At 68.6% G+C, this 111,161-nt stretch carries 109 protein-coding genes (2 of these 109 cut by a window edge); 41 read left to right on the forward strand and 68 right to left on the reverse strand.

What is annotated here, in order from left to right; all coding sequences use genetic code 11:
• Nucleotides 1-2,093, reverse strand: partial view of a DEAD/DEAH box helicase gene (locus ACQ4LY_RS02750; RefSeq protein WP_431074456.1) — the 5' portion only. It extends 208 nt beyond the left edge of the window; only the first 2,093 of its 2,301 coding nucleotides appear in the window; its start codon is at nt 2,091-2,093; its stop codon lies beyond the left edge, outside the window.
• 293 nt (nt 2,094-2,386) lie between these two features.
• Between ACQ4LY_RS02750 and ACQ4LY_RS02755 the strand changes: the two genes are divergently transcribed.
• On the forward strand, nt 2,387-3,283 hold the full coding sequence (locus ACQ4LY_RS02755; RefSeq protein ID WP_431074457.1) for an aldose 1-epimerase family protein: 897 nt from the start codon (nt 2,387-2,389) through the stop codon (nt 3,281-3,283).
• A gap of 111 nt (nt 3,284-3,394) precedes the next feature.
• On the opposite strand, the gene ACQ4LY_RS02760 is transcribed toward ACQ4LY_RS02755, so the two are convergent.
• From ACQ4LY_RS02760 to ACQ4LY_RS02800, 9 genes are all read right to left on the reverse strand, one after another.
• Complete coding sequence (locus tag ACQ4LY_RS02760) at nt 3,395-6,628, reverse strand: efflux RND transporter permease subunit (protein ID WP_431074458.1); 3,234 nt, start codon at nt 6,626-6,628, stop codon at nt 3,395-3,397.
• A gap of 22 nt (nt 6,629-6,650) precedes the next feature.
• Entirely contained in the window at nt 6,651-7,244 is a 594-nt protein-coding gene (locus ACQ4LY_RS02765) for a TetR/AcrR family transcriptional regulator (RefSeq protein ID WP_431074459.1), read from the reverse strand.
• A 109-nt stretch (nt 7,245-7,353) separates the two neighbouring features.
• The gene (locus ACQ4LY_RS02770; RefSeq protein WP_431074460.1) at nt 7,354-8,523 is read right to left on the reverse strand and encodes a Gfo/Idh/MocA family protein; all 1,170 of its coding nucleotides are present in this window, start codon (nt 8,521-8,523) and stop codon (nt 7,354-7,356) included.
• Nucleotides 8,524-8,568: 45 nt separating this feature from the next.
• Nucleotides 8,569-9,633, reverse strand: a complete 1,065-nt coding sequence (locus tag ACQ4LY_RS02775; RefSeq protein WP_431074461.1) for a LacI family DNA-binding transcriptional regulator — start codon at nt 9,631-9,633, stop codon at nt 8,569-8,571.
• 3 nt (nt 9,634-9,636) lie between these two features.
• Entirely contained in the window at nt 9,637-10,530 is an 894-nt protein-coding gene (locus ACQ4LY_RS02780; protein WP_431074462.1) for a carbohydrate ABC transporter permease, read from the reverse strand.
• The gene (locus ACQ4LY_RS02785) at nt 10,523-11,482 is read right to left on the reverse strand and encodes a carbohydrate ABC transporter permease (RefSeq protein WP_431074463.1); all 960 of its coding nucleotides are present in this window, start codon (nt 11,480-11,482) and stop codon (nt 10,523-10,525) included. Before ACQ4LY_RS02785 ends, ACQ4LY_RS02780 begins: the two co-directional genes overlap by 8 nt.
• 6 nt (nt 11,483-11,488) lie before the next feature.
• Nucleotides 11,489-12,760, reverse strand: a complete 1,272-nt coding sequence (locus tag ACQ4LY_RS02790; protein WP_431074464.1) for an ABC transporter substrate-binding protein — start codon at nt 12,758-12,760, stop codon at nt 11,489-11,491.
• A gap of 158 nt (nt 12,761-12,918) precedes the next feature.
• On the reverse strand, nt 12,919-13,278 hold the full coding sequence (locus ACQ4LY_RS02795; protein WP_431074466.1) for a fluoride efflux transporter FluC: 360 nt from the start codon (nt 13,276-13,278) through the stop codon (nt 12,919-12,921).
• Nucleotides 13,275-13,661: a fluoride efflux transporter FluC gene (locus tag ACQ4LY_RS02800; RefSeq protein WP_431074467.1), complete on the reverse strand. Its 387-nt coding sequence runs from the start codon at nt 13,659-13,661 to the stop codon at nt 13,275-13,277. The genes ACQ4LY_RS02795 and ACQ4LY_RS02800 overlap by 4 nt, the downstream gene beginning before the upstream one ends.
• A gap of 86 nt (nt 13,662-13,747) precedes the next feature.
• Between ACQ4LY_RS02800 and ACQ4LY_RS02805 the strand changes: the two genes are divergently transcribed.
• A complete protein-coding gene (locus tag ACQ4LY_RS02805; protein WP_431074468.1) occupies nt 13,748-15,277 on the forward strand; it encodes an FAD-dependent oxidoreductase in 1,530 nt (509 codons plus the stop codon).
• A gap of 6 nt (nt 15,278-15,283) precedes the next feature.
• Here ACQ4LY_RS02805 and ACQ4LY_RS02810 read toward each other — a convergent pair whose 3' ends face one another.
• From ACQ4LY_RS02810 to ACQ4LY_RS02820, 3 genes are all read right to left on the reverse strand, one after another.
• Complete coding sequence (locus ACQ4LY_RS02810; RefSeq protein WP_431074470.1) at nt 15,284-16,105, reverse strand: nitroreductase family protein; 822 nt, start codon at nt 16,103-16,105, stop codon at nt 15,284-15,286.
• A gap of 4 nt (nt 16,106-16,109) precedes the next feature.
• The gene (locus ACQ4LY_RS02815; protein WP_431074471.1) at nt 16,110-16,484 is read right to left on the reverse strand and encodes a hypothetical protein; all 375 of its coding nucleotides are present in this window, start codon (nt 16,482-16,484) and stop codon (nt 16,110-16,112) included.
• Nucleotides 16,485-16,649: 165 nt separating this feature from the next.
• Entirely contained in the window at nt 16,650-17,438 is a 789-nt protein-coding gene (locus ACQ4LY_RS02820) for a MerR family transcriptional regulator (RefSeq protein ID WP_431074472.1), read from the reverse strand.
• Between the two features lie 167 nt (nt 17,439-17,605).
• Between ACQ4LY_RS02820 and ACQ4LY_RS02825 the strand changes: the two genes are divergently transcribed.
• The 8 genes from ACQ4LY_RS02825 to ACQ4LY_RS02860 all read left to right on the forward strand — a co-directional run bounded on the left by ACQ4LY_RS02825 (nt 17,606) and on the right by ACQ4LY_RS02860 (nt 25,182).
• A complete protein-coding gene (locus tag ACQ4LY_RS02825) occupies nt 17,606-17,848 on the forward strand; it encodes a hypothetical protein (protein WP_431074473.1) in 243 nt (80 codons plus the stop codon).
• Nucleotides 17,849-17,877: 29 nt separating this feature from the next.
• Nucleotides 17,878-18,633, forward strand: a complete 756-nt coding sequence (locus ACQ4LY_RS02830) for an ATP-binding cassette domain-containing protein (protein ID WP_431074474.1) — start codon at nt 17,878-17,880, stop codon at nt 18,631-18,633.
• Nucleotides 18,630-20,051: a hypothetical protein gene (locus ACQ4LY_RS02835; RefSeq protein WP_431074475.1), complete on the forward strand. Its 1,422-nt coding sequence runs from the start codon at nt 18,630-18,632 to the stop codon at nt 20,049-20,051. Before ACQ4LY_RS02830 ends, ACQ4LY_RS02835 begins: the two co-directional genes overlap by 4 nt.
• The gene (locus tag ACQ4LY_RS02840; protein WP_431074476.1) at nt 20,035-20,349 is read left to right on the forward strand and encodes a hypothetical protein; all 315 of its coding nucleotides are present in this window, start codon (nt 20,035-20,037) and stop codon (nt 20,347-20,349) included. Before ACQ4LY_RS02835 ends, ACQ4LY_RS02840 begins: the two co-directional genes overlap by 17 nt.
• A gap of 1 nt (nt 20,350) precedes the next feature.
• Nucleotides 20,351-20,872, forward strand: a complete 522-nt coding sequence (locus ACQ4LY_RS02845) for a hypothetical protein (protein ID WP_431074477.1) — start codon at nt 20,351-20,353, stop codon at nt 20,870-20,872.
• Between the two features lie 63 nt (nt 20,873-20,935).
• A complete protein-coding gene (locus tag ACQ4LY_RS02850) occupies nt 20,936-23,422 on the forward strand; it encodes a glycogen/starch/alpha-glucan phosphorylase (RefSeq protein WP_431074478.1) in 2,487 nt (828 codons plus the stop codon).
• Nucleotides 23,423-23,719: 297 nt separating this feature from the next.
• A complete protein-coding gene (locus ACQ4LY_RS02855) occupies nt 23,720-24,559 on the forward strand; it encodes a DUF4097 family beta strand repeat-containing protein (RefSeq protein ID WP_431074479.1) in 840 nt (279 codons plus the stop codon).
• Complete coding sequence (locus ACQ4LY_RS02860; protein ID WP_431074480.1) at nt 24,556-25,182, forward strand: PadR family transcriptional regulator; 627 nt, start codon at nt 24,556-24,558, stop codon at nt 25,180-25,182. The genes ACQ4LY_RS02855 and ACQ4LY_RS02860 overlap by 4 nt, the downstream gene beginning before the upstream one ends.
• A 98-nt stretch (nt 25,183-25,280) precedes the next feature.
• On the opposite strand, the gene ACQ4LY_RS02865 is transcribed toward ACQ4LY_RS02860, so the two are convergent.
• Nucleotides 25,281-25,823 carry a universal stress protein gene (locus ACQ4LY_RS02865; protein WP_431074481.1) on the reverse strand — a complete coding sequence of 181 codons (543 nt, stop codon included), beginning with the start codon at nt 25,821-25,823 and terminating at the stop codon, nt 25,281-25,283.
• Nucleotides 25,824-25,972: 149 nt separating this feature from the next.
• Here ACQ4LY_RS02865 and ACQ4LY_RS02870 point away from each other — a divergent pair, with 149 nt between their 5' ends.
• Both ACQ4LY_RS02870 and ACQ4LY_RS02875 read left to right on the forward strand, forming a co-directional pair.
• A complete protein-coding gene (locus ACQ4LY_RS02870; RefSeq protein WP_045254362.1) occupies nt 25,973-26,161 on the forward strand; it encodes a DUF3073 domain-containing protein in 189 nt (62 codons plus the stop codon).
• 133 nt (nt 26,162-26,294) lie between these two features.
• A complete protein-coding gene (locus ACQ4LY_RS02875) occupies nt 26,295-27,116 on the forward strand; it encodes an MOSC domain-containing protein (protein WP_431074482.1) in 822 nt (273 codons plus the stop codon).
• 32 nt (nt 27,117-27,148) lie between these two features.
• Here ACQ4LY_RS02875 and ACQ4LY_RS02880 read toward each other — a convergent pair whose 3' ends face one another.
• The 3 genes from ACQ4LY_RS02880 to purM are packed head-to-tail and all read right to left on the reverse strand — an operon-like array spanning nt 27,149 to nt 31,071.
• Complete coding sequence (locus tag ACQ4LY_RS02880) at nt 27,149-28,465, reverse strand: CynX/NimT family MFS transporter (RefSeq protein ID WP_431074483.1); 1,317 nt, start codon at nt 28,463-28,465, stop codon at nt 27,149-27,151.
• The gene (gene purF / locus ACQ4LY_RS02885) at nt 28,462-29,934 is read right to left on the reverse strand and encodes an amidophosphoribosyltransferase (RefSeq protein ID WP_056310127.1); all 1,473 of its coding nucleotides are present in this window, start codon (nt 29,932-29,934) and stop codon (nt 28,462-28,464) included. The genes ACQ4LY_RS02880 and purF overlap by 4 nt, the downstream gene beginning before the upstream one ends.
• A gap of 6 nt (nt 29,935-29,940) precedes the next feature.
• The gene (gene purM, locus ACQ4LY_RS02890; RefSeq protein ID WP_431074484.1) at nt 29,941-31,071 is read right to left on the reverse strand and encodes a phosphoribosylformylglycinamidine cyclo-ligase; all 1,131 of its coding nucleotides are present in this window, start codon (nt 31,069-31,071) and stop codon (nt 29,941-29,943) included.
• A 62-nt stretch (nt 31,072-31,133) separates the two neighbouring features.
• Between purM and ACQ4LY_RS02895 the strand changes: the two genes are divergently transcribed.
• On the forward strand, nt 31,134-31,766 hold the full coding sequence (locus tag ACQ4LY_RS02895; protein ID WP_431074485.1) for a zinc-binding alcohol dehydrogenase: 633 nt from the start codon (nt 31,134-31,136) through the stop codon (nt 31,764-31,766).
• A 57-nt stretch (nt 31,767-31,823) separates the two neighbouring features.
• Here ACQ4LY_RS02895 and ACQ4LY_RS02900 read toward each other — a convergent pair whose 3' ends face one another.
• Together ACQ4LY_RS02900 and ACQ4LY_RS02905 are read right to left on the reverse strand one after the other, a co-directional pair.
• Nucleotides 31,824-32,138 (reverse strand): hypothetical protein, encoded by a 315-nt coding sequence (locus ACQ4LY_RS02900; protein ID WP_056310133.1) that lies wholly within the window; start codon nt 32,136-32,138, stop codon nt 31,824-31,826.
• 101 nt (nt 32,139-32,239) lie between these two features.
• On the reverse strand, nt 32,240-36,103 hold the full coding sequence (locus tag ACQ4LY_RS02905) for an HtaA domain-containing protein (RefSeq protein ID WP_431074486.1): 3,864 nt from the start codon (nt 36,101-36,103) through the stop codon (nt 32,240-32,242).
• Between the two features lie 163 nt (nt 36,104-36,266).
• On the opposite strand from ACQ4LY_RS02905, the gene ACQ4LY_RS02910 reads away from it, so the two are divergent.
• The 3 genes from ACQ4LY_RS02910 to ACQ4LY_RS02920 are packed head-to-tail and all read left to right on the forward strand — an operon-like array spanning nt 36,267 to nt 39,252.
• Nucleotides 36,267-37,391 carry a heme/hemin ABC transporter substrate-binding protein gene (locus tag ACQ4LY_RS02910; RefSeq protein WP_431074487.1) on the forward strand — a complete coding sequence of 375 codons (1,125 nt, stop codon included), beginning with the start codon at nt 36,267-36,269 and terminating at the stop codon, nt 37,389-37,391.
• Nucleotides 37,388-38,461: a FecCD family ABC transporter permease gene (locus ACQ4LY_RS02915; protein WP_431074488.1), complete on the forward strand. Its 1,074-nt coding sequence runs from the start codon at nt 37,388-37,390 to the stop codon at nt 38,459-38,461. The genes ACQ4LY_RS02910 and ACQ4LY_RS02915 overlap by 4 nt, the downstream gene beginning before the upstream one ends.
• Complete coding sequence (locus tag ACQ4LY_RS02920) at nt 38,458-39,252, forward strand: heme ABC transporter ATP-binding protein (RefSeq protein WP_431074489.1); 795 nt, start codon at nt 38,458-38,460, stop codon at nt 39,250-39,252. The genes ACQ4LY_RS02915 and ACQ4LY_RS02920 overlap by 4 nt, the downstream gene beginning before the upstream one ends.
• A gap of 96 nt (nt 39,253-39,348) precedes the next feature.
• Here ACQ4LY_RS02920 and ACQ4LY_RS02925 read toward each other — a convergent pair whose 3' ends face one another.
• Entirely contained in the window at nt 39,349-39,720 is a 372-nt protein-coding gene (locus ACQ4LY_RS02925) for a sterol carrier family protein (RefSeq protein ID WP_431074490.1), read from the reverse strand.
• 184 nt (nt 39,721-39,904) lie between these two features.
• On the opposite strand from ACQ4LY_RS02925, the gene ACQ4LY_RS02930 reads away from it, so the two are divergent.
• Both ACQ4LY_RS02930 and purD read left to right on the forward strand, forming a co-directional pair.
• Nucleotides 39,905-40,585 (forward strand): NUDIX hydrolase, encoded by a 681-nt coding sequence (locus ACQ4LY_RS02930; RefSeq protein WP_431074491.1) that lies wholly within the window; start codon nt 39,905-39,907, stop codon nt 40,583-40,585.
• A 185-nt stretch (nt 40,586-40,770) separates the two neighbouring features.
• Nucleotides 40,771-42,048, forward strand: a complete 1,278-nt coding sequence (purD, locus tag ACQ4LY_RS02935) for a phosphoribosylamine--glycine ligase (protein WP_431074492.1) — start codon at nt 40,771-40,773, stop codon at nt 42,046-42,048.
• A 95-nt stretch (nt 42,049-42,143) separates the two neighbouring features.
• Here purD and ACQ4LY_RS02940 read toward each other — a convergent pair whose 3' ends face one another.
• The 6 genes from ACQ4LY_RS02940 to ACQ4LY_RS02965 form a co-directional block, all read right to left on the reverse strand.
• Complete coding sequence (locus ACQ4LY_RS02940) at nt 42,144-42,872, reverse strand: amino acid ABC transporter ATP-binding protein (RefSeq protein WP_431074493.1); 729 nt, start codon at nt 42,870-42,872, stop codon at nt 42,144-42,146.
• On the reverse strand, nt 42,869-44,347 hold the full coding sequence (locus ACQ4LY_RS02945; protein ID WP_431074494.1) for an amino acid ABC transporter substrate-binding protein/permease: 1,479 nt from the start codon (nt 44,345-44,347) through the stop codon (nt 42,869-42,871). The genes ACQ4LY_RS02940 and ACQ4LY_RS02945 overlap by 4 nt, the downstream gene beginning before the upstream one ends.
• A gap of 120 nt (nt 44,348-44,467) precedes the next feature.
• Nucleotides 44,468-44,998 carry a GNAT family N-acetyltransferase gene (locus tag ACQ4LY_RS02950; protein ID WP_431074495.1) on the reverse strand — a complete coding sequence of 177 codons (531 nt, stop codon included), beginning with the start codon at nt 44,996-44,998 and terminating at the stop codon, nt 44,468-44,470.
• 98 nt (nt 44,999-45,096) lie between these two features.
• Complete coding sequence (locus ACQ4LY_RS02955) at nt 45,097-46,674, reverse strand: MFS transporter (protein WP_431074496.1); 1,578 nt, start codon at nt 46,672-46,674, stop codon at nt 45,097-45,099.
• A complete protein-coding gene (locus ACQ4LY_RS02960) occupies nt 46,671-47,282 on the reverse strand; it encodes a PadR family transcriptional regulator (RefSeq protein WP_431074497.1) in 612 nt (203 codons plus the stop codon). The genes ACQ4LY_RS02955 and ACQ4LY_RS02960 overlap by 4 nt, the downstream gene beginning before the upstream one ends.
• 97 nt (nt 47,283-47,379) lie before the next feature.
• Entirely contained in the window at nt 47,380-47,928 is a 549-nt protein-coding gene (locus ACQ4LY_RS02965) for a GNAT family N-acetyltransferase (RefSeq protein ID WP_431074498.1), read from the reverse strand.
• Between the two features lie 85 nt (nt 47,929-48,013).
• Here ACQ4LY_RS02965 and ACQ4LY_RS02970 point away from each other — a divergent pair, with 85 nt between their 5' ends.
• Both ACQ4LY_RS02970 and ACQ4LY_RS02975 read left to right on the forward strand, forming a co-directional pair.
• The gene (locus tag ACQ4LY_RS02970; RefSeq protein ID WP_431074499.1) at nt 48,014-48,901 is read left to right on the forward strand and encodes a phosphoribosylaminoimidazolesuccinocarboxamide synthase; all 888 of its coding nucleotides are present in this window, start codon (nt 48,014-48,016) and stop codon (nt 48,899-48,901) included.
• Between the two features lie 183 nt (nt 48,902-49,084).
• Complete coding sequence (locus tag ACQ4LY_RS02975; RefSeq protein WP_431074500.1) at nt 49,085-50,440, forward strand: uracil-xanthine permease family protein; 1,356 nt, start codon at nt 49,085-49,087, stop codon at nt 50,438-50,440.
• Between the two features lie 81 nt (nt 50,441-50,521).
• Here ACQ4LY_RS02975 and ACQ4LY_RS02980 read toward each other — a convergent pair whose 3' ends face one another.
• Genes ACQ4LY_RS02980 through ACQ4LY_RS03000 form a run of 5 tightly spaced genes read right to left on the reverse strand, consistent with a single transcriptional unit; the run spans nt 50,522 to nt 56,686 of the window.
• Nucleotides 50,522-52,252: an acetyl/propionyl/methylcrotonyl-CoA carboxylase subunit alpha gene (locus tag ACQ4LY_RS02980; protein ID WP_431074501.1), complete on the reverse strand. Its 1,731-nt coding sequence runs from the start codon at nt 52,250-52,252 to the stop codon at nt 50,522-50,524.
• Nucleotides 52,249-53,838, reverse strand: a complete 1,590-nt coding sequence (locus ACQ4LY_RS02985) for a carboxyltransferase domain-containing protein (protein WP_431074502.1) — start codon at nt 53,836-53,838, stop codon at nt 52,249-52,251. The genes ACQ4LY_RS02980 and ACQ4LY_RS02985 overlap by 4 nt, the downstream gene beginning before the upstream one ends.
• Nucleotides 53,838-54,638, reverse strand: a complete 801-nt coding sequence (locus ACQ4LY_RS02990) for a putative hydro-lyase (RefSeq protein ID WP_431074503.1) — start codon at nt 54,636-54,638, stop codon at nt 53,838-53,840. The genes ACQ4LY_RS02985 and ACQ4LY_RS02990 overlap by 1 nt, the downstream gene beginning before the upstream one ends.
• A 1-nt stretch (nt 54,639) precedes the next feature.
• Nucleotides 54,640-55,404, reverse strand: coding sequence for a LamB/YcsF family protein (locus ACQ4LY_RS02995; RefSeq protein ID WP_431074504.1), 765 nt, complete (start codon nt 55,402-55,404; stop codon nt 54,640-54,642).
• Between the two features lie 4 nt (nt 55,405-55,408).
• Nucleotides 55,409-56,686: an NRAMP family divalent metal transporter gene (locus ACQ4LY_RS03000; RefSeq protein ID WP_431074505.1), complete on the reverse strand. Its 1,278-nt coding sequence runs from the start codon at nt 56,684-56,686 to the stop codon at nt 55,409-55,411.
• A gap of 174 nt (nt 56,687-56,860) precedes the next feature.
• Between ACQ4LY_RS03000 and ACQ4LY_RS03005 the strand changes: the two genes are divergently transcribed.
• Nucleotides 56,861-57,517 (forward strand): GntR family transcriptional regulator, encoded by a 657-nt coding sequence (locus ACQ4LY_RS03005; RefSeq protein ID WP_431074506.1) that lies wholly within the window; start codon nt 56,861-56,863, stop codon nt 57,515-57,517.
• A gap of 62 nt (nt 57,518-57,579) precedes the next feature.
• On the opposite strand, the gene ACQ4LY_RS03010 is transcribed toward ACQ4LY_RS03005, so the two are convergent.
• Complete coding sequence (locus ACQ4LY_RS03010; protein ID WP_431074507.1) at nt 57,580-58,245, reverse strand: TetR/AcrR family transcriptional regulator; 666 nt, start codon at nt 58,243-58,245, stop codon at nt 57,580-57,582.
• A gap of 118 nt (nt 58,246-58,363) precedes the next feature.
• Here ACQ4LY_RS03010 and ACQ4LY_RS03015 point away from each other — a divergent pair, with 118 nt between their 5' ends.
• Complete coding sequence (locus tag ACQ4LY_RS03015) at nt 58,364-59,167, forward strand: DUF1266 domain-containing protein (protein ID WP_431074508.1); 804 nt, start codon at nt 58,364-58,366, stop codon at nt 59,165-59,167.
• 121 nt (nt 59,168-59,288) lie between these two features.
• Here ACQ4LY_RS03015 and ACQ4LY_RS03020 read toward each other — a convergent pair whose 3' ends face one another.
• From ACQ4LY_RS03020 to ACQ4LY_RS03040, 5 genes are all read right to left on the reverse strand, one after another.
• Nucleotides 59,289-60,284 (reverse strand): LacI family DNA-binding transcriptional regulator, encoded by a 996-nt coding sequence (locus ACQ4LY_RS03020; protein WP_431074509.1) that lies wholly within the window; start codon nt 60,282-60,284, stop codon nt 59,289-59,291.
• A 56-nt stretch (nt 60,285-60,340) separates the two neighbouring features.
• Nucleotides 60,341-61,771: a GH1 family beta-glucosidase gene (locus ACQ4LY_RS03025; protein WP_431074511.1), complete on the reverse strand. Its 1,431-nt coding sequence runs from the start codon at nt 61,769-61,771 to the stop codon at nt 60,341-60,343.
• A 5-nt stretch (nt 61,772-61,776) separates the two neighbouring features.
• On the reverse strand, nt 61,777-62,667 hold the full coding sequence (locus tag ACQ4LY_RS03030; RefSeq protein WP_056310182.1) for a carbohydrate ABC transporter permease: 891 nt from the start codon (nt 62,665-62,667) through the stop codon (nt 61,777-61,779).
• A complete protein-coding gene (locus ACQ4LY_RS03035) occupies nt 62,664-63,776 on the reverse strand; it encodes a carbohydrate ABC transporter permease (RefSeq protein ID WP_431074512.1) in 1,113 nt (370 codons plus the stop codon). Before ACQ4LY_RS03035 ends, ACQ4LY_RS03030 begins: the two co-directional genes overlap by 4 nt.
• A 117-nt stretch (nt 63,777-63,893) precedes the next feature.
• Nucleotides 63,894-65,204, reverse strand: a complete 1,311-nt coding sequence (locus ACQ4LY_RS03040) for an ABC transporter substrate-binding protein (RefSeq protein ID WP_431074513.1) — start codon at nt 65,202-65,204, stop codon at nt 63,894-63,896.
• A gap of 166 nt (nt 65,205-65,370) precedes the next feature.
• Here ACQ4LY_RS03040 and ACQ4LY_RS03045 point away from each other — a divergent pair, with 166 nt between their 5' ends.
• From ACQ4LY_RS03045 to purQ, 3 genes are all read left to right on the forward strand, one after another.
• On the forward strand, nt 65,371-65,901 hold the full coding sequence (locus ACQ4LY_RS03045; RefSeq protein WP_431074514.1) for an adenine phosphoribosyltransferase: 531 nt from the start codon (nt 65,371-65,373) through the stop codon (nt 65,899-65,901).
• Between the two features lie 80 nt (nt 65,902-65,981).
• Nucleotides 65,982-66,230 (forward strand): phosphoribosylformylglycinamidine synthase subunit PurS, encoded by a 249-nt coding sequence (gene purS / locus ACQ4LY_RS03050; protein ID WP_431074515.1) that lies wholly within the window; start codon nt 65,982-65,984, stop codon nt 66,228-66,230.
• Nucleotides 66,227-66,934 carry a phosphoribosylformylglycinamidine synthase subunit PurQ gene (gene purQ / locus ACQ4LY_RS03055; protein ID WP_120494993.1) on the forward strand — a complete coding sequence of 236 codons (708 nt, stop codon included), beginning with the start codon at nt 66,227-66,229 and terminating at the stop codon, nt 66,932-66,934. The genes purS and purQ overlap by 4 nt, the downstream gene beginning before the upstream one ends.
• Nucleotides 66,935-66,985: 51 nt before the next feature.
• Here the strand turns inward: purQ and ACQ4LY_RS03060 are convergent, their stop codons facing one another.
• The 6 genes from ACQ4LY_RS03060 to ACQ4LY_RS03085 form a co-directional block, all read right to left on the reverse strand.
• On the reverse strand, nt 66,986-68,095 hold the full coding sequence (locus tag ACQ4LY_RS03060; RefSeq protein WP_431074516.1) for an ROK family protein: 1,110 nt from the start codon (nt 68,093-68,095) through the stop codon (nt 66,986-66,988).
• On the reverse strand, nt 68,092-69,207 hold the full coding sequence (locus ACQ4LY_RS03065) for an ROK family transcriptional regulator (protein WP_431074517.1): 1,116 nt from the start codon (nt 69,205-69,207) through the stop codon (nt 68,092-68,094). The genes ACQ4LY_RS03060 and ACQ4LY_RS03065 overlap by 4 nt, the downstream gene beginning before the upstream one ends.
• Nucleotides 69,208-69,241: 34 nt before the next feature.
• On the reverse strand, nt 69,242-70,687 hold the full coding sequence (locus ACQ4LY_RS03070; protein ID WP_431074518.1) for a hypothetical protein: 1,446 nt from the start codon (nt 70,685-70,687) through the stop codon (nt 69,242-69,244).
• Nucleotides 70,688-70,738: 51 nt separating this feature from the next.
• Nucleotides 70,739-71,647 carry a carbohydrate ABC transporter permease gene (locus ACQ4LY_RS03075; protein ID WP_431074519.1) on the reverse strand — a complete coding sequence of 303 codons (909 nt, stop codon included), beginning with the start codon at nt 71,645-71,647 and terminating at the stop codon, nt 70,739-70,741.
• Nucleotides 71,647-72,492 carry a carbohydrate ABC transporter permease gene (locus ACQ4LY_RS03080; protein WP_431074520.1) on the reverse strand — a complete coding sequence of 282 codons (846 nt, stop codon included), beginning with the start codon at nt 72,490-72,492 and terminating at the stop codon, nt 71,647-71,649. The genes ACQ4LY_RS03075 and ACQ4LY_RS03080 overlap by 1 nt, the downstream gene beginning before the upstream one ends.
• Nucleotides 72,493-72,735: 243 nt before the next feature.
• Nucleotides 72,736-74,058, reverse strand: a complete 1,323-nt coding sequence (locus tag ACQ4LY_RS03085) for an extracellular solute-binding protein (protein ID WP_431074521.1) — start codon at nt 74,056-74,058, stop codon at nt 72,736-72,738.
• Nucleotides 74,059-74,318: 260 nt separating this feature from the next.
• Here ACQ4LY_RS03085 and ACQ4LY_RS03090 point away from each other — a divergent pair, with 260 nt between their 5' ends.
• A complete protein-coding gene (locus tag ACQ4LY_RS03090) occupies nt 74,319-75,959 on the forward strand; it encodes a beta-N-acetylhexosaminidase (protein ID WP_431074522.1) in 1,641 nt (546 codons plus the stop codon).
• Nucleotides 75,960-76,074: 115 nt separating this feature from the next.
• Here the strand turns inward: ACQ4LY_RS03090 and ACQ4LY_RS03095 are convergent, their stop codons facing one another.
• Complete coding sequence (locus ACQ4LY_RS03095) at nt 76,075-77,304, reverse strand: hypothetical protein (protein ID WP_431074523.1); 1,230 nt, start codon at nt 77,302-77,304, stop codon at nt 76,075-76,077.
• Nucleotides 77,305-77,497: 193 nt separating this feature from the next.
• On the opposite strand from ACQ4LY_RS03095, the gene ACQ4LY_RS03100 reads away from it, so the two are divergent.
• Complete coding sequence (locus tag ACQ4LY_RS03100; protein WP_431074524.1) at nt 77,498-77,962, forward strand: VOC family protein; 465 nt, start codon at nt 77,498-77,500, stop codon at nt 77,960-77,962.
• 15 nt (nt 77,963-77,977) lie between these two features.
• Here the strand turns inward: ACQ4LY_RS03100 and ACQ4LY_RS03105 are convergent, their stop codons facing one another.
• Nucleotides 77,978-78,406: a DUF1761 domain-containing protein gene (locus ACQ4LY_RS03105; RefSeq protein WP_431074525.1), complete on the reverse strand. Its 429-nt coding sequence runs from the start codon at nt 78,404-78,406 to the stop codon at nt 77,978-77,980.
• 138 nt (nt 78,407-78,544) lie between these two features.
• On the opposite strand from ACQ4LY_RS03105, the gene ACQ4LY_RS03110 reads away from it, so the two are divergent.
• From ACQ4LY_RS03110 to ACQ4LY_RS03120, 3 genes are all read left to right on the forward strand, one after another.
• Nucleotides 78,545-80,206 (forward strand): glycoside hydrolase family 13 protein, encoded by a 1,662-nt coding sequence (locus ACQ4LY_RS03110; protein ID WP_431074526.1) that lies wholly within the window; start codon nt 78,545-78,547, stop codon nt 80,204-80,206.
• A 90-nt stretch (nt 80,207-80,296) separates the two neighbouring features.
• Nucleotides 80,297-81,304, forward strand: coding sequence for a LacI family DNA-binding transcriptional regulator (locus tag ACQ4LY_RS03115; RefSeq protein WP_431074527.1), 1,008 nt, complete (start codon nt 80,297-80,299; stop codon nt 81,302-81,304).
• 43 nt (nt 81,305-81,347) lie between these two features.
• The gene (locus ACQ4LY_RS03120; RefSeq protein WP_431074528.1) at nt 81,348-82,820 is read left to right on the forward strand and encodes an alanine/glycine:cation symporter family protein; all 1,473 of its coding nucleotides are present in this window, start codon (nt 81,348-81,350) and stop codon (nt 82,818-82,820) included.
• Here the strand turns inward: ACQ4LY_RS03120 and nhaA are convergent.
• The 3 genes from nhaA to ACQ4LY_RS03135 all read right to left on the reverse strand — a co-directional run bounded on the left by nhaA (nt 82,817) and on the right by ACQ4LY_RS03135 (nt 84,713).
• Complete coding sequence (nhaA, locus tag ACQ4LY_RS03125) at nt 82,817-84,097, reverse strand: Na+/H+ antiporter NhaA (protein ID WP_431074529.1); 1,281 nt, start codon at nt 84,095-84,097, stop codon at nt 82,817-82,819. The genes ACQ4LY_RS03120 and nhaA overlap by 4 nt on opposite strands.
• A gap of 68 nt (nt 84,098-84,165) precedes the next feature.
• A complete protein-coding gene (locus ACQ4LY_RS03130) occupies nt 84,166-84,339 on the reverse strand; it encodes a hypothetical protein (protein WP_431074530.1) in 174 nt (57 codons plus the stop codon).
• A gap of 32 nt (nt 84,340-84,371) precedes the next feature.
• Nucleotides 84,372-84,713, reverse strand: coding sequence for an ArsR/SmtB family transcription factor (locus tag ACQ4LY_RS03135; RefSeq protein WP_431074531.1), 342 nt, complete (start codon nt 84,711-84,713; stop codon nt 84,372-84,374).
• A gap of 82 nt (nt 84,714-84,795) precedes the next feature.
• Between ACQ4LY_RS03135 and ACQ4LY_RS03140 the strand changes: the two genes are divergently transcribed.
• Nucleotides 84,796-86,157, forward strand: coding sequence for an FAD-dependent oxidoreductase (locus tag ACQ4LY_RS03140; RefSeq protein WP_431074532.1), 1,362 nt, complete (start codon nt 84,796-84,798; stop codon nt 86,155-86,157).
• Entirely contained in the window at nt 86,154-86,558 is a 405-nt protein-coding gene (locus ACQ4LY_RS03145) for an arsenate reductase ArsC (RefSeq protein WP_431074533.1), read from the forward strand. The genes ACQ4LY_RS03140 and ACQ4LY_RS03145 overlap by 4 nt, the downstream gene beginning before the upstream one ends.
• 126 nt (nt 86,559-86,684) lie before the next feature.
• On the opposite strand, the gene ACQ4LY_RS03150 is transcribed toward ACQ4LY_RS03145, so the two are convergent.
• The 3 genes from ACQ4LY_RS03150 to fdxA are packed head-to-tail and all read right to left on the reverse strand — an operon-like array spanning nt 86,685 to nt 88,213.
• Nucleotides 86,685-87,314, reverse strand: coding sequence for a superoxide dismutase (locus tag ACQ4LY_RS03150; RefSeq protein ID WP_210096798.1), 630 nt, complete (start codon nt 87,312-87,314; stop codon nt 86,685-86,687).
• A gap of 54 nt (nt 87,315-87,368) precedes the next feature.
• Nucleotides 87,369-87,890, reverse strand: coding sequence for a flavin reductase family protein (locus ACQ4LY_RS03155; protein WP_431074534.1), 522 nt, complete (start codon nt 87,888-87,890; stop codon nt 87,369-87,371).
• Nucleotides 87,887-88,213 carry a ferredoxin gene (gene fdxA, locus ACQ4LY_RS03160; protein ID WP_120494986.1) on the reverse strand — a complete coding sequence of 109 codons (327 nt, stop codon included), beginning with the start codon at nt 88,211-88,213 and terminating at the stop codon, nt 87,887-87,889. Before fdxA ends, ACQ4LY_RS03155 begins: the two co-directional genes overlap by 4 nt.
• A gap of 76 nt (nt 88,214-88,289) precedes the next feature.
• Between fdxA and soxR the strand changes: the two genes are divergently transcribed.
• Nucleotides 88,290-88,772, forward strand: a complete 483-nt coding sequence (soxR, locus tag ACQ4LY_RS03165; protein WP_056310216.1) for a redox-sensitive transcriptional activator SoxR — start codon at nt 88,290-88,292, stop codon at nt 88,770-88,772.
• A 34-nt stretch (nt 88,773-88,806) separates the two neighbouring features.
• Here the strand turns inward: soxR and ACQ4LY_RS03170 are convergent, their stop codons facing one another.
• The 6 genes from ACQ4LY_RS03170 to ACQ4LY_RS03195 form a co-directional block, all read right to left on the reverse strand.
• The gene (locus ACQ4LY_RS03170) at nt 88,807-91,053 is read right to left on the reverse strand and encodes a glycoside hydrolase family 3 N-terminal domain-containing protein (RefSeq protein WP_431074535.1); all 2,247 of its coding nucleotides are present in this window, start codon (nt 91,051-91,053) and stop codon (nt 88,807-88,809) included.
• Entirely contained in the window at nt 91,053-92,177 is a 1,125-nt protein-coding gene (locus ACQ4LY_RS03175) for an ABC transporter permease (protein WP_431074536.1), read from the reverse strand. Before ACQ4LY_RS03175 ends, ACQ4LY_RS03170 begins: the two co-directional genes overlap by 1 nt.
• A gap of 1 nt (nt 92,178) precedes the next feature.
• Nucleotides 92,179-93,267 carry an ABC transporter permease gene (locus ACQ4LY_RS03180; RefSeq protein ID WP_431074537.1) on the reverse strand — a complete coding sequence of 363 codons (1,089 nt, stop codon included), beginning with the start codon at nt 93,265-93,267 and terminating at the stop codon, nt 92,179-92,181.
• A complete protein-coding gene (locus ACQ4LY_RS03185; protein WP_431074538.1) occupies nt 93,264-94,070 on the reverse strand; it encodes an ABC transporter ATP-binding protein in 807 nt (268 codons plus the stop codon). The genes ACQ4LY_RS03180 and ACQ4LY_RS03185 overlap by 4 nt, the downstream gene beginning before the upstream one ends.
• Nucleotides 94,067-94,891: an ABC transporter ATP-binding protein gene (locus ACQ4LY_RS03190; protein ID WP_056510494.1), complete on the reverse strand. Its 825-nt coding sequence runs from the start codon at nt 94,889-94,891 to the stop codon at nt 94,067-94,069. The genes ACQ4LY_RS03185 and ACQ4LY_RS03190 overlap by 4 nt, the downstream gene beginning before the upstream one ends.
• A 127-nt stretch (nt 94,892-95,018) precedes the next feature.
• Nucleotides 95,019-96,683, reverse strand: coding sequence for an ABC transporter substrate-binding protein (locus ACQ4LY_RS03195; protein WP_431074539.1), 1,665 nt, complete (start codon nt 96,681-96,683; stop codon nt 95,019-95,021).
• Between the two features lie 167 nt (nt 96,684-96,850).
• Here ACQ4LY_RS03195 and ACQ4LY_RS03200 point away from each other — a divergent pair, with 167 nt between their 5' ends.
• Together ACQ4LY_RS03200 and ACQ4LY_RS03205 are read left to right on the forward strand one after the other, a co-directional pair.
• Nucleotides 96,851-97,498 carry a TetR/AcrR family transcriptional regulator gene (locus ACQ4LY_RS03200; protein WP_431074540.1) on the forward strand — a complete coding sequence of 216 codons (648 nt, stop codon included), beginning with the start codon at nt 96,851-96,853 and terminating at the stop codon, nt 97,496-97,498.
• Nucleotides 97,499-97,508: 10 nt separating this feature from the next.
• Nucleotides 97,509-98,723 (forward strand): amidohydrolase, encoded by a 1,215-nt coding sequence (locus tag ACQ4LY_RS03205; protein WP_431074541.1) that lies wholly within the window; start codon nt 97,509-97,511, stop codon nt 98,721-98,723.
• 12 nt (nt 98,724-98,735) lie between these two features.
• On the opposite strand, the gene ACQ4LY_RS03210 is transcribed toward ACQ4LY_RS03205, so the two are convergent.
• The 6 genes from ACQ4LY_RS03210 to ACQ4LY_RS03235 form a co-directional block, all read right to left on the reverse strand.
• Entirely contained in the window at nt 98,736-99,323 is a 588-nt protein-coding gene (locus ACQ4LY_RS03210; RefSeq protein WP_431074542.1) for a hypothetical protein, read from the reverse strand.
• Between the two features lie 69 nt (nt 99,324-99,392).
• Nucleotides 99,393-100,478 carry a GTP 3',8-cyclase MoaA gene (moaA, locus tag ACQ4LY_RS03215; RefSeq protein ID WP_431074543.1) on the reverse strand — a complete coding sequence of 362 codons (1,086 nt, stop codon included), beginning with the start codon at nt 100,476-100,478 and terminating at the stop codon, nt 99,393-99,395.
• Between the two features lie 169 nt (nt 100,479-100,647).
• A complete protein-coding gene (locus ACQ4LY_RS03220; protein WP_431074544.1) occupies nt 100,648-101,721 on the reverse strand; it encodes a sulfate/molybdate ABC transporter ATP-binding protein in 1,074 nt (357 codons plus the stop codon).
• Nucleotides 101,718-102,506, reverse strand: a complete 789-nt coding sequence (modB, locus tag ACQ4LY_RS03225; RefSeq protein WP_431074545.1) for a molybdate ABC transporter permease subunit — start codon at nt 102,504-102,506, stop codon at nt 101,718-101,720. The genes ACQ4LY_RS03220 and modB overlap by 4 nt, the downstream gene beginning before the upstream one ends.
• The gene (gene modA, locus ACQ4LY_RS03230; RefSeq protein ID WP_431074546.1) at nt 102,503-103,288 is read right to left on the reverse strand and encodes a molybdate ABC transporter substrate-binding protein; all 786 of its coding nucleotides are present in this window, start codon (nt 103,286-103,288) and stop codon (nt 102,503-102,505) included. Before modA ends, modB begins: the two co-directional genes overlap by 4 nt.
• A 3-nt stretch (nt 103,289-103,291) precedes the next feature.
• Nucleotides 103,292-103,684, reverse strand: coding sequence for a TOBE domain-containing protein (locus tag ACQ4LY_RS03235; protein ID WP_431074547.1), 393 nt, complete (start codon nt 103,682-103,684; stop codon nt 103,292-103,294).
• A gap of 150 nt (nt 103,685-103,834) precedes the next feature.
• Between ACQ4LY_RS03235 and ACQ4LY_RS03240 the strand changes: the two genes are divergently transcribed.
• From ACQ4LY_RS03240 to ACQ4LY_RS03255, 4 genes are read left to right on the forward strand one after another with little or no spacing between them, the layout of a single operon-like run.
• Complete coding sequence (locus ACQ4LY_RS03240; RefSeq protein WP_431074548.1) at nt 103,835-104,605, forward strand: HesA/MoeB/ThiF family protein; 771 nt, start codon at nt 103,835-103,837, stop codon at nt 104,603-104,605.
• Nucleotides 104,602-105,849, forward strand: coding sequence for a molybdopterin molybdotransferase MoeA (locus ACQ4LY_RS03245; RefSeq protein ID WP_431074549.1), 1,248 nt, complete (start codon nt 104,602-104,604; stop codon nt 105,847-105,849). Before ACQ4LY_RS03240 ends, ACQ4LY_RS03245 begins: the two co-directional genes overlap by 4 nt.
• Complete coding sequence (gene moaC / locus ACQ4LY_RS03250; protein ID WP_056310251.1) at nt 105,846-106,325, forward strand: cyclic pyranopterin monophosphate synthase MoaC; 480 nt, start codon at nt 105,846-105,848, stop codon at nt 106,323-106,325. Before ACQ4LY_RS03245 ends, moaC begins: the two co-directional genes overlap by 4 nt.
• Nucleotides 106,322-106,576: a MoaD/ThiS family protein gene (locus tag ACQ4LY_RS03255; protein WP_431074550.1), complete on the forward strand. Its 255-nt coding sequence runs from the start codon at nt 106,322-106,324 to the stop codon at nt 106,574-106,576. The genes moaC and ACQ4LY_RS03255 overlap by 4 nt, the downstream gene beginning before the upstream one ends.
• Nucleotides 106,577-106,746: 170 nt before the next feature.
• On the opposite strand, the gene ACQ4LY_RS03260 is transcribed toward ACQ4LY_RS03255, so the two are convergent.
• From ACQ4LY_RS03260 to ACQ4LY_RS03280, 5 genes are all read right to left on the reverse strand, one after another.
• Nucleotides 106,747-107,187: a molybdenum cofactor biosynthesis protein MoaE gene (locus ACQ4LY_RS03260; protein WP_431074551.1), complete on the reverse strand. Its 441-nt coding sequence runs from the start codon at nt 107,185-107,187 to the stop codon at nt 106,747-106,749.
• Nucleotides 107,184-107,672, reverse strand: a complete 489-nt coding sequence (locus ACQ4LY_RS03265) for a MogA/MoaB family molybdenum cofactor biosynthesis protein (protein ID WP_311244054.1) — start codon at nt 107,670-107,672, stop codon at nt 107,184-107,186. Before ACQ4LY_RS03265 ends, ACQ4LY_RS03260 begins: the two co-directional genes overlap by 4 nt.
• Before the next feature lie 40 nt (nt 107,673-107,712).
• Nucleotides 107,713-109,377: a molybdopterin-dependent oxidoreductase gene (locus ACQ4LY_RS03270; RefSeq protein WP_431074552.1), complete on the reverse strand. Its 1,665-nt coding sequence runs from the start codon at nt 109,375-109,377 to the stop codon at nt 107,713-107,715.
• 90 nt (nt 109,378-109,467) lie between these two features.
• A complete protein-coding gene (locus tag ACQ4LY_RS03275; protein WP_431074553.1) occupies nt 109,468-109,737 on the reverse strand; it encodes a hypothetical protein in 270 nt (89 codons plus the stop codon).
• A 48-nt stretch (nt 109,738-109,785) separates the two neighbouring features.
• Nucleotides 109,786-110,484 carry a GTP pyrophosphokinase gene (locus tag ACQ4LY_RS03280; protein ID WP_056310262.1) on the reverse strand — a complete coding sequence of 233 codons (699 nt, stop codon included), beginning with the start codon at nt 110,482-110,484 and terminating at the stop codon, nt 109,786-109,788.
• Between the two features lie 106 nt (nt 110,485-110,590).
• Between ACQ4LY_RS03280 and ACQ4LY_RS03285 the strand changes: the two genes are divergently transcribed.
• Nucleotides 110,591-110,950, forward strand: coding sequence for a nuclear transport factor 2 family protein (locus ACQ4LY_RS03285; protein WP_431074554.1), 360 nt, complete (start codon nt 110,591-110,593; stop codon nt 110,948-110,950).
• Between the two features lie 105 nt (nt 110,951-111,055).
• Nucleotides 111,056-111,161, forward strand: the beginning of a protein-coding gene (locus tag ACQ4LY_RS03290) for an APC family permease (protein ID WP_431075742.1). 1,982 nt of this gene lie beyond the right edge of the window; 106 of the gene's 2,088 nt are visible here — the first part of the coding sequence; the start codon lies at nt 111,056-111,058; the stop codon falls past the right edge of the window.

Here is a 111,161-nt window from a genome sequence, read left to right on the forward strand (position 1 = left end):
TTGTACTCGTCGGGGGCGTCGGCCTGGACGACCAGGTCGATGTCGTCGACGTGGATGCCGCGGGCGGCGACGTCCGTCGCGACGAGCACGTTCACTCGCCCCGAGGTCAGACGCTCGAGGTTGCGCGTGCGCTTGGCCTGGTTGAGGTCACCGTGCAGCGAGACCGCGGGGATGCCGGCATCGTCGAACTGCTCGGCGAGCATGTCGGCGTACGCACGGGTGCGGGCGAAGACGAGGGTCTTGCCGTCGCGGTCGACGAGCGAGGTGAGGATGTCGGCCTTGTCGCGGTGCTCGATCACGAGCACGCGGTGCTCGATCGTGCTCGAGTCCTGGTCCTCACCGGCGACCTCGTAGACAGCCGGGTCGACGAGGAACTCGTCGACGAGAGCTGCGACCTCGCGGTCGAGCGTCGCCGAGAAGAGGAGCTTCTGGCTGCCGTCGGCCGTGTGACGCAGGATGCGCTGCACGGGCTCGACGAACCCGAGCTCGCACATGTGGTCGGCCTCGTCGAGCACTGCGATGCGGCAGTCCGAGAGGTCGAGCTTGCCCTGATTGATGAGGTCCTCGATGCGACCGGGCGTGCCGATGACGATGTCGACGCCCTTCTTCAGCGCACCCACCTGGCGGCCCTGCGGCACGCCACCGTAGATCTGCGTGGTGAAGAGGCCGACGCTGCGCGCGATCGGCTGGATCGTGCGGTCGATCTGCAGCGCGAGCTCGCGTGTCGGAGCGAGGATGATCGCGCGCGGCGACCGACCGAACTCGCGACGCTTGCCGGCCTGCGACTGCAGCACGCGCTCGACGAGCGGCGCACCGAAGGCGATGGTCTTGCCGGAGCCGGTGCGACCACGGGCGAGGACATCGCGCCCCTCGAGCACGGCCGGGATGCTGGCGGCCTGGATCGGGAACGGAGTCGCAGCCCCCATGCCGACCAGCGTCTCGACGATGTTCGATCCGAGACCGAGGTCGCCGAAGGTCACACCGTCGACCTCGACGGCGGCGACGGACTTCGCCTCGAGGCGCTCGTGCACGACGTCATCCGTCGGCTCGAACTTCTTGGCGGGTGCCGCGCTCGAGGTGGCGTTCCAGTCGTTACGGCTGGGTCGCTCGTTGCGCGACGGCCGCCCCCGGGTGTCCGACGTCAGCGGGCGCGGACGCTCGGTGCGGTATGCGCCACCGGTCGAAGGACGCGAACGCTCGTCACGGCCACCCTCGATCGAACGCTGAGTGCGGTCACGGTCGAAGGCCCGACGTGCACGGTCGGCGTCGTAGGAGCGCTCGGCGCCGCCACGGTCGTCACGACGGGGGCCCGCGGCACGGTCGTCACGGCGAGGACGGTCGTCGCGGTCGAAGCGCGGACGCTCGGTGCGGTCGCCCGAACGGCCAGAACGGTCGTCGCGGTCGAAGCGCGGACGCTCGCCCGCACCGCGGCCATCGCGCTGCGGGCGGTCATCACGGGAGAAGCGCTGGCCACCGCGATCGTCGCGGAAGCCGCCGGAACGCTGGTCACGGCGGTCGTCGCGGCCCGGACGTCCGCCATCGCGGTGATCGTTGTCGCGGAAGCCCTGACGCTGCGTGCCCGCACCGCGGTCGTCACGACGAGGGCGCTCGTCACGCTGGCCGCCTCGCTCATCGCGGTACGTGCCTGGTCCGGTCGGACGCTGGCCGCCGCGGTCATCGCGACGCGGACGATCGAAGCCCGCGGAGGAGCGGTCGTTGTAGCGCGGACGGTCGTCGCGGTTGTGCGGTGCCTCACGGCGACCCGACTCGGCCCGGTTGCGGATGCCGCGCGACTCGTCGCGACCCGCACGCTCCTGAGCGCTCCAGCGCTGCTTGGGCGCGCCCTCTTCGGCCGGACGGTAGCCGCGGTGGCTCGCGCTGCGGCTGCCGGGGCGACGGTCGAAACCGGCGGTCGCGGTGCGGCGATCGCCGGCATCCGCATGTCCACCGCGTGCATCGCGGGAATCACGCGTGTCGCGACCGGCGTCACGGCCGCCGGCGTGGCGATCGTGGAACGAGGTCTTGTTCGCGCCGTAGCGCGGCTCGAAGTTGGCGGCGGGACGGCCGCCACGCGGCTTCTTGTTCTTGGGCATGGGTGTGTCCTTAAGAGTTCTCGCACGAGAACGGCGCCGCGCACACGCGCGAGCACCCTGCGCCGGATCGGATGCGATCGGGCGGGGTTCCGGACTGTCAGCGGCCGGGGCCATTCATGTGATGGTTGATTAGCGTCGAGCGACGCTCACCATCGGCCCCTGGACTCACACTTCTTACACAAAAACGTCCGCGCGCTGCGCGGGTGTCCGAAGCCGACCCATCAAGTGTAGCGGTCGCTCCTGAAAATCCGCCCAGTCCCCCTGGCGCGCACACCTCGCCATACGATTGCGGGGTGAACTCCGCATCCCCCACCGGCACCCAGGTGCACCTCCAGCTCGGCGACGTCAGCGCCCAGATCGCCCAGGTCGGCGCATCCCTCCGATCGCTCCGCATCGGCTCGGTCGACCTGATCGCGCCGTATCCGGCCGACTCTCCGACCCCCTCGTGCTCGGGAGTCGTGCTCGCGCCCTGGCCGAACCGCGTCCGAGACGGCCGGTGGAGCGACGAGCGCACCGAGCGGCAGCTGGCGATCACCGAGCCGAAGTTCAGCAATGCGAGCCACGGGCTTCTGCGCTTCACCGCCTACGACATCGAAGAGACGGCGTCGGCGACGACGCTGAGCGCCACGATCGTGCCGCAGACCGGCTACCCGTACCTGATCGAGACGAGTGTCACGTATGTGCTGCGCGCCGACGGCATCGACGTCACCCACGCGCTGACGAACCGCTCGGCGACGGCGGCACCGGTCGCTCTCGGCACGCATCCGTTCGTCACCATCGGCGACGTCGACCCGCACGATCTCGTGCTGCGGGTGCCGGCTCAGACGGAGATCACGTCCGACGAGCGGATGCTGCCCACGGGCACACGGCCCGCCGATGCCGCTCTGCGCGACGGCGTCCGTGTCGGAGACGTCGACCTCGACACCGGATTCACCGATCTCGAGCGCGACCCCGACGGACTCGTGCGACACTCGCTCACCGCACCCGACGGGCGCCGCCTCACCCTCTGGCAGGGCGCCGGGTTCGACTTCGTGCAGATCTACACGACCGACAAGTACCCCGGGCAGTCGCTCGCGGTGGCGATCGAGCCCATGACCGCTCCCGCCGATGCGCTGAACAGCGGCGCGGGAATTCGTCGCCTCGCGCCCGGCGAGACGTGGACCCTCGAATGGGGCATCACGCTCGACTGAGCTTTTCGGAGCGGCGTTCACGACTCAGCATGGAATCGCCGATGCCCGCCCGGGAATCGCTTCCGGGCGGGCATCGGGCTCAGTCGTGCTGAGTTGCGAAGGCGGCAGAGGCTACTCGCTGCGCTCGCGCATCTCCCGACGGGTCAACTGCGGTGCATGCGGCAGACCGGACTCGCCAGCACCAGCACCAGCACTCGCACCCGCACCCGCACCCGCCAGCGCCGGATCACCCGCAGGCAGAGGCCCGACGGACGGCTGATCGCCGGCGACCGGCGCAGACCCGTCGTCGCCGGATCCCGCCTTGCGGGCCCGGCGCCGCTCCTTCGCACCCTCGACGAGGTTGTAGAGCGTCGGCAGCACGATGAGCGTCAGCACGGTCGACGAGATGAGCCCGCCGATCACGACGATCGCGAGCGGCTGCGAGATGAACCCGCCGTGCCCGGTGATACCGAGCGCCATAGGGGTCAGCGCAAAGATCGTCGCGAGAGCCGTCATGAGGATCGGGCGCAGACGCTTCTCTCCACCGGCCTTGACCGCATCGAGAGTCGACAGCCCCTTCTCGCGGTACTGGTTCACGAGGTCGATGAGCACGATCGCGTTCGTGACCACGATGCCGATGAGCATCAGCACACCGATCAGCGAGGCCACGCCAAGCGGCACACCGGTGACGATCTGCAGCAGGATCGCGCCGGTCGCCGCGAACGGCACCGACACGAGCAGCAGCAGCGGCTGACGCAGCGACTTGAACGTCGCCACCATCACGACGTAGACGATCAGGATCGCGGCGAGCATCGCGAGACCGAGCTGCGAGAACGAGTCGGCCTGCTGCGTCGCGACGCCACCGACCTCGGCGGATGCACCGTCTGGCAGGTCGACGGCGGCGAGAGCCTCGGTGACCGACTGCGTCGCCACGGCGAGGTTGTCGGATGCCGGCGGCACGGTGATCGTCGCGGTGCGGCGTCCCTGCTCGGTGGTGATCGAGGTCGGGCCGTTGCGCTCCTCGACCGTCGCGATGTCCTGCAGCTGCACGACGCCGAGGGCGCTCGGGATCGTGAGCTCGCGCAGGGCCTGCGCGGTGGTCGGCGGCTCGGCTGCCGCGAGATAGATCGTCAGCGCGGTGTCGTCGATCTCGACCGAACCCACCTGCTGGGGACGCATCGTGTTCGAGACGAGCGCGCCGACGGCGACCTCCGACAGTCCCCGTGCCGCTGCGGCGTCACGGTCGACGACCACGGCGAGGTAGGGCAGCGCGGCCGCGAGGTTGTCGGTGACCTTGCCGATGCCGTCGCGTCCCTCGAGCTCGTCGACCACAGCGGTCGTGGCGGTCTGCAGGTCTTCGGCGTTCGACGCGGTGACCGAGATCTCGATGTCGCTGGAGCCGAGACCGGCGGATGCTGCGACCGACACCTCTCCGACATCCGTGAGGTCCTCGATCGCGTCCTGCACCGCGGTACGGAGCTTCTCCTGGTCGGCGTCCGGGTCGGTGAGCACCGAGTAGGTCACGCCGGCGCCTCCCGAGAACGCGTCGCGCAGTGCCGATCCGCTCGAGCCGATCGAGGCCTGCACGGTGGTGACGCCGTCGATCTCGAGCAGCGCGTCCTCGACCGCGACGGCGGCCTCCGACTTGGTCTCGAGGCTCGCGGTCGGACCGAGGTCCTGCGTGACGGTCATGGTGTTCTGACCCGAATCGCTGAGGAAGTTGACCTTCATCAACGGGGCCGCGGCCAGCGTGGCTCCGAGCACCACGACCGCGAGGATCACGGTGAGACCGGAGTGCTTCAGGGTCCACCCCAGGATCGGGCGGTAGGCGCTCTGTAGGCGCGTCGGCGGAGCATCCGGGTGCTCGGGGTCGATCTGCACGCCGTTCTCGTCGAGCAGCGGCTTGCCCGGGCGCAGGAACCAGTACGCGAGCACCGGGACGATCGTCAGCGACACGAGCAGCGAGGCCACCATCGCGATCGACACCGTCATCGCGAACGGCCGGAACAGCTCTCCGACCATGTCTCCGACGAACACGATCGGCAGGAACACGGCGACGGTCGTGATGGTCGACGAAGTCACCGCCATCGCCACCTCGCGCACGGCGAGCCGGATGGCATCGCCCTTGTCGGCATCGCCGACGTAGTGCCTCTTGATGTTCTCGATCACGACGATCGAGTCGTCGACCACTCGTCCGATCGCGATCGTGAGCGCGCCGAGGGTGAGGATGTTGAGCGAGTAGCCGAAGGCCTGCAGACCGATGAAGGTGATCAGGACGCTGGTCGGAATCGAGATCGCCGTCACGAGCGTCGAGCGGATCGACAGCAGGAAGACGAGGATGACGATCACCGCGAAGACGAGTCCGAGCAGCCCTTCGGTCGCGAGCGTCTCGATCGACTGCTGGATGAAGGGCGCCTGGTCGAAGATGATCGTGAACTTCGCGTCTGGGAAGGCCTCTTCGATCGTGTCGAGCGCGGCGATGACGCCCTGTGACACTTCGACCGTGTTCGCGGCGGGCAGCTTGGTGATCGAGATCGAGAGGGCGTCCTCGCCGTCGACGCGCGAGATCGACGAGATCGGGTCGGTCTCCTGCACGACGGTCGCGACGTCGCCGACCTTGGCGGTCGTGCCGACCAGCGGAAGCGCGGCGATCTCCTCGACGGACGTGATCTTCGCACCGGTCTGCACCGTCAGGGTCTGACCGTCTTCGGTGATGTCGCCACCCGGGAACAGCGTGCCGTTCTGCTCCAGGGCCGTGCTGATCGCCTGAGTGCTCTCTCCCACCGCGGCGAGCGCCGCCACATCGGGCGTGATCGTGATGCGCTGTCCGACGCCTCCGATGAGCTGTGCGGCGTTGACGCCGTCGACGTCCTCGAGCTCGGGAATGGCCACGCTGGTGAGTTCGGCCTGCGCGTTCTCGGCGTCGTCGAATCCGGTCACCGCGACCTGGATCACGGGGAAGTCGTCGATCGACACCGCGAGCACCTGGGGGCTCAGGTCGTCGGGCAGCTGACCCGAGATGCGGTTGATCGCCTGCTGGATCTTCTGCTCGGCCGTCGCGAGGTTCGTGCCGTAGGCGAACGTCGCCTGCACGATCGACGCGTTGGTCGTGCTCGTCGCAGTGGTCCCCTCGAGTCCGGGGACGCCCTGGATCGCCGACTCGATCGGCGTCGAGACATCGTTCTCGACGACCTCGGGCGACGCACCGGGGTACGTCGTCATGACCATCAGGTTGGGCAGCTCGAGCGACGGGATGAGCTCCTGCTTGAGGTTCGTCAGAGCGAGCCCGCCGAACACGGCGGCGACGATCGTGATCAGTGCGATCAGTGCGCGGTTCTTGAGACTCAGGACGGCGAGGTTCGACAAGGCGGATTCTCTCTCGATCGGATCAGGCGGATGCTGCGGCGGCGGATGCGGAGGGGGACGCCGGAGAGGGAGTGAGGATCCCGGCGAGGGCGTCGCGGATGAGCTCTTCGTCGAGCGGCTCGTCGTGGATCTGAGAGTGCCAGAGTACGCCGTCGATGAAGACGGCGGCGGCCGTGGCCCTGTCGACCCCGTGAACGGGGGCGATGAAGCCGATGATCTCGTCGGACCAGAGTCGTGCGAACGCCCGCACCCGCGGGTCGTGCACGGCCGCGGTGACGACGGCACGGTCGGCCTGCACTGCGCGCGCGTCGTCGAGCCCTCGGCGCACCAGGCGGGCGATCCCTTCGGGAGTCACTCCCTCGATGACCACGGCCTGCCGGGTCGCGTCGATGCGCGCCTCGATCTCGGCGGCCAATGCCCCGATCGCCGCCTCGCGCAGATCGTCGAGCGTGGCGAAGTATTGAGTCGTCGAGCCGAGTGGAACCCCCGCCCGCGCTGCGACCTTGCGGTGGGTGAGCGCGTCGACGCCGATCTCGACGATCAGCTCGGCGGCAGCGGTGACGATCTCGCGACGGCGCGCCTCAGGGTCGCGGCGGCGGCGCGTGCCATCGCTCATTCCTACCCCCAGCGCGATCACCCCTGTACGGGCGTACATGTACTTTTGTACATTCTGCATCCCGAACCTGGAGGTTCGCCCGGCGATCCGGCCGCCGGGCGCACGGGCGCTATTCGACCTGGCCGCGCTCGAAGTAGGCGACGAGGTCGGCATCCAGCTGAGGGACTGCGATCGCCGAACCGTCGCCGCGCAGCGACTCGGTGGCGAGGATGCCGGCGGCCACCGCCTCCCGGGCGGCCACGGGTGACGTCTCGGTGACCCCTCCGTCGCGCACGAACCGCAGGAACTCCGCGACCAGGAGCGCATCGGCTCCGTCGTGCCCTGCGCCCTCAGCCGCGGGAACGACGAACGTCTCGTCGGCGTCTGCGGCGCCTCGGTGCCGACGGTTCCACAGTCTGACCTCGCTGCCGGCCGTGTCGCCGAAGTTCTCGATGCGCCCCTCGGTGCCGATCACCGTGTAGTTGCGCCAGTAGTCGGGTGTGAAGTGGCACTGCTGGTACGAGGCGAGGATGCCCCCCGACAGTCGCATGTTCACCATCGAGATGTCCTCGACGTCGATCACCGGGTTCAGGCCGGTGAGCGATGCGGGCGGCCAGTTGTCGACGCTGAACCAGTCGGGCATCCGCTCTCCGGTGCGATCGCGGCGGTCGGTGATGCCGCCGTAGATGCTGAGTTCTCCCATCGCCGCGACCTGCTCGGTATAGGCGCCGGCCAGCCAGTGGATGATGTCGATGTCGTGCGCGCCCTTCTGCAGAAGCAGTCCCGTCGTGCGGCGGCGGTCGGCGTGCCAGTCCTTGAAGTAGTAGTCGCCTCCGTGCCCGACGAAGTGGCGCACCCACACGGCCTTGACGTCTCCGATCCGGCCGTCCTGGATGAGCCCGCGCATCAGGGTGATCACCGGCATGTGGCGCATGTTGTGACCGATGTAGAGCCGGCTGCCGGTGCGGCGGGCCGTCTCGAGCATCGCGTCGGCGTCGGCGAGGTCGATCGCGAGGGGCTTCTCGCAGAACACCGCGACACCGGCTTCGAGGGCGCGGATGCTGAGAGCTGCGTGCGTGTCGTCGGGCGTCAGCACCATGACGGCGTCGATTCCTGAGGCGAGCAGCTCATCGAGCGAGTCGGTGACGAAAGCCTCGGGGAGCAGACGCCGGGCGTCGTCGCGCGCACGCTCCGACGGGTCGCAGATCGCGGTGATGCGCGACCCCTGGCCGGGGCGGTGCACCTCCTCGCGCAGTGTGGCGCGCGCGCCGAAGCCGATGATTCCGATGGTGAGATCCACGGTGGTCCTTCTGAGAGTCGAATCGTGTGTGCGCGGACGCCTGCGTCAGCGCGCGTGAGAGGTGGGGGCGTCGAGGTCCGTCGACGCCCCGGGGAACAGCGACCAGGCGAACTCGTGCAGCTGCGCGGGCGAGTCGTCTGCCGCGAGCGCGCGGTCGATGATGATGCGTGCCTGCCGGTCGTAGAAGTCGGTCGGTCCGACCGTGGTCAGGGTGGGCGCGATGAGCTGCGCGTCGGGGGTGTTGCCCACGCCGATCACCGCGACGTCGTGCGGCACGCGGAGTCCCAGCATGTGCGCCGCGTTGATCGCCGCGATGGCCGCGAAGTCGGTCGTCGCGTAGATCGCATCCGGCCGTTCGTCGCGCGAGAGCAGTCGCACCGCCGCGGCGAAGGCGCTCGCCTGCCCCTCGGTGTAGGCCACCGTCCACTCGGGATCGACCTCGAGTCCGGCATCCGCCATCTTCTGGAAGTATGGCGTGTACCGGGTGACCTGCGTGGGCGCGAGGCGCACAGCGCCCTCGGCGGCCAGACATCCGATCCGCGCATGCCGCTCGAGCAGATGATCCATCGCGAGCTCGCACCCGGGGATCGCATCCGAGCGCACGACGTCGAATCCGGCGGGTTCGAGGTGCTCCGAGAACACGACGAGCCGCTGGCCGCGCTGCACGAGGTCTGCGAGCTTGCGTTCGGCATCCTCGTCGATCCCGACCCCGTCGAGGTAGGCGACGTCGCTCTCGACCCGGTCGAGAGCCGCGTGCCAGTCTCCGTCGGCGAGGATGAGCGTCGTGAGGCCGTGCCTGTTCGCCTCGACGTTCACGGCATCTGCCACCGCGAGCGACCACGGGTCGCTGAGCATATGCAGCGAGAGCTGCACCATGCCGCTGCGCCCGGTGCGGATCGTCCGTGCCGCGATGTTGGGCCGGTAGTTCAGCTCGTCAGCGGCTGCGAGCACCCTGGCCGCGGTGGCCTCGGCGACGCCTGCCCCCGATGCCGCGCCCGAGCGCCCGGAGAACACGTACGACACCGTGGCGGTCGAGACGCCTGCGCGCTCTGCGACCATCCTGAGAGTCGGACGCCGTGAGGCGGTCGACTGCTGCCTGCGCTCTGCCATCGGTCAGCCCTTCGATCCGCTGAAGGCGATGCCCTGGATGAACTGCCGCTGCAGGATCATGAACGTCACCAGCATCGGTAGGGTCGCGAGCAGCGCTCCCGCCATCAGCACCGGGTAGTCGGTGCCGTGGATGCCGACGAGCTGCGAGAGCCCGACGGACAGCGGCATCTTGGCGGGGTCGGTCGTCACGATCAACGGCCAGAGCAGATCGTTCCAGGACCACAGCACAGTGAACACCACGAGAGCGATGATGCCAGGCTTCGCGAGCGGAACCATGATCCGCCAGAAGGTCTGCCACGGATTCGCCCCGTCGATGCGGGCCGCCTCCTCGAGCTCCGAGGGCATCGACATGAAGAACTGACGCATCAGGAACGTGCCGAAAGCACTGAAGATCCCCGGCACGATCAGCGCCTGCAGTGTGTTGAGCCAGCCGAGCGACTGGATGATCTCGTACTGCGGCAGCAGGTACAGCTGCGAGGGCACCATGAGCACCGACAGGAACACCACGAACAGCGCGTTGCGGCCGGGGAACGGGATGCGGGCGAAGGCGTAGCCGGCCATGGTGCACAGCACGACCTGTCCGACCGTGCGACCGACCGTGAGCAGCACCGAGTTGGCGAACATCTGCGCGAAGGGCATCGAGTCGAAGACCTCGGCGAAGTTCGTGAACACCCACTCGCGCGGCAGCAGACTCGGTGGCACCTGCACCGAGTCCGACAGCGTCTTGAACGAGGTCAGCAGCTGCCAGATGAACGGGAAGACCATGAGGATCGCGCCGACGAGGAGCACGACGTGGACGATCCAGAGCGCCCTGTTGCGGGGCTTGCCCGGCCGGGCTGCCGAGCGACCGGTCGGCGCGCCGACGATGGCGCGCGTGTCGAGCGAGACCTCACTCATAGTGCACCCACTTCTTCTGCAGACGGAACTGCACGACGGTCAGGACCAGGATGATCACCAGCAGCAGGAAGGCGACGGCTGCGGCATACCCACGGTCGTTGTCGAGGAATCCCGCTTCGTAGAACAGGTAGACGACCGTGCGAGTGTTGGGCATGGCCGGATTGCTGCGTCCGAGCATCATGTAGATGAGGTCGAACACCTGCAGCGCGCCGATCACGCTGATGACGCTGACGAAGAAGATCGACGGCGACAGCAGGGGGATGGTGATGGAGAAGAATTTGCGCACCGGACCCGCGCCGTCGAGGTCGGCCGCCTCCATGATCGTGTCGGGGATGCCCTGGAGACCGGCGAGGAAGATCACGATGTTGGTGCCGAGGCCCGCCCAGATGCCCACGACCGCGATGGCCACCAGCGCCGTGTTCGGATCGGTGAGCCAGCTGCGACCCTCGATGCCCACAGAGCCGAGGGCGGCGTTGAGCACGCCGTAATCGCCGTTGTAGATCATGCGCCACACCAGCGCGATCGCGGCGGGCATCGTGACGACCGGGATGAAGTACAGCGTCCGATAGGCACTGCGCCCCTTGAGCCCCGCGGTGTTCAGCAGGGCGGCGATCCCGACTGCCAGCGGGATGCCGATGAGCGCGATGACCGTGTAGAGGGCGGTGTTGCGCAGCGCCCCGATCAGCTCCGGGTCCTGGAACAGGCGGACGTAGTTCTCGAGCCCCACCCATTCCGCGCCGCCGAACGGCCCCGACTTGGTGAACGAGATGATGAGCGTGCGCACGGTCGGCCACAGGTAGAACACGGCGATGCCGAGGGCCGTGGGGCCGATGAAGACGAGAGCCCACCAGGGGGACGCACCGGGGTTGCGCCGGCGGCGGCGGATGCCGGGGCTGGGCGCCTCCGACATCCGCTCCGCCTGCGCACGCGGGGGTGACGCGACGACGGTCATGCCCGGTTACTCCTGCTCCGCATCGAGCGCCGTCTGCATCTGCGCGGCGAGGTCCTTCAGTCCCTCGGCCGGAGCGACGGCGCCCGACCAGACCTGCGAGAGCACCTCGCTCTCGATGCTCGTCCACGCCGAGGTGTTCTTCGAGACCGGGTAGGGCACGGCGGTGTCGAGGGCGTCGATGTAGACCTTCAGGTCGTACTGCGGCAGGGCGTCTACCCACGCCTGCTGGGTGCCGTTGAACGCGGGGATCACGGTGCCGGACTCGGCCTGGATCTTCGCCGCCTCCTCGCCGCTCGCGAAGGCGGCGAACGCCTGGGCCTCGGCCGGATGCGAGCTCTTCGCGTTGGCGACGTTGCCCACACCGTGGATCACGCTCTGATTGCCCTCCGGCCCCTCGGGCAGCGGCGCGACGTTCACCTTGTCGGCGATGTCGGCGTTGTCTCCGTAAGCGATCGCCGCCCACGAGCCGTTCTGGAACATCGCGACCTTGCCCGAGAGGAAGAAGTCCTCGGGGTTGGTGTCGGTCATCTGCTGCGCCGTCGGAGACGACCCCGCCTCGATCAGATCGGTCCACAGCTCGATGCCCGCGAGCGCCTCGGGCGAGCCGTAACCGCTCTCGGTGCCGTCGTCCGAGATGACCTCGCCGCCTGCCTGCGCGATCGAGTTGTAGAAGTTCTCCTGGCCGTACTGGCTCGCCGCGACGCCGAACTGCCCGGTGGCCGGGTCGGTGAGCGCCGCGGCCGCCGCGGTGAAGTCGTCCCACGTCCAGCCGGCGGTCGGGTATTCGACACCCGCGGCGTCGAAGAGCTCCTTGTTGTACCAGAGGGCGACGGTGTCGAAGTCCTTCGGGGCGCCGTAGAGCTTTCCGTCGAACGTGTAGAGGTCGATGAGCCCCTGCGGGTAGTCGGCCGCATCCACTCCGGTGTCGTCGAGCGGCGCGAGCTGGCCGTTCGAGGCGTAGAGCGGGAAGTTCGGACCGTTCATCCAGAAGACGTCTGCGGCGGACCCACCGGTGGCCGCGGTCTGCAGCTTGGTGAAGTACTCCTTGTACGGCGTCACCTGGATGTCGATCGTGACGTTCGGGTTCTCCTTCTCGAACGCGGCCGCGATCTCCTCCATCGCGGGCTTCTGGTTCTCGTCCCAGATGGCGTAGCTGAGGGTGACGTCTCCACCCGACGAGCTCTCACCCCCGGCCTGTGACGAGCAGGCGCTGAGCGCGAGGACGGCTGCCGCAGAGGCGGCGAGGGCGCCGAGGGCGCGACGGGAGGTGCGGGGCATCGGTGTCTCCTTTGACGGGTGCAGGGGATCGTGACGAGCGGAATCGGAATGTTAAACGATTAGCAGTTAAACGATTAGCAAGGAGACTAACCCGACAGGTGGGGAGCGCGCAAGCATCGAACTTCGCGGGCGGGAATGCGCCGGCGGCGAGGCGCTGGTCAGAGCGCGGAGCCGAACGCCAATCCCAGACCGGCCGCGAGAAGGCCGAGCAGAAGCATCCCGATCGCATCGAACGCGGATGCCGCGCGCTCGCCGTCCCGCCACAGTGCGACGGCGTCGAGCATCGCGGTGCTGAACGTCGTGTAGCCGCCGAGGAGCCCCGCCCCGAGAAGGAAGACATCTGCGGGCAGCGCCGTGGTCACGAGGCCGAGCGCGAACGATCCGCTGAGGTTGACGACAAGGATGCCCCACGGAAAGCGTCGGCCCGCGACCTTCGCGACGCCGAGGTCGACGACGTGGCGGAGCACCGCACCCACTCCCCCGGCGAGCGCGGCCGCGACGAACAGCAGCGGGTTCACGACGAGACTCCCGCGAGAGGCGTCGCGCGTGCTCGGCCGAGCCGCAGGCCCAGCGCTGCCGCACCCAGACCGAGCACGAGGCTGCCTGCGGAGTAGGCGAACGCGAGCACGGGAGCAGCGGACCACAGCGCGACCGTTCCTGTCATGAAGGCGCTGTAGGTGGTGAACCCGCCGAGCACCCCCGTGCCGAGGAACAGCCGCAGACCGGTGGTCTGCGGCAGACGCGCAGCGAGGATGCCGATCAGCAGCGACCCGAGCACGTTGACCGCGAGGGTGGCGAACGGGATGCCGCCGGCATCCGGCATCCAGAGCCCGACCGCGAGTCGCGCGGCGGTGCCGATGCTCCCCCCGGCGAAGACGAGGAGCAGGCGGCTAGCGGTCACGCCGCCACTCTAGTCTCGTCGTTGCGGTGCACCCGTCGAATGTCAACCCGGTGTGGCTCAGCGCCGCCGGGGCGAAGACTTACGACATGAAGCCACTGTGGAAGCTCGACCGGACCCCGCCCATCGGCACACCGTTCGACCCGGGAGCACGGCATGACGTCGTCATCGTCGGCGCGGGCCTCACCGGGCTCTCCACAGCCGTCATGCTGACGCGTGCGGGGCTCGACGTCGCCGTGATCGAGGCGGGCGACGTCGCCGAACTCGCGACCGGAGGCAACACCGGCAAGCTGACGCTGCTGCAGGGCAGACGGCTCGCCGAGATCCGCAGGCATCACCCCGCCTCGCTCGTGCAGGCGTACGTCGAAGGCAACCGCGAGGGCATGGACTGGCTGGTCGCCTTCGCCGATCACGCCGGCGTCACATACGAACGACGGGTGGATCACTCGTACGCCCAGGACCCGAGCGGGCTGGACGCTGTGCGCGAGGTGCATGACGCAGCGCGCGAGGCAGGGCTCCCCACCCGGATGCTGACGCGCGACGAGCTCTCCTCCTTGCCGTTCCCGGTCTTCGGCGCGGTCGCGCTCGACGAGCAGGTGACGATCGACCCCGCACTGGTGACGCAGGCGCTCGCCGAGGAGCTCCTCGCCGCCGGCGGGACGCTGCACACCGGGGTGCGGGTCACGGCGACCCACGCGCTTCCCGATCCCCGCGTCGAGACGCCGGTCGGACCGATGTTCGCCGAGCACATCGTGATCGCCACCGGGTATCCGATCCTCGACCGGGGACTGTACTTCGCCAAGATGCGGGCGTTCCGGTCGTACTGCGTCTCGTTCCGTGTGAGCGGCGATCTGCCCACGTCGACGTTCATCTCGGTCGACGGCTCCACCCGGTCGATCCGCCCGGTCTCCGACGCCGACGGGCCAGGCGGCGACGCGCGACTCGTCGTGGGCGGCAACGGGCATCCGGTCGGGCGCTCCGACGGTGAGGCCGCCGCAGTCGACGACCTCGTCGAGTGGACGAGAAGGTACTTTCCCGACGCCGAGGAGACCCACCGCTGGTCTGCGCAGGACTACGAGTCGCACAACCAGATCCCGTTCGTCGGCGCAATGCCTCGCGGACTCGGCGTCATCCGCTTCGCGACGGGCTACGCGAAGTGGGGGCTGTCGAACGCTCCGGCCGCCGCCCTGCGCCTGACCGCCGAGATCCTCGGCGCCAACTGGCACGACCGCCCCTCATGGATGGTCAAGATCGGGACGAGGCTGACGGTCCCCGCCGATCTCGCGCGAGGAGCCGTCGAGGGCGCGAAGGTGGCGGCCGCGGCGACGACCGGATGGGTCGAGGCCGAGCGTCGACCCGTGCCGGTGCCGAAGCCGTCGGAGGGCGAGGGCGTGGTCGCGAACCGCAGCGGACGCCCGGTGGCCATCTCGACCGTCGGCGGGGTCACCCGTGCGGTGTCGGCCGTGTGCCCGCACCTGGGCGGCGTGCTCGACTGGAATGACGCCGAGTGCACCTGGGACTGCCCGCTGCACGCCTCGCGCTTCGCGGCGGACGGCACGCGCATCGAGGGCCCAGCGGTGGAGGATCTGAAGGTCCTCCCGCGCAAGAGCGGGGGCTGATGTCCGTCAGCCCCGCGGCGCGTCAGCACCCGGCGGCGGCGCGTCCCAGCCCTGCTGGGGCTCGTCGCAGTTCTCTCGGAACACGTACTGCGACGCGAGCTTTCGCTGGTGGCTCGACCAGTCGATCGCCGGGCGACGCTGCTCAGGCGGCAGATAGCCGAGGCGGTAGACGGCCATGAGCTCGAGGTCGTCCGGCACGCGCAGCAGCTTCACGATCTCGTCCCAGCGGCCCGGGACCTCCATCGGGAACGAGATGAACTGGATGCCCATGCCGAGCTCGACGGTGCTCAGCCAGACGTTCTCCATCGCCGCGCCCATGCTGAACACCGAGTAGAACGACGACAGCTGGCCAGGCCGGTATTCGCTGCGATCGAGCATCACACCCAGCAGCAGCGGGGAACCGGCGACGAGCTTGTGGTTCTCCTCACCCAGGGTCTTGGGCACCCCGAACGTGTTCATCAGCTTCTGACCGCGCTTGGTGAACACCTGGCTCGTGAACGGGCGCAGCGCCGCGGGGAGCTTGTCGAACAGCATCCCGCTGCGCTTCTCCTCCATCTCGGCCTGACTGAAGCGGAAGTAGGGCTTGTAGCGTTCGAAGAACGTGCCGTTCGACATCGCCTCGGTCATGCTCTCGCCCGAGATGCGCGCGATCCTGTCGATGGTCTCGCGGTTCTCGATGACCACGAAGCGCCACGGCTGGCTGTTCAGCTGAGAGGGCGCACGGCCTGCGGCCTCGAGCAGGATGCGCTGATGCTCCTCCGACACGGCGTCGGGCAGAAAAGGCCCGTTGGTGGTCTTACGGCGGCGGATGGCGTCGAGCAGTTCCATGCGTTCACTTCCGGTCGGTGGTGAGGCGCGCGCACACGAGGCCCGCGACGATGAAGGGGGCCGCGGCGAGCGCGACGATCGGATGCCGTCGGCTGTGCGTGCCGAGGTAGGGGATGGCGGCGAGCGGGGCGGCCGCCGGCGCGATCGCGAGGGCGGCGCGGCGGCTGGCGCGCTTCGGCGTGCCCCAGAAGATCGCCGAGAATGCGGCAGCGGAGGCCACACAGGTGGCGATGTAGATCGCGTGATGCAGCCAGCGGAAGCCGCTCGTGTCGATCAGCTTGGCGGCGACGGCCGAGCCGAGGGCGACGTTGGCGGCGTAGGCGCCTGCGGCCACCGCGAACAGCGGGGCGGCGTCGGTGCGTCTGCGACGGGGGGCCATGGCACGACCCTACGCCCCGCCGCGGCATCCGATCTCGGTCTTGCCCCGGTGTCTCGATCTGTGCAAAGCGCGGCGTTTCGTCTCGTCGCTGCGCTCCTCGCTCAACGACCGGGGAGGGCCCGGTCGTTGAGCGAGCGGAGCGAGACGAAACGCCGAGGGAAGCGGCTACAGGTTGCGGTCCGCGTAGACGCGGAGCGCGTCGCGGACGAACTCGGCACCGTGCGTACCGCCGGCGGATGTCGCGTAGTTCGCGCCGAAGCGCGGGTCAGCGACGTACATCTCACCGAGTCCGAGCACGTACGCCTTGACGTCGCCGTCGGGCGCGGCCGCGGGGGTGCCGGGGATGCCGGTCAGCCACTCGACGTGGCGACGGGCGACGTCCTGAGCCTCAGCGGATGCCGGGTCGACGCCGCTCTCGGCGGCGGCGATCCAGTCCCGACCGAGGTCGGAGACGCGCTGCTGCCACTCGGCGCGCTCGGCGTCGGTCATCCCGCGCCACCAGCGGTCGCTGTCGGCATAGGTCTTGCGACCCCAACGCTGCTCGACCTCTTCCCGGTACCGGGTGTGGTCGAATCCGTCGAACATGTTCTCTGCCATGAGTTCTTCACCTCCTCTCAATGCGTCGATGGTGTTCTCGACCGACGCGATCTGTCGCGCCAGCCGGTTCTGCTCCTCGCGCAGCAGCGCGAGGTGGGTCTCGAGAGCGGCCTCCTCGCTCTGCTGCGCGTCGGTCGGGTTCAGCACCTCGGCGATCTGCGGCAGCCCGAGTCCGAGTTCGCGCAACAGCAGGATGCGCTGCAGGCGCACGAGAGCGGACTCGTCGTAGTGGCGATAGCCGTTGTGTGCGATGCGCGATGGCGGCAGCAGTCCGACGTCGTCATAGTGACGCAGCGTCCTGCTGGTGGTGCCTGCGAGTCGGGCGATCTCCTGGATGGACCAGTCTCGACCGGTCATGACGTCCTCCTTCCGTGGCTCGGTCTGTCGATGACTCCACCGTAGAAGTTGACGTTGCGTCAATGTCAACCAAATCCGCGAATGGCGGCATTCTGCACTCATATGACTAGCTTTAGCGATAATCGCGTGACAGCCTCACCTTGTCACGAATAGATGGAGGTAGATATATGTCCCTGATGGAGATGATCGAGCCGACGCTGATGAAGCGTCGTGCCCAGGATGCACTCGACGACGCGATCCTGCGCCTGGATGCCTGGTGGCTGGTGCTGATCGCAGCGATCCTCGTGTTCGGCGTCGCGTTCCTCGCGGCACTGGCACTGTGGTGCTTCTTCAAGGCGGGTGGCAGGCGCTTCACCGGCAACTGGCAGTGGGGCAAGAGCGGCGTCTCCGTGTGGGTCGAATGCGTCTAAGCCCACGTCGCGCCCGGGCATCGACGTCGATGTCCGGGCGCGACGGCGCCGCCCGGAACCCGCAGATCCTCCTCGACGTCTCCTCCGCCTCGTTCGCCTACTCGAAGCGGGCTCCGGCGCTCCGCGACGTCTCCTTCGTCGTGGAACGCGGCGAGAAGGTCGGCCTGGTCGGGCCGAACGGATCGGGCAAGTCGACGCTCATCCGCCTCACGGCCGACCTGCTGCAGCTCACGCACGGGAGCATCCGCATCGCAGGTCGCCCTCATCAGGTCCGTGAATCGCGGGAGCGACTTGCCTTCATCGCCAGCAACGACTACCTCCCTCAGTTCCTGACAGGACGCGAGTACGTCGATCTGATGCACCGTCTGTATCGGCAGAGCCCCGATGCCGCACGCATCGACGACCTCTTCGCCAGGTACCAGATGGAGGCACGCGAGTTCGACCTCATCGAGGATTACTCCCACGGCATGCGCAAGAAGATCCAGCTCATCTCGACACTCCTGCTCGAGCGCCCTCTCACGATCATCGACGAGACGCTCAACGGCGTCGACGTCGATGCGCTGTTCGAGTTCGAGACCGATGCGTCCCGGTTCGGAGAGTCGCGAGGGCTGCTGCTGTGCAGTCACGACTTCCGGCTCCTCGAGGCGGTCTGCGATCGCATCATCGTGCTGTGCCGCGGCGAGATCGCGTTCGACCTCCCGCTCGCCCGCATCCTCCACGAGTTCGGTTCGGTCGACGCCCTCGTCAAGCGCGCGATCGCGCAAGGTTCGAGGGCATCCGAGTGAACCCTTCTCTGCAGCTCGCGTCATTCCTCGCGGTGTTCCTGGTCCGGCGCATCGCCCGCCGCGGCGTGCTGCGGCTGCCCTCTGTCCGCTGGACGATCGGACTCGCAGCCCTCGCCGCATTCGTCGGGTTCTGCGGGTTCGGGGTGATCGCACTCCGCCAGCTCATCAGCGAACCCGAGCAGCTGTCACCCCTGCTCCGCGTCGTCGGAGTGTCCACCCCGCTGTGGGTCCTCACCGTGTTCACCGTCGTCCGAGTGCTGTTCCTGAAGTCCGGCGAGCTGCTCGAGCTCACCTTCTCGTTCCCCCTGACCAACCGGGCGCGGACCCTGGGGTTCATGCTGTTCGAGACCATGGTCGTGGGCATCGGCGTCACCGTCATGCTCGGAGCCCTGGTCACCGGGACGGTCGCGATCGGCGGCGTCGGCATCCTCGACGAGGTCATCACCTGCCTGGTCATGCCGATGGTCGTCGCCTACCTGGCGGCGAGCGCCTACTACCTCGGCATGGAACGGCTGCTGCTGCGCCTCCGTCTCGCACGGCTCCGCGCCTTCCTCGTGCCGGTCATCCTGGCCGCGACACTGCTCGGCGTCTACCTCGGAGTGTCCTCGCAGTCGGAGCGCGTGCTCTTCGCCGCGATCGGTCAGGGAGACGACCACTTCGTGATCCAGCTGCTGTTCGCCGACATCGCCGCACAACACGGGATGATCGTCGCGACGGTCGCCTGGCTCGCCACGATCGCCTTCCTGGTCGTCGTCGTCCTCGCGATGGCACCTCGGCAGTTCGATCCGACTCGACGCTTCGCGATCATCCCCCGCCTGTTCGGCGGTTCGGAGTTCGGCGCGTACTTCGCCGCACACATCCGGGGCATCGAGACGATCACGGTCTGCGGCATCTCCCTGGCCGGCTCCTACGCGCTCTTCGTCGCCGATATCCGGCTTCCACCTCTTCTGCTGCTGGCCGTCACCGTGCAGTCGGTGTACGCCTTCGTCTCGACGGAGCCGTTACGCGCGTGCGGGCCCCGCCGCCACGGCCCGACCCGGCGATACGTCCTGGTGCTCGCACCCCAGCTCGCCACTCTCGCGATCATCGCCGTACCGATCAGCGCGCTGTCGGCCCTGACGGGTTCGCAGGCAGCGGAGATCCTCTCGGTCGTCGGCTTCGCCGTGTCGAACATCGTGGTACTCACGCTGGCGGGAATCGCGTTCCCGCCCGAGAAGGGCAACCCGTTCTCGGTGATCGCCGGGGCCGCCGTCGCAGGGCTCGTGACCGGCACGATCATGCTCGGCACGAACCTCCTGGGCCTGCCCGCACTGTTCACGATCGGAGTGATGCTCGTCCTCACTCTCGTCGCCGCCGCTCTCTCCATCACCGGGATGGACAGGATAGAAAGGACTGCTCGTCATGAAGTGGTTGTTTAGGGTCGCCGTCAGCGCGGTCGGAGCTCTCGTCCTCACCGCAGGATCGGCGGTGGCCACCGCGATCTGGCTGATGTTCGCGGGAGGTTCCACCGAGGGGCGCCGACTCGGTTTCTTCGATTCGGTCTTCGTCGAGGTCCGTCAGAGCGCCGACGGCGCGACCCAGCTCGGCGCGGGGGTGAACGACCCGCTCCCCCTGGTTCTCGCAGTCGTCGTCGTCACCGTCTTCACGCTCGCCGTGTTCGCCATGCACGACAGCCTTCTCGAACGGAGGAAGCACCTCCTGGCCCAGGCGGAATGACGTGTGGTCGGTCCGCACCTCGCATATCGACGCGGGACTCGTGTGTCGCTGGCTGCTCCTCGCCGCCTGGCCGATGCACGCCGCTTTCGCGGCCCTGAGCGCGGTCGTCGTCTCCGTCGCCGTCATCACGGAGCAGGACGCGATCCTCAGCGCGGTCGCGATGCTCGGCGCGCACTACGCCCTCGGTCTCGGCGGATCGTTCGCCATGCACGAGCTCGGACACCTCACCGTGCTCTCGCGAGCGCGAGGGGTGACGGCGTTCACTCTCCAACGCTCGACCTGGCGGATCTCGATCGCGCCCCACGGGCAGATCACGCGCCGCGACGCCGCGCTCGCCGCGCTGGCGGGCCCTGGGATCTGCGTCGTCGCGGGCGGCATCCTCTGGCTCGTCGTCCCCGAGCTGCAGGTGCACGGGTGGTATCTGGCACATGCGGTGTTCCTCGTCCCGGTCTTCAACGACGGCCGGATCCTGCTCGCCGCCATGCGGGCTCGCAGCACTGCCCCACCCCGCCGCCAGGAATGACCCCACCGATATTCTTCATCCGCCCGTCACACGAATCAGCCTGGCTCTCGCTACGGTCGTCACGTGCCCGAATCACGCTCTCCCCTGCATCCGCTCGCCCTCGCCCCCGTGATCGCCCCGCTGAGCACGGCGGACGAGTTCGCGAAGCGGTTCCTGCACAACCTCAACTTCGACCGGGGCGTCGCCCTGTCGGCATCCAGCGCGAACGACCGCTACCTCGCGCTCGCCCACACCGTGCGCGACTACCTGATGGCACGCTGGCTCGAAGACGTACGTCACCAGAAGGAGGTGCAGGCGAAAGGCGTCTGCTATCTCTCGGCCGAGTACCTGCTCGGCCGTCAACTCGACAACAACCTGCTCGCAGCCGACCTCACCGAGGTCGCCGCCGACGCGCTCGCCTCATGCGGCGTCTCACTCGACGAGCTCCGTGCGCACGAGGTCGAGCCGGGCCTCGGCAATGGCGGACTCGGACGCCTCGCAGCCTGCTTCATCGACTCGCTCGCCACGATGGCGGTGCCGAGCATCGGCTACGGCATCCGCTACGAGTACGGCATCTTCCGCCAGACGTTCGTCGACGGGCAGCAGGTCGAGCAGCCGGACGCCTGGCTCGCGCTCGGCTCTCCGTGGGAGTTCGCCCGCCCCGAAGACGCGCAGACCATCGCGTTCGGCGGCCACACCGAGAAGTACGACGACGAGGGCATCACCCGCAGCCGCTGGGTGCCCGCCTGGAACGTGCAGGCCGTGCCCTACAACTACATGGTCCCGGGGTTTCGGAACGGCCGCGTCAATACACTGCGCCTCTGGAGCGCGGTCGCCACCAGCGCCTTCGACCTGCGGATCTTCAACTCGGGCGACTACGAAGAGGCCGTGCGGGCGCAGACCTTCGCCGAGAACATCTCGAAGGTGCTCTACCCCGAGGACTCCACCCCGCAGGGCAAAGAGCTGCGGCTGCAGCAGCAGTACTTCTTCGTCGCCGCCTCGATCCACGACTTCCTCGACAACATGCTCGCCGAGGGCTTCGACCTCGCGAACCTGCCCGAGCGCGTGATCTTCCAGCTCAACGACACCCACCCGGTGATCGCGGTGCCCGAGTTCATGCGCGTGCTCATCGACGAGAAGCATCTCGAGTGGGATGCCGCGTGGGCGATCACCCAGCGATGCTTCGCCTACACGTGTCACACGCTGCTTCCCGAGGCGCTGGAAGTCTGGCCGGTCGAACTGCTCGGACGACTGCTGCCCCGCCACCTCGAGATCATCTACCGCATCAACGACGAGTTCCTCCTGGCCGTGCGCGAGCGTTTCGGCGACGACGAGATGCTCGTGCGCAACATGTCGATCATCGCCGAGCATCCGGTCCGTTCGGTGCGCATGGCGTACCTCGCGACGGTCGCCGGCGCGAAGGTCAACGGCGTCGCAGAGCTGCACTCGCAGCTGCTCCGCGACAAGGTGCTCCATGACTTCGATGCGTTCTTCCCGGGCAAGTTCACGAACGTCACGAACGGCGTCACTCCTCGTCGGTTCCTGCGTCTCGCGAACCCCGAGCTCTCGTCGCTCATCACCGCGGCGATCGGGGATGGCTGGACGACTGACCTCGAACGGCTTCATGAGCTCGAGCCGTTCGCCGAGGATGCCGAGTTCCGGGCTGCCTTCGCGGGCGTGAAGGCTGCGAACAAGCGCCGCCTGAGCGAGGTTCTGCGCGAGCGCGACGGCGTCGAGATCAGCGACGGCCACATGCTCGACGTCATGGTCAAGCGCCTGCACGAATACAAGCGGCAGCTGTTGAAGGTGCTGCACATCGTCACGACCTACGAGGGCGTGATCTCGGGGCGCACCGCGGTGGCGGACGTCGTCCCCCGCACCGCGATCTTCGGCGCGAAGGCCGCTCCGGGCTACGCGATGGCGAAGCGCATCATCCATCTGATCAACGCCGTGGGCGAGGTCGTGAACACCGACCCTCGCCTCGAGGGCCGGCTGAAGGTCGTGTTTCCGCCCAACTACAACGTGACTCTCGCGGAGCGCGTGATCCCCGCCGCCGACCTCTCGGAGCAGATCTCCCTCGCCGGCAAGGAGGCATCGGGCACGGGGAACATGAAGTTCGCCCTGAACGGCGCTCTCACGATCGGCACGGATGACGGGGCGAATGTCGAGATCCGCGAACTCGTCGGCGATGACCACTTCTACCTGTTCGGCATGAGCGAGCCCGAGGTCGAAGATCTCAGCATCCGCGGTTACCGGCCGCAGGACTTCTACCAAGCCGACGACGGCCTCCGTCGGGCGATCGACCTGATCGCCTCCGGAGCCTTCTCGCGCGGGGATCGCTCGGTGTTCGAGCCCGTGGTGTCGAACCTCCTGTACGAGGACCGCTTCATGGTGCTCGCCGACTATGCGTCGTACATCACGGCGCAGAGCAGAGTGGATGCCGCATACGCCGACCAGGGCGCCTGGGCCCGCTCGGCGATCCTCAACGTCGCCCGCACCGGGTTCTTCTCGTCCGACCGATCGATCCGCGATTACATCGACCGGATCTGGCACACCCCGCCTCTCGTCTGAGTTCGCACGCGCAGCGCTCCGGTCGCAGTTCGTGCCGCTTGCCGAGAGCCTCGAGCGCTCCCGTCGCAGTTCGTGTCGCTTGTCGAGAGCCTCGTGCGCTCCCGTCGCAGTTTGTGTCGCGTCCCGAAGATCCAGGCGGCACGAACTGCGACCGGAGCCTGAACAGGCGACACGAACTGCGACCGGAAGCCCCCTTGAGCGAGACTCGAAACCGAACCTCTTGACAAAGTCGAGATATATCGTGTTACTCTTCCTGAACACGATATATCGTGTTCCCTCAACACAGGAGAAGCAGACATGACCGAGAAGTGGCTCATCGCCCCGGGCGAAGAACGCGTCATCGACATCGAGAACGTCACCCGCCTGAAGATCGGTCTGGTCGGCGGCCAGGTCGACGTCATCGCGCACGACGAACCCGGCATCCGCATCGAGGTCCACGGTGTGACCACCAAGGACCTCCGCATCGAGTCGAACGACGGCGAGGTCGAGATCGATCACCCGCAGCTCGGCTGGGACAACTTCCTCGAGGTGTTCCGCAACTTCGGCTCCGGCGGGCCCAAGGCCGAGGTCAGCGTCGCGGTACCCCGCTCGATCGCCCTCAATCTCGGCGTCGTCAGCGCTGGCGCGCTGGTGTCCGGCATCCGCAACGACGCCCGCCTCAACACGGTCTCCGGCGACATCATCGTCGACACCCTGATCGGCGACCTCACCGTCAACTCGGTCTCGGGCGACGTGCAGGTGCGCGGTCTCACCGGTTCCATCAGCGCGAACAGCGTCTCGGGAGATGTGGCCGTCACCGGCACCGTCCGCCGCGCCACCGTCGACATCGTGTCGGGCTCGACGCTCGTCGATGCAGCGGGAGACGTGAACACGATCAACGTCAACTCCGTCTCGGGCGGCACCACCGTGCGTCTCGACGAGTCTCTCGCCGCAAACTACGTCGTGCGCTCACTGAGCGGACGCCTCCTGATCGACGGCATCGAGCGCAGCGCCTCGGGCCCCAGCAACTACACCGGCTCGTCCGGTGAGCTCGCCGGTCGCTTCGTCGATCTGCGCGCCAACTCCGTCTCGGGTGGCGTGACGGTTCTGCGCCGCTCACCGGCCTCGATCACGAACGATGCGGAGTGGGAAGCATGAGTCCCGCAGTCTTCTCCCACGGGGACCTGAGGCTGTACCTCCTGTCGCTGCTCGCCGAAGCGCCCCAGCACGGCTACGGGATCATCCAGGCCCTGACCGACCGCACCGGTGGCACCTACACGCCGAGCGCCGGCACCATCTACCCCCGGCTCGCGAAGCTCGAGGAAGAGGGGCTGGTCACGAAGACGGTCGACGGCCGCACCACGATCTATGCGATCACGGATGCCGGACGCACCGAGCTCGCAGCCCGCGAGGGTGATCTCGCCGGCATCGAGGCGGGGCTCACCGACTCGGTGCGCCTGATCGCCAACGAGGTCCGCCAGAGCGTCAAGGAGGCCATGAAGAGCCTCCGCGCCGACCTCGCCACCGCCGAGAAGGACGACCGCGCGGCATCCAAGTCCCGCCCCCGCACCGCGGGCGACGACGAGCGCATCATCACTCGCGAGGAGATGCACCGAGCGGACGCCGTCATCAACGCGTTCCGTGCACGCGTGCGCACCGACCTGCGCACGCACATCGCGAAGGGCGGCCCGCTGCCGGCATCCGTGGTCACTCAGCTGGAGGACGGACTGGATGCCGCCGCTCGCGGCATCACCACAGCGCTGGCGTCGCTCGGACGCTGAGTCCACCCGCGTCTCGTCTCGCTCCGCTCGCTCAACGACCGGAAGGAATCGCTCCTGGTCGTTGAGCGAGGAGCGCAGCGACGACGCGAGACGCGGGCCTACTCTGTCCAGATCTCGGGCTGCGTGTCGGGCACCGGATCCTGCAGAGGAACGACGAGCACCGAACGTTGCTGACGGTGTGCGAGGCGGGCGGCGACCGACCCGGTGAAGAACTCGCGGATGGATTCGCCTATGCCGCGCTTGCGCGTACCGACCACGATCAGCTGCGCATCCAGCTTGTTGGCGAGCGCCTTGATGGCGAGCGCCGGGTCTCCGACGAGCTGGCGGGCCGTCCAGGTGAGGCCGGTGCCCTCGAGTGCGGCGGATGCTTCGGCCTGCACGGCTTCGAACTCGGCCGTGCCCGCATCGAAGTTTATGTCGATGGGCGCCGAGTGCACGTAGCCGTCAGGATCTTCGTAAGTGACGAAGCGCGTGACATCGACGTGGGCGACCACGAGCGGAACGCGAAGAAGTCGCGCGAATCTCGCGGCTTCTTCGATCACTCGCGCGGCCTGTCCCGGCTGCATGCCGACGATCACGGCCTTCTGCAGCGTCGCGTTCTGCGCGGCCTCGTCGGAGGGCGTCGAGGTGTTGTCGGTCATGAGGATCGCTCCCTTCACCAGCTGCCAACGGGCCAGTGCGGTCTGGCCGCGTGCTATTCTGAATGCTACTCTTACCGGCCCTCAGCCGGTGTCGTGAATGACTCGGGCCTGTTGTTGCCCGCAGCTTAACTCGTGAGGGGGTCTCAGGCATGGGCCGTGGCCGTCAAAAGGCGAAACACACCAAGATCGCCCGCGAACTGAAGTCGTTCAGTCCGTCGGTGAACTACTCGGCGCTCGAGCGCGAGCTCGCGCACCCGAGCGACTCTGAAGACGCATACGTCGACAAGTGGGCCGACGAGTATGCAGACGAAGACGAGGACGAACTCGAAAAGGCTTGACCGCCCTTTCGTCCACCGTCGTCTCCCCCGTGTACCCCACGGGGGTTTCGTCGTGCCCGGAATCCCGCAACACCGCGCCGTGATCGCGGCGCCGGTCACGGATGCGGCGTCTCTCACCTGACAGGATCGCCCCATGGCACACGTCGTCTCGCTCTACCGTCATCCGATCAAAGGCTTCACAGCCGAGTCCGTCGACACTCTCACGGTGCAGCCCGACGGTCGGATCGCCGGCGACAGAGTCCTCGCGTTCCGCTTCGCGGATGCGAGCACGCCGGAGGATCGCGACGGCCTCGATTACTGGCCGAAGGCGAAGGGCCTCTCTCTTCAGGACTTTCCGACGCTCGCCTCGCTGCGCACGAGATATGACGACCAGGAGCGACGCGTGCGCATCGAGCATGCAGGGTCGGTCCTCGTGGAGGCAGGACTCGACGAGGACGGTCGCACGCAGCTCGCGGATGCGGTGACGGAGTTCGTGCTCGCCAGCGCAGAGGGCCGCAGGGTGCAGCGCCCCGGGCGACTGCCGCTGGTCCTGGTCGGAGACGGTGCGACCTCGAGGTTCCAGGATCGCCCCCGCGGCTACGTCTCCGTGCACAGCACCGGCAGCGTGAGCGAACTGGGTGAGGCCCTCGGCACGGATGTCGATGACCGCCGCTTCCGCTCGAACATCGTCATCGACGGTGCAGCCGCATGGTCGGAGCTCGACTGGACGGGTGAGGTGATCGTCGGCGACCTGTCTTTCGATGCCGCAGGCCCCATCGTGCGCTGCCTCGCGACGCATGCGAATCCCGACACCGGCGTGCGCGACGCGAAGGTGCTCACGACACTCACCGCCGCGTTCTCGCAGGCCGAGCCCACCCTCGGCAGACTGCTCCTGCCCGGCTCCACGTCAGCCGACGAGCAGACCCCGTGGACGGGCGGCACGATCGGTCTCGGCGATGCGGTCACCGCGCACTGAGGTCACCGCGCACTGAGGTCACCGCGTTCGACTCACCAGCGACCGTGCCGGCGCTCCCAGTCCTCTTCTATCGTGCGGCGGCGACCCGCGATCCACCCTGCGGGGATCACGGCGATCAGCACGCCCACGAGCAGCCAGAGCGGGATCAGCCAACTGTCGGTCGCGTCATGGAGCAGCCCGATGAGCAGAGGGAACACCGCGGCCACCGCATAGCCGATGCTCTGCACGAACCCGCTGAGCGCGACGGCGCTCTCGGGCGTGCGGGCACGGATGCTGAGCAGCACCAGCGCGAGCGGGAACAGCGCGGCTGCGAGACCGAAGAACGCCACCCACAGCGGCATGCCCACGGTCGGGAGGAACAGCATCCCCGCGAGTCCGATGAGCCCGGAGGCGATCGCGCTGAAGAAGACCGGACGAGTCGCCTGGAAGCGCACGATGAGGATCGGGACCAGCAGCGAGCACGGCAGACCCATGAGTCCGAACAGGGACAGCAGCAGTCCGGCGTCGGCGGGTGACACGCCTCCCACGTCGATCATGATCGTGGGCAGCCAGGCGAACGACACGTAGGCGATCGTCGAGGAGGACGCGAAGACCAGCGCGATCGACCAGGCCATCGGCAGCCGCCAGAGCCGACCGAAGACTCGGGGGTTCGCCGGCGTCGTGGTGATCGGACCGGTCGCCATCGACGCCGCATCGAACTCGTCCGCTGCCTCCGCGGTGTCGGATGTGGCGGGCGTGCGAGCTGCGCTCGGCGCCGCCGTGACGGCATCCGCTCGGTGGGTGATCAGCATCGTCACCCACGGCACCAGGGCGATCGCGGCGAACACGCCCCACATCCCCAGCGAGACTCGCCACCCCGCCGAGTCGGCGACCGGCACCGCGACCAGCGGCGGTACGAACGTCGACACCGCCATGGTCGTCGAGTACACGGTCATCATCAGACCGAGGCGATCGGGGAAGTACTTCTTCACGAGCGGCGGCAGCAGCACATTGCCCGAGCCGACGCCGGCGAACACCACGGCGGTCGCTGCGAGCAGCGAGGTCGAATCGACGGCGAGGCCCCGCAGCAGCAGCCCGGCGGCGATGAGCCCGATCGCGACGACCGCGACGCGTTCGAGCCCGAATCGACGCTCGAAGATGGGGGTGAGCAGGCCGAACACCGCGAAGCACACCGGCGGAGCGGCGCCGATCAGTCCGACCACGACCGACGACACCGTGAACTCCTCGGCGATGTGATCGATCACGGGCGAGAGGGATGCCACGGCGGACCGCAGTGAGAAAGCGACCAGCACGATGCCGATCAGCGCGAGCGCGCGTCCGCGCCAGAGCGGCTGCGCACGCGAGGTCACGAGGTCTGCGACCCCTCCACCCACGCGAGGTATTCGTCTGACACGGTGCCGGTGACGTACTTTCCGTCGAAGCAGCTCATATCGAGGTCGCTGAGCACCGATCCCTCGGTGATCGCGGCCTTGAGATCGTCGACCTCCTGGTAGACCAGGTGATCGCAGCCCAGCTCGGCGGCGATCTCGGGGATCGTGCGTCCGTGGGCGATGAGTTCGTGACGCGACGGCATGTTGATGCCGTACACGTGCGGGTGACGCACGGGCGGTGCCGCGGAGGCGAAGGTGACCGAGGTGGCGCCGGCATCCCGCGCCATCTGGATGATCTCCTTCGACGTCGTGCCCCGCACGATCGAGTCATCGATCAGCAGCACGTTCTTGCCCTGGAACTCGGTCGACATCGCGTTGAGCTTCTGGCGCACGCTCTTCTTGCGCACCGCCTGGCCGGGCATGATGAAGGTGCGGCCGACGTAGCGGTTCTTGTAGAAGCCCTCGCGGTACTCGATTCCCAGCTTGCGGGCGACCTCCATCGCCGCGGGGCGGGAGGAGTCGGGGATCGGCATGACGACGTCGATCTTGTCCATCGGCACGTGCTTCGCGATCGTGTCGGCGAGACGGTCGCCCATGCGCAGACGCGACTCGTAGACCGAGACGCCGTTCATGACCGAGTCGGGACGCGCGAGGTAGACGTACTCGAACGCACACGGCGCGAGCACGGCATCTTTCGCGCACTGCCTGCTGTGCAGCTCGCCCTCGTTCGTGATGAAGATCGCCTCACCGGGCTCGACCTCGCGGACGACCTCGTAGTCGGCGTTCTCGAGCACCAGCGACTCGCTCGCGACGACCCATTCGTCCCGGCCCTCTGCGCCGGGGACGGTCGAGGGACGACGGCCGAGGATGAGGGGGCGGATGCCGAACGGGTCGCGGAAGGCCAGCAGACCGTATCCGGCGATCACCGCGATGACGGCGTAGGCGCCCTCGATGCGCTCGTGCGTGCGCTCGACGGCCTCGAAGATGCGCTCGGCGTCGAGGTCGACCGTCGAGGTGGTGTTCTGAAGCTCACCGGCGAGCACGTTGAGGAGCAGCTCGGTGTCGCTCGAGGAGTTGAGGTGACGACGGTCGCGCTTTGCCATGTCGGCCGTGAGCTCACGCGTGTTCGTCAGGTTGCCGTTGTGGATGAGGATGATGCCGTACGGTGCGTTCACGTAGAACGGCTGCATCTCCTCTTCGTTCGAGGCCGTGCCCTTGGTCGCGTAGCGCACATGACCGAGCCCGACGTTTCCGAGGAGCCCCCGCATGTCACGGGTGCGGAACGCCTCGCGCACCATGCCCTGCGCCTTGGCGTTGTGCATGACGCCGTTCGCCTCAGCTGTGGCGATTCCCGTCGCATCCTGGCCGCGGTGCTGCAGCAGCAGGAGTGCGTCGTAGATGTCCTGATTGACCGGGGCAGAGCCCACCATTCCGACGATGCCGCACATGGGCTCTTACTTCGCTCCGTCCGCGTAGGCGCCGACCAGGCGCACTGCTCCACCGTCGACGCCCTTGGCGCCCTGTTCGAACTCTCCTGCCGGACGCGCGCCGAAGCCCACGGTTCCGACCTGCCATGCGGGCATGCCCTCGGTCGCGAGGGCCGCGATCGCGGCATCCTTCTTGTCCGCCGCGATGATCGCGAGGAATCCGATGCCGAGGTTCCAGGTGCCCTCGGCCGACTCCAGCGTGGAGCCGGCGATGTCGCTGAGCACGCGGAAGACCGGGCTCGGCGACCAGGTGCTGCGGTCGACCTCTGCCCAGCTGCCCTGCGGGAGCACACGGGCGAGGTTCGCCGCGATGCCGCCGCCGGTCACATGGCTGAGCGAGTGGACACCGCCCTCCCCTGTCGCGCCGCCGAGCTGCTCGATGAGGCGCAGCAGCGGAAGCGTGTAGAGGCGGGTCGGCTCGAGCAGAGCCTCACCCCAGGTCGCGCCGAAGTCGGCGGCGTTGTCGCCGTAGCCGATGCCGGCGTTCGTGACGATGTGGCGCACGAGCGAGTAGCCGTTGGAGTGCAGTCCGCTGGACTCGACGGCGATCACGACGTCGCCGTCCTGCACGCGGTCGGCTCCGAGGATGCCGTCGGCCTCGACGACACCCGTCGCAGCGCCTGCCACGTCGTAGTCGCGCGGGCCGAGAAGACCGGGGTGCTCGGCGGTCTCGCCCCCGATGAGCGCGGTGCCGGTCGCGGTGCATGCCTCGGCGATGCCGCGCACGATGTCGGCGATGCGCTGCGGGAAGACCTTGCCGCACGCGATGTAGTCGGTCATGAAGAGCGGCTTCGCTCCCACCACGACGATGTCGTCGACGACCATTCCGACCAGGTCCTGGCCGATCGTGTCGTGCTTGTCGATGGCCTGCGCGATGGCGACCTTCGTGCCGACGCCGTCTGTGCTGGTCGCGAGCAGCGGGCGACGGAAGTCGCGCAGCGCACTCGCGTCGAACAGTCCGGCGAATCCGCCGACACCGCCCAGCGCTTCAGGGCCGTGCGTCGCGCGCACAGAAGACTTCATCAGCTCGACGGCGAGATCGCCTGCAGCGGTATCGACGCCGGCTTCGGAATAGGGATTGGTGGGGGAGGCAGCCACGCGTCCAGCCTACCGCCCGCGGAGACCTCCTCTCCCCTCCCTCCATCTCCTACGATGGGGCCATGGCCGACAAGCCGCAGTGGTTGATCCGCGAGGACGCGAGCGTTCCGGTGCTCGTCGCGCTCGCGCTGCGGCAATCGCTCGGCATCCGCGCCCCCGAAGACCTTCCGAGCCTGCGGGATCTTCCCGTCAGGGCGCCCGACGCCACCGAGGTCACCCCCGAGCTCGAGAAGCAGTGGCGGGAGTACTGGGACATGACGGTCGAGCCCCGAGCGCATCCGTCCGGAGTCCCGCTCGAGCTCATCGAGGGCTTCGACACGCTCGTCGCCCTGCCCGCCACCGGATCCGAGCAGCTGTCCGAGGCGATCGTGCCGCACGCGGCATCCACCCTGCACTACGCCCGCGTCTCTCACGACCGCTATGTGTCCTCGATCCGCAGCTCGATGGCGACCCGGTCGGGCAACGGCACGATCGGAGGCGAGGCGTATCGCGCCTACGCCAGCGCGATCGCCGAGTTCGAACGCGACATCGGTCGACGGGCGCACTCGTTCGAGCTGAACGTGCAGGTCCTGCCGTTCTCGCAGCGCGGCATCTGGTGGATCGGGGCGTTGACCGTGGCTGTCACCGACGGCCTGCGTCGCGACGTGGTGTCGTTCGACGCCGCCATCCGGCCGATCATCGCCGAGCTGGCGTAGGTCGGCGACCCGCGGTCGGGCGACTGCGGTCAGACGACGGCTGTCAGGAAACGGCGATCAGTCGTTCTCGATGATCGTCTCGTGCTCGACCTTGACGACATGGTCGTGACGTCGCGCGACGCGCTCGAGGATGAGAGCCACGATGCTCGCGAGAGCGAAGCCGATCGGCACCGTCCACAGCAGCAGGAAGCCGAAGACCTGGCCGGGAGGGTAGACGACGTTCACCGCGTCGGACGGCTCGTAGCTGCCCACCATCGTCAGGATGCCGGCGGCGATGATGCCGAGCACGACGCCGATGCCCATGAACACGCCGAATCGCGGCACGCGTCGGACGGTCGCCTCGACCGTCTGGGAGGAATCGTGGGAGGACATGCATCCATTGTCCCACCGTTGGCCGCGGGTCGCGCCCTCCTGCGCAGAGCGACGCCCTCCCCGCGTCCGCTGCGGGGAGGGCGTCGCCGTTCTGCGGCGGATCAGACCTCGGTCGTGACCTCGGCGTTCTCGGCGGTCGCCATGGTGCGGCGTCCGATCAGCACCCCGCCACCGACGGCGAGCACGACGATCACGAGGCCTCCGACGATCCACGGCCAGACCGGAGCACCGGCGGCGTCGGCCACGGCCGTGACGGATGCCGCGGCGGCAGTGCCCTCGGACTCGGCGGGCTCGTCCTCCTCGACCGCGACGCCGCACTCGGCGGCGACCGGGAGCAGCGCGGTCACCGGGTCGAGCTCGTCGCCTGCGGCATAGGTGCCGAATGCCGCGGCGCCCGCCTCGGTGAGCGTCGTCGGGATCGCCTCGAGCGAGAGCACTCCGTCGACCACCGCGGCGTCCCCGAGAGCGAACTCCGCGAGGCGGACCGCCGTCTGGTCGACGCTCTGTCCGTCCTGCGTGGTGCCGAGCACGTCGAACACGAGGTAGCCCGTGTCTCCGGCGAGCTCCACTCGCGCGTTCGCCAACGTGGTGTTCAGCGCGCCGTTGTGACCGGTGAAGTTGATGCTGCCGCCGAACGTGACGAGTCCGGTGAGGGTCTCGTCGTCGAACGAGCCGGTACCGCTCGACCACACGTAGTCGGGGTACTCGTAAGCGACATCGGTGAGCGTCCATCCACCGGCGGCGATGCCCTCGATGTAGGTGCGGAACGACTCCTTGTAGCCCCACTCGAGCGTGGCGCCGTCGACGGTGCAGGCACCGATCACGGCGGTCTCCCGCGCCAGCGTGAACTCGAGGCCGCGCGCGACGGACCCCTGCAGGGTCAGTGTGTGCACGCCGTCCTCGAGGCTCGCCGGCAGCGTTCCGGTCCAGGTCGCGACGCCGGCGGCATCCGCCGAGATGGTGTCGAGCAGCACGGGCGTCGAGTACACGACGACCTTGATGCCCGTCTCGTTCGACTGGAACCCGGATGCCGAGAACGTCGCGGTCTTGCCGGACTGCAGCGACGCCAGGCTCTGCTCGTCGATCTCGATGCCCGTGGTCGCGGGCGGGGTCGCCGGGAGCATCGTCTTGGCCTTCACCGCTGCGGCCGCCACGGTGCCGGTCGTACCCGACGGCGCTGCCGCCACCGACCCGATCGTGAAGGACACGGGATCGAGGTTCGTCGAGAAGCCGGCGAGCACGCGGTTGCGTCCGTCGGCGGTGAGCGAGGCGGGCGCGCCCGAGTAGGTGACCGCACCGTTCGCGGTGGTGACGACGGCCCGTGACAGGTCGAGCGTCGCGAACGCCACCTGAGCGCCGGCATGCGTGACGTACAGGGTCGCGGCCCCCGCGGAGGTGACGCTGATCTGCGGGTTCGACACGGTGACGTCGAGCGCGCCGCCATGCCCGGTGAAGCGAACGGAACCGCGGTACACGACGCTGCCGAGGCCGGTCGCCGCGTTGTAATCGCCGCCGACCGTCTGACCGAACTGGAAGAGTCCGCCCGATCGGGTGGCTCCACCCGAGACATCGATCGCGCCCTTGGCGATCGCGCCGACCACGTACTGCGTGAACGTGGTCGAGATGCCCCAGCGCAGCGATCCCCCCGGGACCGAGACCGCAGGAGTCGTCGGAACGATGACCGGGGGTTTCGGGTCCTCGGGCTTCTCGCCCTTCAGCGCATCCCACTGCACCTCGGTGATGGTGACGCCGGTGCGCGCGTAGATCGTGGTCGCGGTGGGCAGGGTGTGCTGCTGCCACACGATGACCTCATAGGTCTTCGTGCGATCGAGCGACGAGGCCGCCGCCGTCAGGTCGACGCTGAAGGCGCCGCCCGTGATGCCGCGGACGTACTGCATGCCGAGGAATCCACCGCCTGACGTGACACCGGCCTCGGTGCCCGTCTCGATCAGCGCCGCGTAGACCCCCGTGACGTCACCGAGCTTCGAGCCGGCTGCCGTGACCGTCAGGCCCTCCGTCGCGGTGGCGCTCTTGACGGTCGAGGTCACCGCAGGCGCGAGGCCGTAGTTCAGAGCGACGCTCTGCTCCTGGGCGGCGTTGGTGACGCCGCCGGCGCCATAGGTGTAGACGCCGTACGAGCCGGGGGTGGCCGGGGTGTCCTTCAGGGTCAGCGTGACCTGGAACGTGCCGTCGGCGGCGATGTCGACCCACTGCGAGCGGATCGCGGCCTGGTACTGAGCCGGGACCTTCGCGAGGACGTCGGCCGACAGCGCCCATGCCTGAGCGCCGACCGAGCGGGCCGTGCCCGCAGCTCCCACGGACGGCTGCCACGTCGAGGCGAAGTTGCCGAACACGACATACGTGCCCTGGGGGAGATCCGCCGGGATCGGCACTCCCCGTCCGCCGACGTTCGCGGTCGGGTCGTAGCCCGACCCCTTCACGACGACCTTGTCGCCCGCCTTCAAGGCGGTCGTGCCGGCGGGCGTGGTGCCGTCTGCCAGGAAGACCTGGATCGAGGGCGCCGCGGGCTCGAGGGCGTCCCAGTCGGCGTCGCTGATCGTGACGGCGGCACGGGCGAGGATGGTCTGGGCGTTCGGCAGCGTGTGCTGCGTCCAGACGATCACCTCGTAGTCCCTGGTGCGATCGAGCTCCGCCGCCTCGGCCGTGAGGTCGACGGTGAACGCGCCGCCCGTGACGCCGCGCACGTACTGCATGGCCGCGAATCCGCCGCCGGCGGTGACGTTCGCCTCGGTGCCCGCTTCGATCACTGCGGCGTACACGCCCGTCGCCGAACCGAACGAGGTGCCGGTGACCGTGGTGGTGATCCCGGGGTCGCCCGTGGCAAGCGACGATGCGACGGTGATCTTCGGCGGAATCGTGTAGTTCAGAGCGACGGCGCGCTCCTGGGCGGCGTTGGTGACTCCGCCGGCGCCGTAGGTGTAGACGCCGTACGAGCCGGGGGTGGCGGCGGAGTCCTTGAGAGTCAGCGTCGCCTGGAACGTGCCGTCGGCGGCGATGTCGACCCACTGCGAGCGGATCGCGGCCTGGTACTGGGTCGGGACCTGGTCGAGCACGGTCTCGGAGAGAGCCCACGCCTGCGACCCGACCGAACGCGTCGCACTCGCGGCCCCCGCGGAGGGCTGCCACGCCGAGGCGAAGTTGCCGAAGACCACGTAGGTGCCCTGGGGCAGGTTCGCAGGGATCGGCACTCCACGGCCGCCGACGTTCGCGGTCGGGTCGTAGCCCGAACCCTCGACGATGACCTTGTCGCCCGCCTTCAGTGCGGTCGTGCCGGCAGGCGTCGTGCCGTCGGCGAGGAACACCTGGATCGACGGAGCAGCGGGCTCGACCTCGCCCGGGTCTGTGCCGGGGTCGGTTCCCGGGTCCGTGCCGGGGTCGGTTCCCGGGTCAGTTCCGGGGTCGGTTCCCGGGTCGGTTCCCGGGGCTGTGCCCGGGTCAGTTCCGGGGTCCGTTCCCGGGTCGGTCGTCTCCACACCGAAGACCGCATCCCACTGCGCTGTCGAGATGGCGACGTCGCCCCGGGTGTAGATCGTCTCGGCGTTCGGCACCGAGTGCTGCTGCCAGATCAGCACCTCGTAGGCCTTCGTGCGATCGAGGGACCCTGCCGGAGCGGTCAGCGTGAACGAGCTCGCACCCGCGGCCACCGCTGGGAACGGCTGCGCGAACGCGGCGTATCCGCCACCGGGGCCGGAGAGTCCGCTCTCGGTGCCCTTCACGATCAGCGCGGCATAGACGCTGGGCACATCGGGGAGCCCCGACGCATCGACCTGCACCGTTATTCCGGTGGTGCCGGCAGATGTCACAGAAGCGGCGACCGAGCCGCCAGCTGCATGCGCGGGAGGAACGATCACCGCGCCCGCCGCGATCAGGACGAAGGATACGAGGGCGGCGAGCAGCACGCGTATGCGGCCGCTCCCCGTGGATGCTGTGGCTGTGGCGTTCACGATTCTCCAGGACTCCGGGCGCGCAGGAACGGACGCGCGCCAGCGGTGCCGCAATGCAGTCGGGCGAGAGGGTGATTGTTGGTTAGGCTTAGCTAAGTAAGCTCCATTCCTGAGAATAGAGGCGGCCGCGAGGCCGAGTCAAGTTTTAGGATAGCCTTGCCTAATGCGCCGCGCCTCAGCCCTTTTTCTCGCTGCCGTTCTGGCCGTCGGCCTCACCGCCTGCGCAGACCCCGGGGCCTCCGCCGCACCGCAGAAGAGTGACGCCGCAGAGACCTGCCCCCAGGCATCCGTCCCGCTCGCCGACCTGGATCTCGTCGACGACGTGCGCGGCGCGACCGGCGGATCCACGGCCTGCCTCTCGAGCCATGCGATCGAGCCGGTGACCGACGACACCGCCCCGGAACTCCCCGTGACCGTGACCGACAGCGAGGGCCGAGAGGTGGAGATCACGGAGGTAGACCGCATCCTGCCGATCGACATCTCGGGCACGATCGCCTCGACCGTCTTCGCCCTGGGCCTCGGCGATCAAGTCGTCGGCCGGGACTCGTCGACCATGTTCGCCGGCACCGAAGACCTCCCGGTGGTCACCAAGACGGGCCACACCCTGAACGCCGAGGCGATCCTCGAGCTCGCGCCCACCGTCATCCTCACCGACACGACCATCGGCCCGAAGGAGATCCGCCAGCAGCTGCGCGACGCAGGGATCCCGATCGTCGTGATCTCGAGCGACCGACGCCTCGACACCACCGATGAGCTCGTCACCGAGATCGCCACGGCTCTCGGGGTGCCTTCACGCGGCACGGCTCTGATCGAGCGCCTCGACGCCGACCTCGCAGATGTCCGGGCCGAGATCTCCGAGATCGTGCCGACCGACGTCGAAGACCGGGCCCGGATGCTGTTCCTCTACGTGCGCGGCAACGCGAACATCTATTACATCTTCGGCGAGGACTCAGGAGCCGACTCTCTGATCGACGCCGTCGGAGGGGTCGACGTCGCCGCCGAGATCGGCTGGGAGGGCATGAAGCCGATGACCGCCGAGGCGCTCGTCGCAGCCCGACCGGACGTGCTCGTGATGATGACCGACGGACTCGAGTCCGTCGACGGCATCGACGGGCTGATCGAGCGCATCCCCGCGATCGCCGAGACTCCCGCCGGAGCGAACCGCCGCGTGATCGACATGGCCGACAGCGAGATCCTCAGCTTCGGCCCTCGCTCGGCGGACGTGATCGAGGCGATCGCCCGCGCCCTCTACGCCCCGGAGCCCGCGACCGCCGAGCCTGCGAAGTGAGCGGCGAGGTCGTCACCCGCACGCCGTCGAGACACCTCGGGCTGCGCTTCACGCTCGTCGTCGTCGGCCTCGTCGCCGCCCTGCTCGTGACCTGCATCGCATCCATCACGAGCGGACAGTACTCGCTCTCCCCCACCGACCTCGTCGGGGTGCTGCTGCGCGGCATCGGCATCGACACCGCCTGGGCCCCGACCGAGGCGACGGACTACGGCGTGATCTACAACCTGCGCCTTCCTCGCCTCGTGCTCGGCCTTCTCGTCGGCGCAGCCCTCGCCGTGTCGGGTGTGCTCATGCAGGCGATCTTCGGAAACCCGCTGGCGGATGCCGGAGTCGTCGGCGTCTCGTCCGGTGCCGCCCTCGGCGCCGCCGCGAGCATCACCCTGGGCCTCGCCTCGTTCGGCATGTGGACCACTCCCGCGTTCGCCTTCCTCGGCGGCCTCGTGGCCGTCCTCGCGGTGTACTTCATCAGCCGCTCGGGCGGGCGCACCGAGGTCGTCACTCTGCTGCTGACCGGCATCGCGATCAATGCGATCGCAGGCGCCGGCATGGCCTTCCTCACGTTCCTCGGCACGACGTCGACGCGCGAGCAGATCGTGTTCTGGCAGCTCGGTTCACTCAACGGCGCCCTCTGGTCGAACGTGGCGCTGGTCGCTCCGCTCGTCGCCATCGGTGTCGTCGTCGCGCTCATCGTGTCACCCCAGCTCGACCTCTTCGCCCTCGGCGAGCGCACCGCCCGACACCTCGGCGTCAACGTCGAGCTGCTGCGGATGGTCGTGATCGTCACGGTCGCGGTGCTGGTCTGCGCCGCCGTCGCCTTCGCCGGCATCATCGGATTCGCAGGTCTCGTCGTGCCACACCTGATGCGCATGATCATCGGCCCCGCGCATCTGCCGCTCATGATCGCTTCCGCGTTCGGCGGCGCGCTGCTGATCGCGGTCGCCGACCTCGTCGCCCGCACGGCGGTGCCGCTGGCCGATCTGCCCATCGGCATGATCACCTCACTCGTCGGCGGACCGTTCTTCCTCTGGCTGCTCGTTCGCACACGCCGACGCTCGGGAGGATGGGCATGAGTGCCGCCGACACCGTCACCCGGCTGCAGGCGTGCGGCGTCACCGTGCTCGTCGGCGGCGAGCGCGCGATCCTCGACGACGCGTCGATCGAGGTCAGAGCGGGCGAGATCCACGCACTGGTCGGGCCCAACGGCGCGGGCAAGTCCACTCTGTTCGGGGTTCTCGCGGGAGACGTGACCCCGAGCGCGGGCGCGGTCCTGCTCGACGGTGCGCCGATCACCGGCGTCCGCGCGCAGGACATGGCGCGAGCCCGAGCCGTGCTGCTGCAGGAGAACACGGTGTCGTTCTCGTTCAGCGCCGAGCAGGTCGTGCGCATGGGCCGGGCGCCGTGGGCACGCACAGGGGCCGCAGAGGACGACGACGAGATCGTCGCCGCAGCGATGGCGTCGACCGAGGTGCTGTCACTGTCCCCCCGTGCGGTGACCTCGCTGTCAGGCGGTGAGCGCGCCCGCGTGGCGCTGGCCCGCGTGATCGCGCAGAGCACCGGCATCCTGCTGCTCGACGAGCCGACCGCCGCACTCGACCTCAAGCATCATGAAGACGTGATGCGCCTGATCCGGGGACAGGCGGATGCCGGCACCGCCGTCGCGATCGTGCTGCACGACCTCAACGCCGCCCTCGCCCATGCGGATCGCGTGACCCTGCTCTCGGAAGGCCGAGTCGCCGCGACGGGTGCGGCTGCCGAGGTGCTCACGGCCGAGAGGATCGAAGCGGTCTACGGTCAGCCGGTCGACGTCTTCCCGCATCCGGTCACCGGCGTGCCGTTGGTGGTCGCGCGCCGCGGTCTCTGACGGGTTCGCTGCCGCCACAGTTACCGCAGCTTTCGAATCGCGCACTTTGCAATTTCCAGAGGTCGGAAGTTGCAAAGTGCGCGATTCGAAAGCCGGTCAGGGGCGAAGCGGCAGGACGTCCGTGAGATCCGCGCGGGTGCCCGACGCACTGATCCGACCGGATGCGGCGGCATCCGACCAGTGCTCCGCGCCCGTGGCGACGGCGATCCACGTCGCCGCATCCATCTCGACCACATTCGGCGGTGTCCCCCGCGTGTGCCGGGGCCCCTGGATGACCTGCACCGCACCGAAAGGAGGCACCCGCACCTCGACGCTGTTGCCGGGTGCCTTCTCGTCGAGCAGCTGCAGCAGGTACCGCACGGCCGTCGCGAGGTCGGTGCGCTGCGGCTTGTCTCCGGCGGCATCCGCTCGACGCACCGCATCGAGAGCCGCGCGCCCGTCGATGATGTCGATCTTCCTGGAGGGCATGGTGACCAGGCTACGCCGGGCCCCTCCCCTGCGCTTCCCCCTGCGCTTCCCGTGCGCTCGAGAAGTCGATACGCGCGTCCGAAGGGCGGATTGCCCGAATACGGACTTCCGAGGCGCGAAACCACTTCACTGGCGCACACCCCGCCCGCCCTGCTTCGTCGCACACAGGCATAGGCTCAAGGCGATGAGCCAGAATCCCGATACCTTGCACGGTGCGCGAGCCGAGCTGCTCGCGGCGACGCGGCGTGGCGAGCACTGGGCGAAGCCTTTTCCCGCGGTGGTCGGCGATGCTCATCCCGCATCCGTCCTCGTGCTGTTCGGCCGACTCGACGGCATTCCGGCGCAGACCGACGAGCTGACCGTCGCAGCCGACCTCGATGTGCTGCTGCAGCGACGGGCCGCGACTCTGTCGTCGCACCCCGGGCAGGTGTCGTTCCCGGGTGGCAGACGTGAGGAGCAGGATGCGGATGCCGTCGCCACCGCACTGCGCGAGGCCGAGGAGGAGACCGGCCTCGATCCGGCCGGCGTCGAGATCCTCGCCACACTGCCCGAGCTCCCCCTCGCCGCGAGCAACCACGTCGTGACGCCTGTGCTCGCCTGGTGGCGCTCACCGTCGCGGGTCGCAGCCGTGGACCATGCCGAGACGGTCGACGTGTTCCGGGTGCCCGTGGCGCACCTGCTCGACCCCGCGACGCGGTTCACCTCGACCATCCACCGAATGGGTCGCAGCTGGCGCGGCCCCGCATTCGACGTCGACGGAACGATCGTGTGGGGTTTCACCGCGATGGTGCTCGATGCGCTGTTCGACGCGAGCGGTTGGACGCTGGAGTGGGATGCCGCGGTCGAGCGGCCGATCGAACTCTGAGCACGTCCCGCCGGATTCACGTCCACAACTCAGCACCGATGCGGACGACGCCTCTGCAGGGACCCGACACCGGCCCCCTGCCTCATCCTGTGCTGAATCGTGCACGCGCCGGGATCCCGCGGCTGCATGTGCGGGCGGAATGCAACCCGCCGAAACCCGCGCCCCCTCCTCGGTAGTCTGGACGGGTGAAGATTCTCGTCCTCGGTTCCGGTGCCCGTGAGCACGCGATCATCCTCGCTCTGCGAGCAGAGAAGGCGGAGCACGAGATCTTCGTCGCCCCAGGCAACGCCGGTATCGCTCAGGATGCGACGCCCGTGTCGGTCGACATGCTCGACGGCGCCGCAGTGACCTCCTTCGCGAACGAGCGCGCGATCGATCTCGTGGTCGTCGGTCCCGAGGCTCCGCTGGTCGCGGGCGTCGCCGATGTGCTGCGCGCGCACGGCATCCCCGTGTTCGGCCCCGGCAAGGCGGCGGCTCAGCTCGAGGGCTCCAAGTCGTTCGCGAAGCGGATCATGGATGCCGCGGGCGTGCCCACCGGTCGCGCGGTGCGCGCCACCACCACCGCCGAGGTCGAGGCCGCGTTCGACGAACTGGGTGCCCCGTACGTGGTCAAGGCCGACGGGCTGGCAGCGGGTAAAGGCGTCATCGTCACGTCTGATCGCGCTGACGCGCTCGCCCACGCCGAGCACTACCTGCCCTACGGCCCCGTGCTGATCGAGGAGTTCCTCTCGGGACCAGAGGTCTCGCTGTTCTTCCTCAGCGACGGCGACACGGTGCGCGCGCTCAGCCCTGCGCAGGACTTCAAGCGGGCACTCGACGGCGACGAGGGGCCCAACACCGGCGGTATGGGCGCGTACTCGCCGCTGCCGTGGCTCGCCGAACAGTTCGGCAGCGAGCAGGCCTTCGTCGAGGAGGTCACGCGGGACGTCGCGCTCCCCGTCATCCGCCAGCTCGACAGCGAGGGCACCCCGTTCATCGGCCTGCTCTACGCCGGCCTCATCCTGACGCCTGCGGGCGTTCGCGTGATCGAGTTCAACGCCCGCTTCGGCGACCCCGAGACGCAGATCGTGCTGCCGCGCCTCGTGACTCCGCTGTCGGAATTGCTGCTCGCCGCGGCATCCGGCACCCTCGAAGACCAGCCAGAGCCCGTCTTCAGCGACGACGTCGCGATCACCGTGGTCCTCGCCAGCGAGGGGTACCCCGAGGCACCGCAGACCGGTCGTCCGATCGAGGGCCTCGCCGACGCGGCGGCCGTCGAGGGCGTCCGCCTCGTGCACGCCGCGACCGCCAGCCCGGACGCACCGGGAGGCTCGCTCGTCGCGACCGGTGGGCGCGTGCTGAACGTCGTCGCCGTGGCATCCGACTTCCGCACCGCCCGCGACCGCGCGTACGAGGCCATCGGCCGCATCCGCCTCGACGGTTCGCACTTCCGCACCGACATCGCCGCCCGCGTCGCGGAGTAGTCCGGCTCGTCGCCGATCACCGCGCGCGACTCCTCGATCGAACGGCGAAGGCCCCCACCCGACACAGGGAGGGGGCCTTCGAACACGAGAACGGGTCAGAGCACCTTGGAGAGGAAGTCCTTCAGGCGCTCGTTCTTCGGGGCACCGAACAGTTCGGCGGGCGGTGCCTCTTCGACGACGACGCCGGCATCCATGAAGACCGTGCGACCGGAGACCTCGCGGGCGAAGCCCATCTCGTGCGTCACGAGCACCATCGTCATGCCGCCCGATGCCAGGTCGCGGATCACCTGGAGCACCTCGCCGACCATCTCGGGGTCGAGGGCGCTGGTGGCCTCGTCGAAGAGCATGATCTCGGGGTCCATCGCGAGCGCACGGGCGATCGCGACGCGCTGCTTCTGGCCGCCCGAGAGGGATGCCGGCTTGGCGTCGGCCTTCTCAGCCAGACCCACACGGTCGAGCAGCGCCAGCGCGCGCTCCTTCGCCTCTGCCTTCGACAGCTTGCCGAGCTCGACCGGGGCGAGCGTGATGTTCTCGAGCACCGTCATGTGCGGGAACAGGTTGAAATGCTGGAACACCATGCCGATGCGCTGACGCACCTCGTCGAGCTTGACGCTCTTGTCGGTCAGGTCGACGCCGTCGATGATCACCTGGCCAGAGGTCGGCTCCTCGAGCTTGTTGAGGCACCGCAGCAGTGTCGACTTTCCCGAGCCCGAGGGCCCGATGACCGCGACGACCTCGCCGTCGTCGACCGTGAGGTCGATGCCCTTCAGCACATGGTTGTCGCCGAACGATTTGTGCAGGTCTTTGACTTCGATCTTGCTCATGCGTTGAACTTCCTCTCCAGGCGGTTCGCGAGCAGCGTCAGCAGCGTGATCACGACGAAGTAGATGATGGCGACGATCGTCAGCACCTGAGCCGACAGGTATGTCGAGGCGATGATCTGGCGCGAGACGAACGTCAGCTCGGCGAGGCCGATGACGCTGATCAGCGACGTGTCCTTGAGGGTGATGATGCCCTGGTTCACGAACGACGGGATCATGATGCGGAACGCCTGCGGCAGCACGACCTTCTGCATGGTCTTCCAGTGTCCGAGGCCCAGCGACCGCGACGCCTCGGCCTGACCGGGATCGACCGCCTGGATGCCACCGCGGATGATCTCGGTCATGTACGCACCGGTGTTCAGCGAGAGCGTGATGGCTCCGGCGACGAACGGGTTGAACGTGAGTCCGGGGAACAGCTGCGGGATGGCGAAGAACACGAAGAACGCCTGCACGAGGATCGGTGTGCCGCGGAAGACGTAGACATAGGCCGTCGCCACCCAGCGGAACGGCGCGAAGGCCGAGACGCGACCGAAGCCGAATATGAGGCCGAGGATGAACGCGGCCACGATCGCGACGAGCGTCGCGAGGATCGTGAGCCAGAGGCCCTCCATGAGAGCGGGCCAGTACTTCACCGCGACGGAGAAGATGTCGGTCGCCTGCGTGGTCTCCTCGCCGCCGGCGAGGTAGCTGTCGACGATCTCGTCGTACTCGCCTGAGGCCTGGAGGTTCGCCAGGCCCGCGTTGAACATCTCGACCAGCTCGGGGTTCTGACCCTTGTTGACTGCGAAGCCGTACTCGCCGCCGAGTTCCGGCTCACCGATCAGGCGGAAGCCCGAGCCCTGCTGGATGCCGTAGGCGAGCACCGGGAAGTCCTCGAAGTAGCCGACCGCCTGGCCGGCCTTGACGGCATCCACCATGTCGGTGGTGTCCTGATACGGCGTGATGCGGAAGCCGAACTCGTCCTGGTTCTCCTCGGCGAACGTCTGCCCCTGCGTGCCGGTCTTGACCGCGACGGCCTCGCCGTCGAGGTCGTCGAGCGACTGGATGTCGCTGGACTCGAGCACGCCGAGCTGGATGCCGCTGGTGAAGTACGGCTCGCTGAAGTCGAACGTCTTCTCACGCTCTTCGGTGATCGACATGCCCGCCATGACGGCGTCGACCTGGTTGGCCTGCAGCGCCTGCACGGCGGCGTCGAATCCGAGCTGGCGGATCTCGACCTTGAAGCCCTGGTCTTCGGCGATCGCCCGGAGCAGGTCCATGTCGATGCCGACGAGGTCGCCGTCGGGAGAGGTGAACTCGAACGGCGCGAACGTGGTGTCTGTGCCGATGACGTAGGTCTCGGAGTCGTCGGCCGCAGTCGCGGCGGATGCTCCGCCGAGCAGCGCGCCGGCCGCGATGAACGCCGTGAGCGCCATCGCCCCGACGGTGCGTCCGAGCGCGCGCAGGCGCGCGGAAGCAGGGGAAGGATGTGGGATCACGACGGAGGCTCCTCGGATCGGATGGGCGGCAGGATGCTGCCACCGGGATGGTCGTCGACCATCAACCCTAACCGGCGACGGAGTGTCGGCTGTGTTGCGAGGCCGTCCGTGCCCTCGCCGCTAGAGCGTGATCCAGTATCGGCGCACCGGCGCCTCTCCGTGCTCGGGCAGCACGCGGACGTCCTGCAGCACGCCGCCTCCGCCCTCGATCGTGCGGAAAGAGCCGACGTTGTCGTCGTCGCACGTGACCAGCACGCGCTCGAGTCCGATCTCGCGCGCACGCTCGAGTCCGAGCCGCAGCGCCGCGGACGCATAGCCCTGACGTCGACGCGATTCGCGCACGGCATAGCCGATGTGACCGCCCACCTCGCGCAGGTAGGCGTTCAGCTCGTGCCGGAACGAGAGGAAGCCCACGACCTCACCGTCGTCGACGACCCAGTACAGGTCGTTGTGCACGGCATCCTCCGGCAGCTCGGCCGTGGTGTCGGAGAGAAGGTCCGACTTCGCGATCAGCGCGTCGAGCGTCGCTCGATCAGGGGTGACCGGCGCCTGGAGACCCGACCCGTCGACATGCCCGTCTCCGAACTCGGCGACTGCTGCCGCCCAGGAGTCGAACAGGTCGGTGGTGGGCCTCATGAGCTCGATCGTCATCGCCCGATGACACCACACCGGCGCGACCGGCGCAAACCGGGGAGAGCCGGGTCTTCCGCACGATCGTGCAGAAGACCCGGCTCGTCGTCAGGCGCGGATCACGCGGCGGGCGCGGGTGCCTCCGCCGGTGCGGATGCCGCAGCATCCGTCTTGTCGTAGCGACCGAGGAACAGCGAGGCGATCAGGGCGATCACCATCACACAGGCCGGGAGCAGGATCGCCTGCGACATACCGGCCGCGAAGCCCTCGGCGACCTGCGGGGGCAGCGACCCTCCGCCCTCGATGCCTGCGGGAGCGTCGGAGAGACCCGGAAGGTTCGCCTCGAGACGCGACTGCATGAACGCCGCGATGGATGCCGAGCCGATCACCGATCCGATGGTGCGGGTCGTGTTGTAGATGCCCGCACCGGCCCCGGCCTGACGCGGAGGCAGCTTGCGCGTCGCGGTGGTGGCGAGCGGTCCCCACATACCGGCGTTGCCGATTCCCATCAGGGCAGAGGGCAGCAGGAACATCCAGATGGGGGTGTCCATGTTGATCAGCGCCGAGTACCAGACCAGCGCGACACCCACACAGAGCAGACCAGGGATGAGGATGATGCGAGGGTCGATCCGGTCGAGCAGCTTGCCCGCGGCCGGGGCGAGCGCTCCCGACAGCACGGCCATCGGGATCAGCAGCAGCGCAGCTTCCGTCGGGGTGAGCCCGCGGGCCGTCTGCAGGAAGAACATCATCGGCAGCGACATGCTCGTCACGGTGAAGCCGACTGCGGCGATCGCGACGTTGGCCCCCGAGAAGTTGCGATCGCGGAAGAGTGCGAGCGGCACCAGAGCCTCGCTGCGCGTGCGCGCCTGCTGCACGATGAACAGCGCGAGCACGACGAGACCGGCGATGATCAGGCCCCACACCGAGACGGGCCCCCAGATGACGCCCCAGTCGAACTTCTCGCCCTCCTGCAGCCCGAAGACGATGAGGAACAGCGCGACGGCGCTGAGGATCACACCGAGGATGTCGAAGCGATGCGGGCTGGTCTGCAGCTTCGGCACGAGGCGCCAGGCGAGCACGAACGCGACGATGCCGACCGGGATGTTGACGAAGAAGATCCACTCCCACCCGAAGCCGTCGACGAGCAGACCGCCGACGAGCGGGCCGACGAGGGTCGCGACACCCGCCGTCGCACCCCACAGGCCCATGGCTGCGCCGCGGCGCTCGGGCGGGAACGTGCGCGTGATCACAGCCATCGTCTGGGGCGTCATGAACGCCGCGCCGAGACCCTGCACGGCGCGGGCCGCGATCAGCATCTCGAGCGAGTCGGACAGACCGCACCAGAGCGAGGCGAGCGTGAAGATCGCGAGGCCGATGAGGTAGATGTTCTTCGGTCCGAAGCGGTCTCCGAGACGTCCGGTGATCAGCAGCGGCACCGCGTAGGCGAGCAGGTAGGCGCTGGTGACCCACACGACGTTGTCGAGGTTGTTGGTCGTAGGGTCGAGGGCCGCCTTGATCGCGGGGTTCGCGACCGAGACGATCGTCGTGTCGACGAGGATCATGAAGAAGCCGATGACGAGCGCCCAGAGCGCGGGCCATGGGCTCGCGGGGCGGTGTCCCGCGGCGAACGTGCCGGTCGAGGGACCGGAAGACGAGGATGCCACGGGTGGGCGCCCCGTCGAGGAGGAATCGGTCATTGCTGTGCAGCCTTTCGCTGTGCGCGGTAGCGGTCTGAGTAGTCGAAGGCGGAGGGACCCCAGGGGAACTCCTCTGCCTCGAGTCGGTCGATGAGGGAGTCGATCCAGCGCAGCTCGGCCTCGAGCAGCACCTCCTGGCGCTCGAACTCGACGAGCACCTGCTCGGGCACTGCCTTGGCGCGCGCGCCGACCAGTCCGTCGCGGTGCGCCACGTGGCCCTCGTCGAGGGCCGCGCGTCGGGTGCGAAGGCATCCGATGACCTCCGCGCGCTCGAGATTGTGCGCCTCGGCGAGCGCGATGCGGAACTCGGCGGGCCGATCGACGACCGAGAGCTCTCGCCGCAGCCAGTCGACCAGGGCGTCCGTCCCGGCATCCGTGAGCGTGTAGGTGGTGCGCTCCGGACGGTTGCCTTCGCGGTCGATGCCGACCTCGTCGATCAGCCCCTCCCGCTGCAGCCGTCCGACCGTGTGATAGAGCGTGCCGTTCGTGATGGCGAGCAGGCGCTGGTCGCGGCGGGAGCGCATCAGACGCACCATCTCATAGGGATGCATGTCGCCCTCGCGCAGCAGCGCGAGCGCCATCACCCCCATCGGGGTCAATCGCTGCATCGGCCCCTCCCCAGATGGTTCCGTTCAAATAGTCCATGTGGACTATACGCTTCCGGCAGCCTCTCGACAAGACCGGGGATGCAGTGGGCGTGCACGCCTAGCGCAGGGCCGCCGCGAGCTGGGCAGGCGCGAGAGGTCGATCGGCATAGACCAGCCTGATCACCGAGGGGTCGGGGTTGCCGGCATCCGGCGCACGGTGCACGAGTTCGAGCCCGATCTTCTGCGCCACGTGCGCCGACCCGCGATTGTGCTCGACCAGATAGGCGATGATCGGGCGATCGGGGGCGACGATGCGCGCCTGGGCGAGAGCGGCTCGGGCGAGCTCCGTCGCGTATCCGCGCCCGTGGTGGTCGGCGGCGATCCGGTAGCCCACGTTCCACACATCGCCGTCGAGCAGCGTGCACCCGCCGTTGCCGATCACCTCGTCCGTGTCGCGCAGGCGCACGACCCACGATCCGAGACCCGCCCGCTCCCAGCTGCGCTCCCACCGCTGCATCATCTGGATCGTCGCCTCGGTGTCGGTGTGACGCAGACTCGGATAGTGCGTCCACACCCGGGGATCGTTCTGGATGCCGAACACGGCGTCGAGATCGGCGGGCACGGCCCGCGAGAGCCGCAGTCGGTCGGTGAAGAGGTCGTCGGTCACCCCTTTACGCTAGACAGCCCCGCCGACACCCGGGCGGCGCATCGCGCCAGGCCTTGACACGACACCGGGCGCGTCTACCGGGATAATGGGGCGGGTGAGCACACCTTCGGACAGCAATGCGCAGACCATTCCCGGCTGGCGCCACATCTACTCGGGCAAGGTCCGCGACCTCTATGCCTCGGATGACGCCGCCGATACCCGCATCCTCGTGGTGGCGTCCGACCGCGTGAGCGCGTTCGACTTCGTGCTCTCCCCCGGCATCCCTCACAAGGGCGCGCTGCTGACGCGTCTGAGCCGCTGGTGGTTCAGCCAGCTGAGCGACGTTCCCAATCATCTCGCCGACGGCGAGACCCCCGCGAGCGTCGCCGATCGCGCCATGCTCGCGCAGTCGCTGGAGATGCTCCCGGTCGAGTGCGTCGTGCGCGGCTACATCACCGGCTCCGGTTGGGCCGAGTACACCGAGAGCGGCACCGTGTGCGGCATCCCGCTGCCTGAGGGACTGCAGAACGGCGACCGCCTTCCCGAGCCGCTGTTCACCCCCGCCTACAAGGCGCCGATGGGTGAGCACGACGAGAACATCACGTTCGAGCAGACAGTCGAGCTCGTCGGCGCCGAGCGGGCGGCCGAACTGCGAGACGTGTCGATCGCGCTCTACGCGCGCGCCGCCGCGATCGCCGAGGAGAAGGGCCTGATCCTCGCGGACACGAAGTTCGAGTTCGGGACGTATGCCGAGGGCATCCTGCATCTGGCCGACGAGGTGCTCACGAGCGACTCGTCGCGCTACTGGGATGCCGAGGCCTGGCGCACCGGCACGACGCCGAAGGAGCGCATGGCGAGCTTCGACAAGCAGATCGTGCGCGACTGGCTGGCCGCCAACTGGGACAAGCAGGGCGAGCCTCCCGTGCTGCCCGAGGACATCGTCGAGCGCACCGCCGACCGCTACCGCGAGCTGATCGAGCGCCTCGGGGCCTGACCCCCGCGGCCTCCCCCGCACCCTCGGGAGGAGAACTGCGTCTCAGGAGGAGAGATCTTCGAGAATCCTCCTCCCGAGGAGCAGAAGTCCGCCCGAAGCGGTGGCCCCACCGCACCCAGGGAACACTCAGGAATCGGTAGTGTTGCTCGAGCACTCCCCCTCCCCCGATCCTGAGGAGCCCGCATGCCCCTGTGGAAGACCCACGGAAACGGCCGCACGGTCGAACCCGGCGCCGTCGTCAAGCCCGATGAGCGCCTGAACTGGCCCGCCACGATCGCGATCGGCGCCCAGCACGTCGTCGCGATGTTCGGCGCCACGTTCCTCGTGCCGACGCTGACCGGCTTCCCGGTCTCGACCACCCTGCTGTTCAGCGGTCTCGGCACCCTCATCTTCCTGCTGATCACGAAGAACCAGCTGCCCAGCTACCTCGGATCGTCGTTCGCGTTCATCGCGCCGATCACCGCTGCGGTCGCCGCCGGCGGCACCGGATCCGCCCTCGCGGGCGTCGTCGCGGTCGGTCTCCTGCTCACCGTCGTCGGTCTGGTCGTGCAGTTCGCCGGCCTGCGCTGGGTCGATGCCCTGATGCCCCCGGTCGTCGCCGGCGCGATCGTCGCCCTGATCGGCTTCAACCTCGCGCCGACCGCGTGGAACAACTTCCAGCTCGACCCGGTGACCGCGACCATCACGCTCGTCGCGATCATCCTGTTCGCGGTGCTGTTCCGCGGATTCCTCGGCCGCATCTCGATCTTCCTCGGTGTCGCGGTGGGCTTCATCTACGCCGCCTTCACCGGCTCGTTCGAGGTGCCCAACGCCCTGCGCGGAGGCAAGACCCCCGCAGAGCTCATCGCGGATGCTCCCTGGGTGGGCCTCCCCGAGTTCCAGCTCCCCGATTTCGTCGAGCCCGGCACGTGGTCGACCATCGCGATGTTCCTGCCCGTCGTGCTGGTGCTCGTCGCCGAGAACGTGGGCCACGTGCGCGGCGTCGCGACCATGACCGAAGACCCGGCGATCAACAAGCACACGGGTCGCGCGCTCATCGCCGACGGTGTCGCGACGACCATCGCCGGCGGCTTCGGCGGCTCGGGTACCACGACGTACGGCGAGAACATCGGCGTCATGGCAGCCACCCGCGTCTACTCCACCGCGGTCTACTGGGTCGCGGGTCTCTTCGCGATCCTGCTCGCCTTCTCTCCCAAGGTCGGCGAGGTCTTCAATTCGATCCCGGCCGGCGTGCTCGGTGGCGCGACCACCGCACTGTACGGCCTCATCGGCATCATCGGCATCAAGATCTGGGTCGACAGCAAGGTCGACTTCTCGCGCCCGGTCAACCAGTACACGGCGGCCGTCTCGCTCGTGATCGGCATCGCCGGTTTCTCGATGCAGCTCGGCGACTTCGCCTTCGGCGGCATCGTGCTCGGCACGGTCGCGGCTCTGCTGATCTACCACCTGGGCAACCTCATCGCCCGGGCCCGCAAGACCGGCGCCGACGACCCGAGGCCGCTCGAGGCCGTGGGCCCGCTGGGCGGCGACCCCGCGTAGTCACGAACCACTTACGACCACGACGATCCCGGATGCTGCGACTGCGGCATCCGGGATCGTCGCGTTCTGGCGCGATCGCGCTCAGACGATGACGGCGAGCACCGCGTCGGGCGCGATCGCCGCAGAGAGCTCCACCCGGTACGACAGGACACCGCCGCGGTGAGCGGCGACCGTGGTCTCCATCTTCATCGCGTCGAGCACGGCGACCGGGTCGCCCTCCGAGACGCTCGCACCATCGTCGGCGAGCCAGCGCACGAGCGTGCCCGGTGCCGGTGAGCGCAGCTCGGTCGGATCGGAGGCGGGCGCCGCAGTTCCGGCATCCGCAAGACCTCCGAGACCGCCGAGACCGCCGAGACCGCCGAGCAGACCGATCGGGAGTCCGAGCACGACCCGGCGTCCGTCGATCTCGACGGGGAAGCGCTGGAGGGCGGCATCCGGTACGGGATCCGGTCGCAACTGCGGCTCCAGCCGCGGCAGCAGGGTGCTCTCGATCCACTGGGTGTGCACCGCGAAGGTCTCCGTGGCGAACGCCTCGTCGTCGAGAGCGAGCAGATCGAACGGGATGACGGTCGCCGGGCCCTCGACGACGAGCTCGCGCAGCGCCCGACGCGCCCGCACCAGCGCCGCGTCACGGCTGTCAGCATGCACGACGAGCTTCGCGATCATCGAGTCGAAGGCCGGCTGAACCACGTCGCCCGCCTCGATGCCGCTGTCCCAGCGCACACCGGGTCCGCCGGGGATCCGCAGCGAGTCGACGCGACCGGGGCTCGGCAGAAAGCCACGACCGGGGTCCTCGGCGTTGATGCGGAACTCGAAGGCGTGCCCCGTCGGCACGGGCGTCTCGCTGAACGAGATCCCCTCGCCGAAGGCGATGCGGAACTGCTCGCGCACGAGGTCCGTGCCGGTGACCTCTTCGGTGACCGGGTGCTCGACCTGGAGCCTGGTGTTCACCTCGAGGAAGGAGATCGTGCCGTCTGACGCGAGGAGGAACTCCACGGTCCCCGCACCCCGGTACTGCACCTCTCCGCAGATCGCGCGGGCAGCATCATGGAACTGCCTGCGCTGATCGCTCGACAGCCCCGGTGCCGGCGCCTCTTCGATCAGCTTCTGGTTGCGGCGCTGCATCGAGCAGTCGCGGTCGCCGACGACCACGACGCCACCGCGTCCGTCGCCGAGCACCTGCACCTCGATGTGACGGGGACTCTCGAGGAAGCGCTCGACGAAGCACTCGCCGCGACCGAAGGCAGCGATGGCCTCACGGGTCGCCGCGTCGAAGGCATCCGCGACCTCCGACATCTCTCGCACCACCTTGAGCCCTCGCCCGCCACCGCCGAACGCCGCCTTGATCGCGATCGGAAGGCCGTGCTCCTCGGCGAACGACACCGCCTCCGCGGGCCCGGCCAGCGGCTGGTCTGTGCCTGCCGCCAAAGGCGCTCCGACACGCTGCGCGATCCGGCGCGCGGTCATCTTGTCGCCGAGCGCGTCGATGCTCTCGGGCGAAGGGCCGATCCAGATGAGGCCAGCCCCCTCGACGGCGCGCGCGAAATCCGCGCTCTCCGAGAGGAATCCGTAGCCGGGGTGCACGGCATCCGCGCCGCTGGTGCGTGCCGCGTCGAGCAGAGCGTCGATGGAGAGGTACGTGGTCGCCGCTGTGCTCCCGCCCAGCCCCAGGGCCTCGTCGGCGAGGCGCACATGCAGGGCATCCGCGTCCTGATCCGCATAGACGGCGATCGACGTGTAGCCGGCCTCGGCGCAGGCACGGATGACGCGCACGGCGATCTCTCCGCGATTCGCGATCAGCACCTTGGTCATGAGGTCTCCTTGACAGTGAAACGGACGCGCGCGCCCGGCGGCAGCTGACCGGCGAGATCGAGGCTGCGGTCGGTGAGCGCACCGATGATCGGGTATCCGCCGGTGAGCGGGTGGTCGGGGAGGAACAGCACGGGCTGGCCGTCCGGAGGCACCTGGATCGCCCCGGTCACCGCCCCTTCGCTGGGCAGCTCGCCACTGACGGATCGCTCGAGCGGCACGGCGCCCTCGAGTCTGATGCCGACACGGTCGGAGCGCGGCGTCACGGTCCACTCCTGGCCGGCGAGGGTCGCGAGGGCCGCCGCCGTGAACCAGTCGTCGCGGGGGCCGAGGGTGATCTCGAGGTCGACGAGGTCGCCGGGAGAAGGCAGCGTCCGCAGCAGGGCCTCGGGCTCGACCGGATGCGCTGCGGCGTCGCCCGCTCGCAGCACGTCGCCTGCGGCCAGCGGAGCGGGCCCGAGCCCGGCGAGAGTGTCGCTTGCGCGGCTGTCGAGCGCCGGGTCCACGGCCACCCCGCCACGGATCGCGATGAGGTAGCGCAGCCCGCTGGTCGGGTGGCCGAGAATGAGCTCGTCGCCCTCGACGGTGGCGAAGGGCGCGCCGTGTTCGATGCGACGAGTCGCACCGTCCGCGTCGATCAGGTCGAGAGAGCCGACAGCACCCGAGATCGCGGCGACCCCGGCACCCCGGAAGCGCAGCACCGCACCGCCGACGCTCTCGAGCACCGCTGCGCCGGTGGCATTGCCCACCGCACGGTTCGCCTCGCGCATGGCGCGACGATCGGCGACACCGGACGCCGAGACGCCGAGTGCCGCGAAGCCGGGCCGACCGGCATCCTGCACCAGCAGCTGCATCGACGGACGCACGATCTCGACCGCGCCGGCACCCGGAGGACCCGGGTCGGGCGCGCCTGCGGCGGCGTGTGGTTCGGCGACAGCCCGTGCGTCGGCGCGGTCGTCTGCGTTCTCCGACGTCACGATCTGCGCACGCACCTGCTCGAACCGGACGGTCGTGCCCGGCGACAGCAGCGCGGGCGGGTCACGGTCGATGTCCCACATCACGGCATCCGTACGTCCGATGAGCTGCCATCCGCCCGGACTCTCGCGCGGGTACACCCCGGTGAACTGTCCGGCGAGTGCCACGGAGCCCGCGGGCACGCGGGTGCGGGGCGACGAGCGGCGGGGCACATCGAACAGCGGGTCGCTGCTCACCACGTAGCCGAAGCCGGGGGCGAAGCCCGAGAAGGCGACCTTCCAGTCGGCTGCCAGATGGCGGTTCACGAGCTCTGCCGCAGACACACCCAAGAGGGACGCCGTCTCGTCGAGATCTTCTCCGTCGTACCGAACAGGCACCGTGACCTCGCCGGTGGCCTGCAGATGGGCGGTGTCGATCTCGGTCGCGGCCAGCGCATCGGCGAGATCGGCGGCCGACACCGCCAGCGGGTCGAACCGCACGAGCACGGTGCGGGCACCGGGGATGCGCTCGACCACGCCGTGCACGCCCTCCCACGCGAGGTTCAGTCGCATCGCCTCGTCGAGGTCGGCCGCCTCGACGAGGAGCGCGTGATCGGATGCCGTGAGGATGCGCATCAGACCAGGTACTCCGCATCGGGAACGTCGGTGATGAACATGTAGCCGGGCGCGTGGGTGATGGCGAAGGGAGGCTTCGAGGCCATGATCGCTGCCTGCGGAGTGACGCCACAGGCCCAGAACACCGGCACCTCACCCTCGCGCACCTCGGGCGCATCGCCGAAATCCGGACGAGCCAGGTCGGCGATGCCGAGCGAGGCAGGATCGCCGATGTGCACCGGAGCACCGTGTACGGCGGGGGTCCGGCCGGAGATCTGCACGGCATCCGCCACGCGATCCGCGGGAATCGGTCGCATCGAGACGACCATCTCGCCGCTCAGCCGGCCAGCCGGGGTGCAGGGCACAGCGGTGCGGTACATCGGCACGTTGCGCCCGAGTTCCTGGTGACGGATCGGGATTCCCGCCTGCACGAGTCCGGACTCGAACGTGAAGCTGCATCCGATGAGGAACGAGACGAGGTCCGGATGCTCCGCCCAGGCCGCAGTCGCGTCGGCGACCTCGTCGACCAGTTCTCCGTCGCGCCAGATGCGATACCGACCGATGTCGGTGCGGATGTCGCTGCCGGGCGCGAGCCGCGACTCGACCTCGCCCTGTTCGATGACCTCGAGCACGGGGCACGGCTTCGGGTTCCGCTGCGCGAAGAGCAACGTCTCGAAGGCCCAGTCGGCCGGCACGGAGATCAGGTTCGCCTGCGTCAGCCCGACGGCGACACCGCTGGTCGGCTCGGCGTGGCCCGCCCGGATGGCGGCCCGCGCCGCCCGCGCATCGGCGAGCTGGTCGGCGGTGGCGAGGACGGTCATGTCAGACCCCCGCGAACGGTGCGATCGTGATGCCGGCATCCTGCAGCATCCGCTTGGTCTCCGCGGCCATGGCCACGGAGCCCGGGCTGTCGCCGTGCACGCAGATCGACTGTGTGCTGACGGGCACGTCGGTGCCGTCGATCGCGCGGATCACTCCGTCGCCTGCGAGGCGCACCATGCGCTCGGCGACGGCCGCGGGGTCGTGCAGCACCGAGCCGGGCTCGGTGCGCGAGACGAGCTGGCCGTCGGGCTGATACGCCCGGTCGGCGAAGGCCTCTGCCGCGATCTGCAGGCCCGCACGCTCGGCCACGTCGAGCACGACGCCCCCGGCAAGGCCCAGCAGCACGAGGCTCGGATCGATCGCACGGATCGCCGCCACCACATCCTTCGACTGCCGCTCATCACGGGCGATCGTGTTGTAGAGCGCCCCATGCGGCTTGACGTAGGCGACCCGACCGCCGACGGCTGCGGCAAGCCCGATCAGGGCTCCGAGCTGGTACTCGACGTGCGCCTGCAGCGTGGCCGAATCGATGTCGACCTTCGTGCGGCCGAAGTTCTCGTAGTCGCGGTAGCCGGGGTGCGCGCCGATCACGACGCCGCCGGCCACGGCGCTCGCGAGCGTCGACCGGATGCCTTCGGGGCTGCCCGCATGGAAGCCGCACGCCACATTGGCGCTCGTCACCAGGCGCAGCATGCTCTCGTCGTCGCTGACCACCCGGTCGGGGACGTTCTCGCCGAGGTCGGAGTTGAGGTCGATCGATGTCACGCGGTCACGCTCCGATTCCGAGGAAGGCGAAGATGGGGCCGACCGAGACGATGCCCATGTACCAGGTCAGCAGCGTCACGAGCGTACCGGCGATGAGCAGCCACATCGGGTACTTCTTCGAGCCGAGCAGGTCACGACGGAACCAGCCGATGTACATGAAGACCGTGAGCCCGATGGGCAGGATCAGCCCGTTGAAGCCACCGACGAAGACGAGGATCGCCGCCGGCGCGGTGCCGATCGAGAGGTAGACGATCAGCGATACGACGATGAAGGCGACGGTCGCCAGCTGCAGAGGCCACCCACCCTTGAGCTTCTTCGTGAAGGTCGACAGGAAGGTCGCCGACGTGTACGCCGCGCCGATGACCGAGCTGATCGCCGCGGCCCAGAAGATCGCGCCGAAGATGCGGAGTCCCGCGTCGCCGAGCACGGCGCCGAAGGCCTGCCCTGCGGGGTTCGCCGCCTGGCTCGACAGGTCGAGCGCGACGCCCGAGGCGACCACCCCGAGGATCGCGAGGAACAGCACGTAGCGCATGATGCCGGTGACGAGGATGCCGTTCGCCGCCGCGCGCATGACGGGAGCCGCCTGCTCGGGACCGGTGTGACCGGAGTCGAGGTAGCGGTGGGCGCCCGAGTAGGTGATGTATCCGCCCACGGTTCCGCCGACGATCGTGGTGATGGTGGCGAAGTTGAGCTCATCCGGCACGAACGTCTGCCGCAGCGCCTCGCCGATCGGCGGCTGGGCGATGACCGCGACGATCACGGTCATCACGATCATGCCGATGCCGAGCACGACGAGCACGACGTCCATGACGGGGCCGGCCTTCTTGACGAGGAAGATGATGATCGCGAGGGCCGCCGTGATCATGCCGCCGAGCTTCGGATCGATGCCGAGCAGCGCGTTCATGCCCAGGCCACCACCGGCGATGTTGCCGATGTTGAATGCCAGACCGCCGATCACGACGAGCACGGCGATGACGTGGCCCGAGAAGGGGATGGCACGGTTGGCGAGCTCTCCGGCGCGCAGGCCGGAGGAGGTGATCATGCGCCAGATGTTCAACTGCACTGCGATGTCGACGAGGATCGAGACCAGGATCGCGAAGGCGAACGCCGCGCCCATCGTCGCGGTGAAGGTGGCCGTCTGGGTGATGAATCCTGGGCCGATCGCGCTGGTGGCCATCAGGAAGATCGCGCCGATCACGGCGCTGCGGCCTGCGCGCCTCTTGGCGGCGGAGAGCCGGGCTTCGTCTTCTGCTGACAGCGGGGCTGCGGTGTTCTCAGACATTGCGGGGGATTTCCCATCGTCGTTGGTGGGTGTCGAGTGCCACCCAGTGTAGAACGGATTGAGAGATATTGTTCAACAACTTTGTTTCCGCTGTGCTACGGCGCAGTTCCAGTCGCGTAATACCGGAGGCGGGCGGTCGAACGATCCGTCGCGCGCCCCGCCTACGATGAAGGCATGAACCAGCAGGGCATGCTCGCCGATGCGCTCCGACAGCAGATCATCGACGGAGCCTTCGCGCCCGGCTCTCGACTGTCGGAATCGGCCATCGCCGAGCACTTCGGCGTGGCACGCAACACTCTGCGCGAGGCGTTCCGCGCCCTCTCCGAGCAGGGACTGCTCGAGCATGTGCCGCATCGCGGGGTCTCCGTCGCCTCGCCGACGATCGCCGACGTCATCGACATCTATCGAGCGCGTCGCGTCATCGAGTGCACCGCTCTCCTGCACTCCGAGCCGGAGCACCCGGCCGTCCAGCAGATGCGGGAGGCAGTGCTGGCGGCCGAGGCAGCCGCCCGGGATGCACTCCTCGACGACACCGAGACGTGGCGCGCGGTGGGAAGCGCCAACATGGCGTTCCACGTCGCCCTGGTGGCTCTCGCCGACAGCCCGCGGTTGGCCCGCACCTATCGCGACCTGGCCGCAGAGTTGAGACTGGCCTTCCTGAAGATCGACGACCCCCGATCTCTGCACGAGCCGTTCGTCCGCAAGAACCGCGCCGTGCTCGACACGTTCCTCACGCGAGGAGCGCAGGCCGGTGCCGACGAGCTCGAGCGCTACCTCGTGCAATCGGAGCGCGTCGTGCTCGGCGCGTTCGCCCGCATGCAGCTGGGGTGAGCGACTCGGCAGGGCGGCGAACCGGATGAACGACAGGATCTGAGACAGATCCGCTTCCGGGGTCAGTTCTCGGGGCGGAGCGCTCCTGAGGCGCGGGTCCGCGCGTCCGGGTCGCGTGGCGCGAGTTGCAGCGGCAGCGGAGCCTCGGGCTCCGGGAGCCCGTAGAGCCGATGCACCCAGCGTCGCGCGTCTTCGAGCGGGTAGGTGTCGCCGTATACGGCGTACTTCATGAAGATTCCCTCGAGCGTGCTGCGCAGCATGATCTCCTCGAGGGGCGGATCGCTCGCGCCTCGCTCCCGGAAGATCTCTCGCACAGTGTTCTCGGAGGCGACCGCTTGATCTGCATGCCGCTCCTCAGCCTCGGCGTACAGACGGTGGGTGCTCGGCTGCTGCTGCAACGCGAACACGGCTCGCTGCACCGGCAGCGCATACCCGGTGGCTGTGAGCGCGCCATCGATGATGCCGGCCAGGCGCACATCGGCGGGGCCCTCGACCTGGGGAATCCCGAAGAGCACATCGAACCAGTTGTCGAGCACAGCCGCGATCAGCTGATCCTTGCCGCCGAAATGGTAGTTGGCCAACCCCTGCGCGACACCCGCACGGCGAGTGATCTCGGCGATGCTCGCACCCGAGACACCGCGCTCTGCGAACAGTTCGATCGCGGACTCCAGGATGACCTTGCGGGAGCGCTCCCGTGCGATGCGGTTCAGCTCGTCGTTGCGCGACATGTCTAGTCCACCTCCCCAGGATTGGACGACTCGGAAAATGCATCCGAAACCTATATATTACTGATTGAACGGCTATTCAGGCTTTGCGTGTCGTCAGTGCAGCGGCGGAAGGAGTTCGATGCATCCCCTCTCGTGGATCCTGCCCGTCTCCAAGTTTCCGGCGTCGAGCCGGTACGCCACCTCCGATGCCGCGGCGAATGAGATCGCGCTCGGCTTCCTGCAGATCCGCTCGGTGCCGTCCGGCCCATGGAACGATCCGACCGCGCCAGAACTCGGCGACGACGAGAAGGCGGCCCTGATCGCTCAGTGGGGCATCCGCTCCCGTCAGGATTGGCTCGGCATGATCGAGCATCTGACCACGGTCCGCCGTCGTCGTCATGCATGGATGTCGCACCTCGCCGTGCGCAACGACCTCGCCACCCGGCTCGGACGAGCCCCGAAGACGCGCGAGTGGCTCGACGCGATCACCGCAGACGGCGGGGATGAGCGGGACGCGCATCCGTTCACCGCCGGCATCGAGCACATCGAGCGAGAGATCCGCCGACGCGTCGGCGAGGACATCGTGCCGCCCGACATCTACGTCAGAACCCTCGATGCCTATGCCCTGGGCCAGGCCGTCGCCATGACGACGTGGGGTGTCGCGCTCGGGTACGCAGACGTGGCCGAGGCCCGCCTGATCATCCACCGCATCAACGTCGCGGCCAGGCCGTGTTTCGTCTCGTGGGCGGACTTCGGGCTCAGCTATCTCGCCGGACGCATCATGCACTGGAGCGACGGCACCCTCGACGAGGACTCGTTCGCGAAGTATGGCGACGGGTGGAGCGATTTCAAGGCCGCCGCCACGGCGAAACGGCACGGCCCCTGGGCGCTGCTCCCGTGGCCCGCGACGATCGAACTCAGGTCACGCCACCCGATCGGCTGACCCACAGACCCACGGATGCGGACCAACCTGGAGGGGCGTCTGGTCCGCGTCCGTGTCATCCCCTCACCTCCTGCCGCGTCCGGCTGTCGGGGCGCCCAGCGGCGACCCGGCGCACGCGCGGCTACGACGAGGCGCGCACGACCAGCTCGGTCGGCAGGATGGTGGTGTGCTCCGGGTCGCGCCCCGCAAGACGCGACAGCAGCACGCCGGCCATCGCCTCTCCCTGCGCGTACATCGGCTGCCGCATGGTCGTGAGCTGAGGATCGGTGCTCAGCGCGACGGACGAATCGTCGAATCCGACCAGCGCGACGTCTTCGGGAACGCGGATGCCGGCGGCACGCAGCGCCGTCAGCGCTCCGCGCGCCATGAGGTCGCTGGCCACGAAGATCGCGTCGGGGCGTCCGGCCGCGAGGATGCGCCGCGCGGCATCCGCTCCGCTGGACTCGCTGTAGTCGCCGGCCTCCTCTGCGAACGGCGAGAGCCCGGCGTCGGCCAGTGCTCCGCGGAATCCCTGCACACGGTCGACCGAGGAGACCATCGTGAGCGGGCCGGAGATGGTCGCGATACGCGTGCGTCCCGTCTCGATCAGGTGCGCGGTCGCCGTGCGGGCACCCGCGACGTTGTCGACGTCGACCACGTAGTCGCCCTCGCGGATCCGCACCGGTCGGCCGCCCCAGACCACCGGCACCGCGTCGGCGACCCGCTCGATGAACGCATCGCTCGTGTGATGCGACACGATCAGCGCACCGTCGACGCCGCCGTTGCGCACGAAGCTCGTCATCTTGTCGCCGGGGTCGTCGCTGGCGATGAGCAGATTGAGCAGGTAGTCGGAGCCGCGGAGCGCCCCCGTGATGCCCGCGACGATCGCCGCGAAGAACGGGTCGCCGAAGAAGCGGGTGGTGTCCTCGGGCACGATCAGCGCGATCGCGTGCGTCTGCTTCGAGGCGAGCGACCGGGCCGCACGGTTGGGCACGTAACTGAGCTCCTCGATGGCCCGCTGCACGGCGAGGAGAGCCTCGGGGCTCACGGCCGTGGACCCGTTCACGACGCGCGACACGGTCGATCGCGAGACTCCGGCGGCCGAGGCCACCTCTTCGATGGTCGCTCGTAGTGACACGACTCTCCCTCCGTCCGGCGGTGAGGCCGGATGCTCCCTGGTGCCGCCGCCCAGCGTCAGAGAGCGCGAGCGGCGATGATGCGAGCGTACTCCCGACCGGAGTCCTTCAGACTCCGCTCCTGGGTGTCGTAGTCGACGCGCACGATCCCGAAGCGCTTGTCGTAGCCCCACGCCCACTCGAAGTTGTCGAACATCGACCAGTAGAAGTAGCCGCGCACGTCGACGCCGGCCTCGGCCGCATCGAGCACCGCGCCGAGGTGCAGGCGCAGGAACTCGGTGCGATCGTCGTCGTGCACGCGGGTCTCCCCGTCTTCGACCACCGCGACGTCGTCATAGGCGGCGCCGTTCTCGGTCATGTACAGCACGGTGCCCGCGGGTTCGGCATACTCGGTCCACACCCGCTGCAGCAGTCGGGTCAGCCCCTCGGGCTGCACCTCCCAGTTCTGCGCGGTGCGCGGCAGGCCGCGTTCGACGGAATGGATGCCGTCGCTCGAGGGGTAGGGACTGCGACCGACCCGGTCGGTCGCGGGTCCGCCGCTGACGGGGGCGACCTCGGGTGCCGTGCCCGAGAGGAAGTCGCCGTGGTAGTAGTTCACGCCCTGCGTGTCGATGCGCTGCGAGATCGTGTCGAGGTCGCCGTCGTGAACGGCCTCCGTGAAGCGCGCCACCGCGTCAGCATCCACCGCCCTGATGTCCCTGATGATGTCGTCCGGGTACACGCCGCGGTAGATCGGGTCGAGGAACCAGCGGTTGAACTGACCGTCGACGCGGCGAGCGGCATCGACATCTGCCGGGTTCGCGGGATCGGCAGGGTCGGCGACGGTGTGGTTCAGGGTGATGCCGAGGTTCAGGCTCGCGTCGCGTCCGCGCAGTTCGCGCACGGTCTCGCCGTGCGCGAGCAGCAGGTGGTGGGCTGCGAGCAGGCCCTCGGCGACGCTCGTGTGGCCGGGTGCGTGCTCGCCGCCGGTGTATGAGAGGAACGACGAGCACCACGGCTCGTTCAGGGTGGTCCACACGTTCACGCGGTCGCCCAGCGCGTCGTGCATCGTGCCTGCGTACTCGAGGAAGCGCCCGACCGTGTCGCGGTTGGTCCAGCCGCCGGTCTCCTGCAGCGCCTGCGGCATGTCCCAGTGGTACAGCGTCAGCCAGGGAAGTATGTCGTTCGCGAGCAGCTCGTCGACCAGGCGCTCGTAGAAGTCGACGCCCTTCGCGTTGACCGCACCGCCATCGGGCCGCACCCGCGACCAGGAGGTCGAGAAGCGGTACGTCTGCAGGCCCAGCTCCTTCATCAGAGCGACGTCCTGCGGATAGCGGTGATAGTGGTCGCACGCCACGTCGCCGTTGTCGCCGCCGATGACTGCGCCCGGCACCGTGCTGAAGGCATCCCAGATCGATGCGGTGCGCCCGTCTTCGAAAGCCGCCCCCTCGATCTGGTACGCCGCTGTCGCGGCGCCGAACAGGAAGTTCTCGGGAAAGGCTCGGGTCATAGGGGTCATCCTTTCACCGCGCCCGCCATGATGCCACTGACGAGCTGGCGTCCTGCGACGACGAACAGGACGAGCAGCGGAAGGGTCGCGAGCACGGCTCCGGCGAGCACGATCGAGTAGTCGATGTAGTAGCCCGACTGGAGCTGGCTGAGCGCCGTCTGCAGCGTCGGGTTCTGCGGGGAGAGCACGATCAGCGGCCAGAGGTAGTCGGTCCACGCCGTCATGAAGGTGAAGAGTCCGAGGATCGCCATCGCGGGCCGGGCTGCAGGGATGCCGACGGTGAGGAACGTGCGGAACTGGTTCGCGCCGTCCATGCGCGCGGCCTCGATGAGCTCGTCTGGGATCACGTCGACCAGGTACTGCCGCATGAAGAAGACGCCGAACGCCGTGACGAGGGTCGGAACGATGACCGCACCGATCGATCCGGTCCAGCCGAGCTCCCGCATCAGCATGAACAACGGGATGATGCCGAGCTGCGTCGGGATCGCCATGGTCGCGATCACGAAGATCATCAGACCGTCGCGACCCTTGAAGCGCAGCTTGGCGAACGCGTAACCCGCGAGCGTCGAGAACGTCACGACCGACAGCGTGATGATCGCCGAGATCAGGAACGAGTTGCCGAGAGCGAGCCAGAAGGGGATCGCGTCGAACACCTTGGCAGCGTTGGCGAAGAAGTTGCCGCCGGGGATCAGCGGCAGCGTCTCGCCGCGGGTCGCGTTGGTGCCGCTCGCCACGACCACCGACCACCACAGCGGGTAGACGCTGCCGATGATGAACGCGGCGAGCAGTCCGTAGGTGAGGAATCCGGGACGACTGCCGATTCCGGCGTTGCCGCCGACGGCTCCGCGGCGCCTGCGGATCTTCTCGGGGACGCTGAGTGCCTGGGTGGCGGTCATCGCGCGTTCTCCTCGGTCGTGTTGGCGATCGTCGTGGTGGCGGCGGCCGCGACAGCGGTGGCGGCAGCGGCACCCGCGGTGCGTGCGCGCCGGCGGGCGGCGCGGTTCTTGGGAGCATCCCCGGTCGAGATCCGTCTCGACACGAGGAAGTTGATGATGCCGATCCCCACGATGAGCAGGAAGAGCAGGATCGCGACGGCGGATGCTTCACCGAGATCTCGGCGGAAGAAGGCGAGCTCCCACAGGAACAGCACGGTCGTCTGGAACTGCCGGTCGCTGCCGCCGATGCCGCCGGCCGTCGAGACGTCGAAGAGGCGCGGCTCGGCGAAGATCTGCAGTCCGCCGATCGTCGCGGTGATGATCACGAAGATCAGCGTCGGGCGGATCGTGGGAATCGTGATCGAGAAGAATCGGCGCGCGGCTCCCGCACCGTCGAGGGCTGCGGACTCGTAGAGGTCGCGCGGCACCGCCTGCATCGCGGCGAGCAGGATGAGCGCGTTGTAGCCGGTCCAGCGGAAGTTCACCATGATGGCGATCGCGAGGTGCGAGAGAGCGGTGTTGTGCTTCCACTCCTGGTCGGCGATGCCGATCAGGTTCAGCAGGTTGTTCGCCAGGCCGTCGGCCTCATTGAAGATGCTCGAGAAGATGATGGCGACCGCCACGGGCGTGACGACGAACGGGATGAGGATGCTCATGCGCCAGAAAGTCGGGGCGCGGAGGCCGCGGTCGAGAAGGTAGGCGATCACCAGGGCGACGGCGAGCTGCGGGATCGCCGACAGCAGGAAGATGCTGAGCGTGTTGAAGATCGAGTTCCAGAACATCGCATCGCCGAGGATCTCGATGAAGTTGCCCGCTCCGACGAACTCGCCCTGCCCCTTGAGCAGGTCCCACTCGTGCACGGCCACCCACACCGTGTAGATCAGCGGGAACAGGCCGACCAGGCCGAACAGCAGGAAGAACGGCGAGATGTAGAAGTACGGCGAGGCGTTCTGATCGAACCGCGAGAGGCGGTGCCGCCAGGGACGCCGGCCGGCGGCATCCGTCTTCGGGCTCTTGGCGTTCGTCGTCGACGCGGTCGTCGCCTGCGAGCGCTCATCGGTGAGTGTCATGACTCTTCCTTGGTCCTGGTCCGTGGGTCCGGTCGTCCGCGGTGTTCCGGTCGCAGTCCGTGCCGCCCCCGCAGAGGAGGTGCGGCACGAACTGCGACCGGAAGGGATGCGGCTGGGTCAGTCGACCAGCTCGTTCAGGAGCTTGATCGCGGCATCCCACGCACCCTGGGTGTCGGTGTCTCCGCGGTCGAGCCCGCTGAGGGCCGGCCCGAAGACGTTCTCCTGGATGACCGAGTCGTCGGCGCCCTTGAACTGCGCCACGACGCCCTTCGCACGCTCGGCGAGGATCGCACCGGTCGGAGCGTCATTGAAGAACGCGTTGGGCGTGGCCTCAGACGACAGCGTCTCCTGAGCCGTGATCGTCGAGGGGAAGTTTCCCGCGGCCTCGGACTGCTTGACCTGCTGCTCGGGCTGCGTCAGCCAGTCGGCGAGCTCGGCTGCGGCTTCCTTGTGCTCGGAGCTCTCGGGGATCGAGAGGAAGGCGCCGCCCCAGTTGGCCGCTCCTCCGGGGAACACGTCGGCGAAGTCCCAGCCGGTGGAGGCGTCGCCGCCGCCGGCCTCGACCTGACCCTGCACGACTCCCAGCATCCAGCCCGGGCAGACGAACGTCGCGAAGGTGCCGTCGACGAACGACTTGCCGCCGTTCCAGTCCCACGCGGTCTGCGCAGCGGACTGGCCTCCCTCGGTGGCTGCTCCGAGCAGCTCGAAGCGCTCCTTGAGCTCTGCGTTGTCCTCGACGTTCAGCTCGCCGTCGGCCGTGTAATAGCCCTCGTCGAGCTGGTTGACCATGGCGTTCCAGACGAAGCCGGAGTGGTCGTACCAGGCCTTGCCGGTCTTCGCCGTGTACTCGGCGCCGACGGCGAAGTAGTTCTCCCAATCGCCGTTCAGCAGCTCGGCGACGGACTCGCGGTCGCTGGGCAGGCCCGCGGCCTCGAAGGCGGCGCCGTTGTAGCAGATGCCGCTGGGGCCGATGTCGGTGCCGTAGCCGATGACGCGGCCTTCGGCGTCGGTGGCCTGTCCGTACTTCCAGTCGACCCAGTCGGCCTTGCGGTCCTCGATGCCGTAGTCGCGCAGGTCGACGAAGGTGTCGGAGACGTCCATGATGGCGCCGAGCCAGCCCTCTTCGATCGCGACGATGTCGCTCAGGCCCGAGCCTGCGGCGATCTTCGTGAAGGCGTCGGTGCGGGCGTTGCCGCCGGTGTCGATGTTGGTCGCCTCGATCGTGACGTTCGGGTGCTCCTTCTCGTAGGCCTTGTAGAGGTCTTCGTAGCCGAAGGTTCCGAACGTCGTGACGGTCAGCGTGACCTTCTCGTCGCTGCTGCCGGCGTCGCCGTCTGCGCCGGGAGCGGCACAGCCGGCCAGGGCCAGGGCGGACACGGATGCCGCGGCTGCTGCCGCCAGGATCCGGGTGCGGGCACGTGTGTTCACAGTTCACTCCTTTGTGGTGGGTCGTGCGGTGGTGGTGCGGGTGGTGCTCGGGGAGATGCGTGTGAATCCCGTGATGTATTCATGGGAGCGCTCCCACGCACTGTTCAGTGACTCTATGGGAGCGCTCCCACGGTGTCAAGCCCGGGCAGTGGCGTACCCTTGTCCGGTGCCAGACACCGAACTCTCCCCCGCTCTCGTCCGCGCCGAATCGCTGATCCGCAGCATCCCGGACTACCCGGAGCCGGGCATCATCTTCCGCGACATCACTCCGCTGCTCGCCGACGCCGAGGCGCTCCAGGCCACCACCGAGGCGATCATCGCGCCGTTCGCCGGCCAGTTCGACGTGGTCGCCGGTATCGAGGCCCGAGGGTTCATCCTCGCCGGGGCTGCGGCGATCGCGGCAGGTGTCGGCCTCATCCCGATCCGCAAGGCGGGCAAGCTGCCCCGGCCCGCGGCATCCGTCGACTACGCCCTCGAGTACGGCACCGCGACGATCGAGATGCACGACGACCTGCCCGCCGGGTCACGCGTGCTGCTCATCGACGACGTCCTCGCGACGGGCGGGACTCTGGCCGCCGGCCGCGAGCTGGTCGAACGCCTGGGCAGCCATGTCGTCGGCATCTCGGTGCTGTTCGAGATCGACGGCCTGGGCGGCCGCGACGCCATCGGCGACCTGCACACGGTCTTCCACGCCTGAGGCGCGACGCCCGGGAATCGAGCGAGTCCCGAGCCGGTAGACTGAGCACGCCCGTCCGCCCGCGACTTCCGGAGCCGTTCATGCCCACCATCGTCGTCGACGTCATGCCCAAGCCCGAACTGCTCGACCCGCAGGGGAAGGCCGTGTCCGGCGCTTTCGCGCGTCTGGGCGTCGAGGGGTTCTCCGATGTCCGCATCGGCAAGCGCTTCGAGCTCACCGTCGAGGGCGAGGTCACCGAAGAGGTCCTCGCCGAGGCGCGTCGCATCGCCGACGAGGTGCTCTCCAACTCCGTGATCGAAGACGTCGTGGGCATCGAGGTCACCGAGTGACCACGCGCATCGGCGTCATCACCTTCCCCGGTTCGCTCGACGATCGCGACGCGCAGCGCGCCGTCCGCATCGCCGGCGCCGAGCCCGTCGCCCTCTGGCACGGCTCGCACGACCTCGAAGGCGTCGACGCACTCGTCCTGCCCGGAGGCTTCAGCTACGGCGACTACCTGCGCGCCGGCGCGATCGCCGCACTCTCGCCGATCATGGCCGAGGTCAAAGACGCAGCAGCCAAGGGCATGCCGATCCTCGGCATCTGCAACGGCTTCCAGATGCTCGTCGAGGCGCACCTGCTGCCGGGCGGCCTGATCCGCAACGACCACCAGCACTTCGTGCGTCGCGATCAGAAGCTCATCGTCGAGAACTCCGACACGGCCTGGACCAACCGGTTCCGCACGGGCCAGGAGATCACGATCCCGCTGAAGAACGCCGACGGCGGATACATCGCCGACGAAGAGACGCTCGACCGTCTCGAGGGCGAAGGCCTCGTCGCGTTCCGCTATGCCGGCGTGAACCCGAACGGCTCTCTGCGCGACATCGCGGGCCTCACCAACGAGGCGGGCAACGTCGTGGGGCTCATGCCGCACCCCGAGCACGCCACCGAGGCCGGCTTCGGACCCGACACGTCGGCCGCGATGCGGTCGGGCGTCGATGGACTCGACTTCTTCACGAGCGCTATCGCCGCAGTCGCCCGCGTCGCCGCGTAGGCGCGCGCAGCGAGCACAAGCGGTCCGCGGAGAGCATCCGCACCCGGGCGATCAGCGGATGCCGAGCTCCTCGGCGACCACGAGTGCAGTCCCCCCGAGAAGCACGATGTCGTCGCCGCGCACGGCGACGCGGATCTCGAAGTCGTCGGTCACGATCGCCAGCGCCTCGTGCTCGATCGCCGCGCGCGTCTCGTCGAGGAACACCCCGCCGACGATGTCGAGGGGTCCGGAGAGAACGACCTGCTCGAGCCCGAGAGCGGCGACGACCGGGGTGAGCACCCGCCCGAGAGCTCGCCCTGCGCGAGTCAGGATCTCGTCGGCTGATGCGTCGGGCTCGGCGAGCAGCCGACGCACGTACGGCACTGCGGCCACGACCTCGAGACACCCGCGTCGTCCGCACCGGCACACCTCGCCGCCCTCGTCGACGAGCACGTGGCCGATCTCGCCGGCGGTGAAACGGTCGCCGGTGACGAGCGCGCCACCGACGATGACGCCGCTGCCGATGCCCTGACCGATCCGTACGAGCGCCAGGTTGTCGACGCCCGGCTGACCGTAGGTGCGCGCGGCGAGAGCAGCGGCATTGGCATCGTTCGCGATGTGCACGGGCACGGAGACCGCGGCCGAGAGCGCCGCACCGAGATCGAGCCCGTGCCAGTCGAAGGCCACCGCCTCGAGGACCACTCCCTCGGTGTTCACGACACCGGGTGAACCGATGCCCACCCCCAGAACGCGCACGGTCGAGCGCTTGACCAGCGCCGAGGCGAGCGCGCAGACCTTGTCGACCAGCGCCGCGCCCCTGGCACCGTCGGTGGGCACGGTCGCCGAATGCACCACGTCGCCGTCGAGGTTCATGATCGCGCCGCTCAGCTCGGCGTACGCCGAGAGGTCGAGTGTGACCACGTGATACGAGTCGGGGTTCAGCGCGATCAGGGTACTCGGCTTCCCGACCCTCCCCTCAGGGCTCGGCCCGCTTTCGCGCACGACCCCCTCGGCCGCGAGGTGATCGACGATGCGCGACACGCTCACCCTGGTGAGCCCGGTCGCTCTGGAGAGATCCGCTCGACTCATCGCGGCGCTACGGAAGAGCGTGCGCAGGATCAGCGAGCGGTTGACCTGTCGAGTGTGCTCCGGCAGAGCCTTCTCGGTGCCGCGGTTCGTCATGAGATCCCCAGTTCGGCCGAGAGCACCGCGACCAGAGGCCCCTGCAACGCGAGCAGCCCGCCGTCCGAGCCGATCTCGACGCCGATCGTGCTGGTCGTCGAGGGCAGGGTGCGATCGGTCAGACACCGCTGGGTGCGCTGCGCGAACGCCTCGTCGAGGATGTCCTCGGGGCCGACGAGCACTATGCGGGTCGCACCCAGCATCGAGATGATCGGTGCCACGGCAGCGGCGAGCGCATCCGCCGCATCGTCCATGACCTCATCGCGGTTCTCACCGGCGTCGAGGCGCGCGCGCAGCGCCGGCACGGCGACGATCGCGTCAAGGCATCCGGGGCGCCCGCACAGACATGTGGTGTCGCGCTTCGGATCTACCACCACGTGGCCGATCTCGCCTGCCATGAAGTCGACGCCGTCGATCAGCGTCTCGCCGATGATCAGCCCCGCCCCCGCTCCACGCTGGATGGTCAGGATCAGGATGCTGCGGCCGTCGTCGTTCTCGCGGAAGGTATGCACCGCGAGAGCCATGCCGTTGGCGTCGTTGACGATGTGCACCGGCAGGCCGAAGCGCTCGCTCAGAGCCCCGCGAAGGTCGGCGCCGAACCAGCCGAGATGAGGCGCGAAGCGCACGACGCCGTCACGGTCGACCACGCCGGGGCTGCCGACGCCGATCCCGAGGACGGGAGCGGATGTCTCGGCGAGCAGCTCCTCGATCATCGCGATGACGCGCGCGATCGCGTCGTCGCCGCGCTCTGTGAGCGCATCGACCCGGCGCTCGTGCGACACCTCCCCGCGCAGGTTCATGACCGCGCCCCGGAACGACTGCGCGTCGGAGAGGTCGAGGCTGATGATCGAGCGAGAGTCGTCGTCGAGAGCGACCAGCGTGGCCGGCTTCCCCACGCGGCCCTCCGCCGCATGACCCGCCTCGACGAGGATGCCCTGATCGATCAGCTCGCCGACGATGGTCGAGACGGTGACCTTGTTGAGTCCCGACCCGCGGGCGATGTCCGCCCGACTGCGCGGCCCCTCGTGGAACAGCGTCTGCAGCAGCATCGCGCGATTGCGCACGCGATTGTGCTCGGGGAGTGCCTTGGTCGTGATGCGGAGATCGGCCACAGCCCATTGTCTCCCGCCCGCCCGGGGATCGGCATCACCTCGCGGCATGACGACGGCGCAGCAGGGTCACTCCGACGAGGAGCGCGAACCCGGCGACACCGATCGCGATGATCGGGGCCTCGGCGCCGCTCTCGGCCAGAACGTCGTCGGATGCGTCGGAGGTCGGCGCGATGCCTGCGCCCTCGGGGCTCGGGACCGTCGGTGTCTCGGAGTCCACCGCGAGGCGGAACGGGTTGTACCCCGTGACCGCGAGGAGGTACCACGCGGTCGCTCCGGTGTGGAGGCTCGAGTAGTAGAGGTCGCCGAACCCGGTGTCGAGTCCGTCGCTCGACGACGCGACGATCCCTCGTCCGTCGCCGTTCACGGCCTGCCGCTGCGCGAGCTCTGCCGAGGCGAGGATCGACTGCGTGTAGTCCGCGTCACCGGCGGAGTCGCGGGTGCGCAGGGCGAGAGCCAGCTGCCCCGACCCCTCGAACCAGACCTTCGACACATCGGCGCTGCTGAACGCGGGCCCCGCGTACGGACCGTCGGTCGCGTGCAGATTCTCGACGGTCCACGCCAGCGAGGACGCGTATCGGTCGTCGAGTGTCGCGAGGTAGCTCCAGGTCTGCGGATCCTCGGGGATCGGGTAGTAGTTCGTCGAGACGCCATCCGGATGGGTCCCCGTCCACAGGTGGCCGTCCTCGGTCTGCATCGCGGCGACGAAGCCCTCGGCGACGGCCGCCCGATCGGCCCACACCGCATCGCCGGTGAGCGCCGACATCTGCGTGAAGAAGGCGGCGACATCGATGTTGTGCTCGGTCGACTTGAACGTGAACGGGTTGCCGTCGGCATCCTGCCCGCCGGTGTAGCCGAACGGCGCCTGCTCGGTGTCGGCCGTGTTCTGCTGGATCCAGTCAGCCAGCCGCAGGGCTCCGTCGAGGTACTGCCGCTCGCCGGTGACATCGAAGAGACGCGCGAGCGCCATTCCCACCCACGCCTGATTGCCGGTGTTCGACGCCGAGGATCCGATCTCGACCGCACCGGCGCTGAGGCTCGCAGGCTGATACGAAGCCCTGGTGCGCCCGTCGGAGAAGTCCGGGTCGTTCTGCTGCACGAACAGCAGCGCGTCACCGATCGACTGCGCCCGGCGGATGTCGTCAGGAAGACCCCTCGCCGCATATGCCATGACGATCAGCGCGTCGTCGTACAGGAATGACGACGTGAAGTCCCAGTCAGGCGTCGTGAAGAAGCCGCCCTGATAGCTCCGCGGCAGACACATGCCGTCTGCGCTGCAGTACTCGTCGACCCGGTCGTCGAGGAACTCGTAGGCCAGCGCCGCCGAGTGCTCGTAGTCGACCGCTCCGTCGGGTGCGACGTACCAGTCCACGGTCCCCGCGGCCCCGGCAGCCGCGGTTCCCGCCGAGGACGGTGCGGCGAGTGCCGGCTGCGCACCGGCGCCGAATGCCGCCAGGATCATCAGGGTCGCTGCGGTGGTCATGACGACAGTCTTCGTCTTCGGCCGATCGCGGCCGTTCGTCGTGGACATCGGTCAGCCCTTCACGGCGCCGGCGGACATGCCGGTCACCAGGTTGCGTTGGATGATCATGAAGAACACCACCACGGGGAGCGCGAACAGGGTGGCCGCCGCCATCTGCCCGCCGTAGTCCGTGCCCATCTCGCCGCCGACCGAGACGGTGAAGGAGTTCAACCACACCGGCAGCGTGTAGTTCGCCTGATCCTTCATGAACGTGAACGCGACGATGTAGTCGTTCCAGGCGGCGATGAACGCGAACACGCTGCTCGAGATGATGCCGGGCATGACCAGGGGGAACAGCACTCGAGTGAGCACCTGCCAGGTCGATGCGCCGTCGATGCGGGCTGCTTCGTCGAGCTCGATCGGGATGGCGAGGAAGAACCCGCGCATGACCCAGATCGAGAACGGGAGCACGCTCGCGACGTACGAGAGGATCAGGCCCCAATAGGTTCCCAGGAGTCCCATCGAGTTGAAGATCAGGAACTGCGGGATGAGCAGCGCTGTGCCCGGCAGCATCTGGACGATGAGGATGAGCACCAGGATGGGCCGACGTCCGCGGAACCGGAACCGCGACAGCGCCGCCGCCGCGAACAGTCCGAGGACGATCGCGAAGACGACCGCACCGGTGACGACGATCACGGAGTTCTGCAGATAGATGTGGAACTGACCCTTGCCGATCGCCGTGAAGAAGTTGTCGAGGGTCGGCGACTCGGGAAGGAAATGCGGCGTGCTGCTGAGCATCTCCGACCGCGGCTTGAACGCGGTGTTGATCATCCAGTACACCGGGAACGCCCACACGATGCAGAAGAGGATCGCGATGCTGCTGCTGACCCAGGGGGTGCGGCGTCGCCGTCGCCGGCGTCCGGTGGCGGTCGTCGCGGTCGTGGTCGCCGCGGGAGCCGGGGCGGTGGTCGTCGTGGTCATCAGAGGTCCTCTCCCGACCGCACGAGGTGTCGGATGTACACGGCGCTGAGCGCCGCGAGGATGACGGTCGAGGCCACGGCGATCGCCGACCCCGCGCCGATCTGCAGGTTGCCGGAGAACGCCGTCGTGTAGGTGAAGACGCCGAGTGTCGACGTCGCCCCGTCGGGCCCGCCCTCGGAGATGAGCCAGATCTGGTTGAAGACGTTGAAGTCCCAGATGATGGAGAGCATCGTCACGAGCAGGATCGTCGGGGCGATCGAGGGCAGCACCACGACTCGATAGATGCGCCATTCGGACGCCCCGTCGAGTCGGGCGGCCTCCTTCAGCTCGACCGCGACCTGCGTCTCGGCGGCGTACAGGGTCAGCGCGATGAAGGGGACGGCCTGCCAGACGACCAGCAGCCAGATGCAGACCCACGCGAGCACCGGATCCGACGACCAGTCCTTGCTGGTCATGTCGCCGAAGATGCCGAGCTGCGTGAGCATCCAGTTGATCACGCCGTACTGCGGCTGGAAGAGCCACGACCAGACGATCGACGAGGCGACGTTCGGCATCGCCCAGGCCAGGATCAGCACGACGGTGGTGAGATAGCGGATGCCGGAGGGCAGGCGCGTCATGAGATGCGACATCCCTGCGCCGATCGCCACACTGCCCACGACGAGCGCCGCCGTGAAGACGATCGTGCGCGTGAGGGACAGCCAGAACTCCGGGTCGGCGAGCACCGCGGCGTACTGATCCAGACCGACGAAGTCGAATGCTCCCGTGAACAGCGTCCGCTGGTTGTAGTTCGTGAACGACGTGAAGACGAGGAAGCCGATCGGCAGCAGGGTGACGAAGACGATCATCAGGCCCGCCGGCGTCAGGAGCCAGAACGGGGCCGTGCTCCGGCGACTGCTCGCCGTGCGCCGAGCGCGGGGGGACGGGGGGCGAGGTGTTCGCGTCTTCACTGACGGCGGTGACACGACGGGTGTGGTGACCACGGGTTCGCCTTTCGGTGGTCGGGGCACCGCCGGTTCACGGGGCCGAGGAACTGCTGGGTGGGAGGATGCCGCACGTCCGCGATGCGCGGGCGCGCGGCATCCGAAGTGCTACTTGGTGTTGAGAGTCTTGTCGGCCGCGTCGTCGAAGGCGGTCGCTGCCTCGTCGACGGACTTCGAGCCCGAGGCGATCGAGGAGAACAGGGTGTTGATGTCCTTGTTGCTCTCGATCGTGGTCCAGTTGGCGTTGGCCGGCGTGGCCTTCGACCGGAGTGCGGCGGTGAAGAAGCTCACCTTGACGTCGTCCAGCGTCTCCTGCGCGAACTCGATCCCTTCCGTGCTGTTCGGGATCCACCCGTCGACACCGAACACGAAGTCCTTCTGAACCTCGGGGCTGGCGGCGATCTTGACCCAGTTCAGGGCGAGATCCGAGTTCTGCGACTTCACCGGGATCGCCCAGTCCGAGCCTCCGAGCATGACGGGCTGAGCCTCGCCCGAGAGGCCGGGGAACGGGAAGGATCCGAGGTCCGGCTCGAGATCCGGGTTGATCTTCAGGATCGCGCCGGTGTTCGTGTTGAGGATCGCCGAGGTCTTACCGTCGGCGAAGATCTGACCCTGGTTCGGTTCGAAGGTGTCGAGGGTCGCGGATGCCGCGGTGGAGTACGTGTTCTGGAACTCCTTGAACGCCTCGAGGCCTTCGAGCGCCTCGTCCGAACCGAAGCCCGAGGTCCACTCGCCGTCCTTCTCGGATGCGATGTCTCCACCGGCGTCCCAGACGAACTGCATTCCCGCGTAGAAGTACTGACCGGGCAGGTAGAACGGCGAGAAGTCGGGCGTCTGCGCGTTGGCTGCCGCGACCTTGTCGAGGGCCGCTGTCAGCTCGTCGTATGTGGTCGGGACCTCGGTCACACCCGCGGCAGCCCACATCTTCTTGTTGTAGATCACGGCGCGAGCGCCGGCGAATCCGGGCACACCGTAGAGGCTGCCATCGATCGTCGCAGGGTCGACGAGTCCGTCGAGCCAGGTCTGGCCCTGAGCCAGATCCTCCTGGTAGGCGGTGAGATCGAGCAGTCCGCCGTTCGCGGCGTAGCTCGCGATCTGCGTGTTGCCCATGTCGATCACGTCGGGCGGGGTGTCGGTGGCGAGAGCCGTCGTGACCTTCGTGGTGATCCCGTCCCAGGTCTGCTTCTGGAGGTTCACCTCCGCGCCGGTCTCCTCGGTGAAGCGCTTGTTGATCTCGTCGAGTGTGTCGGGCGTGTAGTCGCCGTCCATGACCCAGACCGTGAGCGTCTCGCCGGATCCGTCGACCTCGGGGACCTTTCCGTCGCTGGGGGCGCCGGCGTTGCCGGCACCGGCCGAACCGGAACACGCGCTGAGTGCGAGAGCGGAGACGATGCCGATGGCACCGAACGTCGCCAACTTCTTGATTGCCACTGAATTCTCCTTGGTAGGTGGGATGCCGCGAACGGATACGTCGATGTGTCGTTCGTGAAAGTTAGTACACATCTGTTGCATATCCGTTGTCAATCATTATGTTGGCATTTATAGATCTGTTAGGTTTCAGCGTTATGACGGCATTGTTTCGCCTCCAGCGACAATCCTCGCCGTCGAATTAGGTCACTTTATTTACTAACTAATAGGGCATGTAACCAACTAATTCGTGCCCGACCGAAATAACCAGGGAGTTCGCCCGAATGTCGACCCTTCTGCCTCGACCCACGACCCAGCTCACGTCCCCCGGCGAGTTCGAACTCACCGCGGATGCCACGATCTCAACCCACCCCGACCTCGCCCAGCCGGCCCTGAGACTGCAGGAGCGACTGCGGGCGGCGACCGGGTTCGTACTGCCGCTGAGCGTGTCCGACACCGCATCGCGCGACACCGCGAGCATCCGTCTGCATGTCGATCGGTCCCTCTCCGACGAGGCCTTCGATCTCGAGACCACACCGGCGTCGATCCAGCTCGCGGCGTCGACCGAGCGAGGCGGGCACTGGGCCGTCCAAACCCTGCTGCAGCTGTTCCCGGCAGCGGTCTACCGCCACTCCCCCCTCGCAACCGTGCGCTGGATCACCCCCCTCGTCCGCGTGCAGGACGCCCCGAAGTTCCCCTGGCGGGGAGCCATGCTCGATGTCGTCCGTCACTTCGCGCCGACGAGGGACGTCCTGCGCTTCATCGATCTGCTGGCGATGCACCGCCTCAACACCCTTCACCTGCATCTCACCGACGACCAGGGCTGGCGCGTCGAGATCACGAAGTACCCCCGGCTCACCGAGGTGGGCGGCTGGCGCCCGGAGACCCAGCTCGGAGCGCAGCCCGGATCCGACACCGACGGGCGACCGCACGGCGGCTTCTACACGCAGGACGACATCCGCGAGATCGTGGCGTACGCGACCGCGCGAGGGATCACCGTGGTGCCGGAGATCGAGCTCCCCGGCCATGCGCAGGCGGCCGTGGCCGCCTACCCCGAGCTGGGTGTCGGCGACAGCGGAAGCGCTCCGACCACCCCGTGGACCCGGTGGGGCATCAATCCGGTGATCTTCAACGTCGAGGAGTCGACCATCCGGTTCCTCTCGGACGTGCTCGACGAGATCATCGACCTGTTCCCCTCGGAGTACATCTGCATCGGCGGCGACGAGTGCCCCAAGATCCAGTGGGTCGAGGACGAGCGCACCCAGGAGCGGATGCGCGAGCTCGGCCTGCACGACGAGGAGGAGCTGCAGAGTTGGTTCGTCAGTCGCATCGGGCAGCACCTGGCGTCGCGCGGACGCAAGCTGCTCGGCTGGGACGAGATCCTCGAGGGCGGGCTCGCCGACGGGGCGAGCGTGCTGTCGTGGCGCGGGCGAGTCGGCGCCCTCACCGCCGCTCGTGCCGGGCACGACGTGATCGCCTGCCCCGAGGACACGGTGTACCTCGACTACCGAGAGTCCGATCTCGAAGCCGAGCCCATACCGACCGGCACGGTGACGACGGTCGAGAAGGCGTACTCCTTCGACCCCGTACCCGCAGAACTCGACGCCGACGAGGCTCGACATGTGCTCGGCGGCCAGGCGAACCTCTGGACCGAGCACATCGATTCGATGCGCGGGCTCGACTACCGCGCCTTCCCCCGTCTGTCAGCCGTGGCGGAGGCGTTGTGGACGACGGGTGACCGCGACTACGCCGAGTTCGCCCCGCGGTTGACCGAACACCTCGCACGGCTGGAGGCGGCGGGTGTCGAGTACCGGCGTGCAGAGGGCCCGCTGCCCTGGCAGGAGCGTCCGGGAGTGAGCGGACGGACCAGGTCGGCTGAGGAGGCGGCCGCGCATCTCGCGAAGATCACCGCGAACATCGGCTGAGCCGACCGCCGCACCTGTTCGGGAGGAACTCTCGCCTTCGGGAGGAGCGATCCTCGAGATCTCTCCGCCCGAAGGCGAGTTCTCCTCCCGAGACGCCGCAGGCGCGGAGCGCCGATCAGTCGGCCGGAAGGCTGAAGGGGTTGTCGCCGGCGGCTGCGAGCAGATACCAGGCCGTCGCCCCCGTGTGCAGACTGGCGTAGTAGAGATCGCCGAAGCCCGAATCCAGGCCGTCGGTCGAGGTCGCCACGATGCCCTTGCCGTCGCCGTTCGCCGCATCGCGCTGCCCGAGACGGATGCTGTCGAGCAGCGCCTCCGCGCGGTCGGCGTCGCCCGCTCCGTCCCTGAGCTTCAGGGCGAGCGCCAGGTGCCCGCTGCCCTCGAACCACACCTTCGAGACATCGGTGTCGCTGATCGACGGCCCCTGATACTGCCCGTCGGTGGCGATGAGGTTCGCGAGCGTCCAGTCCAGTGCCGCGTCGTAGCGGTCATCGCCGGTCGCGAGCGAGGTCCATGTCTGCGAGTCGAGCGGCACCGGGTGGGTGTTCACGGTCGAGCCGTCCAGGAGCGTTCCGGTGTCGACATGCCCGTCGGCGCTCTGCATCGCCGCCACGAAGTCCATCGCGATCGCCGCGCGGTCAGCCCACACCTGATCGCCTGAGACCTGGGCGAGCTGCGTGAAGAATCCGGCGATGTCACTGTTGTGCTCGGTGGACTTCCACACGAGCGAGGTGCCGTCTTCGAGCTGACCGCCCGTATAGCCATAGGGCGCCCGCACCATGTCTGCCGTGTTCGTCTGGATCCACTGGGCCGTCTGCAGCGCCCCGTCGAGGTACTTCTGCTCGCCGGTCGCGTGGAAGAGCCGCGTGAGGGCCATGCCCACCCACGCCTGGTTGCCGGTGAAGGTGCCGGGGCCGGTGATCTCGACCCGTCCCTGTCGGATGCCGTGCGGTTCGTAGGAGGCGCGAGTGCGACCGTCGCCGATCGGGTCGTTCTCCTGCACGAAGAGCAGGGTGTCGCCGATCGCCTGAGCACGGCGGATGTCGTCGGGCAGGCCGCGTGCCGTGTAGGCGATCACGACGAGGGCGTCGTCGTAGACGAACGAGGGGGTGAAGTCCCAGGTCGGCAGGTCGGTGAAGAATCCGCCCTCGTAGCTGCGCGGAAGACAGCGGCCCTCGCCGTCGCAGAACTGGTCGACGCGTGCGTCGAGGAACTCGTATGCCAGCGCGACCGACAGAGTGGGATCGGGGGCTGCGCCCTCGGCCGGGTCATCGGCGCCCGAGTCGCCGGAGGCGGCGGTCGTCGCTCCCGCGACCAGCGCCACCGCGACGAGGGCGGCGGCGATCATCCACGGAGCCGAACGGCGCGATGAACCCGACATATGACCCCCTCGGTCCGAACAGCGGTCCGGATGCGGGCCCCGCAGGCGACCAGGAGGTCACGTGCAAAATGCTGGCATACCAGGAAGTCTCGGCGGAAGTGGCGAAGGTCTAGTCTTTCGGCGCCTGCCGACGTCGCAGCCGGCGAGTAGCATCCGAGCCATGCCCATCACACTGGAGAACGTCGGCATCGCCGTGCGCGACCTCGAAGCGACCATCGCCTTCTTCACAGACCTCGGCCTGACGGTGCTCGGTCGAGATGAGGTCAGCGGCGATTGGGCCGACACCGCCGTCGGGCTCGACGGCAACCACGCGAAGATCGCCGTCCTGCAGACGCCCGACGGTCACGGTCAGCTCGAGCTGTTCGAATACATCCACCCCGATGCGATCGAGACCGAGCCGACACTGCCGAACGAGATCGGGATGCACCGCGTCGCATTCTCGGTCGACGACATCGACGAGTCGCTCGCCATCGCCGCCAGGCACGGGTGCCACCCGCTCCGCGGAGTCGCGAACTATCAGGGCGTCTACAAGCTCACCTACCTGCGCGGCCCCAGCGGCATCCTGGTCATGCTCGCGCAGGACCTGACGAAGACCCCGGCGGATCAGCCGACCGACGAGAGCTAGCCGACACCCGGCGAACTAGCCGAGCGCGGGCGGCCAGACGCCGATGAGCACCGCCATGATCACGATCGTGACGAGCTCGTGTGCGATGTTCATGACCGTCAGTCCCGTCGGGCGCCCCTCGAACGCGTCGTGGGTGATGAAGCGCGCGGCCGTGAAGCCCGCCCACAGCAGCACACCGGTGACGACCGACGCCCAGAAGAACGACCCGTCGTAGAAGTGCCAGGCGATGGCGGACGCTCCGGCCAGCACCCACGACGTGATGAAGCTCACGATCACGGTCGTGATGATCGCCATGGTCGCGCTCGAACCCGGCCGATCCATGTCGACGTTCGCGAGCCTCGACCAGCGCGTGCCGAACACCTTCGGCGCGTACCAGACCGAGCCGACGACCATGCTCGACGCCGTGGCGATGAGGACCGCCCAGTAGTTGATCTCGGGAACCATGACAGCCTCCAGTCATCGGATGCCCGAAGCATACTCCCGCACTGCAAGTCCCCGGGGTCCGGCATGGAACATCGCCCGACCGAATCGATTCGAACCCACCTCTGGCAATCATGTAAGCGTTTGCACTAATCTGTTGCCATGGCACAGCTTGAGCAGATCGCAGCCCCCGGTTCCGAGTGGTGGCGCAGCGCGGTCATCTACCAGATCTACCCCCGTTCGTTCGCCGACGCCTCGGGTGACGGCATCGGCGACCTGCCCGGCATCACCAGCCGGCTCGACTCCCTGAAGGAGCTCGGCGTCGACGCGATCTGGCTGAGCCCGTTCATGACGAGCCCGCAGCGCGACGCCGGCTACGACGTCGCCGACTACCGCGACGTCGACCCGCTGTTCGGCACGCTCGACGACTTCGACACCATGCTGAACGAGGCGCACACCCGCGGCATCCGCGTGGTCGTCGACCTGGTGCCCAACCACTCGTCGGCCCAGCACGCCTGGTTCCAGGAGGCGCTGAGGGCCGCCCCCGGCAGCCCCGAGCGCGCTCGCTACATCTTCCGTGACGGCAAGGGCGAGAACGGCGAACTGCCCCCGAACAACTGGGAGTCGGTCTTCGGCGGCGGCATGTGGGAGCGCATCACCGAGGCCGACGGCACCCCCGGCCAGTGGTACCTGCACATCTTCGACCCCACGCAGCCCGACTTCGACTGGAACAACGAAGAGGTGCGTGAGGAGTTCCGTTCGATCCTGCGCTTCTGGCTCGACCGCGGCGTCGACGGCTTCCGCGTCGATGTGGCGCACGGCATGATCAAGGCCGAGGGCCTGCCCGACTACACGCCGCCGGCCGACGCCGACTCGATGGGTGGCGGCGAAGCCGACGTCCCCTATTGGGGCCAGGACGGCGTGCACGACATCTATCGCGACTGGCACAGGGTGCTCGCCGAGTACGACGGCGACCGCGCTCTGTGCGGTGAGGCCTGGATGCCGACGCTGAAGCAGACCGCTCTGTGGGTGCGCCCCGACGAGATGCACCAGACGTTCAACTTCCCGTACCTCATGACCGAGTGGGATGCGAAGGCTCTCGGCGACGTCATCCGCGAGTCGCTCGACGCGTTCGGTGCCGTCGGCGCGCCCAGCACCTGGGTGCTGTCGAACCACGATGTGGTGCGCCACGCCTCGCGCCTCGCGCTCACCGACGACAACCCGCAGGGCGAGGGCATCGGCCCCCACACCCCGCACAAGCCCGACACCGCCATCGGCCTCGCCCGCGCCCGCGCGGCGACGACCGTGATGCTCGCGCTGCCGGGTTCCGCGTACCTGTACCAGGGCGAGGAGCTGGGCCTGCCCGAGGCGATGGAGATCCCCGACGCGTTCCGTCAGGACCCGACGTGGTTCCGCACGAACGGCGAGCGCTACGGACGAGACGGATGCCGCGTGCCGCTGCCCTGGGAGGCCGACGCTCCGGCATTCGGCTTCAACGAGACCGGTGCGTCGTGGCTGCCGCAGCCCGCCGACTGGGCCGCCTACTCGCGCGACGTCGAAGAGGTCGACCCCGCCTCGACGCTGGCGCTCTACAAGCGCCTGCTCGCCGGGCGCCGTGAGCACGGCTTCGGCAGCGGATCGCTCGTCTGGGAAGACGCCGGAGCGGATGCCGTGGCATTCCGCCGCGGCGACGTGCACGTGCTCGCGAACCTCGGCACCGAGCCGCTGCCGCTTCCGACCGACGCGTTCGTGATCCTGCAGAGCCAGCCGTTCGACGGTGGCGCCGTGCCCGTCGACACCGCGGTCTGGTACACCAAGGCTTAAAGTCGCATCACGTTCCGGTCGCAGTTCGCGCCGCCCACGGCACCGCCCGACGGCACGAACTGCGACCGGAACGCCTCAGAGAGGAAACCCATGGCGAGCATCGATGAGGTCGCCCGGCTCGCCGGGGTGTCGACGGCCACGGTGTCGCGCGCCCTGAGCGGCCGAGGCCATGTCTCGGAGTCCGCGCGCCTGCGCGTGCAGGAGGCAGCGTCGGCTCTCGGCTATGTGGTGTCGTCTCGCGCGTCGAGCCTGGCATCGGGCCGCACCCGCAACATCGGCGTGGTCGTGCCCTTTCTCGACCGCTGGTTCTTCAGCACCGTGCTCTCGGGTGTCTCGGCCGCGCTGATGCGCGAGGGCTACGACATCACGCTCTACAACATCACCGCAGACAAGGATGTGCGCCGACACGTGTTCGACACGTTCCTGCGCCGCCAGCGGGTGGATGCGGTGATCGCGGTGTCGATCGAGCTCGATGACGACGAGACCCAGTACCTGCTCGACCTCGGTCTGCCCGTGATCGCGATCGGCGGCCCGAATCCCAAGCTCGACACCCTCACGGTCGACGACGTCGCGGTCGCCCAGCTCGCGACAGAGCACCTGATCAGCCTCGGCCACCACGACATCGCGCACATCGGCGCGAACCCCGAGTTCGACATCGACTTCCACATCCCCACGAACCGTCGCCTCGGTTTCGAGAAGGCGCTGGCGAAGGCGGGCATCCCGCTGAACCCCGCCTTCCTCGAACCCGCCGACTTCACGGTGGAGGGCGGATACCGCGCGGCGAAGCAGCTGCTCGGTCGCCCCGGGCCTCGCCCCACCGCGGTGTTCGCAGCATCGGATGAGATGGCGATCGGCGCCCTTCTCGCGGCGCGCGACCTCGGCTTCGCGGTGCCGGAAGACCTCTCGATCGTCGGCATCGACGGCCACGAGCTCGGTGAGTTCTTCCGCCTCACGACCGTCGACCAGTTCCCCCTCGGCCAGGGCGAGCGAGCGGCCGATGCCGTGCTCGCCAAGCTCGCCGAGGGCGACGCCTCCGGCATCCCCGCCGCCCTCCCGTACGAGCTGAACGTCCGAGGGACGACCGCGCGACTGATTTAGCGGAATATCACAGCCCGCGGCAACATGCCGCCATACTGATGCGATGGACGCGCTCAACGATTTCGTGCTCTCTGCCGGCGACGGGCTGTGGACCTGGGTGGTGCTGCCGATCCTCGTGGTCCTGGGGCTGTACTTCACCGCACGGTCGGGTGTGGTGCAGTTCCGGCTGATCCCCGAGATGTTCCGCACCCTGACCGATCGCACCCCGCGCAAGGAGAACGGCGAGCCGCAATCGGTCTCGGCGTTCCAGGCGTTCACGATCTCGGCCGCGTCTCGGGTCGGTGTCGGCAACATCGCAGGCGTCGGCACCGCGATCGCCATCGGCGGACCGGGCGCGATCTTCTGGATGTGGACGATGGCGTTCATCGGCGGGGCGTCGAGCTTCATCGAATCGACGCTCGGCCAGGCCTTCAAAGTGCGCGACAAGGACGGCTTCCGCGGTGGGCCGGCGTATTACATGCAGCACGGCCTCAAGGCACGCTGGATGGGCATCCTCTTCGCCGTCGTCCTCATCGTCTGCTTCCCGTTCGCTTTCAGCTCCCTGCAGGCGAACACGATCAGTGCGACCGTGTCGTCGAGCTTCGGCGGAGAGGTCGGCTGGATCCCCTGGGTCGTCGGAATCGTACTCGCCGTCCTGACAGCGCTCGTCGTGTTCGGCGGCATCCGCCGCATCGCCAGTGTGACGCAGGCGGTCGTCCCCGCCATGGCGCTGGGCTACCTCCTGCTGGGCCTCGTGATCGTCGGCATCAACTTCGAACGGCTTCCCGAGGTCTTCGCCTCGATCTACACTCAGGCGTTCGGGTTCAACGAGGTCGTCGGTGCCGCACTCGGAACCATCATCATGACGGGCGTCAAGCGCGGAATGTTCTCCAATGAGGCGGGCCTCGGATCCGCTCCCAACGCGGGAGCGAGCGCCGCCGTGACGCACCCGGTGAAGCAGGGGCTCGTGCAGACGCTCGGGGTGTACTTCGACACCTTCCTCGTCTGCTCGATCACGGCGTTCATCATCCTCGTCTCCACCCCGGACCTCGCGAACGCGACCCGCGGCATCGGACTCACGCAGAACGCGATCGTGAGCAACCTCGGCGAGTGGTCGAACATCCTCCTCAGCATCATCATCTTCCTGCTGGCGTTCAGCTCGATCCTCGGCAACTACTACTACGGCGAATCGAACATCGAGTTCATCAGCAGCAGGCCCGCGATCCTCACCGCCTACCGCGTGCTGGTCGTCGCGATCATCTTCTTCGGATCGATCGCCTCGGCGGACATCATCTGGAACACCGCCGACGGCATCATGGGCCTGATGGCGATCGTGAACCTCATCGCCATCGCCCTGCTGTCGGGCATCGCCTTCAAACTCCTGCGCGACTACTCCGATCAGCGACGAGCGGGGCTCGACCCGGTCTTCACCCGGGCCCGCATGCCCGAGGTCACCGGCATCCAATGCTGGGAGGACGAGCTGAGCGTCACGGGGCCGATCCCGGTGCAGGGTGAGGAACGCGCGCGACGCCGCTAGACGATGGCCGGCTGATCTCGGCGGGCGCGCGAGCTGCGCATCGCGAGCACCGCTCCCCCGATCACCGCCGCGATCAGGGAGCCGAGCAGCACGCCGATCTTCACGTGCTCATCGGCGACCGAGCTCGACCCGTAGGCGAGCTCGCCGACCAGCAGCGAGACCGTGAATCCGATTCCGGCGACGAAGGCCATCCCCGTCAGGTCGGGCCAGCGCAGCGTCTCGTCGAGGCGCAGAGCCGGCACGCGACTGAGCAGGAAGGTGGTGGCGAGGATGCCGATCGGCTTGCCCAGGACGAGTCCGACGATGATCCCGATCGCGATGGGGTCGGTGAGCGCCGACTGCAGTCCCTCGACGCCGCCGATCGTGACTCCGGCCGCGAAGAAGGCGAAGACCGGCACGGCGAACAGCGTCGCCACGACTCCCCACCGATCGGCGAAATGCGGGGCCAGGCCGTCGTACATCGGCTCGCCGTCGGCATCCACTCCCCGACGCACCCGGGCTCGCTCGGTGGGCACGACCGGCACGACGAATCCGAGCAGCACACCGGCGACCGTCGCGTGGATGCCGGCGGCGTGGATGCAGACCCAGACGGCGATCGCGAGGGGCAGCAGGATCCACCACGCGCGCACACCCTTCTGCACGAGGAACGCGAACCCGGCGAGGGGCAGCAGGGCGAGGGCGAGCCAGGGAAGGCTGATCGTCTCGGTGTAGAACGTCGCGATGATCGTGATGGCGATCAGGTCGTCGATGATCGCCAGCGTGAGCAGGAACACCCGGAGGGCCGGCGGGAGGAAGCGCCCGACGACCGCGATCACCGCGACGGCGAAGGCGATGTCGGTCGCCGTCGGGATCGCCCATCCTCGAAGGGCGTCGGCGCCGTTGTCCGCGTTGATCACCGCGAAGATGACGGCCGGCACGATGACGCCCCCGACGGCCGCGGCGATCGGCAGCGCCGCCTGACGCGGATCGCGGAGGCGGCCGGTGACGAACTCCTCTTTCAGCTCGAGGCCGACGACGAAGAAGAAGATCGCCAGCAGGCCGTCGGCCGCCCACGCGCCGACGCTGAGGTCGAGGTGCAGCTCGGGGATGCCGAAGGTGAAGTCCCGCACGGATTCGTACCACGACGCCGCCGAAGTGTTGGCGAGGATCAGCGCGGCGACGGTGGCGGCGAGCAGCAGCGAGCCGCCGAGGACGTCGCTGCGGGCGTTGTTTCGGATACCGCGCCACAGCTCGTGCGGAGCGAGCCGGAGACGGGGACGGGTGGATGAAGTGGACACGAAGAGACCTCACGCGGAAGAAGGGGGTGGATGGCACAGGAGACCACCGCCCCGAACGGGGGCGTGGTCTAGCCGCGTGGCGGCGGGCAGCCCGCGATCTCGCCGTGCGAGAGAGTGCCCCACACGCTGGTCCATCCGTTGGTGCCCGGGTGCATCACGACGCGCATCCATTCCTTCATCGGCGTCGCCGTGCGCAGCTCATGCGGAGCACGCGCCGAACCGGCGATCGAGAGAAGGGCCATACGACCAGCCTATCCGGCAGCGCCTGAGGAATTCAGACGCCGCGCAGCGCCTCTCCGGCTGCGTCGAGCGCACCGTCGGCCAGCGCGAAGTAGGCCCACTTCCCGCGCTGCTCTCGAGTGACGAGGCCCGCGTCGGCGAGAAGCTTCATGTGGTGCGAGACGGTGCCCTGCGAGAGGCCGACGGGGTCGGTGAGATCGCAGATGCAGGCCTCGCCACCTTCGGCCGACGAGATCAGCGACAACAGGCGGATCCGCGTCGGGTCGCCGAGAGCCTTGAACAGACGGGCGATGCGCTCCGCCTCGGCGAGGGGCAGAGCGGATGCCGTGCGCGGGGCGCAGCAGGCGGAGTCTGCGATGGTCACCGGAAGGGTCATGTCGACCATCCTCGCACGTATTGACATTCTTCGATACGTACGCGACGCTTCATATTGAAGATTGTCGATCTGAGGAGATGTGATGTCCGAGCTTCCCGTCGCCGTCATCGGAGCGGGCCCGCAGGGGCTGGCCGCCGCGGCGCACCTCGTCGAACGCGGCGAGAACGTCGTCGTCGTCGAGCGCGGCCACGGTCCTGCATCCGCCGTCTCCGAGTGGGGGCACGTGCGCCTCTTCTCCGCGTGGCCCGAGCTCATGGACGCCGCGGCCCGCCGCCTGCTGGAGTCGGCCGGATGGAGTGCGCCCACCTCGGGGTACCCGACCGGGGCGGAGTGGGTGAGCGACTATCTGGCTCCGCTGGCCGACGCCCTGGGCGAGCGGATCCGCTTTGCGACCACCGTCACGGGGGTCGCCCGGCAGGGGCGCGACAAGGTCGTCGACGCAGGGCGCAGAAGCCAGCCGTTCGTCGTGCACACGGCCGATGCCGACGGTCGGGAATCCCGCCTTCTCGCCCGCGCGGTGATCGACGCGAGCGGCACCTGGGATCTTCCCCACCCGGCCGGGGCGGATGGCTTCCCGGCCGTAGGCGAGAGCGCGGCGTCGGACCTGATCTCGTACCGCATCCCGGCTGATGTCTCGGAGCTCGCCGGCTCGCACGTCGTCGTGATCGGGGCGGGGCACTCAGCCACGCATGCCGTGCTGCGCCTGAGCGAACTGGCACGCCGATCGCCCGGAACCCGAGTGACCTGGCTGCTGCGCCGAGGGAGCGCCGCGAACGTCTTCGGCGGCGGCAGCGGAGACGGCAGCGCAGACGGCAGCGGAGACGAGCTGCCCGAGCGTGCCGCACTCGGCTCCCGAGCGCGCAAGGTGATCGACGACGGGGTCGTGGATCTCGTGACGGGGTTCCGCGTCGCCGAGTTCCGCCGAACCGACGAGGGAGTGACGATCGTCGCGGAGGACGCACGCGAGGTGACCGGCGTGGGGCGCGTGGTCGCCCTCACCGGCTTCCGGCCCGACACCGCGATACTTCGAGAGCTCAGAATCGACCTCGATCCCGCGCTCGAGGCCGTCGCGGGTATTGCCGCCGAGATCGACCCCAACATCCACTCCTGCGGATCCGTCGCGGCCACCGGAGCTCGGCAGCTCGCGCAGCCCGAACCCGGGTTCTTCATCGTCGGTGCCAAGTCCTACGGGCGGGCGCCGACCTTCCTCGCACTCACCGGATACGAGCAGGTGCGCAGCGTCGCAGCCCACCTCGCCGGCGATCACGAGAGCGCCGCCCGCAACGAACTCGCTCTGCCCGAGACCGGAGTGTGCGGGGGCTCTGGAGACTTCGACGAGAGCACCGGCGCGGGATGCTGCTCAGCGCCGTCGATCCTGCAGATCGGCAGGATGCCCTCCACCGCCCTCGACCCCGCCCGCTCGCTTACCCTGGAGACATCATGACCACCAGCATCCCCTCCGTCCTGTTCGTGTGCGTGCACAACGCAGGACGCTCGCAGATGGCCGCCGGGTTCCTCCGGGAGTTCGCGGGCGACCGCATCGAGGTGCGCTCGGCCGGATCCATGCCCGCCGACCAGATCAACCCGATCGCCGTCGAGGCGATGGGCGAGCTCGGCATCGACATCACCACAGAGGCGCCCAAGGTGCTCACCACCGAGGCCGTGCAGGCATCCGACGTCGTGATCACGATGGGATGCGGCGACGCCTGCCCGTTCTTCCCGGGCAAGCGCTACGAGGACTGGAAGCTCGATGACCCGGCAGGCCAGGGCATCGACGCCGTGCGGCCGATCCGGGACGACATCCGCCGCCGCATCGAGGCTCTCGCGGGCGAGCTGCTCGGCTGACACGACCGCCGGTACTCCATCCGCTGCGCCTCGGGAGGAGGACTGCGCCTCGGGAGGACGGATGCCGTGGCATCCTCCTCCCGAAGACGAGTTCTCCTCCCGAAGAGGCGCGCAGAGGCGCGCGGGTCAGCGGGCGACGATGAGCCCTGCGGTCTTCTCCTGCACAGCCTGGAACCGGCGCTGCACGTCGGACCAGTTGACGAGCTCCCAGAACGCCTTGACGTAGTCGGCGCGCACGTTGAGGTAGTCGAGGTAGTAGGCGTGCTCCCAGACGTCGAGCTGCAGCAGCGGCGTCACACCGAGCGGCGCATTGCCCTGCTGGTCGAACAGCTGGAAGATCACCGGGCGGGCGCCGACGCTGTCCCAGGCGAGCACGGCCCATCCCGAGCCCTGCACGCCGAGCGCGGTCGCGGTGAAGTGCGCGCGGAAGGCGTCGATCGAACCGAACGCGTCGGTCAGCGCAGCCTCGAGCTCGCCCTCGGGGTTTCCGCCGCCGTCGGGCGACAGGTTCTCCCAGAACACCGAGTGGTTGATGTGTCCGCCGAGGTTGAAGGCGAGGTCCTTCTCGAGCTTGTTCACCGCGGCGAAGTCGCCCGAGTCGCGGGCCGCAGCCAGCTGCTCGAGTGCCGTGTTGGCCCCGGTCACGTAGGCCTGGTGATGCTTCGAGTGGTGCAGCTCCATGATCTTGCCCGAGATGTGCGGGGCGAGTGCCGAGTAGTCGTACGGCAGCTCAGGAAGGGTGTACGGAGAGGTCATGCGTGTTCCTTTCATTCGGACTTCGGTTCTGAATGCGTTCAGTTCTGGGTGCGTTCAGTCCTGGTCGTGCGGCAGCGTGTGGAATCGGCGGTCGAGGTAGACGAGCGGTCGACCCGGCCGCCCGAGCAGCACCTCGTCGATCTCGGCGACCACGACGGTCGATGAGCCGACCGCGACTGTCGACATCGTGTGACCGCGCATCGCGGCGCGCGCCTCGGCGAGGTACGGCTCACCGGTCGGAAGGGTGCTCCACCCCTGTTCGGGGGTGAAGCGGTCGGCGCCGCTCACCGCGAAGCTCTGCGCCAGAGCCGAATGCTCGTCGTCGATCAGGTGCACGACGAACGACTCGGCGTTGAGGATCGAGCCCGCACTGCCGGTGGCCCTGGTGACCGAGAACACGATCGCGGCGGGGTCGACCGCGACGGATGCGACGCTCGACGCCGTGAGCCCGACCGGCCCTGCAGGGGTCATCGCGGTGATGATCGCCACCCCTGCCGGATGCGCGCGGAACGCGGCTTTGAGCCCTTCACCGACCTCGGAGGGGACGGGGGCTGCGGGGTGCGGCTGACTGCTCATTCGGGTGCCTCCTGGGGCGGAAGGGCTGTGATGATCGGATGATCGCGCTCGATGACGCCGAGCTTGGCGGCACCACCGGGGGATCCCATCTCGTCGAAGAATTCGACGTTGGCCTTGTAGTAGTCCTGCCACTCGTCGGGCAGGTCATCTTCGTAGTAGATCGCCTCGACGGGGCAGACGGGTTCGCACGCGCCGCAGTCGACGCATTCGTCCGGGTGGATGTACAGCGAGCGCTCGCCCTCATAGATGCAGTCAACCGGGCATTCGTCGATGCACGCTCGGTCCTTGACATCGACGCAGGGCAGCGCGATCACATAGGTCATCGGTCACTTCCTGTCGCGGTCACATGTGCAACCGTAAGACCTCAAGTACGCTTGAGGTCAAATCGAGGAGGTCGGGATGACCGCAGAGACAGATTCCGATCGGGCCGTCCACGGCCCCGACGAACCGCTGACGATCGGCGAGATGAGCCGGCGCACCGGTGTCGCACCCTCGGCACTGCACTTCTACGAGAGCCTCGGACTCATCGCGTCGACCCGCACCGCCGGAAATCAGCGCCGTTACGCGCGTCACATGCTGCGGCGGGTCTCGCTCATCACCGTGGCGAAGCGCCTCGGCATCCCGCTCTCCGACGTGCAGCACGCGTTCGCCGACGTGCCCCTGACCCAGACCCCGAGCCACGCCGACTGGCAGCGCGCGTCGAGACGCTGGAAGCGCGAGCTCGAGAAACGCCGCGAGGGGATCGAGCGTCTCGAGCGCGAACTCACCGGATGCATAGGCTGCGGGTGCCTGTCGATGAAGGCGTGCGGCCTGCTCAACCCCGACGACGCTCTCGGCAGCCAGGGCGCAGGACCGCAGCGTCTGCGTGACGAGGACGCCTGAGCGCCCTCGTCACGGCGACGATTCAGAGGCCGGTTCAGGACACCGTGAAGGCGGCGCTCAGCAGCGCCTCGTCTCGCGAGCTCGAGCCCACGAGCAGCTCGAACTCACCCGACTCCACGAGGCGGATGCCGGCGGCATCCACGATCGAACAGTCGGCGACGGGCAGGTCGAGGCGCACGCGCACGGACTCCCCCGGTGCGACGTCGACCTGGCGATAGGTCTTGAGCTCCTTGTCCGCCCAGCTGACACTCGTCACGGAGTCGCGCACATAGACCTGCACGGTCTCGCGCGCCGGCCTCGAACCGGTGTTCGTGACCGTCACCTCGGCGACGATGGTGTCGTCGTGGTCGAGCCGATCGGACGCGAGCGCGAGGTCGCCGTAGGCGACTGTCGAGTACGACAGCCCTTCGCCGAACACCCAGGCCGGAGACTGGGTGAGGTCGGCATAGCGGTCGCCGTGCTGTCCGCGGATCTGGTTGTAGTAGGTCGGCTGCTGACCGACGTGGCGGGCGAAAGAGATCGGCAGGCGCCCTGACGGCTCGACGGCACCCGAGATGATCTCGGCGAGCGCACGGCCACCCTGCATGCCGGGGTTGGCAGCCCAGATGACGGCGGCGGCCTGCGAGGCGGATGCCGGGAGCACCAGCGGCTTGGAGGCGAGCAGCACGATCACCACGGGCTTGCCCGTCGCGATCAGCGCGTCGACCAGGGCGTTCTGTCCACCGATCAGCTCGAGGGTCGCGGTCGATCGCCCTTCGCCGACGAGCTCGATGCGGTCTCCGACCACGGCGACGACGACATCGGATGCCGCAGCAGCCGCCACCGCGTCGGCGATGAGCACATCGTCAGCGGGCGCCGGCACGACGACGGAGGGCCGAGGCTGCCCGTCGGGGAACTTCGAGCCGCGAGGGTCGTCCTCGAGCGTGAGGATCTCGGCGCCGCGGGCGTGCGTGACCGACCATCCGTCGACGCCCGCGAGGCCGTCGAGCACGGTCGTGATCATCTCGCGCGGCTGTCCGTCGAGCCAGCCGGCCTGACCGGAGCCCCCCGCCCAGTCACCGAGCTGCGTCTGGGCGTCGTCGGCGAGCGGACCCACCACCGCGACCTTCAGGGGCGCCGTGGCGTCGAGCGGCAGCACACCGTCGTTCTCGAGCAGCACGATCGAGCGGCGAGCCGTCTCGAGGTTGAGCTCGGCGTGCTCGGCGCTGCCGACCACGGCATCCAGCTCGTCCTGCGGCAGGCGGGGGTTCTCGAACAGTCCGAGTTCGAACTTCAGAGTCAGGATGCGCGTGACGGCGTCATCGAAGGCATCCTCTGCCAGGAGTCCGTTCGACACCGCCTCGAGTGCGCCCTCGAAGAAGCCCGGGGTGTTCATGACCATGTCGTTGCCGGCGGTCACCGCAGCAGCTGAGGCGTGCGCGTAGTCGGGCTGCACGTGCTGCTCCCACACCATGCGCCCGACGTTGTCCCAGTCGGTGATGAGCGTGCCGGTGTAGCCCCACTCACCGCGCAGCACGTCGCTGAGCAGCCAGTCGTTGACCGTGATCGGCACGCCGTCGGTGGTCTGGTAGCCGAGCATGAACGTGCGGCATCCCTCGCGGGCCACGCGCTCGAACGGCGGCAGGAACCAGCTGCGCAGCTTGCGCCGCGAGATGTCGGCCTCGCTCGCGTCACGCCCGCCCTGCGTCTCGGAGTAGCCGGCGAAATGCTTGGCCGTGGCGAGGATGGCGGTCGGGTCGTCGAGTCCCTCACCCTGGTAGCCGCGCACCATCGCCGAGGCCAGTTCGCCGATCAGGAACGGGTCTTCACCGAACGTCTCGTCGATGCGGCCCCAGCGCAGGTCACGCGCGATGCACAGCACGGGCGAGAAGGTCCAGTGGATGCCGGTCGCCGCGACCTCGACAGCGGTGGCTCTGGCCACCTTCTCGACGAGCTCGGCGTCCCAGGTCGCTGCCATGCCGAGCTGGGTCGGGTAGATGGTCGCACCGGGCCAGAACGAGTGGCCGTGGATGCAGTCCTCGCCGACGAGCAGCGGGATGCGCAACCGCGTCTGGGAAGTCAGCTCGTTCGCGCGGAGGATGCGCTCGGGCGAGGTGTGCAGGATCGACCCGACGTGCTTGCCGAGCACATGGTCGTCGAGGTCGTCGCGGGCGTCGAGCTGCAGCATCTGCCCGATCTTCTCCTCGACCGTCATGCGATCGAGGAGGTCGGCGACGCGCGCCGCGATCGGCAGTTCGGGGTCGAGGTACGGCAGGGATTCGGTCAGGGTCTGAGAGGTCATCACTCGGCGTTCTGTGTCTTCGTATCGGTCTTCGTATGGGTCGTCGTCGCTGTCGCCGCGCTCTGCACGGTACCCGAGTCGGTCGTCGGCACGCTGCGCACCGCCGTCACCGGGTCGTTCACGTTGAGTCCCTTCTTCTTCATCGCGCGGGCACGCTCACCCGCCGACCGCAGCCTCGGGTTCACGTACTCGTCGATGCCGAAGTTGATGAGCGACAGGGCGACGCCGATGATCGCGATGCAGAGACCCGCGGGCACATACCACCACCACAGCCGCGGGAACGCGCCGTTCTGCTGCGCCCAGAACAGGATCGTGCCCCAGTTGAGGTTGCTCACCGGGATCACGCCGATGAAGGCGAGGGTCGTGAGACCGAGGATCGCCGCGGTGACGGTGCCGACGAAGCTCGACGCGATCAGCGCCATGAGGTTCGGCAGCATCTCGACCGTGATGATGCGGTGCAGCGGTTCGCCGTTGGCGCGGGCGGCCTGGATGAAGTCGCGGTTGCGCAGCGACATGGTCTGCGCCCGCAGCACGCGCGCGCCCCAGGCCCAGCCCGTCAGCCCCAGCACCGCGGCGATCACGATCAGCGGCGGGTTCTCGAACTGCGAGGCCACGATGATGATCAGCGGGATGCCGGGGATCACGAGGAACACGTTCGTGAGCGCCGACAGCGATTCGCTCTTCCACCCGCGGACATAGCCGGCGATGACGCCGATCGTGATCGCGATGATCGTCGCGATGATCGCCGAGAGGAAGCCGACCACGACGACGCCGCGGGTGCCGAAGATGAGCTGGCTCAGCACGTCCTCCCCCATGTGCGTGGTGCCGAGCCAGTGGTCGAAGGACGGCGGCTGACGGAGCGCCGTGCGGTCCTTCTGCGTGGCTCCGTAGGGTGCGAGCAGCGGCGCGAAGATCGCGATCAGCACGAACACCCCGAGGATGATCAGGCCGGCGATCGACTTCGGGTTGCGGAACATCGCGAACGCCTGCACCAGCTGCGACCAGAAGGTCTTGCGGGTCGGCTGCTCGCCGTCGGCGGTGCGGAACGTCGCGGTCTCCGGCATCCCGGTGGGGATGGTGCTGCCGTCGGGTGCGGTGGTGTCGGTCGAGGTGGGAACGCTCATGTCAGGCCTCCGTCTGGCGCGTGCGCGGGTCGAGGTACGCGTAGACGATGTCCGCCAGGATGTTGGCGACCAGCACCGACAGCGTGATCACCAGGAACACCCCCTGCATCAGGGCGAAGTCCTTCGCGTTGGTGGCGTCGAGCAGCAGTTTGCCGACGCCCGGGTAGCTGAAGACCATCTCCATGACGATCGTGCCGCCGACGATGAAGCCGATCGACAGCGCGAAGCTCTGGATCTGCGGCAGTACAGCATTGCGGGCGGCATACGCCCACAGCACCCGTCTGTTCGGCATGCCCTTGGCCTGCGCGACGGTGATGTAGTCCTCGTCGAGCACCGTGAGCATCATGTTGCGCATGCCCAGCATCCAGCCGCCGAGCGACGCGATGATGATCGTGACCGCCGGCAGGGTGCCGTGCACGATCACCTGACCGATGAAGTCGAAGCTCCACTCGGGCGATTGACCCTTGTCGTAGGCGTGCGACGACGGGAACCACTTGAGGGTCGACGAGAAGATCGCGATCGCGATGAGCCCGAGCCAGAAGTACGGGATGGTGTTGAAGAACGTCGTGATCGGGATGAGCGCGTCGAGCCTGCTGCCGCGCTTCCAGCCGACGATCGCGCCGCCGACCGTGCCGAGCGCGAACGAGATGATCGTCGCGAGGCCGACGAGGCCGAGCGTCCACGGGAGGGCGGATGCCAGCACCTCCGACACCGGTCGCAGGCCGTGCAGCGTCGAGATGCCGAGGTCGCCGCGGAACAGCATCGCCCAGTAGTCGACGTACTGCTGCCACATCGACTTGTCGGTGTCGATGCCGAGCAGGATCCGCAGCGAGTCGGCCGCCTCGGGGCTGATGTTGCGGTTGCGGGCGAGGTACGAGCTGACCGCGTCGCCCTTCATGAACCGGGGCAGGAAGAAGTTGATCGTGATGGCGGCCCACAGGGTGAACAGGTAGAAGCCCGCCCGCCCGGCGAAGAACCGCCACGGCACGAGCGTGCGGCCCTTCTGCGCAGTGGTCGCGGTGGTGCCGACCTCGAGCGCGTCGCGGCTCTCCTGATCGATCTGACCCAGATCGGGGGATGCGGTGGTCACTGTGCACCTCCGTGCGAGCCGGCCGTCGCGAAGTGCTTGTCGGGGTCGGGAGAGGCCGCCCGCAGTTCGCGCGTGTAGGGGTCCTGAGGGTTGAGGATGACGTCGTCGGCATCGCCGTACTCGACGACCCGACCCTGGTTGAGCACCATGATCTTGTCGCTGAAGTGGCGGGCGGTGGCGAGGTCGTGGGTGATGTACAGAACGCCGAGACCCTCTTCGCGCTGCAGGTCGGCGAGCAGGTTCAGCACCCCGAGGCGGATCGACACGTCGAGCATCGACACCGGCTCATCGGCCACGAGAAGGGAGGGCCGCGAGGCGAGCGCGCGGGCGATCGCCACGCGCTGACGCTGGCCACCGGAGAGCTCATGCGGGCGGCGGTCGATCACGGCATCCGCGTCGAGCCGCACGCGCTCGAGCAGTCGGCGCACCTCGGCCTCGGTCTCTTTCTTCGGCACGACCTCGTCGAGGCGGATCGGGCGTTCGATGTGGTACCTGATCGAGTGGTAGGGGTTGAGCGACGCGAACGGATCCTGGAACACCATGCGCAACTGCTGGCGGTATCGACGAAGCCCCTTGCCGCGCCGAGGGATGGGCTTGCCGTCGAGGCGCACCTCTCCGGTCGTCGGCGTCTCGAGCTGAGTGAGGATCTTCGCGATCGTGGACTTGCCGCTGCCCGACTGGCCGACCAGTCCGATGGTCTGCCCGGAGGTCAGGGTGAAGCTGACGTCGTCGAGCGCTTTGAGCTGACCGGCTCCGCGGACGTTGTAGGTCTTGGTGACGTGCGAGAACTCGAGAGTGGTCATCGGGTCAGCACTCCTCGCGCACCGGTGAGACGGGGGAACGACGACAGCAGCGTCTTCGTGTAGTCGTTCTGCGGATTCGTCCAGATCTGCTCGGCGGGCGCGAGCTCGACGATCTCTCCCTCGCGCATGATCGCGATGCGGTCGCTGATCTCGAGCAGCAGGGGGAGGTCGTGCGTGATGAAGATCACCGAGAAGCCGAACTCGTGTCGCAGCTGTGAGATCTGCTTGAGGATCTCTCGCTGCACCAGCACGTCGAGCGCGGTGGTCGGCTCGTCCATGACCATCAGCTGCGGCCGGAGGGCGAGGGCCATGGCGATCATGACGCGCTGGCGCATGCCTCCGGAGAGCTCGTGCGGGAACGAGCGGGTGCGCTGACGCCCCACCTTGACGATCTCGAGCAGCTCCTCGGCCTCTGCACGGCGCTGCCGACGCGTCATGTCGGGGCGGTGGATCTCGAAGACGTCCTCGAGCTGCGACCCGATCGTGGCGACGGGGTTGAGCGCGTTCATCGCCCCCTGGAACACCATCGACACCTTGTCCCAGCGGAACTTCTGCATCGCGTCGACGTCGAGGGCGTTGATGTCGACGTCCACGCCGGATGCATCGTGGAACGTCACGCTGCCGCCGGCGATCACCGCGGGGGCACGCAGCAGGCGCTGCACCCCGTAGGCGAGCGTGGTCTTGCCGCATCCGCTCTCTCCCGCGAGGCCGAGGATCTCGCCTCGCTGCAGTTCGAGCGTCACGTTCTTCACCGCCTCGACGGGCGGATCGACGTCGTACACGACCGAGAAGTCGCGCACGCTGAGGAGGGGTTCTGACATGAGGGGTCCTTCGTCGGTCGGGAGGCGCGCGTTTCGTCTCGCTCCGCTCGCTCAACGACCGGGAGATGCCGGTCGTTGAGCGAGGAGCGGAGCGGAGCGACGAGACGAAACGCGCCGCCGGAACTGATTACTCGGCCGGCTTCAGCTTCGTGAGGATCATCACGATGTTCTGCTGCGTCGGGTCACCCGAGGCGTAGGGGTCGTCCTCGGACGGCCACCCCACGTAGTTGCGGGTGTTGTACTCGCCGAGCAGCGGGTGCGCTCCGAGCGGGATCGCCGGGACCTGGTCGACGAAGATCTGCTCGAGAGTGGTGATCGCCGCGGTGCGCTCCTCGTCGGACGACGCGTTCGCGTAGGTGTTCAGCGCCTCGGTGGCGGCCGGGTCTTCGAAGCGTCCGAAGTTGAATCCTGCGATGCCCTCGGGCGAGATCCAGCGCGGGTCCATCGTCGAGGTGTAGAGGCCGTAGGCCGTGCCGCTGTCCTCGAGCCAGTGGATGATGGCCGAGAACGTGCCCTCGTCGCGGGGTCCGGCCCAGCCGCCCCAGTCGGGCATGTCGATCTTGACCTCGGCGCCGATCGCCTCGGTGATGTCCTCGGCGATGAGCTCCTGCGCCGTGTTCCAGTCGCTCCATCCGGAGGGGACGGAGAGGGTGAACGAGACGGGCGTGCCTTCGGGGTCGACGAGCGCGTCGTCCTTCCAGGTGTAGCCGGCCTCTTCGAGGATCCCGCGCGCCTTCTCGGCGTCGACCGAGTAGTCCTGGCCCTCGAACTCGGGCTGGATCTCGTCTTCGAGGATCGAGGACAGACCGGTGACGGACCACACCGGCTCGCTGGCACCCTCACGGGCGATGTCGACGTAGGCGTCGCGGTCGATCACCCAGGCGAGCGCCTTGCGGAACGCCACGTCGTCGAACGGCTTCTGCTGCAGGTTCATGAACAGGGTCGCTGACCCGGTGGTCGGAGCCACGAAGAACTTGTTGTGCTCGGGGTCGGCGTCGAGGAACTGCTCCTGGATCTGCGGGATGAACGCCTGCGCCCAGTCGGCTTCGCCCTGCGCGAGCGCGGTGGTGAGAGCCGTGTTGTCGCCGTACGAGACGTAGTGCAGCTCGGGAACGGCGAGGTCGCCGCCCCAGTAGTCGTCGCGGGCCTCGAGCGTGACCGACTCGGTCGACCAGTTCGACAGCGCGTACGGGCCGGTGCCGACCAGGTCGTCGCCCTTGACCGGGTCGGTCGCGGGCTCGTCGAACTTCTCCCAGATGTGCTTCGGCACGATGGGCACGTGCAGCACGCGAGCCTGGTTGACGTACTTCGACTCGCCGAAGGTGAGCGTGACGGCGTCGCCCTCGACGGTCGCGCCCTCGAACTTGAGGCCGGCGGTGTCGAGCTCCGGCGTCGAGACGAGCTCGTAGGTGAAGACGATGTCGTCGGCGGTGAACGGCTCGCCGTCGCTCCAGGTGACGTCCTTGCGGGGCACGACCGTGACCGCGGTGAAGTCGTCGTTCCACTCGATGCTCTCGGCGAGCCAGGGCGTGACCTCGCGGTCGCCGGTCTGGTTCACGAGGCCCAGCGTCTCGAAGATGACCTTGCCGTAGCCGTACTTCGAGGCCGACGAGTCGCCGACGTACGGGTTGTTCGACTCGGTGGTGATCGCGCCGTCGGGCTTCGCGATCGTCAGGGCGGCACCGTCTCCGGAGCCGCTGTCGTTCGATCCGCCGGCGGCGCAGCCGGCGAGGGCCGAGATGCTGAGGGCGGAGATCGCTGCGACAGCGATCAGGGACTTTCTGAGCTTCATTGCTTCTCCTTGGGCACGGGTCGTTGTGCTGTGGTGCTGTCGGTGCTCGGGCATCCGACCTGTCTTTGCTTACTGGCGAGAAAGTAAGCTGGTGCGAGGTTACTCGTTGGTAAGTAGAGTTGGCAAGTACGATCCAGTGCAGGATTCGGTGCAGAAGAGGATGGACCATGTCGAAGGATGCTGTCGCCCACACGTCCGTCCGGCCTGCCACGCGTGAGAAGCGGGAGCAGATCCTCAAGGCCGCCGTCGAGATCTTCGGCAACAAGGGCTCGACCAACGGCACCCTCGCCGATGTCGCCGAGCAGGTCGGCATCACCCACGCGGGCGTGCTGCACCACTTCGGCTCGAAGCAGAAGCTGCTGCTCGAGGTGCTCGCCTACCGCGATCAGGCCGACGTGGCCGAGCTCGCCGAGAAGCACATCCCCGGTGGCCCCGAGCTCTTCCTGCACCTGGTGCGCACGGCGATCGCCAACGAACGGCGCCCCGGCATCGTGCAGGCGTACACGGTCCTGTCCTCCGAATCCGTGACCGACAACCACCCCGGTCGCGAGTACTTCGAAGAGCGCTACACGACGCTGCGCCGCGAGGTGACCGAGGCGTTCCACCTGCTGTGCGCGCAGGAGGGTGTGGCCGAGCCCGAGACGGTCGCTACCGCTGCCGCCGGCATCCTCGCCGTGATGGACGGCCTGCAGCTGCAATGGCTGCTGCACCGCGACGTCTTCGACCTGGGCGAGGCGAGCGAGTTCGCGATCCGCGCCATCGTGAACGGCGTGCTGCACCCCGGACCCACGCTGGAGTCGTACCGCCACGACTAGGCTCGGGGCCATGACGATCGACCTCGAAGCGCTCTACATCGACCTGCACCAGCACCCTGAGCTCTCGTTCCAGGAGACGCGCACCGCCGGCATCGCCGCCGGCCACCTGCGGGATCTCGGGCTCGAGGTGCACGAGGGCATCGGCGTCACGGGAGTCGTCGGCATTCTGCGCAACGGCGACGGCCCGGTCGTGTGGGTGCGTGCCGACATGGACGCGCTGCCCGTCGGCGAGGAGACCGGACTCGCCTACGCGAGCACGGCGACCGGCATCGACCCCGCAGGCAACACGGTGCCCGTCATGCACGCCTGCGGACACGACATGCACGTCACCGCGATGATCGGCGCGGTCGAGAAGCTCGTCGCCGAGAAGGCTGACTGGTCGGGCACCGTGGTCGTGCTCATCCAGCCCGCCGAGGAGTACGGCGCCGGATCCCGTGCGATGCTCGACGACGGACTTCGCGACCTCGTGCCGCACCCCGACATCGTGCTCGGACAGCACGTCACCCCTCTTCCCGCCGGCACGATCGGAGTGCGCCCCGGCACGCAGATGGCGGCATCCGACGGCCTGACCGTCACCCTGCACGGACGCGGCGGCCACGGCTCACGTCCGCACTCGACGATCGACCCCGTGGTCATGGCCGCGGCGACCGTCATGCGCCTGCAGACCATCGCCTCCCGCGAGGTCGACCCGCGCGACGTCGCCGTCGTGACGGTGGGGTCGATCCACGCGGGCCTCAAGAACAACATCATCCCCGCCGAGGCGAAGCTCGAACTCAGCCTGCGCTACCCGAACGACGAGATGCGCGACAAGGTGCTCGCGAGCGTCGAGCGCATCGTGCGGGCCGAGGCTGCGGCATCCGGCGCCGAGCGCGAGCCCGAGATACGCACCGACCACACCCTGCCGCCCACGATCAACGATGCGGATGCCACGGCACGCGTCACGTCGGCGCTGCAGCGCGCATTGGGCGAGGCGTCGGTGATCGACCCCGGCATGTTCACCGGCAGTGAAGACGTCTCGTGGTTCGCGCGCGACACCGGAGTGCCGCTCGTCTTCTGGTTCTGGGGCGGGGTCGATGCGGCGACCTTCGCGGCATCAGCCGCCGCGGGGACGCTCGACAAGGACATCCCCACGAACCACTCGCCGTTCTTCGCACCGGTGATCCACCCGACCATCGAGGTCGGCGTCACCGCACTGTCGTCGGCCGCGCGCGAGTTCCTCGGCTGACCTCACGACGCATCAGCTGGGCGGCCCCGGAACGCACCCCTGCGGTTCGGAGTTGCCGCTGACGGTGAAGTCTCCGCAGGTCAGGAAGTGCTCCTGGTTCGCACCGAGTGCGAACGAGGCCACACCGACCACGACGACAGCGATCACGACGAGGAATCGCCGACCCCTGCTGATGTCCTCGCCGAACTCGGGCCACATGACTCGGGCGAGCACCCAGATCGTGGCGGGCACGCTCAGCAGCGCCACGAAGATCGCCAGAAGATCGATCACGATCGACAGCACGTCGTCGGAATCGAGGGGCACGAACGACAGCACCAACCACAGCGACGGCACCAGCAGGGCGAGCGCCTTGAGCACCCGCGGCCGCCCCCGGGGTTGGAACAGCACGACGATCAGCGCGCCGACCGACGCCGCCCACACGGTGAGCAGCTGATCGAAGAAGAAGGTCCCCCATGCGCCCAGCGTGAAGGCCGGCCACCAGACCGCGATGCTCATGGCGATGATGACGACACCCGTCGCGCGGGCGGATGCGTGCGACCTCACGCCGGCCGGCACCGGATCGGGGCGGCCATCGTGGGACTCGGGTGACGGGCTGCTCACGCGCTCACGGTAACAGCCACTCCGACGTCACGACAGCGTTCCAGCGAGAATGACGGGCGTTGACCGCGCTCAGCCGCCGATGGCGTTCATGCCACGGGCGGGCTGCAGGAACGACGGGTCGTTGATCGCGTGCCCTGGCAGCTTGCCGTGCACGCAGGAGCGCAGCATGGCGCCGATCCCCTCGGCGCGCTGGCCCGCATCGGGCGCCTCATCGCCGCGCAGCACACCGATCAGGTCGTACTCTGCGTTCGAGAAGAGGCAGTTGCGCAGCTGCCCGTCGGCGGTCAGGCGCAGTCGGTCGCACGCGCCGCAGAAAGGGGCGGTGACCGAGGCGATGACTCCGACCTCGTGCGGCCCGCCGTCGATGCGCCACTTCTCGGCCGGTGCACCGCCGCGACCGGGAACCGGCTCGAGGCTCCACCGCGCGCTGAGCTTCTCGAGGATCTCCTCGCGCGTGACCATCGAGGCGCGATCCCACGTGTGCCCGGCGTCGAGCGGCATCTGCTCGATGAACCGCAGCTGCGCGCCGACCTCCATCGCGAAGGCGACCAAATCGGGCAGCTCGTCGTCGTTCACACCGCGCATGGCGACCGTGTTGAGCTTGAGCGGGCGGAGCTCGGACGCCGCCGCAGCCGCGATGCCCTCGAACACATCGTCGATGCGATCCCGCCGCGTGAGGTCGGCGAAGCGCTGTCGATCGACCGTGTCGATGCTGATGTTCAGCCGCGTGAGGCCGGCGTCGATCAGGTCGGGCAGGTGCTTCGCGAGAGTGATGCCGTTCGTCGTCATCGCGACCTCGACCGGGCCCTCGTCACCCTCGATCGCCGAGACACGTCGCACCACGTCGACGATGTCGGCGCGCAGCAGCGGTTCACCACCAGTGAGCCGGAAGGTGCGGATGCCGAGCGACGCGGCGACCTGGGCGACCTCGACGATCTCGTCGGTCGAGAGGATGCTGGTGCGCGCGAGCCATTCGTTGCCCTGCTCGGGCATGCAGTAGGTGCAGCGCAGCGAGCAGCGGTCGGTCAGCGAGATGCGCAGGTCGCGGTGCACGCGACCGTGGGTGTCGACGAGTCCGTGCGACGCGGGCGCGGCGGCATCGAGGACCGCGGCGCTCGGCGCTCGCATCCCGATCACGACCGGCACAGCCGTCATCGCTCCATCCCTCTCCCCGACATGTTCCGAGACTACCCGCGCCTCCGGCGCCAAGGCCCATGCGGGCACCACGACCGGCATATTGCCAGGTCGCAGACCTTCAGTGCGGGTGCTCAACGGTTTCGACTCGTCCCAGAGTTCGATGCTTGATCACGAAGCTGGGCGCAGCTCAGGGCACCGCGACGAACCGCACCAGTGCCGGGACCACCCGCAGCCGAATCCGATCGCCGACCGCGACCCCTCCGGCAGCATCCAGCGACAGGTCGACCGCCCCGGCATCGGTGTGCACGCGCACCCCGTCGAGCGTGGGCTCGATGCGAGTCACGACACCGGCCCACGAGTCGGGCGCGCCGGGCGCGCCGGGCGCCGCGACCCGCACGTCGCGCGGACGGAAGACCGCGGCGAGCGCAACGCCGTCCGTCGCTGCGAGAGCACGCGAGGCCGGATCGTCACTGGTCAGCAGCACCTCCCCGCTGCGCCACGACCCCCCATTCGCGACGCCCACCAGGCGATTCACCCCGGCGATCGATGCGACGAAACCGGATGCCGGAGCGGCGAGCACCTCGCGCACCGGCCCCTCCTGCGTCACACGACCACCCTCGACGACGATCAGCCGATCGGCGAGCGCGACGGCATCCGCCGCATCGTGCGTGACCGCGACAGTCGTGGTCGAGGCGAGCTGGTCGCGCAGCATCCGCCGGATGTCGCCGGCCGTCTCGGGGTCGAGGGCGACGAGCGGCTCGTCGAGCAGCACGACGCGAGGAGATGTCGCGAGCGCACGAGCGACCGCGACGCGCTGCTGCTCACCTCCGGACAGCTCGTGCGGCATCCGCTCTCCGGAGCCGGGGAGCCCGACCCGCGCGAGCCAGTCGTCGGCATGTGCTCGCGCAGCACGAGTCTCGACGCCAGCCGCACGCGGCCCGAACGCCACGTTCTCGCGCGCCGACAGATGCGGGAACAGCCGGGGCTTCTGCCCGAGCAGCACGACCCCGCGGCGCATCGGCTCGGTCCGCACCCTGGGTTTCGCGACCCGGTCGACGACCCTGCCCTCGACGGCGATCTCACCCCCACCCAGCGGCTCGAGTCCGGCGAGCGCCTGCAGCAGCGTCGACTTGCCCGCACCGCTCGGCCCCATCACCGCGACCGTCTCGCCCGCCTCCACCTGCAGTGAGACGTCGACCGTGAAGTGCTCCCGCGGCACGACCACATGAGCGTGCAGGCCACCGTCACCGAGCGCGCTCATCGCGCAGCCCCCGGACGCCACCCGCGCACGAGCAGCAGCACGAGGATCGCGGTGACGAGCAGCAGCAGCGCGAGGGCGACCGCGGCCCCCTGGGTGACCCCGGCGCCGTTGAACGCGGTGTAGATCGCCAGGGGCATGGTCTGCGTGACGCCGGGGCGGTTGCCCGCGAAGAGCGCCGTGGCCCCGAACTCGCCGATCGCCCGTGCGAAGCACAGCACGACCCCGGCCACGATTCCGGGAGCCGCCAGAGGCAGGGTGATGCGGCACAGGATCGTCCAGCGGCCGGCGCCGAGCGCGGCGGCGGTGCGCTCATACTCGACCCCCGAGGTGCGCACGGCCCCCTCGACCGCGAGTACCAGGAAGGGCAATGCCACGAAGGTCTGCGCGAGCACGACGGCCGGGGTGCTGAACGAGAGTCCGAGCCCTCCGAACCACCCCGCCCGCCCGAACAGATAGAGCAGGGCGATGCCGCCGACCATGGGCGGCAGCACGAGCGGAACCGTGACCGCCGCACGCAGCACGGCAGCCAGGCGCGGTCCCGAACGAGCGATGGTCAGCGCCAGCGGAACGCCGATCACGATGCACAGCAGCGTGGCGATGAGACCGGTGCCCAGCGACAGCAGCAGCGCCGAGCGCGCGGCCTCCGACGTCACGTCGGCGATGAAGGTCGACCAGTCGACGCGGGCGACGAGAGCCGCGAGCGGGAGGATGAGGAACGCGAGACCGATCAGCGCGGGGATGGCCAGCGCACGCGGCGCGTATCCGCGCGCTCCGGCCGCACTCACGGCGCGCCGAACCCGAAGTCGGCCAGGATGCGCTGCCCCTCGTCTGACAGCACGAAGGCGACGAACGCCTCGGCGGCCGCGGAGTTCGGAGTCTCAGACAGTGCTGCGATCGGATAGTGGTTGACGACGTCGTCGGCGCCGTCGGGCACGATCACCTCGACGTCGTCGCGGCCGATCACATCGGTCGCGTAGACGAGTCCGGCATCGGCCTCGGAGGCTGCGACCTTGGTGAGCACAGCGGTCACATTCTGCTCGAGGCTGGCCGCCTCGACCGTGACGCCGGCGTTCGAGAGCAACGTGGCGGATGCGGCACCGCACGGCACCTCGGGGGCGCACAGCACGGTGGTGACGTCGGCCAGGTCGTCGAGGGTCTCGACGCCGCCCGGGTTGCCGGTCGGCACGGCGATCACGAGCGTGTTCGAGGCGAACAGGGTCGGGTCGACCGCGGCATCCTCGAGCTCGTCCATGTTGGCTTCGTCGGCCGAGGCGAACACGTCGGCCGGAGCACCCTCCAGCAGCTGGGTGACCAGCGTCGACGAGCCGTCGTACACGCCACTGAACTGCACGTCGGGGTTCGCCTCGGTGAACGCCGCGCCGATCTCGTCGAAGGCGCCCGAGAGCGAAGCCGCCGCGTAGACCGTGAGCTCACCGCTCACGACACCCTCGGATGCCTCATCCGTGGTGGTCGGCGCCGGCGACTCGGTACCGGCGGCGCACCCCGTGAGGGCGAGTGCTGCGGCGGTCAGGGCGACCGTGACGGTGCGGCGGAGGGCGCGGTTCATGTGTCAGCCCTTCGGCACTTCGACGACGACCTGCGTCGCTTTGACGGATGCGGCGGCGAGCGAGCCCACCTCGAGGTTCAGTTCACGGGCGGCTTCGGCCGACATGAGCGAGACGACGCGGTGGGGCCCCGACTGCAGGTCGACCTGCGCCATGACTCCGTCGATCTGCACGCGGGTCACGATGCCGACGAAGCGGTTGCGAGCGCTCGAGAGCGCATGATTCGACTCCTGCGCCTCCTCGGCGAGCTGCACAGCCCGCGCGGCGAGAGCATCTCCGGGGATCTCGGCCGGCACCGCGTCGGTCGTCGGCAGCAGGCCCTGATCGATCCAGCGCCGCACCGTGTCATCGCTCACCCCGAGCAGCTGTGCCGCGCGTGAGATCCGAAAGCTCTGCATGCGTGAACATTACCGCAGAAGCGGATGCTGAGGCCGAAAACGACCGCATCAGCGGAAGCGCGGCGCCCACCCCGCATCCATCCGCTCCGAGCCCCGGGCGAATCCCCCTGCACCCGCCGCAATCGCGCACCCCGGGCATAGCCTGGGGACATGCAGCCGCTCGTCGCCCCCGCGCCCGCTCTCGACCCGGCCGAACTCGTCCGCACCGCCAGGCACGCGGTGCTCGCGGGCATCGGAGAAGAGGGCCAGCGCCGCCTCGCCGCAGCCCACGTCACCGTCGTCGGGGCCGGCGGCATCGGCTCCCCCGTGCTTCTCGCACTGGCTGCGGCCGGAGTCGGCAGCATCACGGTGATCGATGACGACATCGTGGAACTGACGAATCTGCAGCGCCAGCTCGCCCACCGCGTCGAAGACATCGGCAGGCCCAAGACCACCTCGGCGGCGCGCGCGATCGCCGCACTCTCGCCAGGGGCGGAGGTCGTGACGGCCTCCGAGCGACTCGACTCCGAGAACGCCGAGCGCCTGTTCGCCGGGGCCGACATCGTGGTCGACACGAGCGACTCCTTCGCGACGCGGCGCGACGTCGCCGCCGCGACCCAAGCCCTCGGCATCCCGCTCGTGTGGGGCGCCGTGCAGGAGTGGCACGCACAGGCGACCGTGTTCTGGTCGGATCCGCCCGCGGGCCGAGCACCGGTCGTGCTGACCGATCTCTTCCCGCTCGGCACCGAGGGCGAGCCCCCGAGCTGCGCGCAGGTCGGCGTGCTCGGGGCCCTGTGCGTGCAGGTCGGCGGGATGCTGGCGGGCGAGGTCGTGAAACTCATCACCGGCGCGGGCGAGCCGCTGCTGGGCCGTCTCGCCATGATCGACGCCCTCACCTCGAGGCAGCACGAGATCGCGATCCGCTCGGCGGTGTCGGCATGAGCGCCGCGAACGGCAGCCGCCGCACGGTCGAGGAGCAGCTCGCCCTGGTTCTCGACGCCGTGCGCACCCTTCCTGCCGAGAGTCGTGCGATTCGCGACGCCGCCCACCGCACGCTTGCGGAGCCCGCGACCGCGGCCCACGACATCCCCCTCTTCGACAACTCGGCGATGGACGGCTTCGCGGTGCGAGCGGCCGACGTCGCCGCAGCATCCGCCGACAACCCGGTGGCGCTGCGCGTGGTCGCCGATCTGCCCGCCGGGGTCTCTGACGACCCGCCTCTGGATGCCGGCGAGGCTGCGCGGATCATGACGGGCTCCCCGACACCGACCGCGGCCGATGCGATCGTGCCCTTCGAGGACACCGCCGGAGGGCTCGCCGACTCGCTCGGCGAGGTGCGGGTGCTGCGGGCACCGACGACACCGGGAGCATTCGTCCGCCGCCGCGGCGCCGACCTGCATGCAGGGGATGCCGTCGTGCTCGCCGGCGAGCGCCTCGGCGCCTTCCAGCTCGCGGCCGCCGTAGCCGCCGGCGTGGAGACGGTCTCGGTGACCCGTGCGCCGCGTGTGGCCGTGGTCTCGACGGGCAGCGAGCTGCTGGAGCCGGGTGAGCCCGCCGCCCGTGGCCGCATCCCCGACTCGAACGGCCCCCTGCTCGAACTCCTCGTCGCCGATGCCGACGCCGAGGTCGTGCTCGTGGCGCGTGTCACAGACGACGCCGACGCCGTGCGCACCGTCACCGCGACCGCCGTCGAACGCGGTGCCGATGTGATCGTGTTCACGGGCGGTGTCAGCGCCGGGGCGTACGAGCCGGTGCGCGGAGCCTTCGACGGACGAGGCGCCGTCGAGTTCGCGAGCGTCGCGATGCAACCGGGCAAGCCGCAGGCGTTCGGCGCGCTCGACTCCGGCACGCTCGTGTTCGGCCTTCCGGGCAACCCGGTCAGCGTCGCGGTCTCGTTCGAGGTCTTCGTGCGGCCGGCATTGCTCGCGCTGCAGGGTCGCTCGGAGATCCATCGCGCTCGCGCATCCTTCACGGCGGATGCCGGATGGACCACCCCGCCCGGGCGGCGTCAGTACCTGCCCGCCGTCGTCGATCTCGCGAATCGCACGGTGCGCCCCGCGACGGCCGGAGGGTCCGGATCGCATCTGGCCGGCGGCCTCGCTCGGGCACGCGCGTTCGCGGTCGTGCCCGCCGAGGTCGAGGCCGTCGCCGTAGGCGACGTGATCGATGTCATGCTGGTCGAATGAGTTTCACGCACCTCGACTCGGCCGGTCATGCGCACATGGTCGATGTGACCGCCAAGCAGCCGACCGTCCGCACCGCGACCGCTCGTGGCTTCGTGCGCTGCAGCCCCGAGGTCATCGCGGCGCTGCGCGACGGCACCGCCCCCAAGGGCGACGTGCTCGCGGTCGCCCGCATCGCCGGCATCCAGGCCGCCAAGTCGACTCCCGCCCTGCTGCCGCTCGCCCACGTGATCGGCGTGCACCGCGCGAACGTCGAGCTCGACATCGTCGACGACGGCGTGCACGTCGAGGCGACCGTCGGCACCGCCGACCGCACCGGCGTCGAGATGGAAGCACTGACGGCCGTCTCTGTGAGCGCTCTGGCGATCGTCGACATGATCAAGGGACTCGACCGCTCGGTCGTCATCGAGGACGTGCGCATCGTCGCGAAGTCAGGCGGACGCTCGGGCGACTGGGTGCGCGAGGGCGAGACCCGATGACCGCGCCGCTGACCACGACCATCCGCGTGCGCTACTTCGCGGCCGCCGCAGAGGCTGCGGGCACCGACTCCGAGGAGCGCGGCGAGCGCTCGCTCGCCCAGCTCCGCGCCGGCGTGATCGCCGACCACCCGGCCCTCGCCGACATCCTGCCGCGCTGCGCGGTCATGGTCGACGGCGTGCGCAGCGACGACGACCGATCACTCGACGACGCTCAGCTGATCGACGTGCTCCCGCCGTTCGCCGGGGGCTAGGCCTCCGCTCGACTCACGCCCACTCGCGTACGCCCCGCAAGTCAATATGCGCTTCGCAAGTCCACGGACGCCAGAAACGGACTTCGGAAGCGCACACGGACTTCTGAGGCGCGCGGGCCCCACACGCGACAGGCGACTCGCGACTCCCGACGCGAGACACGCGACTCGGCTCAGCCGCCGATGCCCTTCCACGACGTCGATCCGTCGGACTCGACCTGACGCTTCCACACGGGGAGCGACGTCTTGATGTCCTCGATGATCGCGCGGCACACCTCGAACGCCTCGGCACGATGCTCGGCGGCGACCGCGATCACGACCGCCGCATCACCCACGTCGAGCTGCCCGATGCGATGACTCACGGCCACCGCGACGCGGGAGTCGCCGACGGCATCCGCTGCCGCCTCCTCCGCGATGCGCCGCAGTGTGACCTCTGCGTCGGGATGCGAGCTGTACTCGAGCCCGACGACAGGCGTCGCGGCATCAGGGTCGTTGTCGCGCACCCGGCCGATGAAGGTCGTCACGCCGCCCAGCGCAGGGTCCTCGACGGCGGCGAGATGAGCGTCGAGGTCGAGACGCCGATCGGAGATCGCGGCGATCCGCACCTCGTTCATGCGTGGTCACCGCCCTCGACCTGGTCGACCACGTGTCTCGCGACGGTCAGCACCACCGGGACTCCGGATGCCACGGCACGCGTGGATCCCGGGAGGTTGACGACGAGCGATCCGGCCGGGTCGACGACACCGGCGAGTCCGCGCGAGAGCACCGACAGCGGGGTGTCGGAGAGACCGCTGCGACGCAGCTCCTCGGCGATGCCCGGCACCTCGCGGGTGATCACCTGACGGGTGCCCTCGGGGGTCTCATCGCGTGGGCTGACTCCTGTGCCGCCTGTGGTCACGATCAGCCGCACACCACGCGCGACCGCTCGGCGCAGCGCATCGGCCACGGAGGCAGCCCCGTCAGGGATGACCTCGGCGTCGGGGCAGTGCCACCCGGCATCCCGCAGCAGACCGACCGCGATCGGACCGCCTCTGTCTTCGCGTTCCCCGGCGAACGAGCGGTCCGAGACGGTGATCACGCAAGCGGGGAGCGACGTCATGGCTCCACCCTAGGTGCTGTCCCGCCGAGGCGCACGGGCATCACGAGACGCGGATGAGCGACCGCTGCCAGCCCGACGATCCGTTCGGCGCGATCGGTGCGCGCTCCTCGATCTGCATGTCGCCGTTCTTGTTGATCGCGCGCACGGCCACGTAGTGCGTGCCCGGTGTGGCATCCCATTCCATGAACCACTGCACCCAGGTGTTCTCGTTGATCGGGGCCGAGAGCGTCGCCGGCATCCAGTCGCCCTCGTCGATGCGCACCTCGACGCGCTCGATTCCCACCGTCTGCGCCCACGCGACACCGGCGATCGGGATGCGACCGGCATCGACGGCCTGGCCGACCTTGGGGGTGTCGACGCGCGAGGCGAACTTGATCGGAGCCTCTGCGCTGTATCCGCGCGGCGTCCAGTAGGCCTCGTCCTTGTCGAACGTGGTGACCTTGAGCTCGGTGAGCCACTTGGTCGCCGAGACGTAGCCGTACAGCCCCGGCACCACCATGCGCACGGGGAAGCCGTGCTCGAGGGGCAGCGGCTCGCCGTTCATTCCCACGGCGAGGATCGCGTCGAGGTTGTCGTCGGTCAGTGCCGACAGCGGCGTGCTGGCGGTGTAGCCGTCGACGCTCTTCGACAGCACCATGTCGGCACCGGACTTCACCCCCGCCTTCTTCAGCACGTCGCGCAGCGGAACACCCAGCCACACGGCGTTGCCGACGAGGCCCCCGCCGACCTCGTTCGAGACGCACGTGAGCGTGACCGCATACTCGTCGACGCCCATGTCGAGGATGTCCTGGAAGCTCATCTCGACGCGTTGATCGACCATGCCGTCGATCACGAGGCGCCAGGTCTCGGGGTCGATCGTCGGCACGGTCAGTGCGGTGTCGACGCGGTAGAAGTCCTCGTTCGGCGTGATCAGCTTGGTGAGTCCCGGGATGTCGAGCTCGGCACCCGTCGGGACGGTGACAGTCGACTTCGGCGACGGCAGCTTGAGGGCGTCGCGGATCGACGCGACGGATGCGACCGTCATGCTCACGGTGCGCGAGGCGACGCCCACGACGACGGCTGCGACGCTGGCGATGCCGGCGAGGATGAAGAACTGCCGACGGCCCATCGCCTTCGCGGGCGTGCCGTCAGAGGCCCCGGCCTCGGCATCCGCTGCCTCGGCGGTCTCGGTGGTCTCCCCCTTGCGGTCGACCATCGCGGCGGGAACCGCGGATGCCCTCCACGCGACGAGGCGGCGGATGAGCAGCACGATGATGATGGATCCTGCGATGGTTCCGAGCACAGGAGGCAGGAAGGCGAGGGGCGTGACACCGGCCCTGGTGACGATCGCCGCGGTGGAGAGTGCGCCCGCGAGCACCAGTGCGATGACGCCGAGCGGGGGGCGCAGCAGCTGCAGGATGCCGGCGATCGCCGACGCGATCACCACCGCGAGACCGAGACCGACCAGCAGCGCGATCTTGTCGTACTCGCCGAAGGTCGCGATCGCGAACTCCTTGAACGGCTGGGGCACGATGTCGATCACGAATCCGCCGACGGCGAGGAGGGGGCTGGCCGAGCGCGCGAAGATCAGCGCGAACAGCTCGGCGGTCGCGAGGAAGACGAGTCCGCTGATGACGCCCGAGAGGGCCGCCCAGAAGAAGAACCTCTTACCTCTGCTCTTCCGTGTGCCCGTGCCGCGCTCTTCTGCGGTGCTGCGCTGTGCCATGGTCTGCTCCTTCGCACCGAGGACGGTGTGGTCTCGGGTTGTTCGGAGCAGACGCGCGAACGGATGGTCGCGGCATCAGACGTGATGCGATCAGAGGCGGCGCGCGGTGATGGTGTCGCGATCCTGCAGTTCGCGCAGCGTGCGCAGGCACCTCGAGCAGAGGATCTCGACGCGACGTGGGTGGTTCTCTCCGCACACGCAGTCGACCGACACGCGCCACTTGGCCTTGCGGCCGCAGGCGGCATAGGCCTCGTCGTCGCCGTGGTCGCACTCGCACAGCTGCCGCCCACGATCGAGTCCGGGGAGGTCGACGAGGGTGCGCTCGATGTCCGAGACCGGGGGCTGCTGCGTCTTCACCACCTGCCTATGCTCCAGGGTCACGCGTCCCCGCGCAACACGGCGGGCGGGTCAGACCTGCACGACGTGCGGGGGCGGCGGCGGGGCGAGCTGACGCTGGGGCACGCCGTGGGCCTCGCGGTGCAGACGCTCCATTCGGCTGTCGAGTTCGGCCGCGGCCTCGGCGGCATCCGTCAGGCTCTCGACGAGGTGCGACGGCACCTGGTTCGAGAACTTGTAGTAGATCTTGTGCTCGAGGCTGGCCCAGAAGTCCATCGCGATGGTGCGGAACTGCACCTCGACCGGCACCGACAGGGCTCCGGTCGACAGGAAGACCGGCACCTCGATGATCGCGTGCAGGCTCTTGTAGCCGTTGTCCTTCGGGGTCGCGATGTAGTCCTTGACCGTGACGACGGTCACGTCGTCCTGCGCGGTGAGCAGATCGAACAGACGGTAGACGTCGGCGACGAAGCTGCAGGTCACGCGCACACCGGCGATGTCGGTGATCTCGGCGCGGATGCGCTCGAAGTCCGGCTCGGCGATGCCCTTGCGGGCGATCTTCTCGACGATGCTGTCGGGAGTCTTCAGCCGGCTCTTGACGTGCTCGATCGGGTTGTACGCGTGGTGGTGGGTGAACTCGTCACGAAGGATCGAGATCTTCGTCTCGACCTCCCGCATCCCGAACTCGTATTCGCGCAGGAAGCGCTGGAACTCATCGCGGAGCTCCCGAGTCTGCTGGATGGCGTCATCGGTGACCTGGAGGGACGTCATGTCTTCGACGTTACGCGTCCGTGATCGGAAGTGGCTGTGCATCGTCGATGAGAAATCGGGTCGACCCCCGTTGACGATGTCTGAGCCCGGGTCTAGAACGGAGGACATGACCAGCGCAGGAGAGAAGTGGACCGAAGCGTACGTCGAGGCCTGGAAGTCGAACGATCCCCAGCAGATCGCGGCGCTCTTCAGTGAGGACGCCACGTATCTGACGAGCCCCGATTCCGAGCCGAGAGTGGGCCGAGCCGACATCGTGGCGGGCTGGCTCGAGGATCTCGACGACCCGGACTCATGGTCGTTCGAGTGGTGGATCGTTCGCGAGGATGCCGGTTTCGTGGCGATCGAGGGGCGGACGAAGTACCCCTCCGAACGCGACTACCTCAACCTCTGGATCGTGCGTCTGGACGACGAGGGTCGGGCGACAGAGTTCACCGAGTGGTACATGCCGCGGCCGCACGAGGACTGATCGGTCGCACGCCCTCGCACCGGACCCGTAAGGATTCCGTGAGGACGGCGCATGCGGCCGTAGGGATTCCGTGAGGAACGCGTGAGGAAGGCGTTCGCGGGCGTAGTGTCGCCCGACGTGTCAGATGAATCCCGGGACAACACCGACGCCCCTCCCCGCGCCAAGCGCATCCTCATCGGCGACCCGCTGACGAGCGAGCAGGTCGACGATC

Origin of the sequence: Microbacterium phyllosphaerae (assembly GCF_050628115.1) — a bacterium.
Lineage (GTDB): Bacteria > Actinomycetota > Actinomycetes > Actinomycetales > Microbacteriaceae > Microbacterium > Microbacterium phyllosphaerae_A.

Excerpts from the sequence above, each read along its gene's own strand:
- ACQ4LY_RS02765 (WP_431074459.1), bottom strand. The coding sequence starts at position 7,244 with ATGAGCGATGGCACGCGCCGCCGCCGCGACCCTGAGGCGCGCCGTCGC.
- ACQ4LY_RS02775 (WP_431074461.1), bottom strand. The coding sequence starts at position 9,633 with ATGGCAGAGCGCAGGCAGCAGTCGACCGCCTCACGGCGTCCGACTCTC.
- ACQ4LY_RS02780 (WP_431074462.1), bottom strand. The coding sequence starts at position 10,530 with ATGAGTGAGGTCTCGCTCGACACGCGCGCCATCGTCGGCGCGCCGACC.
- ACQ4LY_RS02785 (WP_431074463.1), bottom strand. The coding sequence starts at position 11,482 with ATGACCGTCGTCGCGTCACCCCCGCGTGCGCAGGCGGAGCGGATGTCG.
- ACQ4LY_RS02790 (WP_431074464.1), bottom strand. The coding sequence starts at position 12,760 with ATGCCCCGCACCTCCCGTCGCGCCCTCGGCGCCCTCGCCGCCTCTGCG.
- ACQ4LY_RS02805 (WP_431074468.1), top strand. The coding sequence starts at position 13,748 with ATGAAGCCACTGTGGAAGCTCGACCGGACCCCGCCCATCGGCACACCG.
- ACQ4LY_RS02810 (WP_431074470.1), bottom strand. The coding sequence starts at position 16,105 with ATGGAACTGCTCGACGCCATCCGCCGCCGTAAGACCACCAACGGGCCT.
- ACQ4LY_RS02815 (WP_431074471.1), bottom strand. The coding sequence starts at position 16,484 with ATGGCCCCCCGTCGCAGACGCACCGACGCCGCCCCGCTGTTCGCGGTG.
- ACQ4LY_RS02820 (WP_431074472.1), bottom strand. The coding sequence starts at position 17,438 with ATGACCGGTCGAGACTGGTCCATCCAGGAGATCGCCCGACTCGCAGGC.
- ACQ4LY_RS02825 (WP_431074473.1), top strand. The coding sequence starts at position 17,606 with ATGTCCCTGATGGAGATGATCGAGCCGACGCTGATGAAGCGTCGTGCC.
- ACQ4LY_RS02830 (WP_431074474.1), top strand. The coding sequence starts at position 17,878 with ATGTCCGGGCGCGACGGCGCCGCCCGGAACCCGCAGATCCTCCTCGAC.
- ACQ4LY_RS02840 (WP_431074476.1), top strand. The coding sequence starts at position 20,035 with ATGAAGTGGTTGTTTAGGGTCGCCGTCAGCGCGGTCGGAGCTCTCGTC.
- ACQ4LY_RS02855 (WP_431074479.1), top strand. The coding sequence starts at position 23,720 with ATGACCGAGAAGTGGCTCATCGCCCCGGGCGAAGAACGCGTCATCGAC.
- ACQ4LY_RS02860 (WP_431074480.1), top strand. The coding sequence starts at position 24,556 with ATGAGTCCCGCAGTCTTCTCCCACGGGGACCTGAGGCTGTACCTCCTG.
- ACQ4LY_RS02865 (WP_431074481.1), bottom strand. The coding sequence starts at position 25,823 with ATGACCGACAACACCTCGACGCCCTCCGACGAGGCCGCGCAGAACGCG.
- ACQ4LY_RS02870 (WP_045254362.1), top strand. The coding sequence starts at position 25,973 with ATGGGCCGTGGCCGTCAAAAGGCGAAACACACCAAGATCGCCCGCGAA.
- ACQ4LY_RS02875 (WP_431074482.1), top strand. The coding sequence starts at position 26,295 with ATGGCACACGTCGTCTCGCTCTACCGTCATCCGATCAAAGGCTTCACA.
- purF (WP_056310127.1), bottom strand. The coding sequence starts at position 29,934 with ATGTGCGGCATCGTCGGAATGGTGGGCTCTGCCCCGGTCAATCAGGAC.
- ACQ4LY_RS02895 (WP_431074485.1), top strand. The coding sequence starts at position 31,134 with ATGGCCGACAAGCCGCAGTGGTTGATCCGCGAGGACGCGAGCGTTCCG.
- ACQ4LY_RS02900 (WP_056310133.1), bottom strand. The coding sequence starts at position 32,138 with ATGTCCTCCCACGATTCCTCCCAGACGGTCGAGGCGACCGTCCGACGC.
- ACQ4LY_RS02910 (WP_431074487.1), top strand. The coding sequence starts at position 36,267 with ATGCGCCGCGCCTCAGCCCTTTTTCTCGCTGCCGTTCTGGCCGTCGGC.
- ACQ4LY_RS02920 (WP_431074489.1), top strand. The coding sequence starts at position 38,458 with ATGAGTGCCGCCGACACCGTCACCCGGCTGCAGGCGTGCGGCGTCACC.
- ACQ4LY_RS02925 (WP_431074490.1), bottom strand. The coding sequence starts at position 39,720 with ATGCCCTCCAGGAAGATCGACATCATCGACGGGCGCGCGGCTCTCGAT.
- ACQ4LY_RS02930 (WP_431074491.1), top strand. The coding sequence starts at position 39,905 with ATGAGCCAGAATCCCGATACCTTGCACGGTGCGCGAGCCGAGCTGCTC.
- ACQ4LY_RS02940 (WP_431074493.1), bottom strand. The coding sequence starts at position 42,872 with ATGAGCAAGATCGAAGTCAAAGACCTGCACAAATCGTTCGGCGACAAC.
- ACQ4LY_RS02950 (WP_431074495.1), bottom strand. The coding sequence starts at position 44,998 with ATGACGATCGAGCTCATGAGGCCCACCACCGACCTGTTCGACTCCTGG.
- ACQ4LY_RS02955 (WP_431074496.1), bottom strand. The coding sequence starts at position 46,674 with ATGACCGATTCCTCCTCGACGGGGCGCCCACCCGTGGCATCCTCGTCT.
- ACQ4LY_RS02960 (WP_431074497.1), bottom strand. The coding sequence starts at position 47,282 with ATGCAGCGATTGACCCCGATGGGGGTGATGGCGCTCGCGCTGCTGCGC.
- ACQ4LY_RS02970 (WP_431074499.1), top strand. The coding sequence starts at position 48,014 with ATGGGGCGGGTGAGCACACCTTCGGACAGCAATGCGCAGACCATTCCC.
- ACQ4LY_RS02975 (WP_431074500.1), top strand. The coding sequence starts at position 49,085 with ATGCCCCTGTGGAAGACCCACGGAAACGGCCGCACGGTCGAACCCGGC.
- ACQ4LY_RS02980 (WP_431074501.1), bottom strand. The coding sequence starts at position 52,252 with ATGACCAAGGTGCTGATCGCGAATCGCGGAGAGATCGCCGTGCGCGTC.
- ACQ4LY_RS02985 (WP_431074502.1), bottom strand. The coding sequence starts at position 53,838 with ATGCGCATCCTCACGGCATCCGATCACGCGCTCCTCGTCGAGGCGGCC.
- ACQ4LY_RS02990 (WP_431074503.1), bottom strand. The coding sequence starts at position 54,638 with ATGACCGTCCTCGCCACCGCCGACCAGCTCGCCGATGCGCGGGCGGCG.
- ACQ4LY_RS03000 (WP_431074505.1), bottom strand. The coding sequence starts at position 56,686 with ATGTCTGAGAACACCGCAGCCCCGCTGTCAGCAGAAGACGAAGCCCGG.
- ACQ4LY_RS03005 (WP_431074506.1), top strand. The coding sequence starts at position 56,861 with ATGAACCAGCAGGGCATGCTCGCCGATGCGCTCCGACAGCAGATCATC.
- ACQ4LY_RS03010 (WP_431074507.1), bottom strand. The coding sequence starts at position 58,245 with ATGTCGCGCAACGACGAGCTGAACCGCATCGCACGGGAGCGCTCCCGC.
- ACQ4LY_RS03015 (WP_431074508.1), top strand. The coding sequence starts at position 58,364 with ATGCATCCCCTCTCGTGGATCCTGCCCGTCTCCAAGTTTCCGGCGTCG.
- ACQ4LY_RS03025 (WP_431074511.1), bottom strand. The coding sequence starts at position 61,771 with ATGACCCGAGCCTTTCCCGAGAACTTCCTGTTCGGCGCCGCGACAGCG.
- ACQ4LY_RS03030 (WP_056310182.1), bottom strand. The coding sequence starts at position 62,667 with ATGACCGCCACCCAGGCACTCAGCGTCCCCGAGAAGATCCGCAGGCGC.
- ACQ4LY_RS03035 (WP_431074512.1), bottom strand. The coding sequence starts at position 63,776 with ATGACACTCACCGATGAGCGCTCGCAGGCGACGACCGCGTCGACGACG.
- purS (WP_431074515.1), top strand. The coding sequence starts at position 65,982 with ATGCCCACCATCGTCGTCGACGTCATGCCCAAGCCCGAACTGCTCGAC.
- ACQ4LY_RS03060 (WP_431074516.1), bottom strand. The coding sequence starts at position 68,095 with ATGACGAACCGCGGCACCGAGAAGGCTCTGCCGGAGCACACTCGACAG.
- ACQ4LY_RS03070 (WP_431074518.1), bottom strand. The coding sequence starts at position 70,687 with ATGACCACCGCAGCGACCCTGATGATCCTGGCGGCATTCGGCGCCGGT.
- ACQ4LY_RS03075 (WP_431074519.1), bottom strand. The coding sequence starts at position 71,647 with ATGACCACGACGACCACCGCCCCGGCTCCCGCGGCGACCACGACCGCG.
- ACQ4LY_RS03080 (WP_431074520.1), bottom strand. The coding sequence starts at position 72,492 with ATGATCGTCTTCGTCACCCTGCTGCCGATCGGCTTCCTCGTCTTCACG.
- ACQ4LY_RS03090 (WP_431074522.1), top strand. The coding sequence starts at position 74,319 with ATGTCGACCCTTCTGCCTCGACCCACGACCCAGCTCACGTCCCCCGGC.
- ACQ4LY_RS03095 (WP_431074523.1), bottom strand. The coding sequence starts at position 77,304 with ATGATCGCCGCCGCCCTCGTCGCGGTGGCGCTGGTCGCGGGAGCGACG.
- ACQ4LY_RS03100 (WP_431074524.1), top strand. The coding sequence starts at position 77,498 with ATGCCCATCACACTGGAGAACGTCGGCATCGCCGTGCGCGACCTCGAA.
- ACQ4LY_RS03105 (WP_431074525.1), bottom strand. The coding sequence starts at position 78,406 with ATGGTTCCCGAGATCAACTACTGGGCGGTCCTCATCGCCACGGCGTCG.
- ACQ4LY_RS03110 (WP_431074526.1), top strand. The coding sequence starts at position 78,545 with ATGGCACAGCTTGAGCAGATCGCAGCCCCCGGTTCCGAGTGGTGGCGC.
- ACQ4LY_RS03115 (WP_431074527.1), top strand. The coding sequence starts at position 80,297 with ATGGCGAGCATCGATGAGGTCGCCCGGCTCGCCGGGGTGTCGACGGCC.
- ACQ4LY_RS03120 (WP_431074528.1), top strand. The coding sequence starts at position 81,348 with ATGGACGCGCTCAACGATTTCGTGCTCTCTGCCGGCGACGGGCTGTGG.
- ACQ4LY_RS03130 (WP_431074530.1), bottom strand. The coding sequence starts at position 84,339 with ATGGCCCTTCTCTCGATCGCCGGTTCGGCGCGTGCTCCGCATGAGCTG.
- ACQ4LY_RS03135 (WP_431074531.1), bottom strand. The coding sequence starts at position 84,713 with ATGACCCTTCCGGTGACCATCGCAGACTCCGCCTGCTGCGCCCCGCGC.
- ACQ4LY_RS03140 (WP_431074532.1), top strand. The coding sequence starts at position 84,796 with ATGTCCGAGCTTCCCGTCGCCGTCATCGGAGCGGGCCCGCAGGGGCTG.
- ACQ4LY_RS03145 (WP_431074533.1), top strand. The coding sequence starts at position 86,154 with ATGACCACCAGCATCCCCTCCGTCCTGTTCGTGTGCGTGCACAACGCA.
- ACQ4LY_RS03150 (WP_210096798.1), bottom strand. The coding sequence starts at position 87,314 with ATGACCTCTCCGTACACCCTTCCTGAGCTGCCGTACGACTACTCGGCA.
- ACQ4LY_RS03155 (WP_431074534.1), bottom strand. The coding sequence starts at position 87,890 with ATGAGCAGTCAGCCGCACCCCGCAGCCCCCGTCCCCTCCGAGGTCGGT.
- fdxA (WP_120494986.1), bottom strand. The coding sequence starts at position 88,213 with ATGACCTATGTGATCGCGCTGCCCTGCGTCGATGTCAAGGACCGAGCG.
- soxR (WP_056310216.1), top strand. The coding sequence starts at position 88,290 with ATGACCGCAGAGACAGATTCCGATCGGGCCGTCCACGGCCCCGACGAA.
- ACQ4LY_RS03170 (WP_431074535.1), bottom strand. The coding sequence starts at position 91,053 with ATGACCTCTCAGACCCTGACCGAATCCCTGCCGTACCTCGACCCCGAA.
- ACQ4LY_RS03175 (WP_431074536.1), bottom strand. The coding sequence starts at position 92,177 with ATGAGCGTTCCCACCTCGACCGACACCACCGCACCCGACGGCAGCACC.
- ACQ4LY_RS03185 (WP_431074538.1), bottom strand. The coding sequence starts at position 94,070 with ATGACCACTCTCGAGTTCTCGCACGTCACCAAGACCTACAACGTCCGC.
- ACQ4LY_RS03190 (WP_056510494.1), bottom strand. The coding sequence starts at position 94,891 with ATGTCAGAACCCCTCCTCAGCGTGCGCGACTTCTCGGTCGTGTACGAC.
- ACQ4LY_RS03195 (WP_431074539.1), bottom strand. The coding sequence starts at position 96,683 with ATGAAGCTCAGAAAGTCCCTGATCGCTGTCGCAGCGATCTCCGCCCTC.
- ACQ4LY_RS03200 (WP_431074540.1), top strand. The coding sequence starts at position 96,851 with ATGTCGAAGGATGCTGTCGCCCACACGTCCGTCCGGCCTGCCACGCGT.
- ACQ4LY_RS03205 (WP_431074541.1), top strand. The coding sequence starts at position 97,509 with ATGACGATCGACCTCGAAGCGCTCTACATCGACCTGCACCAGCACCCT.
- moaA (WP_431074543.1), bottom strand. The coding sequence starts at position 100,478 with ATGACGGCTGTGCCGGTCGTGATCGGGATGCGAGCGCCGAGCGCCGCG.
- ACQ4LY_RS03220 (WP_431074544.1), bottom strand. The coding sequence starts at position 101,721 with ATGAGCGCGCTCGGTGACGGTGGCCTGCACGCTCATGTGGTCGTGCCG.
- modA (WP_431074546.1), bottom strand. The coding sequence starts at position 103,288 with ATGAACCGCGCCCTCCGCCGCACCGTCACGGTCGCCCTGACCGCCGCA.
- ACQ4LY_RS03235 (WP_431074547.1), bottom strand. The coding sequence starts at position 103,684 with ATGCAGAGCTTTCGGATCTCACGCGCGGCACAGCTGCTCGGGGTGAGC.
- ACQ4LY_RS03240 (WP_431074548.1), top strand. The coding sequence starts at position 103,835 with ATGCAGCCGCTCGTCGCCCCCGCGCCCGCTCTCGACCCGGCCGAACTC.
- ACQ4LY_RS03245 (WP_431074549.1), top strand. The coding sequence starts at position 104,602 with ATGAGCGCCGCGAACGGCAGCCGCCGCACGGTCGAGGAGCAGCTCGCC.
- moaC (WP_056310251.1), top strand. The coding sequence starts at position 105,846 with ATGAGTTTCACGCACCTCGACTCGGCCGGTCATGCGCACATGGTCGAT.
- ACQ4LY_RS03255 (WP_431074550.1), top strand. The coding sequence starts at position 106,322 with ATGACCGCGCCGCTGACCACGACCATCCGCGTGCGCTACTTCGCGGCC.
- ACQ4LY_RS03260 (WP_431074551.1), bottom strand. The coding sequence starts at position 107,187 with ATGAACGAGGTGCGGATCGCCGCGATCTCCGATCGGCGTCTCGACCTC.
- ACQ4LY_RS03265 (WP_311244054.1), bottom strand. The coding sequence starts at position 107,672 with ATGACGTCGCTCCCCGCTTGCGTGATCACCGTCTCGGACCGCTCGTTC.
- ACQ4LY_RS03270 (WP_431074552.1), bottom strand. The coding sequence starts at position 109,377 with ATGGCACAGCGCAGCACCGCAGAAGAGCGCGGCACGGGCACACGGAAG.
- ACQ4LY_RS03280 (WP_056310262.1), bottom strand. The coding sequence starts at position 110,484 with ATGACGTCCCTCCAGGTCACCGATGACGCCATCCAGCAGACTCGGGAG.
- ACQ4LY_RS03285 (WP_431074554.1), top strand. The coding sequence starts at position 110,591 with ATGACCAGCGCAGGAGAGAAGTGGACCGAAGCGTACGTCGAGGCCTGG.